Annotated in this window: 111 protein-coding genes, 4 pseudogenes and 1 riboswitch (2 of these 116 running past the window's edge); of the genes and pseudogenes, 64 read left to right on the top strand and 51 right to left on the bottom strand. The window is 70.0% G+C overall.

Annotated elements, in window-relative coordinates; all coding sequences use genetic code 11:
• The 5 genes in view from argB to ACP2AD_RS15610 are tightly spaced (at most 42 nt apart) and all read left to right on the top strand, a layout consistent with a single transcriptional unit that may run on beyond the window.
• Positions 1 to 497 carry the 3' portion of an acetylglutamate kinase gene (argB, locus tag ACP2AD_RS15630; RefSeq protein WP_425230961.1) on the top strand. The gene continues 418 nt to the left of window position 1, outside the view, so only the last 497 of its 915 coding nucleotides appear in the window; its start codon lies beyond the left edge, outside the window; its stop codon occupies positions 495 to 497.
• Between the two features lie 41 nt (positions 498 to 538).
• Complete coding sequence (locus ACP2AD_RS15625; protein ID WP_425230960.1) at positions 539 to 844, top strand: YggT family protein; 306 nt, start codon at positions 539 to 541, stop codon at positions 842 to 844.
• 42 nt (positions 845 to 886) lie between these two features.
• Positions 887 to 1759 (top strand): bifunctional methylenetetrahydrofolate dehydrogenase/methenyltetrahydrofolate cyclohydrolase FolD, encoded by an 873-nt coding sequence (folD, locus tag ACP2AD_RS15620; protein ID WP_425230959.1) that lies wholly within the window; start codon positions 887 to 889, stop codon positions 1757 to 1759.
• Complete coding sequence (locus ACP2AD_RS15615) at positions 1760 to 2467, top strand: hypothetical protein (protein ID WP_425230958.1); 708 nt, start codon at positions 1760 to 1762, stop codon at positions 2465 to 2467.
• A complete protein-coding gene (locus tag ACP2AD_RS15610; protein ID WP_425230957.1) occupies positions 2464 to 3081 on the top strand; it encodes a MarC family protein in 618 nt (205 codons plus the stop codon). The genes ACP2AD_RS15615 and ACP2AD_RS15610 overlap by 4 nt, the downstream gene beginning before the upstream one ends.
• Here the strand turns inward: ACP2AD_RS15610 and ACP2AD_RS15605 are convergent.
• The gene (locus tag ACP2AD_RS15605; RefSeq protein WP_425230956.1) at positions 3073 to 3339 is read right to left on the bottom strand and encodes a hypothetical protein; all 267 of its coding nucleotides are present in this window, start codon (positions 3337 to 3339) and stop codon (positions 3073 to 3075) included. The genes ACP2AD_RS15610 and ACP2AD_RS15605 overlap by 9 nt on opposite strands.
• 10 nt (positions 3340 to 3349) lie before the next feature.
• Complete coding sequence (locus ACP2AD_RS15600) at positions 3350 to 5146, bottom strand: AcrB/AcrD/AcrF family protein (protein ID WP_425230955.1); 1797 nt, start codon at positions 5144 to 5146, stop codon at positions 3350 to 3352.
• Between the two features lie 53 nt (positions 5147 to 5199).
• Here ACP2AD_RS15600 and ACP2AD_RS15595 point away from each other — a divergent pair, with 53 nt between their 5' ends.
• Entirely contained in the window at positions 5200 to 5658 is a 459-nt protein-coding gene (locus ACP2AD_RS15595; RefSeq protein WP_425230954.1) for a GtrA family protein, read from the top strand.
• Between the two features lie 16 nt (positions 5659 to 5674).
• On the top strand, positions 5675 to 6403 hold the full coding sequence (locus ACP2AD_RS15590; protein ID WP_425230953.1) for a class I SAM-dependent methyltransferase: 729 nt from the start codon (positions 5675 to 5677) through the stop codon (positions 6401 to 6403).
• Here ACP2AD_RS15590 and ACP2AD_RS15585 read toward each other — a convergent pair.
• A complete protein-coding gene (locus tag ACP2AD_RS15585) occupies positions 6337 to 7389 on the bottom strand; it encodes a glycosyltransferase family 2 protein (RefSeq protein WP_425230952.1) in 1053 nt (350 codons plus the stop codon). The two genes, ACP2AD_RS15590 and ACP2AD_RS15585, sit on opposite strands and share 67 nt — an antisense overlap.
• Before the next feature lie 69 nt (positions 7390 to 7458).
• On the opposite strand from ACP2AD_RS15585, the pseudogene ACP2AD_RS15580 reads away from it, so the two are divergent.
• A pseudogene (locus tag ACP2AD_RS15580) lies at positions 7459 to 7527 on the top strand (hypothetical protein); the annotation flags it as partial.
• A gap of 145 nt (positions 7528 to 7672) precedes the next feature.
• Positions 7673 to 8092 (top strand): type II toxin-antitoxin system VapC family toxin, encoded by a 420-nt coding sequence (locus ACP2AD_RS15575; protein ID WP_425230951.1) that lies wholly within the window; start codon positions 7673 to 7675, stop codon positions 8090 to 8092.
• A 1-nt stretch (position 8093) separates the two neighbouring features.
• Here ACP2AD_RS15575 and ACP2AD_RS15570 read toward each other — a convergent pair whose 3' ends face one another.
• The 3 genes from ACP2AD_RS15570 to ACP2AD_RS15560 are packed head-to-tail and all read right to left on the bottom strand — an operon-like array spanning position 8094 to position 12435.
• Complete coding sequence (locus ACP2AD_RS15570; protein ID WP_425230950.1) at positions 8094 to 9893, bottom strand: DUF885 domain-containing protein; 1800 nt, start codon at positions 9891 to 9893, stop codon at positions 8094 to 8096.
• Positions 9894 to 9903: 10 nt separating this feature from the next.
• Entirely contained in the window at positions 9904 to 12018 is a 2115-nt protein-coding gene (locus ACP2AD_RS15565) for a RelA/SpoT family protein (RefSeq protein WP_425231189.1), read from the bottom strand.
• A 48-nt stretch (positions 12019 to 12066) separates the two neighbouring features.
• Positions 12067 to 12435, bottom strand: a complete 369-nt coding sequence (locus tag ACP2AD_RS15560; RefSeq protein WP_425230949.1) for a CC_3452 family protein — start codon at positions 12433 to 12435, stop codon at positions 12067 to 12069.
• Between the two features lie 134 nt (positions 12436 to 12569).
• Between ACP2AD_RS15560 and ACP2AD_RS15555 the strand changes: the two genes are divergently transcribed.
• Positions 12570 to 13049 (top strand): winged helix-turn-helix transcriptional regulator, encoded by a 480-nt coding sequence (locus ACP2AD_RS15555; RefSeq protein ID WP_425230948.1) that lies wholly within the window; start codon positions 12570 to 12572, stop codon positions 13047 to 13049.
• Between the two features lies 1 nt (position 13050).
• On the opposite strand, the gene ACP2AD_RS15550 is transcribed toward ACP2AD_RS15555, so the two are convergent.
• The gene (locus ACP2AD_RS15550) at positions 13051 to 13821 is read right to left on the bottom strand and encodes a sulfite exporter TauE/SafE family protein (RefSeq protein ID WP_425230947.1); all 771 of its coding nucleotides are present in this window, start codon (positions 13819 to 13821) and stop codon (positions 13051 to 13053) included.
• Positions 13822 to 13843: 22 nt separating this feature from the next.
• Positions 13844 to 15052 carry an LL-diaminopimelate aminotransferase gene (locus ACP2AD_RS15545; RefSeq protein WP_425230946.1) on the bottom strand — a complete coding sequence of 403 codons (1209 nt, stop codon included), beginning with the start codon at positions 15050 to 15052 and terminating at the stop codon, positions 13844 to 13846.
• A gap of 89 nt (positions 15053 to 15141) precedes the next feature.
• Here ACP2AD_RS15545 and ACP2AD_RS15540 point away from each other — a divergent pair, with 89 nt between their 5' ends.
• From ACP2AD_RS15540 to clpS, 4 genes are all read left to right on the top strand, one after another.
• Entirely contained in the window at positions 15142 to 15555 is a 414-nt protein-coding gene (locus ACP2AD_RS15540; RefSeq protein WP_425230945.1) for a nuclear transport factor 2 family protein, read from the top strand.
• Positions 15516 to 17249, top strand: coding sequence for a PHA/PHB synthase family protein (locus tag ACP2AD_RS15535; RefSeq protein WP_425230944.1), 1734 nt, complete (start codon positions 15516 to 15518; stop codon positions 17247 to 17249). Before ACP2AD_RS15540 ends, ACP2AD_RS15535 begins: the two co-directional genes overlap by 40 nt.
• Before the next feature lie 89 nt (positions 17250 to 17338).
• The gene (locus ACP2AD_RS15530; RefSeq protein WP_425230943.1) at positions 17339 to 18007 is read left to right on the top strand and encodes a phasin family protein; all 669 of its coding nucleotides are present in this window, start codon (positions 17339 to 17341) and stop codon (positions 18005 to 18007) included.
• Positions 18008 to 18212: 205 nt separating this feature from the next.
• Positions 18213 to 18590, top strand: coding sequence for an ATP-dependent Clp protease adapter ClpS (gene clpS / locus ACP2AD_RS15525; RefSeq protein WP_425230942.1), 378 nt, complete (start codon positions 18213 to 18215; stop codon positions 18588 to 18590).
• A 497-nt stretch (positions 18591 to 19087) separates the two neighbouring features.
• Here the strand turns inward: clpS and ACP2AD_RS15520 are convergent, their stop codons facing one another.
• The 4 genes from ACP2AD_RS15520 to coxB all read right to left on the bottom strand — a co-directional run bounded on the left by ACP2AD_RS15520 (position 19088) and on the right by coxB (position 25202).
• Positions 19088 to 19975, bottom strand: a complete 888-nt coding sequence (locus tag ACP2AD_RS15520; protein ID WP_425230941.1) for a helix-turn-helix domain-containing protein — start codon at positions 19973 to 19975, stop codon at positions 19088 to 19090.
• A 122-nt stretch (positions 19976 to 20097) separates the two neighbouring features.
• Complete coding sequence (locus tag ACP2AD_RS15515; protein WP_425230940.1) at positions 20098 to 22149, bottom strand: TonB-dependent receptor domain-containing protein; 2052 nt, start codon at positions 22147 to 22149, stop codon at positions 20098 to 20100.
• Positions 22150 to 22324: 175 nt separating this feature from the next.
• Positions 22325 to 24016 (bottom strand): cytochrome c oxidase subunit I, encoded by a 1692-nt coding sequence (ctaD, locus tag ACP2AD_RS15510; RefSeq protein ID WP_425230939.1) that lies wholly within the window; start codon positions 24014 to 24016, stop codon positions 22325 to 22327.
• A 1-nt stretch (position 24017) separates the two neighbouring features.
• Positions 24018 to 25202 carry a cytochrome c oxidase subunit II gene (gene coxB, locus ACP2AD_RS15505; protein ID WP_425230938.1) on the bottom strand — a complete coding sequence of 395 codons (1185 nt, stop codon included), beginning with the start codon at positions 25200 to 25202 and terminating at the stop codon, positions 24018 to 24020.
• Between the two features lie 211 nt (positions 25203 to 25413).
• Here coxB and pyrE point away from each other — a divergent pair, with 211 nt between their 5' ends.
• The 6 genes from pyrE (at position 25414) to ACP2AD_RS15475 (ending at position 30597) form a co-directional block, all read left to right on the top strand.
• A complete protein-coding gene (gene pyrE / locus ACP2AD_RS15500) occupies positions 25414 to 25992 on the top strand; it encodes an orotate phosphoribosyltransferase (protein ID WP_425230937.1) in 579 nt (192 codons plus the stop codon).
• On the top strand, positions 25989 to 27122 hold the full coding sequence (locus ACP2AD_RS15495) for a serine hydrolase domain-containing protein (RefSeq protein ID WP_425230936.1): 1134 nt from the start codon (positions 25989 to 25991) through the stop codon (positions 27120 to 27122). The genes pyrE and ACP2AD_RS15495 overlap by 4 nt, the downstream gene beginning before the upstream one ends.
• A gap of 153 nt (positions 27123 to 27275) precedes the next feature.
• Positions 27276 to 28001: a pyridoxine 5'-phosphate synthase gene (locus tag ACP2AD_RS15490; protein ID WP_425230935.1), complete on the top strand. Its 726-nt coding sequence runs from the start codon at positions 27276 to 27278 to the stop codon at positions 27999 to 28001.
• A 153-nt stretch (positions 28002 to 28154) separates the two neighbouring features.
• Positions 28155 to 28568: a holo-ACP synthase gene (acpS, locus tag ACP2AD_RS15485; RefSeq protein WP_425230934.1), complete on the top strand. Its 414-nt coding sequence runs from the start codon at positions 28155 to 28157 to the stop codon at positions 28566 to 28568.
• Positions 28565 to 29527 (top strand): signal peptidase I, encoded by a 963-nt coding sequence (gene lepB, locus ACP2AD_RS15480; RefSeq protein ID WP_425230933.1) that lies wholly within the window; start codon positions 28565 to 28567, stop codon positions 29525 to 29527. Before acpS ends, lepB begins: the two co-directional genes overlap by 4 nt.
• On the top strand, positions 29524 to 30597 hold the full coding sequence (locus ACP2AD_RS15475) for an AI-2E family transporter (protein ID WP_425230932.1): 1074 nt from the start codon (positions 29524 to 29526) through the stop codon (positions 30595 to 30597). Before lepB ends, ACP2AD_RS15475 begins: the two co-directional genes overlap by 4 nt.
• Before the next feature lie 4 nt (positions 30598 to 30601).
• Here ACP2AD_RS15475 and ACP2AD_RS15470 read toward each other — a convergent pair whose 3' ends face one another.
• Entirely contained in the window at positions 30602 to 31654 is a 1053-nt protein-coding gene (locus tag ACP2AD_RS15470) for a glycosyltransferase (protein WP_425230931.1), read from the bottom strand.
• Positions 31655 to 31746: 92 nt separating this feature from the next.
• Between ACP2AD_RS15470 and ACP2AD_RS15465 the strand changes: the two genes are divergently transcribed.
• Genes ACP2AD_RS15465 through ACP2AD_RS15455 form a run of 3 tightly spaced genes read left to right on the top strand, consistent with a single transcriptional unit; the run spans position 31747 to position 34385 of the window.
• Positions 31747 to 32673 carry a hypothetical protein gene (locus tag ACP2AD_RS15465; RefSeq protein ID WP_425230930.1) on the top strand — a complete coding sequence of 309 codons (927 nt, stop codon included), beginning with the start codon at positions 31747 to 31749 and terminating at the stop codon, positions 32671 to 32673.
• On the top strand, positions 32667 to 33191 hold the full coding sequence (locus ACP2AD_RS15460; protein ID WP_425230929.1) for a DUF2141 domain-containing protein: 525 nt from the start codon (positions 32667 to 32669) through the stop codon (positions 33189 to 33191). Before ACP2AD_RS15465 ends, ACP2AD_RS15460 begins: the two co-directional genes overlap by 7 nt.
• A 6-nt stretch (positions 33192 to 33197) precedes the next feature.
• Entirely contained in the window at positions 33198 to 34385 is a 1188-nt protein-coding gene (locus ACP2AD_RS15455) for a glycosyltransferase (protein ID WP_425230928.1), read from the top strand.
• On the opposite strand, the gene ACP2AD_RS15450 is transcribed toward ACP2AD_RS15455, so the two are convergent.
• Positions 34382 to 35767 carry a glycosyltransferase family 39 protein gene (locus tag ACP2AD_RS15450; protein WP_425230927.1) on the bottom strand — a complete coding sequence of 462 codons (1386 nt, stop codon included), beginning with the start codon at positions 35765 to 35767 and terminating at the stop codon, positions 34382 to 34384. The genes ACP2AD_RS15455 and ACP2AD_RS15450 overlap by 4 nt on opposite strands.
• A 136-nt stretch (positions 35768 to 35903) precedes the next feature.
• Positions 35904 to 36623, bottom strand: a complete 720-nt coding sequence (gene ubiG, locus ACP2AD_RS15445; protein WP_425230926.1) for a bifunctional 2-polyprenyl-6-hydroxyphenol methylase/3-demethylubiquinol 3-O-methyltransferase UbiG — start codon at positions 36621 to 36623, stop codon at positions 35904 to 35906.
• A 54-nt stretch (positions 36624 to 36677) separates the two neighbouring features.
• On the opposite strand from ubiG, the gene ACP2AD_RS15440 reads away from it, so the two are divergent.
• Together ACP2AD_RS15440 and ACP2AD_RS15435 are read left to right on the top strand one after the other, a co-directional pair.
• On the top strand, positions 36678 to 37937 hold the full coding sequence (locus ACP2AD_RS15440) for an aspartate kinase (RefSeq protein ID WP_425230925.1): 1260 nt from the start codon (positions 36678 to 36680) through the stop codon (positions 37935 to 37937).
• Positions 37938 to 38078: 141 nt separating this feature from the next.
• Positions 38079 to 38459 carry a hypothetical protein gene (locus ACP2AD_RS15435; RefSeq protein WP_425230924.1) on the top strand — a complete coding sequence of 127 codons (381 nt, stop codon included), beginning with the start codon at positions 38079 to 38081 and terminating at the stop codon, positions 38457 to 38459.
• A 15-nt stretch (positions 38460 to 38474) separates the two neighbouring features.
• Here the strand turns inward: ACP2AD_RS15435 and ACP2AD_RS15430 are convergent, their stop codons facing one another.
• Entirely contained in the window at positions 38475 to 38696 is a 222-nt protein-coding gene (locus tag ACP2AD_RS15430) for a hypothetical protein (RefSeq protein WP_425230923.1), read from the bottom strand.
• A 59-nt stretch (positions 38697 to 38755) separates the two neighbouring features.
• Here ACP2AD_RS15430 and ACP2AD_RS15425 point away from each other — a divergent pair, with 59 nt between their 5' ends.
• A complete protein-coding gene (locus ACP2AD_RS15425; RefSeq protein ID WP_425230922.1) occupies positions 38756 to 39781 on the top strand; it encodes an NAD(P)H-dependent flavin oxidoreductase in 1026 nt (341 codons plus the stop codon).
• 62 nt (positions 39782 to 39843) lie between these two features.
• Here the strand turns inward: ACP2AD_RS15425 and ACP2AD_RS15420 are convergent, their stop codons facing one another.
• From ACP2AD_RS15420 to ACP2AD_RS15410, 3 genes are read right to left on the bottom strand one after another with little or no spacing between them, the layout of a single operon-like run.
• Positions 39844 to 40197: a WYL domain-containing protein gene (locus ACP2AD_RS15420; protein WP_425230921.1), complete on the bottom strand. Its 354-nt coding sequence runs from the start codon at positions 40195 to 40197 to the stop codon at positions 39844 to 39846.
• Positions 40198 to 40227: 30 nt separating this feature from the next.
• On the bottom strand, positions 40228 to 41337 hold the full coding sequence (locus ACP2AD_RS15415; RefSeq protein WP_425230920.1) for a M14 family metallopeptidase: 1110 nt from the start codon (positions 41335 to 41337) through the stop codon (positions 40228 to 40230).
• 22 nt (positions 41338 to 41359) lie between these two features.
• Positions 41360 to 41953 (bottom strand): DUF4136 domain-containing protein, encoded by a 594-nt coding sequence (locus ACP2AD_RS15410; protein WP_425230919.1) that lies wholly within the window; start codon positions 41951 to 41953, stop codon positions 41360 to 41362.
• Between the two features lie 139 nt (positions 41954 to 42092).
• Between ACP2AD_RS15410 and ykgO the strand changes: the two genes are divergently transcribed.
• Both ykgO and ACP2AD_RS15400 read left to right on the top strand, forming a co-directional pair.
• A complete protein-coding gene (gene ykgO / locus ACP2AD_RS15405; protein ID WP_003046794.1) occupies positions 42093 to 42218 on the top strand; it encodes a type B 50S ribosomal protein L36 in 126 nt (41 codons plus the stop codon).
• A gap of 122 nt (positions 42219 to 42340) precedes the next feature.
• On the top strand, positions 42341 to 42994 hold the full coding sequence (locus ACP2AD_RS15400; protein ID WP_425230918.1) for an HAD family hydrolase: 654 nt from the start codon (positions 42341 to 42343) through the stop codon (positions 42992 to 42994).
• Here the strand turns inward: ACP2AD_RS15400 and ACP2AD_RS15395 are convergent.
• Positions 42947 to 43666 (bottom strand): class I SAM-dependent methyltransferase, encoded by a 720-nt coding sequence (locus tag ACP2AD_RS15395; RefSeq protein WP_425230917.1) that lies wholly within the window; start codon positions 43664 to 43666, stop codon positions 42947 to 42949. The two genes, ACP2AD_RS15400 and ACP2AD_RS15395, sit on opposite strands and share 48 nt — an antisense overlap.
• Positions 43663 to 44304, bottom strand: coding sequence for a TMEM175 family protein (locus tag ACP2AD_RS15390; RefSeq protein ID WP_425230916.1), 642 nt, complete (start codon positions 44302 to 44304; stop codon positions 43663 to 43665). Before ACP2AD_RS15390 ends, ACP2AD_RS15395 begins: the two co-directional genes overlap by 4 nt.
• 106 nt (positions 44305 to 44410) lie before the next feature.
• Here ACP2AD_RS15390 and ACP2AD_RS15385 point away from each other — a divergent pair, with 106 nt between their 5' ends.
• Together ACP2AD_RS15385 and ACP2AD_RS15380 are read left to right on the top strand one after the other, a co-directional pair.
• Complete coding sequence (locus ACP2AD_RS15385; protein ID WP_425230915.1) at positions 44411 to 44692, top strand: type II toxin-antitoxin system prevent-host-death family antitoxin; 282 nt, start codon at positions 44411 to 44413, stop codon at positions 44690 to 44692.
• 5 nt (positions 44693 to 44697) lie between these two features.
• Positions 44698 to 45081, top strand: a complete 384-nt coding sequence (locus tag ACP2AD_RS15380) for a type II toxin-antitoxin system VapC family toxin (protein WP_425230914.1) — start codon at positions 44698 to 44700, stop codon at positions 45079 to 45081.
• On the opposite strand, the gene pyk is transcribed toward ACP2AD_RS15380, so the two are convergent.
• Positions 45072 to 46526 carry a pyruvate kinase gene (gene pyk / locus ACP2AD_RS15375; RefSeq protein ID WP_425230913.1) on the bottom strand — a complete coding sequence of 485 codons (1455 nt, stop codon included), beginning with the start codon at positions 46524 to 46526 and terminating at the stop codon, positions 45072 to 45074. The genes ACP2AD_RS15380 and pyk overlap by 10 nt on opposite strands.
• A gap of 67 nt (positions 46527 to 46593) precedes the next feature.
• Here pyk and ACP2AD_RS15370 point away from each other — a divergent pair, with 67 nt between their 5' ends.
• A complete protein-coding gene (locus tag ACP2AD_RS15370; protein WP_425230912.1) occupies positions 46594 to 46881 on the top strand; it encodes a DUF1244 domain-containing protein in 288 nt (95 codons plus the stop codon).
• On the opposite strand, the gene ACP2AD_RS15365 is transcribed toward ACP2AD_RS15370, so the two are convergent.
• From ACP2AD_RS15365 to ACP2AD_RS15315, 11 genes are all read right to left on the bottom strand, one after another.
• Entirely contained in the window at positions 46878 to 47252 is a 375-nt protein-coding gene (locus ACP2AD_RS15365; protein ID WP_425230911.1) for a DUF1801 domain-containing protein, read from the bottom strand. The two genes, ACP2AD_RS15370 and ACP2AD_RS15365, sit on opposite strands and share 4 nt — an antisense overlap.
• Positions 47249 to 48283, bottom strand: a complete 1035-nt coding sequence (ruvB, locus tag ACP2AD_RS15360) for a Holliday junction branch migration DNA helicase RuvB (RefSeq protein ID WP_425230910.1) — start codon at positions 48281 to 48283, stop codon at positions 47249 to 47251. Before ruvB ends, ACP2AD_RS15365 begins: the two co-directional genes overlap by 4 nt.
• Positions 48280 to 48558, bottom strand: a complete 279-nt coding sequence (locus tag ACP2AD_RS15355) for a virulence factor (RefSeq protein WP_425230909.1) — start codon at positions 48556 to 48558, stop codon at positions 48280 to 48282. Before ACP2AD_RS15355 ends, ruvB begins: the two co-directional genes overlap by 4 nt.
• Complete coding sequence (locus ACP2AD_RS15350; RefSeq protein WP_425230908.1) at positions 48558 to 48743, bottom strand: DUF5397 family protein; 186 nt, start codon at positions 48741 to 48743, stop codon at positions 48558 to 48560. The genes ACP2AD_RS15355 and ACP2AD_RS15350 overlap by 1 nt, the downstream gene beginning before the upstream one ends.
• Before the next feature lie 73 nt (positions 48744 to 48816).
• On the bottom strand, positions 48817 to 49458 hold the full coding sequence (locus ACP2AD_RS15345; protein WP_425230907.1) for a hypothetical protein: 642 nt from the start codon (positions 49456 to 49458) through the stop codon (positions 48817 to 48819).
• Positions 49459 to 49512: 54 nt separating this feature from the next.
• Positions 49513 to 50109, bottom strand: a complete 597-nt coding sequence (ruvA, locus tag ACP2AD_RS15340; RefSeq protein ID WP_425230906.1) for a Holliday junction branch migration protein RuvA — start codon at positions 50107 to 50109, stop codon at positions 49513 to 49515.
• A gap of 135 nt (positions 50110 to 50244) precedes the next feature.
• Positions 50245 to 50730 carry a crossover junction endodeoxyribonuclease RuvC gene (ruvC, locus tag ACP2AD_RS15335; RefSeq protein WP_425230905.1) on the bottom strand — a complete coding sequence of 162 codons (486 nt, stop codon included), beginning with the start codon at positions 50728 to 50730 and terminating at the stop codon, positions 50245 to 50247.
• A 145-nt stretch (positions 50731 to 50875) separates the two neighbouring features.
• On the bottom strand, positions 50876 to 51619 hold the full coding sequence (locus ACP2AD_RS15330; protein ID WP_425230904.1) for a YebC/PmpR family DNA-binding transcriptional regulator: 744 nt from the start codon (positions 51617 to 51619) through the stop codon (positions 50876 to 50878).
• A 15-nt stretch (positions 51620 to 51634) separates the two neighbouring features.
• Positions 51635 to 51874 carry a DUF2312 domain-containing protein gene (locus ACP2AD_RS15325; protein WP_425230903.1) on the bottom strand — a complete coding sequence of 80 codons (240 nt, stop codon included), beginning with the start codon at positions 51872 to 51874 and terminating at the stop codon, positions 51635 to 51637.
• Positions 51875 to 52086: 212 nt separating this feature from the next.
• Complete coding sequence (locus ACP2AD_RS15320) at positions 52087 to 53502, bottom strand: hypothetical protein (RefSeq protein ID WP_425230902.1); 1416 nt, start codon at positions 53500 to 53502, stop codon at positions 52087 to 52089.
• Positions 53499 to 54233, bottom strand: a complete 735-nt coding sequence (locus ACP2AD_RS15315; RefSeq protein WP_425230901.1) for an ABC transporter ATP-binding protein — start codon at positions 54231 to 54233, stop codon at positions 53499 to 53501. The genes ACP2AD_RS15320 and ACP2AD_RS15315 overlap by 4 nt, the downstream gene beginning before the upstream one ends.
• A gap of 86 nt (positions 54234 to 54319) precedes the next feature.
• On the opposite strand from ACP2AD_RS15315, the gene ptsP reads away from it, so the two are divergent.
• The 6 genes from ptsP to ACP2AD_RS15285 all read left to right on the top strand — a co-directional run bounded on the left by ptsP (position 54320) and on the right by ACP2AD_RS15285 (position 62382).
• Complete coding sequence (ptsP, locus tag ACP2AD_RS15310; RefSeq protein WP_425230900.1) at positions 54320 to 56590, top strand: phosphoenolpyruvate--protein phosphotransferase; 2271 nt, start codon at positions 54320 to 54322, stop codon at positions 56588 to 56590.
• Positions 56591 to 56677: 87 nt separating this feature from the next.
• Positions 56678 to 57628 carry a helix-turn-helix domain-containing protein gene (locus ACP2AD_RS15305; RefSeq protein ID WP_425230899.1) on the top strand — a complete coding sequence of 317 codons (951 nt, stop codon included), beginning with the start codon at positions 56678 to 56680 and terminating at the stop codon, positions 57626 to 57628.
• A 74-nt stretch (positions 57629 to 57702) separates the two neighbouring features.
• Positions 57703 to 58698: a hypothetical protein gene (locus ACP2AD_RS15300; protein WP_425230898.1), complete on the top strand. Its 996-nt coding sequence runs from the start codon at positions 57703 to 57705 to the stop codon at positions 58696 to 58698.
• On the top strand, positions 58680 to 59705 hold the full coding sequence (gene tilS / locus ACP2AD_RS15295) for a tRNA lysidine(34) synthetase TilS (protein ID WP_425230897.1): 1026 nt from the start codon (positions 58680 to 58682) through the stop codon (positions 59703 to 59705). Before ACP2AD_RS15300 ends, tilS begins: the two co-directional genes overlap by 19 nt.
• A 125-nt stretch (positions 59706 to 59830) precedes the next feature.
• Positions 59831 to 61810: an ATP-dependent zinc metalloprotease FtsH gene (ftsH, locus tag ACP2AD_RS15290; RefSeq protein WP_425230896.1), complete on the top strand. Its 1980-nt coding sequence runs from the start codon at positions 59831 to 59833 to the stop codon at positions 61808 to 61810.
• A 203-nt stretch (positions 61811 to 62013) separates the two neighbouring features.
• Positions 62014 to 62382 carry a hypothetical protein gene (locus ACP2AD_RS15285; RefSeq protein ID WP_425230895.1) on the top strand — a complete coding sequence of 123 codons (369 nt, stop codon included), beginning with the start codon at positions 62014 to 62016 and terminating at the stop codon, positions 62380 to 62382.
• Between the two features lie 3 nt (positions 62383 to 62385).
• Here ACP2AD_RS15285 and ACP2AD_RS15280 read toward each other — a convergent pair whose 3' ends face one another.
• Complete coding sequence (locus ACP2AD_RS15280; protein ID WP_425230894.1) at positions 62386 to 63492, bottom strand: DUF3667 domain-containing protein; 1107 nt, start codon at positions 63490 to 63492, stop codon at positions 62386 to 62388.
• A 103-nt stretch (positions 63493 to 63595) separates the two neighbouring features.
• Here ACP2AD_RS15280 and ACP2AD_RS15275 point away from each other — a divergent pair, with 103 nt between their 5' ends.
• The 11 genes from ACP2AD_RS15275 to ACP2AD_RS15225 all read left to right on the top strand — a co-directional run bounded on the left by ACP2AD_RS15275 (position 63596) and on the right by ACP2AD_RS15225 (position 72934).
• Positions 63596 to 64858 (top strand): glutamate-5-semialdehyde dehydrogenase, encoded by a 1263-nt coding sequence (locus tag ACP2AD_RS15275; protein ID WP_425230893.1) that lies wholly within the window; start codon positions 63596 to 63598, stop codon positions 64856 to 64858.
• Between the two features lie 358 nt (positions 64859 to 65216).
• Positions 65217 to 65810: a nicotinate-nucleotide adenylyltransferase gene (locus tag ACP2AD_RS15270; protein WP_425230892.1), complete on the top strand. Its 594-nt coding sequence runs from the start codon at positions 65217 to 65219 to the stop codon at positions 65808 to 65810.
• 13 nt (positions 65811 to 65823) lie between these two features.
• Positions 65824 to 66237, top strand: a complete 414-nt coding sequence (gene rsfS / locus ACP2AD_RS15265; protein WP_425230891.1) for a ribosome silencing factor — start codon at positions 65824 to 65826, stop codon at positions 66235 to 66237.
• On the top strand, positions 66237 to 66659 hold the full coding sequence (locus tag ACP2AD_RS15260) for a 23S rRNA (pseudouridine(1915)-N(3))-methyltransferase RlmH (RefSeq protein WP_425231188.1): 423 nt from the start codon (positions 66237 to 66239) through the stop codon (positions 66657 to 66659). Before rsfS ends, ACP2AD_RS15260 begins: the two co-directional genes overlap by 1 nt.
• A gap of 3 nt (positions 66660 to 66662) precedes the next feature.
• Positions 66663 to 67799: a murein hydrolase activator EnvC family protein gene (locus tag ACP2AD_RS15255; protein ID WP_425230890.1), complete on the top strand. Its 1137-nt coding sequence runs from the start codon at positions 66663 to 66665 to the stop codon at positions 67797 to 67799.
• Between the two features lie 62 nt (positions 67800 to 67861).
• Positions 67862 to 69217 (top strand): S41 family peptidase, encoded by a 1356-nt coding sequence (locus tag ACP2AD_RS15250; RefSeq protein WP_425230889.1) that lies wholly within the window; start codon positions 67862 to 67864, stop codon positions 69215 to 69217.
• Positions 69214 to 69708 carry a disulfide bond formation protein B gene (locus ACP2AD_RS15245; RefSeq protein WP_425230888.1) on the top strand — a complete coding sequence of 165 codons (495 nt, stop codon included), beginning with the start codon at positions 69214 to 69216 and terminating at the stop codon, positions 69706 to 69708. The genes ACP2AD_RS15250 and ACP2AD_RS15245 overlap by 4 nt, the downstream gene beginning before the upstream one ends.
• Positions 69705 to 70238 (top strand): demethoxyubiquinone hydroxylase family protein, encoded by a 534-nt coding sequence (locus ACP2AD_RS15240; RefSeq protein ID WP_425230887.1) that lies wholly within the window; start codon positions 69705 to 69707, stop codon positions 70236 to 70238. The genes ACP2AD_RS15245 and ACP2AD_RS15240 overlap by 4 nt, the downstream gene beginning before the upstream one ends.
• Positions 70239 to 70264: 26 nt before the next feature.
• A complete protein-coding gene (locus tag ACP2AD_RS15235) occupies positions 70265 to 70711 on the top strand; it encodes a hypothetical protein (protein ID WP_425230886.1) in 447 nt (148 codons plus the stop codon).
• Positions 70712 to 70729: 18 nt separating this feature from the next.
• Positions 70730 to 72166, top strand: a complete 1437-nt coding sequence (locus ACP2AD_RS15230) for a hypothetical protein (protein ID WP_425230885.1) — start codon at positions 70730 to 70732, stop codon at positions 72164 to 72166.
• A riboswitch (ZMP/ZTP riboswitch) is annotated at positions 72153 to 72233 on the top strand. It overlaps the preceding gene by 14 nt.
• Positions 72234 to 72250: 17 nt before the next feature.
• Entirely contained in the window at positions 72251 to 72934 is a 684-nt protein-coding gene (locus ACP2AD_RS15225; RefSeq protein ID WP_425230884.1) for a DJ-1/PfpI family protein, read from the top strand.
• Here the strand turns inward: ACP2AD_RS15225 and ACP2AD_RS15220 are convergent.
• Positions 72931 to 73575, bottom strand: coding sequence for a DedA family protein (locus tag ACP2AD_RS15220; protein WP_425230883.1), 645 nt, complete (start codon positions 73573 to 73575; stop codon positions 72931 to 72933). The two genes, ACP2AD_RS15225 and ACP2AD_RS15220, sit on opposite strands and share 4 nt — an antisense overlap.
• Before the next feature lie 342 nt (positions 73576 to 73917).
• Here ACP2AD_RS15220 and ACP2AD_RS15215 point away from each other — a divergent pair, with 342 nt between their 5' ends.
• Positions 73918 to 74535 (top strand): hypothetical protein, encoded by a 618-nt coding sequence (locus ACP2AD_RS15215; protein ID WP_425230882.1) that lies wholly within the window; start codon positions 73918 to 73920, stop codon positions 74533 to 74535.
• A 12-nt stretch (positions 74536 to 74547) separates the two neighbouring features.
• Here ACP2AD_RS15215 and ACP2AD_RS15210 read toward each other — a convergent pair whose 3' ends face one another.
• Genes ACP2AD_RS15210 through ACP2AD_RS15195 form a run of 4 tightly spaced genes read right to left on the bottom strand, consistent with a single transcriptional unit; the run spans position 74548 to position 79426 of the window.
• Positions 74548 to 75945, bottom strand: a complete 1398-nt coding sequence (locus ACP2AD_RS15210; RefSeq protein WP_425231187.1) for a UdgX family uracil-DNA binding protein — start codon at positions 75943 to 75945, stop codon at positions 74548 to 74550.
• 2 nt (positions 75946 to 75947) lie between these two features.
• Entirely contained in the window at positions 75948 to 76985 is a 1038-nt protein-coding gene (locus ACP2AD_RS15205; protein ID WP_425230881.1) for an SO2930 family diheme c-type cytochrome, read from the bottom strand.
• Complete coding sequence (locus ACP2AD_RS15200) at positions 76982 to 78166, bottom strand: parallel beta-helix domain-containing protein (RefSeq protein ID WP_425230880.1); 1185 nt, start codon at positions 78164 to 78166, stop codon at positions 76982 to 76984. Before ACP2AD_RS15200 ends, ACP2AD_RS15205 begins: the two co-directional genes overlap by 4 nt.
• A 15-nt stretch (positions 78167 to 78181) precedes the next feature.
• Positions 78182 to 79426 (bottom strand): putative DNA modification/repair radical SAM protein, encoded by a 1245-nt coding sequence (locus ACP2AD_RS15195; protein ID WP_425230879.1) that lies wholly within the window; start codon positions 79424 to 79426, stop codon positions 78182 to 78184.
• Between the two features lie 148 nt (positions 79427 to 79574).
• Here ACP2AD_RS15195 and ACP2AD_RS15190 point away from each other — a divergent pair, with 148 nt between their 5' ends.
• Positions 79575 to 79982, top strand: a complete 408-nt coding sequence (locus ACP2AD_RS15190) for a hypothetical protein (RefSeq protein WP_425230878.1) — start codon at positions 79575 to 79577, stop codon at positions 79980 to 79982.
• A 7-nt stretch (positions 79983 to 79989) separates the two neighbouring features.
• On the opposite strand, the pseudogene ACP2AD_RS15185 reads toward ACP2AD_RS15190, so the two are convergent.
• From ACP2AD_RS15185 to ACP2AD_RS15170, 4 genes and pseudogenes are all read right to left on the bottom strand, one after another.
• A pseudogene (locus tag ACP2AD_RS15185) lies at positions 79990 to 83401 on the bottom strand (chromosome segregation SMC family protein).
• A gap of 71 nt (positions 83402 to 83472) precedes the next feature.
• The gene (locus ACP2AD_RS15180) at positions 83473 to 84222 is read right to left on the bottom strand and encodes a DsbA family protein (protein ID WP_425230877.1); all 750 of its coding nucleotides are present in this window, start codon (positions 84220 to 84222) and stop codon (positions 83473 to 83475) included.
• A gap of 22 nt (positions 84223 to 84244) precedes the next feature.
• Entirely contained in the window at positions 84245 to 84910 is a 666-nt protein-coding gene (locus tag ACP2AD_RS15175) for a thioredoxin domain-containing protein (RefSeq protein ID WP_425230876.1), read from the bottom strand.
• 5 nt (positions 84911 to 84915) lie between these two features.
• Entirely contained in the window at positions 84916 to 85455 is a 540-nt protein-coding gene (locus tag ACP2AD_RS15170; protein ID WP_425230875.1) for a DUF721 domain-containing protein, read from the bottom strand.
• 14 nt (positions 85456 to 85469) lie between these two features.
• On the opposite strand from ACP2AD_RS15170, the gene ACP2AD_RS15165 reads away from it, so the two are divergent.
• From ACP2AD_RS15165 to ACP2AD_RS15130, 8 genes are all read left to right on the top strand, one after another.
• Positions 85470 to 86543: an A/G-specific adenine glycosylase gene (locus tag ACP2AD_RS15165; RefSeq protein WP_425230874.1), complete on the top strand. Its 1074-nt coding sequence runs from the start codon at positions 85470 to 85472 to the stop codon at positions 86541 to 86543.
• On the top strand, positions 86540 to 87892 hold the full coding sequence (locus ACP2AD_RS15160; RefSeq protein WP_425230873.1) for a serine hydrolase domain-containing protein: 1353 nt from the start codon (positions 86540 to 86542) through the stop codon (positions 87890 to 87892). Before ACP2AD_RS15165 ends, ACP2AD_RS15160 begins: the two co-directional genes overlap by 4 nt.
• A complete protein-coding gene (nudC, locus tag ACP2AD_RS15155) occupies positions 87889 to 88779 on the top strand; it encodes an NAD(+) diphosphatase (RefSeq protein WP_425230872.1) in 891 nt (296 codons plus the stop codon). Before ACP2AD_RS15160 ends, nudC begins: the two co-directional genes overlap by 4 nt.
• Before the next feature lie 51 nt (positions 88780 to 88830).
• A complete protein-coding gene (locus ACP2AD_RS15150; protein ID WP_425230871.1) occupies positions 88831 to 89367 on the top strand; it encodes a 2Fe-2S iron-sulfur cluster-binding protein in 537 nt (178 codons plus the stop codon).
• Positions 89364 to 90341 carry an FAD binding domain-containing protein gene (locus tag ACP2AD_RS15145; protein WP_425230870.1) on the top strand — a complete coding sequence of 326 codons (978 nt, stop codon included), beginning with the start codon at positions 89364 to 89366 and terminating at the stop codon, positions 90339 to 90341. Before ACP2AD_RS15150 ends, ACP2AD_RS15145 begins: the two co-directional genes overlap by 4 nt.
• The gene (locus ACP2AD_RS15140) at positions 90338 to 92671 is read left to right on the top strand and encodes a xanthine dehydrogenase family protein molybdopterin-binding subunit (protein ID WP_425230869.1); all 2334 of its coding nucleotides are present in this window, start codon (positions 90338 to 90340) and stop codon (positions 92669 to 92671) included. The genes ACP2AD_RS15145 and ACP2AD_RS15140 overlap by 4 nt, the downstream gene beginning before the upstream one ends.
• A 97-nt stretch (positions 92672 to 92768) precedes the next feature.
• A complete protein-coding gene (yghU, locus tag ACP2AD_RS15135) occupies positions 92769 to 93635 on the top strand; it encodes a glutathione-dependent disulfide-bond oxidoreductase (protein ID WP_425230868.1) in 867 nt (288 codons plus the stop codon).
• 388 nt (positions 93636 to 94023) lie between these two features.
• Positions 94024 to 94572 (top strand): cell wall hydrolase, encoded by a 549-nt coding sequence (locus ACP2AD_RS15130; RefSeq protein ID WP_425230867.1) that lies wholly within the window; start codon positions 94024 to 94026, stop codon positions 94570 to 94572.
• Positions 94573 to 94614: 42 nt separating this feature from the next.
• Here ACP2AD_RS15130 and ACP2AD_RS15125 read toward each other — a convergent pair whose 3' ends face one another.
• From ACP2AD_RS15125 to ACP2AD_RS15090, 8 genes and pseudogenes are all read right to left on the bottom strand, one after another.
• Complete coding sequence (locus ACP2AD_RS15125; RefSeq protein WP_425230866.1) at positions 94615 to 94971, bottom strand: hypothetical protein; 357 nt, start codon at positions 94969 to 94971, stop codon at positions 94615 to 94617.
• Positions 94972 to 94982: 11 nt separating this feature from the next.
• Complete coding sequence (locus ACP2AD_RS15120; RefSeq protein WP_425230865.1) at positions 94983 to 96383, bottom strand: MBOAT family O-acyltransferase; 1401 nt, start codon at positions 96381 to 96383, stop codon at positions 94983 to 94985.
• The gene (locus tag ACP2AD_RS15115; protein ID WP_425230864.1) at positions 96384 to 97661 is read right to left on the bottom strand and encodes a GDSL-type esterase/lipase family protein; all 1278 of its coding nucleotides are present in this window, start codon (positions 97659 to 97661) and stop codon (positions 96384 to 96386) included. It abuts the gene before it with no gap.
• On the bottom strand, positions 97658 to 98599 hold the full coding sequence (locus ACP2AD_RS15110; protein ID WP_425230863.1) for a GDSL-type esterase/lipase family protein: 942 nt from the start codon (positions 98597 to 98599) through the stop codon (positions 97658 to 97660). The genes ACP2AD_RS15115 and ACP2AD_RS15110 overlap by 4 nt, the downstream gene beginning before the upstream one ends.
• Before the next feature lie 101 nt (positions 98600 to 98700).
• Positions 98701 to 100242 carry an MFS transporter gene (locus ACP2AD_RS15105; protein ID WP_425230862.1) on the bottom strand — a complete coding sequence of 514 codons (1542 nt, stop codon included), beginning with the start codon at positions 100240 to 100242 and terminating at the stop codon, positions 98701 to 98703.
• A gap of 38 nt (positions 100243 to 100280) precedes the next feature.
• Positions 100281 to 101654 carry a sugar MFS transporter gene (locus tag ACP2AD_RS15100; protein ID WP_425230861.1) on the bottom strand — a complete coding sequence of 458 codons (1374 nt, stop codon included), beginning with the start codon at positions 101652 to 101654 and terminating at the stop codon, positions 100281 to 100283.
• Position 101655: 1 nt separating this feature from the next.
• Positions 101656 to 102129 carry a hypothetical protein gene (locus ACP2AD_RS15095; RefSeq protein WP_425230860.1) on the bottom strand — a complete coding sequence of 158 codons (474 nt, stop codon included), beginning with the start codon at positions 102127 to 102129 and terminating at the stop codon, positions 101656 to 101658.
• 59 nt (positions 102130 to 102188) lie between these two features.
• Positions 102189 to 102338, bottom strand: a pseudogene (locus ACP2AD_RS15090) (MFS transporter); the annotation flags it as partial.
• Between the two features lie 156 nt (positions 102339 to 102494).
• Between ACP2AD_RS15090 and ACP2AD_RS15085 the strand changes: the two are divergent.
• From ACP2AD_RS15085 to ACP2AD_RS15060, 6 genes and pseudogenes are all read left to right on the top strand, one after another.
• The gene (locus tag ACP2AD_RS15085) at positions 102495 to 102659 is read left to right on the top strand and encodes a DUF2934 domain-containing protein (protein ID WP_425230859.1); all 165 of its coding nucleotides are present in this window, start codon (positions 102495 to 102497) and stop codon (positions 102657 to 102659) included.
• A complete protein-coding gene (locus tag ACP2AD_RS15080) occupies positions 102656 to 104632 on the top strand; it encodes an alpha-1,4-glucan--maltose-1-phosphate maltosyltransferase (RefSeq protein ID WP_425230858.1) in 1977 nt (658 codons plus the stop codon). Before ACP2AD_RS15085 ends, ACP2AD_RS15080 begins: the two co-directional genes overlap by 4 nt.
• The gene (locus ACP2AD_RS15075; RefSeq protein WP_425230857.1) at positions 104629 to 105906 is read left to right on the top strand and encodes a phosphotransferase; all 1278 of its coding nucleotides are present in this window, start codon (positions 104629 to 104631) and stop codon (positions 105904 to 105906) included. Before ACP2AD_RS15080 ends, ACP2AD_RS15075 begins: the two co-directional genes overlap by 4 nt.
• A complete protein-coding gene (gene glgB, locus ACP2AD_RS15070; RefSeq protein ID WP_425230856.1) occupies positions 105903 to 107783 on the top strand; it encodes a 1,4-alpha-glucan branching protein GlgB in 1881 nt (626 codons plus the stop codon). The genes ACP2AD_RS15075 and glgB overlap by 4 nt, the downstream gene beginning before the upstream one ends.
• Positions 107780 to 109420 (top strand): annotated as a pseudogene (gene malQ / locus ACP2AD_RS15065) (4-alpha-glucanotransferase); the annotation flags it as partial. The gene glgB and the pseudogene malQ, both read left to right, overlap by 4 nt.
• A gap of 210 nt (positions 109421 to 109630) precedes the next feature.
• Positions 109631 to 111267, top strand: partial view of a glycogen/starch/alpha-glucan phosphorylase gene (locus ACP2AD_RS15060; protein WP_425231186.1) — the 5' portion only. The gene runs 721 nt beyond the window's last position; the window shows 1637 of its 2358 coding nt (coding positions 1–1637); it begins with the start codon at positions 109631 to 109633; its stop codon lies beyond the right edge, outside the window.

The raw sequence follows: 111267 nt of genomic DNA, 5'->3' as shown, positions 1-111267 counted from the left end.
AGGTCGGCGGGCGGCGCGAAGCAGACCCGCGTCAGGGGATCGAGCGGCATGTCGATCTGGGCTTTGTCGGCGAGCCGGTGGCGGTCGACCGCGCGATCATCGACACGCTGACCGCTGCGGGCGTCATCCCGGTGATCGCGCCGGTCGCGGCGGGGGCGGACGGCCAGACCTACAACATCAACGCCGACACCATGGCGGGCGCGATCGCGGGTGCGCTGGGCGCGGCGCGGTTCTTCCTGCTGACCGATGTGGTGGGGGTCCTCGACAAGGCGGGCGAGCTGTTGACCGACCTCGACCCGGCGCGGATCGCGGCGCTGACCGCGGACGGCACGATCGGCGGCGGGATGATCCCCAAGGTCGAGACCTGCGTCGCCGCGGTCGAGGCGGGGGTGGACGCGGCGGTGATCCTGGACGGGCGGGTGCCGCATGCGATCCTGCTGGAGATCTTCACCCGCCAAGGCGCTGGCACGCTGGTGCGACGGGGCGCGCGCGACTAGGCGAGGTTGTGCCGTCCCGGTGCGACGCCTAGATCGCGGCAATGGTCATTCTTCTCTATCAGCTGCTGCAATATATCCTGACGATCGTCTGGGTAGTGATCTTCGTGCAGGTGATCCTCAGCTGGCTGGTCGCGTTCAACGTCGTGAACCGGCACGGGCCGGTGGTGAGCGGGCTGCTCAACGGGCTCGATCGGCTGACCGAACCGCTCTACCGGCCGATCCGCAACATCCTGCCCGATTTCGGCGCGCTCGATCTGGCCCCGATGGTGGTGCTGTTGATCGTGGTGTTCCTGCAGCGAACTGCGTTGCCGGCGCTGATGGTGGCGGCGTCGCCCGGCATGATGTGACCGCGCTGGCGGGGATAGGCTCCCGCCGCTAAAGCACGCGGCATGAGGGCTGCGATCATCGACGGAAAGGCACGGGCGGCGGCGCTGCGCGTGCGCATCGCCGCGCACGTCGCGCACTTCCGCGCGCAGGCCGGGCGCGCGCCGGGGCTGGCGGTGGTGCTGGTGGGCGACGATCCGGCCTCAGCGGTCTATGTCCGGAACAAGAGCCGGGCCGTGGCCGAGGCGGGGATGGCCGGCTTCGAGCATCGCCTGCCGGCCGACACCGCGCAGGACGCGCTGGAGGCGCTGGTCGACTGCCTCAACGCCGATCCGGCGGTGGATGGCGTGCTGGTCCAGTTCCCGCTGCCCGCCGGGCTGGACGAGCGGCGCATCTTCACCCGCATCGCGCCCGACAAGGACGTCGACGGGCTCAACCCGGAGAATGTCGGACGGCTGGCGGCGGGGCTGCACGGTTTTGCGCCCTGCACCCCGCTGGGCTGCGTCATGCTGTTGCGCGAGACGCTGGGCGATCTTTCCGGGCTGGAGGCGGTGGTGGTCGGGCGATCGAACCTGGTCGGCAAGCCGGTGGCGCAGCTGCTGCTGCGCGAGAACTGCACGGTAACGGTGGCGCATTCGCGCACCCGCGACCTGCCCGCGGTGGTGCGCCGCGCGGACATCGTCGTCGCCGCGGTGGGCGTGCCGAGGATGGTCCGCGGCGACTGGCTGAAGCCGGGTGCGACGGTGATCGACGTGGGGATCAATCGGGGCGATGAGGGGCTGGTCGGCGATGTGGATTTCGCCGAGGCGGCCGAGGTGGCGGGCGCGATTACGCCGGTGCCGGGCGGGGTCGGGCCGATGACGATCGCCTGCCTGTTGCGGAACACGCTGGTGTCCGCCTGCCGGCGCGAGGGCGTGGCGTACGACAAGGAGCTGTAGATGATCGGTCTGGCGCTCGCGCTCACCCTCTCCTCCGTTCGGCCTGAGCCTGTCGAAGGCCGTCCCGCCGCTGTTGATGTGGGCCGCCCTTCGACAAGCTCAGGGCGAAGGGGGAGAGGTCGGGCGGCAGCGCGCGCGCCGCAGACCGCGCTCGACGCCGAACGCGCCTTCGCGGCGGATGCGCAGACGCTGGGCCAATGGGCGGCGTTCCGGAAGTGGGCGGGGGCGGACGCGATCATGTTCGTGCCCCAGCCGACCAACGCGCAGGCATGGCTGCGCGATCGGGTCGAGCCGGCGCATGCCGTCGAGTGGTCGCCGACCGCCAGCTACCAGTCGTGCGACGGCAACGTCGTGGTCAATACCGGCGAGTGGCGGCGCGCGGACGGCAGCGTCGGCTATTTCACGACGGTTTGGCAGCGGCAGGCGGACGGCGGCTGGCGATGGCTGGTCGACAGCGGCGATCAACTGACCATACCGCGTGCGCGCCTGCGTCAACCAGCGATCGTTCGGGCGGTCTGCCCGTCGCCGGGTCAACCGCTTGGTCCGGCGCACATGTTCCACTCGCCGCCGCCGGAAGTGCAGGTCGGAACAGGCGCGTCGCCCGACCAGACGTTGAGCTGGGGATGGCAGTTCTATCAAGGCCGCCATACCCTGAGTGTCGCCTTGAACGGGCGAGGTGACGTCATCAACGACAGCGTTGCCCAGTGATTGAACTCTACGTCTCCTCGCTGATCACCTTCTTCGTCGTCATCGATCCGCCCGGCTGCGCGCCGATCTACGCGGGGCTGTCGGCGGGCGCGTCGCCCGCGCATCGGCGCGCGATGGCGGTGCGGGCGGTGGCCGTGGCGGCGGGCATCCTGCTGGTCTTTGCGCTGTTCGGGGAAGACCTGCTGCACGGCCTCGGCATCAGCCTGGCGAGCTTCCGCATCGCGGGCGGGATCATGCTGTTCCTGATCGCGCTGGAGATGGTGTTCGAGAAACGCACCGAGCGGCGCGAGGATCGCGCCGCCAAGGTCGCCGACGCGCATGTCGAGGATGTCAGCATCTTCCCGATGGCGATGCCGATGATCGCCGGACCCGGGTCGATTGCGTCGGTGATGCTGCTGAGCGCGCGGCAGCACGGATTGCAGGCGCATCTGGTCGTGCTTGCCGCGATGGCGACGATCCTGTTGCTGACGTTGGCGGCGCTGCTCGCCGCCGGGCCGCTGATGCGGTTGCTCGGCGCGCGGATCGAGGCGGTCATCACCCGGATGCTCGGGGTTCTGCTCGCCGCGCTCGCGGTTCAGTTCGTGATCGACGGGCTGCAGATCACGCTACGTTAGGTTGTCGGTCGAGCCTCCGAGCTGGCGGACGATGCTGCTCCACAGCTGGTCGGTATGCGCGATCACGGCGGCGCGCATCGCCGCCGCCTCGTCGTTCGGCGCATGCAGCGCGTTGAGGCCGTCGAGATTCTCGCGCCGCAGACGCTCCGCATGGTTGCGTGCATCGCCGCCGCCCGACAGGAGCAGCGACAGCCACACTCCTTCGGTCGCGGTGCGAAGCGCGACGATCTGGGCCTGAAGGTCGGCGATGGCGTCCATGAAGATGTCCTTAGCTGACGCGGTAGAGGATGTAGGGCGAATTGTGCGGCATGGGCAGACGGGTCAGCCAGGGGAAGGTCTGACCGCGCGCGAGCAGGTCGTAGAAGCCGCCGGGGTTGCGCGACCGGTAGATCGTCGACTCCGCCATGTTGGGGCAGGTCAGCAGAAGGGGCGCGCCGTGCGCCTGGATGATCCGGCGCGCCTCGTCCGGCGAACGGCCGAAGGCGTGCTGGACGTCGAGGATCGCCGCGCCGTTGCGGTGATAGGGGCCGGCGACCGCATCGTGATGGGTGATGGTGATGATGCGCGGACCCAGGTCGACGAAGCTGAAGATCAGCGCCCGGGGATAGCGGTTGAGCGTCAGCAGCCTTGTCGTGCGCATGCAGTCGCCGGTGGCGGCGTTGACCTTGCGCGAGACGGGGGTCGGCTTGTCGACGTGGAACCAGGTGACGGCGTAGCTCGCGAACAGTCCGGCCATGACCACGACCAGCACCGCGACCGGGCCGACGACGCGGATCAGCACCGAGCGATTGGCGCGGAGCAGCGGCAGCAGCAGCCAGCCGAGCGCGGTCGCGCCGGGGACGGCAAGCAGCGCCGCGGCGGGGCCGGCGCGGACCTGCCACATCAGCATCGCGGCGGCGAAGGCGGCGAACAGCGCTGGCGGCCACCATTCGGCCGCGCGCCCGCGGTCACGCGCGACCCGCTCGGCGACCGCCGCGCCGATCAGCCCGATGACCGGCAGCGCGGCGATCGGAAAGCCGATGCGCAGTGGGTGCTGCCAGATCGGCTTGGCCTCCTTGACGTTCGCGAGCCAGTTGCGCGCGAGTTCGTCCGACACCTGCTCGGGGCGGCCGAGGCATTGCGGGAAGGCGAGCGCGAACCCGGCGACGATCACCGCCCCGGCGGCAAGCGCGAGCGCGAGCCGGACTCCGCGCCGTTCCGGGCCGATGGCGGCGAGCAGATAAAGCAACCCGCCCGCGGCGACGGTGACGCTGAGCCACACCGGCGTCAGCGCATCGCAGCGCGCGACCCAGTTGGCGTTCGACGCGAACGCGACGAAGCCAAACGCGCTGCCCCCGCCCAGCGCCACGGCATAGGCGCGCAGCCGGTCGGCGTCGGCGCGATCCCAGACCCAGCGCAGCGCCAGGATGCCGCCCGCCATCGCGCCATAGGGCAGCATCTCCAGCCCGATCGCCAGGCTCGCCGCGGTCGACAGCCCCACGGTGACGCCGCCGCGCCGGGCCTGCGGATCGGTCAGGCCCGCCAGCGTGAGGCTGAGCAAGGCGAGCTGCCAGCCGTGATGGTCAATCCGCTCGGGCGCGAACATCAGCATCGGCACCGTCGCGGTGAGGAAGATCAGCGCCGCCAGCGGCCAGGCGAGCGGGTGGACCAGCCGCCTGACTGTCGCGCCGAGCCCGAGCAGCGCGATCGACAGCGGCAGCAGCGGCGCGATGCCGCAGGCGAGCCGCTCCGCCCAGCTCTCGGTCGTGAACTGGCGGAAGACGAGGATCAGCCCCGCGATCGGCAGGTCGACCAGCCGGCTCCAGTGGATGTCGAACCCGCGCGGCGGGTCCATCCGGTACTGGCGCAGGTCATACCAGCCCTGCCCGTGCAGCCAGGCGCGCACCTGCATCAGCCGCATGTTGTCGTCGGTGTCGCCGAGCGACAGCCACTGGACCAGGTTCCAGCTGTCGATCAGCTGCCACGCGGCATAGGCGGCCCAGATCAACAGCAGCCAGCTCTTCCAGTCGCCGTCGAGGTCGGCGAGCAGCCGCCGCCACCGCGACCCATTCGAAGCTTCCCTCACGCGCGTCCCCGCCCTACACGCCGCCGCTCTAGCTCAGGCGGGATGAAGGGCAAGTGACGGCGATATTGCGTCACGTCGATCGGTGGCGGCGGCACGAGGTGCTGGCGCAGCTCGTGCGCTTCGGCGTCACGGGACTGGCCGTCACCGCCTTCTACTCGGCGGTCTACTGGCCGATCGCCACCTATGGCCACCGGCTGATCCGGCTCGGCGGCACGACCGACCAAGGGGCGGTGTGGCCGCTGATCGCGGTGGTGATCGCGTTCGTGTCGGCGACCGCGGTCGGCAACGTCGCGCACAGCCGGATCAGCTTCCGCGGCCACGGCACGCGCGACGCGCGCACCGCGCACCGCTTCGTCGTGGTGCAGCTGTTCGGGTTCGGGCTCAACGCGCTCTTCACCTGGGTGCTGACCGGGCCGCTGCTGCACGGGCCGACTTGGTGGCCGCTGGTACCCGCGGTGGCGGTGACACCGCTCGCGACCTTTTGGCTGCAGCGCAACTGGGTGTACGCCTGAGCGATGACCAAGCGACATGGATAGGATCGTCTATGACCGGATGGCGGCGCATGACTCCACCCATTGGTGGTATCGGGCGCGGCGCGAGATCCTGGCCGATTACCTGACCCGCTACGGCGCGCTGGCGGCGGATGCGCGCATCCTGGAGATTGGGTGCGGGACGGGGCACAATTTGCCGATGCTGGCGCGGTTCGGCGAGGTCGAGGCGATCGAGATCGACGCAGCGGCGCGCACGATCGCGGCCGAGCGGCTGGGCAAGCCGGTCGGCGACGCCCCGCTGCCCGCGCTGCCGGGGGTGGAGCGCGGCGCCTATGACCTGGTCGCGGTGCTCGATGTAGTCGAGCATATCGAGGACGATGTGGCGGCGCTGGCCGCGATGCGGTCGTTGCTGAAGCCGGGCGGCAAGATTCTGATCGCGGTGCCGGCGCATCAATGGATGTGGTCGGCGCACGACGTCGTCAACCACCACCATCGCCGCTATTCCAGGGCGACGCTGCGCCGCGCGATCGCGGCCGCGGGGCTGAAGCCGACGCGGCTGCGGTGGTTCAATTCGCTGCTGTTCCCGCTCGCCGCGGCGGCGCGGATCGCGGGGCGGATCACGGGCAAGGACGACAGCGACGATTCGCCGCCGCCCGCGCCGGTCAACGCGCTGTTCGAGCGCATCTTCCGGCTGGAGCGTCACCTGGTCGGCAGGGTGCCGATGACGCCGGGCGTGTCGCTGGTGACGTTAGCGGTGCCGGTGTGATCCTCCGCGGCATTGAAGCCTAGCTGCGAGCGGCCTTGCACCGGCCCGGTCACGTCGGCGACGAGATAAAGCGGCCGGCGCTTCACCTCGACATACATCCGCCCCAAATACTCGCCGATCATGCCGAGCACGAACATCTGCACCGCGCCCAGAAACACGACGACGAGCATGGTCGAGGTCCACCCCTGCACCGCCGTCCCCGAGAAGAAGCCGATCGCGACGTAGATGAAAAGCAGGAACGCGACGCCGGTGAGTGCGAGTCCCGCGTGGCTGGCGAAGCGCAGTGGCGCGGTCGAGAAGCCGGTCACCGCATCAAAGGCCAGGCGCAGCATCTTCGCGAAGGGGTAGCTCGTCTCGCCCGCCGCGCGCTCGGCGCGGTCATAGGGGAACGGCACCTGACGAAACCCGACCCACGCCACCATGCCGCGGATGAAGCGCGCCTGTTCGGGAAGCGACAGGAAGGCGTCGAGCGCGCGCCGGCTCATCAGCCGGAAGTCGCCGGTGTCGAGCGGGATCTCCGTATCGGTCAGCCGGTCGAGCAGGCGGTAGAAGATGGCGGCGGTCAGCTTTTTGAACCAGGATTCGCCGTAGCGCTTGCGGCGGACCGCATAGACGACGTCGGCCTGCCGCTCGGTCATCAGGCTGCGCATGTCGGCGAGCAGTTCGGGCGGGTCCTGCAAGTCGGCGTCGATGATGAGGATCTGCTCGCCCGCGCTCAGGTCCAGCCCGGCGGTGAGCGCCAGCTGATGCCCGTGGTTGCGCGACAGGTTGACCGCGACCAGCCGCGGATCGGCGGTGGCGAGCGCCTGCATCACCGTCCAGCTGTCGTCGCGGCTGCCGTCGTTGACCAGGATGATCTCATGATCTTCCCCCACCGCCGCCCGCGCCGCCGCCGCGACCCGCGCATGCAATATCGGCAGGCACGCCGCCTCGTTGTAGCACGGAATCACGACGGACAGGGCCGGTCTTCGGGCGGGACGACGCATCATCGCAGTGTAGCCGCGCTTGCCGGCTGTCGGCAATCTAGCGAAGCAGGTTAGCTAAGGGGGCGCCCAATGGCGACGGTGACGGTTCACGAAGCGAAGACGCAGCTTTCGCGGCTGATCGCCCGCGCGCTGGAAGGCGAGGAGGTCGTGATCGCGCGGGGCAAGGATCCCAAGGTGCGCCTGGTACCCGTCGATCAGCCCGTGCCGGTCAGGCGGCGTGTTCCCGGCAGCATGGACGGGCAGTTCTCGGCGACACCCGACGCCTTTGATCCGCTGACCGACGATGAATTGCGCGAATGGGGCCTGCTATGGGGAGTCGCTGCTGATCGATACCCACCCGCTTCTCTGGTGGTTCAACCGGCACCTGGGCAGCCTCAGCGTAGTGGCCGGCGATGCGATCGCCGAAGCGCAGGCGCCGGTGTTCGTCAGCAGCGTCCGCGCGTTCGAAATCCCCACCAAAAACGCGATCGGCAAACTGCGTGGCGTCGACCTGCTGCTCGCCTCGTTCGAGCACCGGATCGCTGCCGAGGGCTTCCTGCCGCTACCGGTCGAGATGCGCCATGCACTCGCGGTGGCGGCCCTGTCGTTGCACCATCGCGATCCGTTCGACCGGCTGCTGCTCGCCCAGGCGCTGGTCGACGACCTGACGATCGTCTCGATCGACGAACGGTTCGATGCCCATAGCGTACGCCATCTGTGGTGACCTAAGCCGCTGCCCGTGCCCGTTCGGCGGTCACGCGCTCGAGCATCGACAGCGGCATGGCGCCCGCTTCGAGCACGTCGTGGAAGTGTTTCAGGTCGAAGCGTGCGCCGGCGATCCGCTGGGCCTCGGCGCGCGCGCGCCGCCAGGTGGCGTGGCCGATCTTGTATGAACACGCCTGACCCGGCTGACCGCAATAGCGTTCCACCTCGCGCTGCGAGCGCGGGCGGGCGAAGCCGACGGTGTCGACCAGATACTGCGTCGCCCGCTCGCGCGACCAGCCGAGCGTGTGGATGCCGGTGTCGACCACCAGCCGCGCCGCCCGGAACAGGAAGGACTGGAGATACCCCGCGCGTTCCAGCGGCGTCGCATAGCCGCCGAGCTCGTCGGCCAGCTGCTCGGCATACAGCGCCCAGCCTTCGAGATAGGCGTTGAAGAAGGCGATCTTGCGCAGCGGGTGGACGGGCGCACGCTGCGCGGTCGAAATCTGTAGGTGATGCCCCGGCACGCCCTCGTGATAAGTCAGCGAGGGCAGCGAGTATCTCGGCCAGTCGCCGACGCTTTTGAGGTTGATCCAGTAGATCGCGGGGCGCGAGCCGTCGAGCGGCGCGCGGTAGTAATAGCCGTTCGACGCGCCGTCCTGGATTTCGGGCGCGACGCGGCGGATGTCGAGCGGGGCGTTGGGCGGATCGGTGAAGGCCTGACCGAGGCGGGCCTGCATGGCGTGAACCCCCGCGTTCAGGCCTGCGATCAGCTGGGCTCGTCCCACGTCGCTGTCGGGGTAGAGCTGCGCAGGCGCATGGTTGAGCGCCGTCAGCCGTTCTCCGACGGTGCCCGCGGCCATTCCCTGCGTCCGCAGGATCATATCGAGCTGCGCCGTCAGGTCGGCGACCTGCTCCAGCCCCATATGGTGCACGTCGGTGGGCGACAGCGTGGTGGTGGTCGCCTGCGCCAGCGCCGCGGCGTAGATCGCTTCGCCGTCCGGCATCGCGCCGACGCCCGCCGCCGAGCGGGCCTGGCCGCGCAGCGCACGGACGGCGGCGATCTGCCGGTCGAGGGCGGGGTACACCTTCTGCTCGACCAGCCGTGCGGCGCGCCCGGCATAGTCGCCGGTCAGCCGCGCCGCCGCCGAGCGGGTCACCAGCGAGCTCGTCAGCGTGTTCGCGGCCGGCGCCGGTTGGCGCAGCTGCGCCATCTGACCCAGCGCCAGATCAAGGAGGAAACCGGGCGCGAGCCGACCCTTCGCGGCTTCCGACCGCTGCACCTGCGTGTCGTTGTCGAGGACGCGGTCGAACTGAGCGAGCCGGTCGAGATAGGCCTCGGCATCGTCAGCGTTTGCGATGCTGTGCGTGGAGGAGAGGAAATCCGGGATGTCGCCGTAGGCGCCGTCCTGCTGCGTGATCCGATACGGATGCTGGGGCGAGCCGATGCCGAAACGCGCGGGACCGACGATATCACCGTCGAGGTTGTAGAGGATCACCTCGCGGTCGATCCGGGCCTGCGACGACAGAACGGCCGGCGCAACCGCCTCGACCAGCGCCTTGTACCGGCGGGTGCGGGCGAGGTCGTCGGCGACGGCGTTCGGGCCGTTGTCCGACAGACGATGGCGAAGCGCGGCGTTCGCCTCCTTGTCGAGGCCGAGCGACGTGGCGCCTTCGGGATTGTTGCGGACGCCGTCGGCAAAGACGAAGTCAAACGCCGCGGTCAGCGCCGCGTCGCCGGTCTGCTCCGCGCTCACGCCGGCAGGCAATATCGCGACGGTAGCGGCGGCGGCGCCCGCGGCGACGAACTGGCGGCGATCCATGCTGCTTCTCCTACACCCGTTCGACGCTGTGCACCGCGTCCGCCGCGCGCAGCGCGCTCATGACGCGGAGCAGCTGGGCGCGGTCGTGGACCTCGACGTCGATCTGGTTGGTATGGAAGCGGGTGTCGCGCGTGTCGAGGCGCAGCTCGACGATGTTGGCCTTGTGCCGGCCGATGATGGTCGAGACGATGCCGAGCGCGCCGGGCTCGTTCTTGACCATCACCGACAGCCGCGCGACCGCGCCGTCGGCCCCCTCGCCCCAGGCGAGATCGACCCAATCGGTCTCCTCCGCCGAGCGCTCGGCGAGTTCGGCGAGGACGCCGCAGTCGATCGCGTGGACCTCGATCCCCGCGTCCGGCCGCCGCAGCCCGACGATGCGGTCGCCCGGCACCGGATGACAGCATTGTGCGAGGTCGAAGGCGACCCCCGGTGTCAGCCCCTTGATCGAGATCGCCTGTGTCTGGGGCGCGGCCTCGGCGACGTCGGCCCCCGCAGAGCCGGGCATCAACGCCTCCATCACCGCCGCGTCCGACAACGTCCGGCGTGCGACCGCGGCGAGCAGCGCCGGTTCGTCGGCGAGCTTCAGCCGCCTCAGCGCATGCTCGGTCGCGTCGGCGGCGAGCGGGGCGGGCAGGCGTGCGACGATGTCGTCGAGCAGCTTGCGCCCGAGCTGCTGTTGCTCGTCGCGCTCCTTGTGGCGGAGATGGCGGCGGATGCCGGCAAGCGCCTTGCCGGTGATCGCCACGTCCAGCCACGCCGTCTGCGGCTCCTGCGCCTTGGAATGAAGGATCGCGACCTGATCGCCATTGTCGATCACCGTCGACAGCGGCACGACGCGGCCGTTTACCTTCGCGCCCACGGCCTGGTCGCCCAGCTCGGTATGGACGGCGTAGGCGAAATCGATTGGGGTCGCGCCCTTGGGCAGCTGGATCAGCTCGCCCTTCGGCGTGAAGGCGAAGATGCGGTCGGCGTACATCGCCATGCGGGTGTGTTCGAGCAGCTCCTCGGGCGTGGCGGCGGTGTCGAGGATCTCGACCAGATCGCGGATCCAGCTGTGGTCGGCGTCGGCCCCCGGTACCGGGCGCACCTTGCCTTCCTTATAGGCCCAATGCGCGGCGAGCCCGAACTCGGCCTCGGCGTGCATCGCCCGCGACCTGATCTGGATTTCGACGCGGGTGTTCTCGGCGTGGATGACGCTGGTGTGGAGGGAGCGATAGCCGTTGCGCTTGGGAGTCGAGATATAGTCCTTGAACCGCCCCGGCACGAACGGCCAGCGGCGGTGCACCTCGCCCAGCGCGCGGTAGCAATCCTCGTCCTCCGGCACGATCGCGCGGAACGCCATGATGTCGGACAGCTGCTCGAAGCTGATGTGGCGCTCTGCCATCTTGCGCCAGATCGAATAGGGATGCTTCTCGCGCCCCGAGATTTCGGCGTCGATGCCGTGGCGCGCGAGCAGCAGCTTCAGCCCCGACCCGATCTTGGCGATCTTGTCGCCGCCGCCTTCCTTCAGCTGCGCGAGGCGGCGGGTGATCGATTGATAGGCGTCGGGCTCCAGCTGCTCGAAGGCGAGCTCCTGCATCTCGCGCATGAACTCGTACATGCCGACGCGCTCGGCCAGCGGTGCATAGATGTCGATCGTCTCACGCGCGATTCGGCGCCGCTTTTCCTCCGACTTGATGTGGTGAAGGGTGCGCATGTTGTGGAGCCGGTCGGCGAGCTTGACCAGCAGCACCCGGATGTCGTCGGACATGGCGAGAAGGAATTTGCGCAGGTTCTCCGCCGCACGCTCATTGTCCGACTGGGCTTCGATCTTGGAGAGCTTGGTGACGCCGTCGACCAGCCGCGCGACGCTGGGTCCGAACAGCTGCTCGATCTCTTCGGGGGTAGCGACCGTGTCCTCGACGGTATCGTGAAGAATGGCGGTAGCGATAGTCTCGTCGTCGAGATGCAGGTCGGTCAGGATACCCGCCACCTCGATCGGATGGCTGAAATAGGGGTCGCCCGAGGCGCGCTTCTGCGTGCCGTGCTTCTGCATGGAGAAGACGTAGGCGCGGTTGAGGAGCGCCTCGTCGGCGTTCGGGTCATAGTCGAGGACCCGGTCAACCAGCTCATATTGCCGCAGCACGCCGCCCTTTTGACCGGGCGGCGTGCTGCTTTGCAACAAGTTAGTGGCTTAGCGCGCCGTCACGCTGGTCGCCGCGGCCGCACCGCCGCGGGCATGCGCGTTGCAGCGGGCGAGCTGGTCGGCGTCGAACGCGCGGCCGGAAACGCTGAATGACGCGAGCGCGCCGGTCGAGCGGGCCACGGCATCGCACAGCGCGGTGTCACGCTCCGGCGCGCGGGCGGCGACATAGGCGTTACCCTGCAGCGTCCACGGCGTCTCGCGGGTGACGAGCGAGGTGCGCGTCGGCTGGGCGGCGGGGACGGCGACATAGTAACCGCCGGCGGCGCCGATGCTCTGCGCATGCGCGGTGCCCGCGATCATGGTGGTGCCGACCAGGGCGGCGGCGGTGAGGGCGATGAGGTGACCGAAACGACGCATAGGAACCTCCTGTTGAATTGCGTTGCGAATCACTACCTAAGCGATTACGTTTCTAGTTGCAACCGGAAACTTGTTTTATATTTCCGATGTGCGACAGTGGATTGCAGGCCGTAAAGGCCGGAGAGGATTCGAGGATGGGCAAGCTTCGGGAAAAGCTGGACGAATGTTCGCTACCCGCCGCGCTGGACGCGGTCGGCGAGCGCTGGTCGTTCCTGATCCTGCGCGCCGCGTTCAACGGCTTGCACCATTTCGAGGAGTTCCAGTCGGAGCTGGGGATCGCGCGCAACATCCTGGCCAATCGGCTCGCCAAGCTGGTCCAGGTCGGGATCATGCAGCGCGAGCCGATGCCCGACGACCGGCGGAAGATCCAATACACGCTGACCGCCAAGGGCGCCGCACTGCTGCCGACGATGATCGCGATGCGGCAATGGGGCGAACGGTGGGAGACGTGCGTGCCCGCCTATCCCGTGCTGGTCGATTGCATCGATCACCGCCCCGTCCAGCCGATCGCGGTGCTCTCGCATGACGGCCGCGCGCTGGAGCTGGGTGACCTGCTCTGGGCGTTGCCTGCCGACATCGCGCGCGATCCGAACGAGGCGATCGCGGCGGAGTAGCTCAGACCAGCAGCCGCCAGCCGACCACCGCCAGCACCACCGCCAGCACCGGCGTCAGGAACCGTTCGGGCGCGCGGGTCGCGATATAGCTGCCGACCAGCACGCCGGGTATCGACCCGCACAGCAGCGCCAGCAGCAGCCCGGCATTGACCGACCCCATCGCCAGATGCCCCAGCCCAGCGAGCAGCGTCAGCGGCACCGCGTGCGCGATATCGGAGCCGACCAGCCGGGCCAGCGGCGCACGCGGGTAGAGGGCGATCAGCGCCGTCATTCCCAGTGCGCCCGCGCCGACCGAGGTCAGCGTCACCAGTGCGCCGAGCACCACGCCGAGCAGTACGGTCAGCACCGCCATCCGGGCCTCGCTGGCCCCGCCCGTCGACCGCGACAGCCGCGCGATCACTGCGGTGCGGAACAGCGTCGCGATCCCGGTCAGGACCAGCACCGCGCCCAGCACCACCGCGATCGTCTCGTTGGTCTTGTCCGACTGGATCCCCGCCGCCCACAGGATCAGTAGCGTGACGGCGCAGGCGGGCAGGCTGCCGCTCGCCAGCCGCCGCACGATCCGCCAATCGACGGTGCCGCGCCAGCCATGCATCCCGGTTCCCGCCAGCTTCGTGGCCGAGGCATAGAGCAGGTCGGTCCCGACCGCTGTGGCGGGATGAAACCCGAAGAACAGCACCAGCACCGGCGTCATCAGCGAGCCGCCGCCGACCCCGGTCAGCCCGACCAGCAGACCCACCAGCACGCCGGCGATTGGATAAAGCGGATTCACGGGCGTGCGCGGCGCGTGGGGCTCAGCCCGTGCCCTGCGCCGGGATGTTGATGCCCATGCCCGCCAGGTAGCGCTTCACGTTGCGGGCCGCCTGGCGCAGCCGCTGCTCGTTCTCGACCAGTGCGATCCGGACGAAGCCTTCGCCGTTCTCACCATAGCCGACACCCGGCGCGACGGCGACTTTGGCCTCGGTCAGGAGCTGTTTGGAAAACTCCAGTGACCCCAGATGCTTGAGCGCCGGCGGCAGCGGTGCCCAGGCGAACATGGACGCGCGGGGACTTGGAATGTCCCACCCGGCGCGCGCGAAGCTTTCGACCAGCACATCGCGGCGCTTGTGGTACAATGCGCGGTTCGTCTCGACGATGTCTTGGGGACCGTTCAGCGCAGCCACGGCTGCGGCCTGGATGGGGGTAAAAGCGCCATAATCCAGGTAGGACTTCACCCGCGTCATCGCCGCAATCAACTTCTTGTTTCCGACCGCGAAGCCGATCCGCCAGCCGGCCATCGAGAAGGTCTTCGACAAGCTGGTGAACTCCACCGCGACGTCCTTCGCGCCCGGCACCTGCAGGATCGAGGGCGTCGGGTTGCCATCGTAATACAGCTCCGAATAGGCGAGGTCGGACAGCACCCAAACCTCGTTCTTTTTCGCCCAGGCGACGAGGCGTTCGTAAAAGGCGAGGTCGACCGCCTCCGCCGTCGGGTTCGACGGATAGTTGACCACCAGCACGCTGGGGCGCGGCACGGTGAAGGCGACGGCGCGGTCCAGGCTCTCCCAATAGGCATCGTCGGGCGTGGTCGGCACCGCACGGATCGTCGCGCCGGCAATGATGAAGCCGAAGGTGTGGATCGGGTAGGACGGGTTGGGCGCCAGCACCACGTCGCCGGGCGCGGTGATCGCGGTGGCGAGGCTGGCCAGCCCCTCCTTCGACCCCATCGTCACGACCACCTCGGACTCGGGATCAAGGTCGACGCCGAAGCGGCGACCGTAATAATTGGCCTGGGCGCGGCGCAGCCCGGGGATGCCCTTGGATTGCGAATAGCCGTGCGCGTCGGGCTTGCGCGCGACCTCGACCAGCTTCTCGATGACATGATCCGGCGGCGGCAGATCGGGATTGCCCATGCCCAGATCGATGATGTCCTCGCCGCCTGCCCGCGCCGCGGCCCGCATCGCGTTCACTTCGGCGATGACATAAGGCGGCAGCCGCTTGATGCGGTAGAAGTCGTCGGACATGGGCGCGACCTTACGCCAATCCTGGCTTGGCGGAAATGGCGCAGCGGCTATGACTGGTGCGTCCACCAGTCTTGAGGGAGTCCAGGCCCGTGCTGCCCTTCCTGCTCGCCGCCGTCGCCGGTCCGATATGCGCGGGCGTGCCGCTCCCCGCCGCGGTGCAACGCTACGCCACGCTGACGCAGGCGCAGGACGTGCCGGCGCTGGCGCGGCTGTTCGGCCGCGACGGCGTGCTGGTCGGTCCCGGCGGCGCACCGCTGACCGGGGCGGGGGAGGTGGCGCGCTTTCTCGGCGGATTTCGCGGCTATCGCGTCGTCGAGGAGCGGATGACCGTCGAGACGGTCGGGCCGGCGGCGGACAGCTGGCAGGTGAGCGGCGGGTTTGCGCAGCGTGGCGCAACGCCGGACGGGGCACCCTATGCCACCCACGGCGTTTACACCATGCGCTGGCGCTGCACCGCCGTCGGATGGCGGGTGCTTCGCGTTGCGACGGAGAGTGCGCCGTGACTGACAACCCCTCGCCCACGCCCAATCCGCCCCCAAATCCATTGGCTTGGCTGCAGACGGTCGGCGCGCAGCAGGAGCAGCTGCTGGAGCGGGCGATCGTCGCGATGAAGGAGGCCGGCGGCACGGTGCCCGGCGTCAATGATCCGGCGACGGTGGAGCGTGTCGGGCAGTTTTGGCGTGACGGGCTGCAACTGTGGCGGCGGTTCCTGGCGCCGGTGGCGGAAGCGCCGGCTGACAAGCGCTTCAAGGACGAGAGCTGGCGGCAGCCGGGGTTCGCCGGGCTGGCGCAGGCCTATGCGCAGGCAAGCGACGCGCTGATGGCGGCGGTCGACCGGCTGGACGGCGTCGGCGACACGCAGCGGGAGCGGCTGCGCTTTTCCGCGCGCGCGTTGACGGAGGCGATGAGCCCATCCAATTTCCCCTGGACCAACCCGCAAGTGCTCCAGCGCACCGCCGAGACCGGCGGGCAGAACCTGGTCAAAGGCATGGGCAACATGCTCGCGGACCTGCAGAAGGGCCAGCTGACGCATACATCTGCCGACGCGTTCGAGGTGGGCCGCAATTTGGCGACGACGCCGGGCAAGGTGGTCAAGCGTACCCCGCTCTACGAGCTGATCCAATACGCGCCGACCACGGACATGGTGCTGGCGACGCCGCTGGTGATCTTCCCGCCTTGGATCAACCGCTTCTACATCCTCGACCTGACGCCGGAGAAGAGCTTCATCCGCTGGGCGGTGGGGCAGGGGCTGACCGTCTTCATGGTGTCGTGGAAGTCGGCGGACGCGAAGATGAAGGACGTCAAGTGGGACGATTATGTCGCCGCGCAGATCGACGCGATCGACACCGTCCGCGAGCTGCTGGACGTGCCCGCCGCGCACGCGATCGGCTATTGCGTGGCTGGGACGACATTAGCGGCGACGCTGGCGGTGCTCGCCGCACGGGGTGAGGCGGACAAGGTGGCGAGCGCCACCTTCTTCACCGCGCAGGTGGATTTCGCCGATCCGGGCGAGCTCAAGCATTTCGTCGATGACGAGCAGATCGCGCTGATCGGCCGGATGGCGACCGATGGCTATGTCGACGGCCGCATCATGGCGGCGACCTTCAACCTGCTGCGCGGGCGCGACTTGATCTGGAACTATGTCACCAACCACTATCTGCTGGGCGAGGAGTATCCGGCGTTCGACCTGCTCCACTGGAACGGCGACACGACCAACCTGCCCGCGGGGTGGCACCAGGATTATCTGAAAGACCTGTATCGCGACAATCTGCTGGTCGAGCCGGGGCGGCTGTCGGTCCTCGGCACGCCGGTCGACCTCGGCCGCGTCGCGACGCCAGCTTATGTCCAGGCGGGGCGCGAGGACCATATCGCGCCGGCCGAAAGCGTGTGGAAGCTGACGCATCATTTCCACGGCCCGTTGCGCTTTGTGCTCGCCGGATCGGGGCATATCGCAGGCGTCGTGAATCCGCCTGCGGCAGGAAAATATCAATATTGGACCAACAGCGCCAAGGTCGCGACGCTGGCCGAGTTCGTTGCCGGCGCGACAGAAACGAAGGGGAGCTGGTGGCCCGACTGGATCGCCTGGCTGCACGGCTTCGGCGCCGATGAGGTCGCGGCCGAGGGCGCGCGGACGCCGGGGGCGGGGAGCCTGGCGGCGCTGGGCGACGCACCCGGAGAGTATGTTCGGGCCCGCTAGCCCGCACCGTGGCAGGATTGCTGCACCGCAACATATTGTTGACACGGCCGCGCAGCGCACTATGTTGCAGTGCAGCAAAGGAGCTTCGCGTGACCGATCAGCCTGTCAACCTGCCGACCCCCGAGTCGTTGGAGACCGAAGTATCGATCCCGGCCGTCCTTGCGGCATCCAAGCCGAGCAAGGCAAAGAAGGTCAAGGCCGACGGCGATCGGTTCGCCGGCGCGCCCGCCACCTTCCCCGGCGACGCTCCTGCCCCGCTAAACCCGACCGCCGCGGCTCCGGCGGAAACATCGTCCGAGGAACCCATCATGGCTACCACTTTCGAGAACGTCGTTGATAACACCACCGAGAAGACGCAGGCGCACGTTGCCGACATGACCACCCGCGCCAAGGACGCGATGGAGAAGGGCGCCAAGTTCTTCGCCGAGCTGAACAGCTTCAACAAGGGCAATGTCGAGGCGCTGGTCGAGTCGGGCAAGATCGTCGTCGCCGGCGCGCAGACGATGGCGCAGGACCAGGCCGCCTATGTCCGCAAGCAGTTCGAGGAGGCCACCGCCGCCGCGCGCACCATGACCGCCGTCAAGTCGCCGGCCGAGTTCGTCAAGCTGCAGGGCGACTATGTCCGCCAGCAGTTCGACGCAATGGTCGCCGAGACCTCGCGCTCGACCGAAGCGATGCTGAAGCTCGCCGGTCAGGTCGTGCAGCCGATCTCCAACCGCGTTGCGGTGGCGGTCGAGCGGATCAAGCTGGCTGCGTGAGCCGCAGTCGGCACGCCCGCAGCGCCGCTGCGGGTGAGACCGACAAGGCCGGCCGGCAGGCGGTGTAGCCGACCTGTCCGACGTCGTGGGATTTGCTCACATGACGGCCACGCCCGGGACAAGGGGCGGCGATCGCAAGATCGTCGCCCCGTTTGGCGTTTGCCACTTGCCTCGACCCCGCTCCTTCCCATATTTTTGAATAATCATGCAGCGCGATCACCCTTCCTGGCCGCCCACCGGGGCCGAGCGCCGGAGCGGCGACATCGACACCGACCGCGACGGGGGTCGGACCGGCACCGGCCTTGCTACCCGCACCCGCGCCAAGACCAAACAGCCGACGCCGTATCGCGTGCTGATGCTCAACGACGACTACACGCCGATGGAATTTGTCGTGCTGTGCCTGCAGCGCTTCTTCCGCATGGACATGGAGGCAGCGACGCGGGTGATGCTCCACGTTCACCAGAAGGGCGTAGGGGTCTGCGGCACCTTTTCCTATGAGGTGGCGGAGACCAAGGTCGGGCAGGTGATCGATTTTGCGCGGCAGAACCAGCACCCGCTGCAGTGTACGTTGGAAAAGGCGTAGCGCAGCCTGCGCGCAAGTAGCGGCGCTGCTTGCGACACGGGCAAGCCCGGCGGGCGGGCCGGCAGCGCCGAACCCGCTCGACGCAGCTTCGCCGTGGCGCGAGCGATCAAGTTTCAGATCGGATTATCGACGGCATCACGCCGCGGCAAACCCCGTTGTCGAAATGAGCCGTTGCGCTTTCCTGCGACCGTGCTCGCGCGTCTCGCGCCTAGCTGCGCTACTCGCCTTACGTGCTTCGCGATAATTGACGTATGCGCGTCGCATCGCCCTTGACGCGCCATCCGCGCTCGCCAACAACAACGAGGCGGAGCAGCCGACACGTCCCCCCCACGGCGTCGGCTGCCCCGCACCCCCTGTTCACCGCAAAGGCGGGTTGCGGCGTGCGCTCCGATCATCGGCGTCTCGACGACCACAGCACGTTCCCTATGTGCGCCCAAAGGTTACCGTCGTATTGGCGAAATCGGCCATTTACCGTCAGGTGCGTCCATGTTTTGCGATCAATCCGCCGGGGGAGGGGCCAGCGCGAAGGACAGGGTCACCCCAGCCTCCATCTGCGCCACCGCGGCCGGGCCCATCAGGTCGCGCGGAGCAGCGAAATAGTCCCGCGCCGACATTCCCATGAAGTCGCGGAAATCGCGGTAGAATTGCGGCAGGTCGTAATAATCCTCGCCGAGCGAAGGCGTGACCGGATTGCCTACCGCGCTGCGCACCAGTCCCAGGGTGCGCAGAAAGCGCTGGCGCCGCAGCAGCCGCTTGGGTGCGAAACCGAACGTCTCCAGGCACAGCCGGTGAAGGCTGCGCTCCGACATCCCCACCCGCTCGGCGAAGATCGCGACATCCGCGGGGGTGCTGCGCAACGCGCGGTCGAGCGCGAGCACGCGCGGATTGCTGAGCGGCCGCAGCGCCGCCAGCGCGGTCAGGATCGCTTCCCACCGGCGCACCGAAGCAACCTCGTCGCCGCCGTCCGCCACCAACTGAGCGTGAAGCGGCGCGGCCGTGGTCCCCAGCGCATTCTCAAGCGGCCGCACCTGGTTCGCCATGCGCGCGGTGTTGCCGCCGATCAGCCGGCTCCACCCGATCGGGGTCAGGCCAAACCCGGCCATCCGGCCCGGGCCCGCGGTAACCAGGCTGCGGCAGTCGGTCGGGCCGAACAGTACCGAAGGTTGCGGGATGGATGAAAAACTCCCGTCGATCGCGACCTGCCAGTCGCCGCTCAGCGCGAACCGGACATTACCCCATTCGGGGTAGAGGAAGTCGCGGATCGGCGCGGTCGCGGTGACGAAATAATAAAAGGTGACATAGGGTTCCAGCGCCGGCGACGGCCGATAGACCGTCACGGTCGCGGGCGCGCGATCGGGAGCGCCGGAAACGGGCTGATCGATCATCGGCGACGCTGCGACCCCAAAGGTTAAGCCCCGGTTTTCTAGGGCGTAATCGCCACCGATCGCGCGCACAAGCCGTCAGCCGTGCCGGCCGCGATGGCGGCTGTGCCAAGGCGGGAAGCCGCTTAGAAGCTGCCGCTGACCCCGAGCGTGAAGATCGGGCCGATCAGCTCGTCGGCATGGAGGCGATAGGACAGCGGCGCAACGGTGCGGCGTCCGGTATAAACGGCGCGATCCAGCCGATGGCGGGCGTTGAGCAGGTCGTCGGCCTGAAGACGCACCGTCAGCCCGCGGACGTTCTTGTGCTCGATGAACAGCGAGTCGAACACCGGTCCTTCACGCGGCCAGTAGACCTCCGACAGCCGGTATTTATGCGCATAGTGCGAGAAGTTGAGTTCGCCGCCCCAGGCGATCGCACTGTGCGGTACGTCGCGACGAAAGCTGATGTCGGCATAGCCGTCGCGGGTACCGCTGATCGGGCGCATCTCACCGGTCAGCGGGTCGCGAACGCGTGTCGCCTCGAAACCGATGGTCCAATCGAGCTTGGCGCCGGCCCAGCCGATCGGCTCCCCCTGCAGCGTTGCGGTGGTCTCCGCGCCGATGCTCGACGCATGCGGCAGATTACCGACGCCTTCGCCGGTGGCGCCGACGGGGATGATGTCGATGATGTCGGTGGTGCGCCGCCCGAACACGCGCAGCCGCGCCTTGCCCCAGCGGCCGAGGTCGTGGCCGCCCTCCGCCTCCACTTCCCAGCTCTGCGGCGGGACAAGCTCGGCATTGCCCGCATTCTGCCGGTCCTGCTGCAGATTGGGCTGGTCCAGGAAGTCGTAGAAGCTGATCTGGCCGACCTTGCGGCTGAGCTTCAGGCTGGCGTCCCAGCCGGCTGCGGGGCGCCAGCCGAGCGAGATGCTGCCCTTGGGCCGGAAGAAGCGGCGCGCCGGGACGTCGCCGTCGACCCGCGCAAGGCGGCTCTGTTCGGCCCCTGCCACGAGCTGCAGATCGAGGCTGGGGGTCAACGGGCGGCTCAATGTGCCGGTCGCCTCATAGCGTGTCTCCTCGACCTGCCCCGAGCCATCGGGGAACGGGGTAGGTACGAAGACGCCCGTGGTGCTGAGCGTTGCCAATGCGCCGCGCTGATCAAGCGCGTTGTAGGCGCGCTCGAGCGACAACTGCCAGGCATTGTGACCGGTGGTCCAGCTATATTCGCCGCGCGCGACCATCTCCTGGATCAGGCTGCGGCGTTCGAAGCGGATGCCCTCCGTGGGCGCGCCGCTGTCGTAGCTGCTGGTCTGGGTTTGGATCACCGGCTCGTGGTCGACGTGGCGGACACCGATCAGCTTGAGGCGGCCCGGCCCCAGTGCTGCTTCGGCATCGGCGTTGATGTCGTAATAGGCGCCGGACAGGTGGTTCTGCGTCAGGCGGAAGCGGTTGTTGCCGTCGGGGCGCAGCCGCCGCTCGCCGTCGTAGCCGCGGTTGCGATAGGGAGTGACCGCCAGCTCCAGATGCGCAAGCGAGGAGCCGGGGCCGTCGATGCCGAACTTGGTGCGCAGCGTGACCATGTCCGACTCGTTGTGGAACCGTTCCTCACGCCGCTCGATCAGCGTGCCGTCGGGGGCGGTGACGATCTCGGGTCCGCCGAAGCCGCCGCGGTTGGCGTCGTCGGTCAACGACACGGTGTATGCGACGGGACCGCGGCGGCCGGTCATGCTGATCGAGCCGCCGAACAGGTCGGGATGCGTGAAGTGGGCGCGGAAGCCGGGGTCCCACGCGAACTGGCCGGTCGCGCCGCGGGCGGGGCGGAGCACGACATTGGCGACCTGGCCCGTCAGCCCCGCGACGCCCAGGCTTGCGGCATCGACGATCTCGATCCGCTCGACCAGCGGGGCCGGCGTCTGACGCAGCGTCGCGGCCGCGCCGCCCGATTTGTTCGCCTCGCGCCGGCCGTTGATCAGGACGTTCTCGGTCGCCTGACCCAGCCCGCGCTGGTCGTCGTCGACCTCCCGGATCGTGAAGCCCGGCACCTGAGCGAGCATGTCATAGGCGGTGCGCGGCGCGAAGCGGGCGAAGTCGGCGGGCAGGAAGGTGCGCGTGGTCGATGCGGCCGCAGTCTCTGGAGCGGGCGCTGGCTGGATGGGTGCCGGGGCGGCGGTCTGGGCCCATGCCGGTGGCGCGAGCAACAGGGCTGCCGTGGTGCCTAACGCAAATCGCCGAACCGTCTTAGTCATATAAGACGGTTTAGCACCTAGCACACCACTGTCAACTACGCTTGTAGTCGACAATCACTGCTGCGGCACTCCCGACTGTTCGCGGATAGACAAGAGGCGGGCAGTTCGCTTGCCCGCCTCGCGCGTCTCAGTGAGCGTCGCCGCCGTCGATCACCGGGAGCGTCTCGAACTGATGATAGGGCGGCGGGCTGGATAGGGTCCATTCCAGCGTCGTCGCGCCCTCGCCCCACGGATTGTCGGGGGCCTTGGGCCCGGCGAACAGCGAGTAGAGGACGTTGGCGAAGAAGATGATCATCGACCCCGCCATGATCTCATAACCGTGGCTGGCGACGGCATTCCACGTCGCGAACTGCTCGTTATAGTCGGGAATGCGGCGCGGCATGCTCTGCAGTCCCAGGAAATGCATGGGGAAGAACAGGATATTGACGCCCGCGAAGAACACCCAGAAGTGCGCGTGGCCGAGCGTCTCGTTTAGCATCCGCCCCGACATCTTCGGAAACCAGTAGGTGAACCCCGCGAACAGCGAGAACACCGCGCCCAGGCTCAGCACATAATGGAAGTGCGCGACAACGTAATAGGTGTCCTGCATGTAATCGTCGACACCGCCATTGGCGAGAACGACGCCGGTCACCCCGCCGACGGTGAACATGAAGATGAAGCCGATCGCCCACACCATCGGCACCTTGAAGCTGATCGATCCACCCCACATCGTTGCGATCCACGAGAAGATCTTGATGCCGGTCGGCACCGCGATCACCATCGTCGCGGCGGTGAAGTACATCTTCGTGTTCACGCTGAGACCGGTCGTGAACATGTGGTGCGCCCACACCACGAAGCCGACCACGCCGATCGCCACCATGGCGTAGGCCATGCCCAGATAGCCGAAGACCGGCTTGCGGCTGAAGGTCGAGATGATCTGGCTGACCATGCCGAACCCCGGCAGGATCATGATGTAGACTTCCGGGTGGCCGAAGAACCAGAACAGATGCTGGTATAGGATCGGGTCGCCGCCGCCGGCGGGATCGAAAAAGGTCGTGCCGAAGTTGCGGTCGGTCAGCAGCATCGTGATCGCCGCCGCCAGCACCGGCAGCGCCAGCAGCAGCAGGAACGCCGTCACCAGCACCGACCAGACGAACAGCGGCATCTTGTGCAGCGTCATGCCGGGCGCGCGCATGTTGAAGATGGTCGTGATGAAGTTGATCGCGCCCAGGATCGACGACGCGCCCGCCAGGTGAAGGGCCAGGATCGCCATGTCGGTCGACGGCCCGGGCTCGCCATAGGTCGACAGCGGCGCGTACAACGTCCAGCCATTGCCCGCACCGCCGAAGAAGGGCGAGGCGAGCAGCAGGCTGAACGACGGCACCAGCAGCCAGAAGCTGATATTGTTCATCCTCGGGAACGCCATGTCGGGCGCGCCGATCATGATCGGCACGAACCAATTGCCGAACCCGCCAATCATCGCGGGCATCACCATGAAGAACACCATAATGAGGCCGTGCGCGGTGATGAGCACGTTCCATAGGTGGAGCGAATGATCGAGCCCCTGCTCGCCGCCCGGCAGATAGCTCGCCCAGGTCTGCAGATACTGAATGCCGGGATGCGCGAGCTCGGCACGCATCAGCCCTGAAATCGCGCCGCCGATGATCCCCGCGGTGATCGCGAAGATCAGATAGAGTGTGCCGATATCCTTGTGGTTCGTAGACATGAACCAGCGCGCGAAGAAGCCCGGCTTGTGATCGGTGTCGTGATGATGCTCGTGCGCGTCGTGCGCGACGAACGCCTGCGTGCCGAAGGACGGGGTGAGGGCGGTATCAGTCATCTTATTGTCCGGGGTTGCCGGCGCCGGCCGGGTTGGCGGTGGCGGGCTGGGTCGCGGGCGCAGGCGCCGCCGCCGTCGGCGGGTTGGGGCCGGCGGGCGGATTGCGGAAGCTGCCGGCGGGCGCCGGCTGGGCGCCCGCGGCGCCCGGCTGCGGGATCACGGCATTCGACGGCGCGGCGGCGGCCGCAGGGGTTTGGAGATGACCGCCCTTGGCGAGCACCCACTGGCGGAACACCGCCGGGGCCACCGCCTCGACCGCAATGGGCATATAGGCGTGACGCGCACCGCACAACTCGGAGCACTGGCCGAAATACAGGCCCGGACGCAGGATGGTGAAGCTGCCCTCGTTCAGGCGGCCCGGCACCGCGTCCAGCTTGAACCAGAAGGCGGGGACCGCCCAGCTGTGGATCACATCGGCGGACGTGGTGATGATCCGGATCGGTACGCCGACCGGCAGCACCACGCGATTGTCCACCGCCAGCAGCCGCGGGCCGTCGGCGTCCGTGCGAACGCGATCGCCCGGTGCGGGGTTCTGATCGCGGTCGCGGAGCAGATTCGACGTGATCTCGAAATCGCCAAGATCGGGGTAGTTGTAGGTCCAGTACCACTGGTTGCCCGTCGCCTTCAGCGTGATCGCGTTGGCCGGCGCGGGCCTGAACTGCGCCTGGAGCAGCCCGATCGACGGCACCGCGATCATCACCAGGATGAGGACGGGCAGCAGCGTCCAGACGATCTCGATCGCGGTGTTGTGGCTGGTCTTGGACGGGATCGGGTTGGCCGCCTTGCGATAGCGGATCACGACCCAGATCAGCAGCCCCAGCACGAACAGCGAAATGGCGGTGATGAGCCAGAACAGGATGGTGTTGTGAAACCAGCTGGCGAACTGGCCGTTGCGCGTGACCTGCACCTGCGGCCCGAACAGCCCATCATTGGGGTGGCCGATGATCGGGTCGACCGCCATCGCCGGCGCGCCGTCCTGCGCCAGCAGCGGCGAGGCGGGGGCGGCGGGCGGCGTCGCGGCGACCGTTGTGGGCGCGGTATTGGCGGCGCCGGCGGGGCGGCTTGCCGCCTGCTGCGCGCTGGCCGCGGATAGCCCGATGCCCAGACCGCCGCCCAGACCGCCGCCCAGACCGCCGAACGCGAGCGCCGCGGCGGCCGTCAGCTTGAACCATCCCCGAGCAGCCATGCGTTCTGTCACCCTTGCCTTGTCGTGCCGCGACCCCCGGTCGAGCCGCTCGGGCGCACGCTTTTACGCCCATTTGCCCGAGGCCTATACGGAAGCCCCGCTCCCGCCTCAAGCGCCCATCGCGGCCACGTTGCTTTGTGTTGTGTCGGCCGGGGCCTGCCGTTGCATGCGCTTTGCCCGGCACCTAGGAGGCGGTGCAGGAGGCTCCGCAATGACCGACGACGAGGTGCTGGCCGAGTTCCGCGCCGCCGACGCGCTGCTGGAGGGGCATTTCATCCTGTCGTCGGGGCTTCACTCGCCGATATTCCTGCAGAAGATGCGCATCTTCGAGGACCCGGCGCGGACGGCGCGGGTGTGCGGCGCGCTGGCCGCCGCTATCCGGGCGGCGTTCGGGCCGGTCGACATGGTGGTGTCGCCGGCGATCGGCGGCATCATCCCCGGCTATGAGACGGCGCGCGCGCTGGGGTGCAAGGCGGTGTTCGTCGAGCGCGCGGAGGGCGAGTTCCAGCTTCGCCGCGGCTTCGTCATCCCCGCGGGCGCGCGCCTGGTGATGGTGGAGGACATCGTCACCACCGGGCTGTCGTCGCGCGAGTGCATCGCGGCGATCCGCCGCCATCCGGGCGAGCTGCTGGGCGCCGCGTGCATCGTCGACCGCTCCAACGGCACGGCCGAGATCGGCGTGCCGTTGCTGGCACTCGCGCGGCTCGATGTGCCCGCTTATCGTGCCGACGCGCTGCCGCCTGCGCTGGCCGCGATCCCCGCGGTCAAGCCGGGGAGTCGGGCAGCATGAAGACGGCCAAGCTGCTTGCCGTCGTCCTCGGACTTTGCGCCGTTCTGGCCGCGCCCGTCGAAGCACAGGCTCCCGCCCGGGCAACGGTGACGCCCTCGACAAGCGCGGGACGAACGGCGGAAGCGCGCCCACGCTCGACCGCGGAGGTGATCGCCGCCGTCGACGCCGTCGCGCGCCGCTACAACCTTGCGGGCGAGGTGCTCGTCGCGCGCGGCAGCCAGGTGCTGCTCGACCGTCCCTATGGCACGGTCCGCCCCGGCGGCGGCGCGCCGCATGTCGCGGGCGAGCGGTGGCGGCTGGCGAGCGTCACCAAGCAGGTGACCGCGGCGCTGATCGTCCGCTCGCTGCCGCTGCCGATGCTGGATACGGCGGCGGCGCCGATGGTGGAGATACGGCGCGATCCGGCGGTATCTCCGGGCGACCCCTATCCCCCTTTCGGGGACGTGACGGTGCGCCAGCTGCTGACCCACCATAGCGGGCTGTTCAACCCGGATACGACGCCCGTCGGCGCGGGCGGTGTGCCGGGCTTTTACGCTGCCGACCCGAACGGCGCGGGCGGAACGCGGCTGTGCTGGAGCAAGACGTCGGTCGCCGCCGCACCATTCTCCTATAATAACTGCGATTACCTGGTCGCAGACGCCTATATGCGGCGGTCGGGACGACCGCTCGCCTGGCCCACCGGTATGGCAATGGCGCGACCGGACGAGATCGGCGTACCCGGCTTCGTCCACGGCGCGCCCGAGCCGCACTTCCAGCTCGCCAGCTGGGGCGCGGCGGGCGGGCTGATGGGGACGGCGCGGGCGGTGTGGGCCTTCGACCGGTCGCTGATGACCGGCCGGCTGCTCCCGCCTGCCGCGCTTGCCGAGCTTTGGCGGCCGGAAGGGCACGGCTCTTATCAAGCGCTGGGGCAGTGGGTGTTCCCCGGCCCGCTCCACGGCTGCGCCGCGCCAAAGCGGATCGTCCAGCGCGACGGCGAGATCTGGGGGGTGCAGGCGCGCAACTTCATCCTGCCCGACGATGGGATCGCAGTGGTCTTCTTCACCAACCGCTCGGCCGACGACTTTACGGTCGGCGAGGTGTGGCAGGGGCGCGGCTTCGCCTACGACCTGCTGAGCGCGGCGGCGTGTTGAGGGCAACCTGCTCCTCCCCGGAACGGGAAGGTGGCGCGCGGCGAAGCCGTGTGACGGAGGGGGCCCGCCACGAGCGGCGCGCTTGTGGCGGGCCCCCTCCACCACCGCCTTCGGCGGCGGTCCCCCTCCCCGTACCGGGGAGGAGTTGAGCGAATGACCCTGCGTCTGGGCGTCAACATCGATCACGTCGCGACCGTGCGGAACGCGCGCGGGACCGACTATCCCGACCCGGTCCGCGCGGCGCTGATCGCCGCCGAGGCGGGCGCGGACGGGATCACCGCGCACCTGCGCGAGGACCGGCGGCACATCACCGATGCCGACATCGAGCGGCTCAGCGCCGAACTGCCGATCCCGCTCAACCTGGAAATGGCGGCGACCGAGGAGATGCTGGCGATCGCGCTCCGCCATCGGCCGCACGCGGCGTGTATCGTGCCGGAGAAGCGGGAGGAACGGACGACGGAGGGTGGCGTCGACGCGGCCGGGCTGCACAATCGGTTGGCGCCGCTGGTGCGTGAATTGGCAGCAGCGCAGATACGCGTGTCGCTGTTCATCGAGCCCGCGCCCGCCCAGATCGAGGCCGCGATCCGCCTGGGCGCGCCCGTCGTCGAGCTCCACACCGGCCGCTATGCCGAGCTGACCGGTGATGCGCAGGCGGCAGAACTGCGCCGCCTTGGCGACGCGGCGGCGCTGGCGGCGAAGAGCGGGATCGAGGTTCATGCCGGCCACGGGCTGACCGTCGCCAACGTCGCCCCGATCGCGGCGATTCCCCAGGTGTTGGAGCTCAACATCGGCCATGCGCTGATCGCCGACGCCCTGTTCGTCGGGTTGGGCGAAGCGGTGCGGGCGATGCGGGCGGCGATGGATGCCGCGCGTGGCTGACATCGCTCCTCCCCGTTCACGGGGAGGGGGACCGCCGTCGCGCAGCGGCGGTGGGGGAGGGGGCTCTCCAGCCTCGTTCCGCCTGTGGCGAACCCCCTCCGTCACGCGGCTGCGCGGCGCGCCACCTCCCCGTGAACGGGGAGGGGCATGGGCATGATTCTCGGCCTCGGCTCCGATCTCTGCTCGATCGAGCGCATCGCGGCGTCGCTCGCGCGGTTCGGCGCCCGCTTCGAGCAGCGCTGTTTCACCGCCGCCGAGATCGCCCGCGCCGACCGGCGGGCCTTCACCCGCGCGGGCACGCTGGCCAAACGCTTCGCCGCCAAGGAGGCATTCTCGAAAGCGGTCGGTACCGGCTTCAAACGCGGCGTCTTCATGCGCGACATCGGCGTCGTCAACGCGCCGTCGGGCCAGCCGACGCTGGCGCTGACCGGCGGTGCCCGCGCGAGGCTTGACGCGATCACGCCTGCGGGCCACGTCGCGCGCGTCCATCTGACCATGACCGACGATCACCCCTGGGCGCAGGCCTTTGTGATCATCGAAGCGGTTCCCGAAAGCACGCCCCGATGACCGACGCCGCCGTTCCAGAAACCTCCGCGGCCGATCCCGCCGTTGGTGAAGAGACGCCGGCCGTCAAGCGCGGCACCGACTGGTGGGGCGAACTCAAGGGCATCTTCTGGCTGCTGCTGGTCGTGCTCGGCTTTCACTCGTTCATCGCCAAGCCCTTCTACATCCCATCCGAATCGATGCTGCCGGGGCTGGAGGTCGGCGACCGGCTGGTGGTGACGAAATATGCCTATGGCTGGTCGTTCGTGTCGCCGACCATCCCCAACCCGGTCGCGATCTTCCGCAGCGTCGTGCTGCGTGAGCCCGAACAGAGCTGGACGGTCGGGCTGCCCTTCATCCACGGCCGCCTGCTGGGCCGTCTGCCCGCGCGCGGCGATGTCGTCATTGTGACGCCACCGGGGACGCAGAACGATTACATCAAGCGCGTCATCGGCCTGCCCGGCGACACGATCGCGGTGCACGACGGCGTCGTGATCCTGAACGGCAGGCCGCTGCAGCGCGGCGCGCTCCACTACGTCGACCTGCCCGAATATGGCGGCGTCCTCGCGCCTGACGGGACCGAGACGTGCGACAGCGGCGGCTACAATCAGGACGTCCGCCGCCGTGCCGCCGACGGCAGCTGGACCTGCCACCTGCCGGTGGTGACGGAGACGCTGCCGGGCGGGCGTCGTTACGACACCGTCGAGCTGGGCCCGAGCCAGGGCGATGAATACGGCCCGGTGACGGTCGCGCCGGACCATGTCTTCCTGATGGGAGACAACCGCGACCGCTCCGCGGACAGTCGCTTTCAGCTGTCGCAGCAGGGACTGGGCGGCGCGGTGCCGTATGAGAATATCGGCGGGCGCGCGGAGTTCATCACTTTCTCGCTCGACGGTTCGACGACATGGAACCCACTGACCTGGTTCACGTCCTTCCGCGGCGGGCGGGCGGGAACGTCACTCCACGCGACGCAGGCAAGATGAGCGAAGCGCAGCGCGTCGAGGCGCCCGCCGCGATCGAGCCCGGCGCCAGCCCCAACGAGATCCGCGATCCCGTCACGCGCGAGGAGCTGAAGAAGGTCCGGGTTTGGTTCGCCGCCGCCGCGGTCGCCGCGCTGGTCGTGCTCCTCATCCAGCAGCTCCTCATCATCGGCGCCGGCATCGTGCTGGCGGTGCTGTTCGACGGCGGCGTGCGACTGCTCGGTCGCCACCTGAAGATCGGGCGCGGGCTGCGCCTCCTTATCGTCGTGGTTGGCGCGATCGCGTTCATCGCGGGCACGTTTTACCTCATGGGGGTAGGCCTGACGCAGCAGGTCGAGCAGTTGCGGTCGCGGCTGGAGGGCCAGACAGAGCGTGTCACCGCTTGGGCGACGCAGCAGGGGATCATGCCCGGAACGTCGGACATCGGCGGCATTGCACGCCAGGCGCTGTCTTCGGTCGGGCGGCTGACCAGCTGGGTCGGCACGGCGGTCGGCGCGCTCACCACCATGTTCTTCATCCTGGTGCTGGGGTTGTTCTTCGCCGCCGAGCCGCGGGTCTATGAGCGCGGGGTGGCGTGGCTGGTGCCGCAGGCGTCGCGGGCCGAATTCGCGCTGACGACCGGCCGGATGGCCTTTACGCTTCGCCGCCTCCTCGCGGGCAAGCTGATGGGGATGGGGGCGGAGGGAGCGCTGACCTGCGTCGCCCTGTGGCTTGGCGGCGTGCCGCTGGCGGCGCTGCTCGGCATCATCACCGGGACCTTGGCGTTCATTCCCAATATCGGCTCGTTCATCTCGGGCGTGCTGATGGTCGCCGTCGGGTTCAGCGCCGGAACCGACAAAGGGCTTTGGGCGATCGGGACCTATCTCGCGGTGCAGGCGTTCGACGGCTACATCCTCAACCCGACCGTCGCGCGCAAGACGGTCGACCTGCCGCCGGCGATGACGCTGGGTGGGCAGATCCTGGCAAGTTCGCTGTTCGGGCTGCTGGGCCTGGCGCTGGCGGATTCGTTCGTCGCGATGGCAAAGGTAGTCTTAGAGCGCCGCGCCGAGCGGCTGGACGGCCGCATGGATTGAGGCATCAGCCCCCGACTAGACCGTCGAACAGCGCCAGATACTTCGCCACCGAGTCGCTTCCCGGCATCGGCACCGGCATGGGCCGTTCCGTTTCCCCTAGCCAGTATCTCAGCGCCGTCACCAGTCCCGGTGCATCGTCGCGCGCCACCACGCTGCCCAGCGACGGATCGGCGACGATCTCGCGCACCGCCGGGCTCGCCTCGGTCGCCACCACCGGCGTGCCCACCGACAGCGCCTCGCGCAGCACCCCCGGCACGCCCTCGTAATCGGAGGTGAGCGCCAGCACCGCCGCCCGCGCCATCGCGCCCAGCGGATCAGCGGCATGGCCGGGCAGGTGCAGCCGCGCCGCCACGCCCAATGCCGCCGCCTGGCGCCCCAGCACCGCGCGTTCGGTGCCTTCGCCCAAAATCACCACCTCGACCTCCGGCAGCAAGGGCATCGCGGCGATCAGCCGGTCCCAGCGCTTCTGCCCCGCCAACCGCCCGACCCCCAGCACGAACCGGCCGGGCGGCAGCGGCGGCGGCGGCGCGCCGAGCGGGACGGGCGGCGGGTTGGGGATGACGCTGGTCCGCCCCGCCATCCTCGTAGCCGCTGCCGCTTCGGTCGCGGTCGCGGGCGTCATCGCAACCAGCCAGTCGAGGAAGCGCCCGTGCAGCCGCAGCCAGACCCGGTGCCCCGCATCGACCATGCGGCCATGATCGCCGCGCCGCGCCGCATTGGACATCTTCGCGACGATCGGCGGACATGCGCGTCCCAAGCGCAGCCGGGTCAGCAGCGCAATGCCGGTATATTGGTTGCCCGCGCAGAAGATCACGTCGGGCCGCCGCGCCCGCACCTCGCGCGGCAGCGCGGCGGTCACCACCCGGAGCGGTCCGCCCAGCTCGACCAGCTCGATGCCCGCCGGCAGCTCGGCGCGCAGCGGTCCTTGCGCCCGCCCGATCACCAGCGTCACCCGCCGCCCCGCCGCCAGCCACCCCCCAGCCAGCCGCAGCATGGCGCGCTCGACCCCGCCGCCGGTCAGGTCGCGGGCGTAGGTAAGGATGTGTGTCGCAGTCACGCCGGACCCGCTACAGGGAACCCGCCATGGCTTCGACCCATTTTGCTTGGTAGGTTCCTCTATCCTCCGCCCGTCAGGTCCACCCCCGTCGCATGACCGCTCTCGCCCCCGACGCCATTCCGGCCGCCGTGCCGCCCGCGCTGCCCGGGCTTGAGCCGCTGACGCCGGTGGTGCGGCGCTGGCCGGCGGTGCTGGCGGGAACACTGACGGTCGCGATGGTTGCGGGGCTGGCGGTGCAGCTCTTCCGTCGCGGGCTCGCCGGGCTGACCGCATCGGTGCCGCACAACCCGCTATTCTATCTGTGCTTCGCGTGTTTCTACCTGGCGCTGCCGGTCGGCGATTACCTCATCTTCCGCAAGCTGTGGGGCATCCCGCCCAGCGGGCTGGTTGCGCTGCTCAAGAAGCGTATCGCAAACGACGTCCTCGTCAATTATTCGGGCGAGGCGTATTTCTACGCCTGGGCGCGGCAGCGGACGCGGCTGGTCGCCGCCCCTTTCGGCGCCGTGAAGGATGTGTCGATCCTGTCGGCAATGGCGGGCAACGCGATCACGCTGGTGCTCGTCGCCGCTGCCCTGCCCTTTGCGCGCGACCTGTTGACGCCGCAGCAATATCATACCGCCTTATGGTCGGCGGTGCTGCTGATCGGCATCTCGCTGCCGTTCGTCATCTTCTCGCGCCGGGTCTTCTCGCTGCCGTCGCGTGCCTTGTGGGACGTGTTCGGCATCCATTGCGCGCGGGTGGTCGCCAGCAACGTCTTCACCGTCCTCGCCTGGCATTTCGCGATGCCCCACATCGCGATCGCGATGTGGCTGATGCTGGCGGCGGCGAAGATGCTGGTTTTCCGCCTGCCGCTGATCCCCAACAAGGAAGTGCTGTTCCCGTTGCTCGCCAACATGCTGATCGGCGGTGCGCTCGTTCAGCATCTGTCCTTCTTCGGCGCGCTAACGTTGGTCGCCAATATCGTGCTGCTCGTGGGCTTCGGCCTGTACGGGCTGATCAGGAAAGACAGACAATGGTGAGAACGCTCGCAGCTTCGGCCCTGCTTCTGGGCGTCGCCGCGCCCGCTGCCCAGGCGCAGGCGAGTGTGCTCGGCGGCGATGCGGCGGCATGCACTGGCGGCGCGGGACCGGCGGTGCTGGCGACGATCATCGGCCTGAAGGACCGCAGCGGCGAGCTCAAGCTGGAGCTATACCCCGCTAACGAGCAGGATTTCCTGCGCGACGATCGCGACCTGATCCGCGAGGGCAAGGTGTTCCGCCGCGTCCGCGCGCCGGCCCCTGCCTCGGGCGCGGTGCAGATGTGCGTCCGCGTGCCGCATCCTGGCCGCTACGCGCTGCTGTTCACGCATAATCGCGACGGCAGAAACAAGTTCTCGATCTGGTCGGACGGCGCGGGCTTCGCGTCCAACGCCCGGCTCGGCCGTTCGCGCCCGCACGTGCAGCAGGCGACGATCGACGTGCCGGCCGGCATCATGCAGGTCAACATCCGCGCGCAGTATCTCCACGGCCTGTCGGGCTTCGGCCCGATGAACGACTGACGCCGAATGCGCATCGTCGACATCAACGAGTTCTACTCGCCCACCGGCGGCGGGATCAGGACCTATGTCGACCGCAAGATCGCGATCTTGGCCGACCGCGGTCACGAACTGATTGTCGTAGCGCCGGGGCGGGAGGATCGCGAGGAGGAGCGGCCCGGCGGGGGGCGCATCATTTACCGCAAGTCGCCGCCGATGCCGTTCGACAGCAACTACGGCCTGTTCTGGCATGCCGAGCCGATCCACGCGCTGCTCGATCGCTTCGATCCCGACGTGGTCGAATGTTGCTCACCCTGGCGTCCCGCCTGGATCGTCGCCGACTGGCAGCCTAGGCATGGGCGGCCGGTGCTGAAATCCTATTTCATGCACGGCGACAATCTGGAGGCGTATCCGAAGACCTATCTCGACCGTTTCGCGAAGCCCGAACGGATCGAACGCGCCTTCGCCTGGTACGACCGCTACCAGAGTCGCTTCCTCGAACGCTTCGACACGGTGGTCACCAACGGCCCGGCGCTTACCAAGCGGATGCAGCGGCGCGGGGTTCGGGTCGATGCGACCATGACGCTGGGGATCGAACGGCATCATTTCTCGCCGAGCCTGCGCGACGAGGAGCTGCGCGTCGGGCTGCTGGCTCAGTGCGGGCTGCCGGCGGACGCGCACCTGCTGCTCGGCATCGGGCGGCATCATCGCGAAAAGCGATGGCCGGTGGTGATCGACGCAGCGGTGCGCGCGGGCGCGAGGCTGCCGGTCGGGCTGGCGCTGGTCGGCCAAGGCATGGCGACCAAGCTGCTGGCGAAGCATGTCGGCGAGGGGCCGCATGTGCGGCTGTTCCGCCCCGTCTATGACCGGCGCCGGCTGGCGCAGCTGATGGCGAGCGCCGATGCGCTGATCCACGGCGCTTCGTCTGAGCCGTTCGGGCTGGTCGCGTACGAGGCGCTGGCGAGCGGTGCGCCGTTGATCGTGCCGGACGAGGGCGGCGCGTTCGAGGCGTCCGATCCGGCCTATGCCGAAACCTATGCGGGCGGCGATCCGGTAGCCTGTGCGGCGGCGATCGAACGCTTCTTCGCGCGCGACCAGCGCGAGGTGCGGGCGGCGGCAGCGCTGGCGGCGCGGCAGGTCCGCTCCGACGAGGACCATGCCGAGGCGCTCGTTGCGCATTATGCGCAGGGTCTGGCGGCGAAGCGGCTTGCCGCCTAGCGGACGTACAGCGTCCAGCGGCCGACGGGAACGCCGCGATAGCCGCGCTGGGTTGCGGCCAGGGCGAGCAGGGCATCGAGGCGCGGATCGCCGCTGGTCCACACGCCCTCGCCGCCCACCAGAACCATGCGCGGCAACGGGACGCAGGGCAGCGCCCGTGCGGAGATGACATGCTGCACCAGTTCGCCGCCGGGCGGCTGGAGCGAGCGGCTGCGGAAATAGAACGGTCCGGTCGCGAACCGAGGGTCGGGCAGGCGGCCGGTTGCGGCGAGGAACTGAGGCGACAGCGTCGCGACCGGCCCCGCGGCACCGGCACGATCCATCGCCGCGCGCACCGCCGCCATCTCCCGCATCGCGGCGAAGACCGAAGGCTGCCCGCTCGCCAGCGCGACGGCAGTCGGCGCGAGCCCGGCGACCGCGAACATTCCCATTAGCGCGCGCACCGCCGCACCAGGCGGCGTCCGCCCCCAGCGGTGCGAGAGCAGCACGAACAGCGGCGGCAGCATCGGTAGCAAATACTGCCGCCACACCGGCGTCGGCAGCATCGCCGCGATCAGGCCGGCCACCGTCAGCAGTACCAGCAGCGCGGGCATCCGCCGCCGCACGACCATCAGCAAGGCGACCAGTGCCGGACCGAGCGCCAGGAACTTGACCGTATCGGCCAGCTTGGCCGCGCGCGACAGCTTCCACGGCCGATCGGCGTAGAAGTCCGCCGGGCCGGCCACCGGAAAGGTGAACACGTCGAAGCCGAACGCCTGCGGGCTCAGCCGCCACATGCAGGCAACGAACAGCCCCACCGGCGCGGCGCCGAGCATCACGAACAGCGGCCGATGGCGCCGGTGCTGCCACAGCGCCCACATACCATAGACCATCGCGGGGAGTGCATAGGATAGCTTCGCCGCCGCCGCCGCGGCGAGCAGCAGCCCGGTCGCGACCGCCTGCCAGCGGCTACCCCGCGCTCGCTCCGCCCGTATCGCGAGCCACAGCGCTCCCGCAAGGCAGGCGGCGGGCAGCGCGTCGTTGCGCGCCGTCCCGGCGGCGAACAGCAGGATGTCGGTGCAGCCGAACAGCGCCGCCGCCGCCAGCGCCGTCCGCCGGCCGGCGATTTCCCGCGCCGCCCCGAACACGCAGCGGATCGCCACCGCCCCGAACAACGAATTGACGATCCTGAGCACCGGCCAGGCGAACCGGCCCGCCGTCCATGTGACCGGCGCCAGCAGAAAGGGCTGCAGCGGCGTCTGCAGATAAGCGAAGTCGCGATAGGGCAGCAGCCCGTGCGCCGCCAGCACGGCGGCGGCGACATACTGGGACTCGTCGTGGTCGATCGGGTGCAGAAGCGCGAGGGCGGCGAGCAGCAGTGCTAGCGCAAACCAACCCAACACCGCCCCGGCACGGGGAGGGGGGCTGCTTCGCGCAGCGGCCTGGTGGGGGGGGCTGGCTGCGAGCTGGACAGCGGGCGGCAAGCCCCCTGCGTCGGCAGCGCGCACGCCACCTCCCCGTGCCGGGGAGGGACTTGCCTCAGCCACGCGCCGCCGTCACGAAATAATCCAGCGCCGTGCTTTCGCTCAGGTGAAACCCACGCCCCGGCGTGAACGCCAACCCCTGTACGTCCACGACCTTCAGCCCCGCCCGCGTGAGCAGCCCGGTTAATTCGTCAGGCGTTAGGAACCTGTTCCAATCGTGCGTCCCACGCGGGATCTGCCCGGTCGCCTCCGCCGCGCCGACCAGCAGCAGCCGCGACAGCGCCGTCCGGTTGGGTGTCGACAGCACCAGCAGGCCGCCCTCCGCCAGCGCCCCCGCCAGCCCCCGCACGAACGCGCCCGTGTCAGCGACGTGCTCGATGACCTCCATCGCGGAAACGAGGTCGAACCGTTCGTCGCCAAGGTCTTCGATAGCGCAGACCCGGTAGTCGATCGGCAGCGTGCCTGCGTGCGCCCGCGCCGCCGCGATCACCTCGGCCGACGCGTCGACGCCCGTCACGGCTGCGCCCAGCCGCGACAACGGCTCCGCCAGCAGCCCGGCGCCGCAACCGACGTCGAGCGCGCGCTTGCCCGCAAGCGGCGTGAAGCCCGCCGCGTCACCGCCCCACTGCGCGTCGATGCGCGCGCGCAGATAGGCCAGCCGCGGTGGGTTGAGCCGGTGGAGCGGCGCGGACGACCCCTTCGGATCCCACCAGTCCGCCGCCATCGCGCCGAAATGCGCCGCCTCGCGCGCGTCCACGGTGGTTGCCTCGGTCATGCGTCGTCCCTAACAGGGCGCCGCCGCCACCCCAAGGGACTTGCCGAACCACCGATGGCCCGGATCGTGATGAAGTTCGGTGGCACCTCGATGGCCGGGATCGAGCGCATCCGCAGCGTTGCCGCGCGCGTGAAGCGCGAAGCCGAATCGGGCAACCAGGTTGCCGTGGTCGTGTCGGCGATGGCGGGCGAGACGGACCGGCTGGTCGGCTTCTGCCGCGAGGCGTCCGCGCTCTACGATCCGCGCGAGTACGACGTCGTCGTCGCCTCGGGGGAACAGGTGACGAGCGGACTGCTGGCCATCGCGTTGCAGGCTGCGGGTGTGCCGGCGCGGAGCTGGCTGGGCAGCCAGGTCGCGATCCGCACCGACGCCGCGCATGCCAAGGCGCGCATCCGGACGGTCGACGCGCACGCGATCGAGGCGGGCTGGGCGGCGGGCGAGGTCGCGGTCATTCCGGGTTTCCAGGGTGTGACGGAAGATGGGGGCGGCCGCGTCACGACGCTGGGCCGCGGCGGCTCCGACACCTCGGCAGTGGCGGTCGCGGCGGCGCTCGGCGCAGACCGCTGCGACATCTACACCGATGTCGACGGCGTCTACACCACCGACCCGCGCATCGTGCCGCGCGCGCGCAAGCTCGCCCGCGTCACCTATGAGGAGATGCTGGAACTCGCCAGCGTCGGCGCCAAGGTGCTGCAGACGCGCTCGGTCGGGCTTGCCATGAAGGAACGCGTCCGCGTGCAGGTGCTGTCGTCCTTCACCGGTCCCGATGCGCCGATGGCCGGCGACCTGCCCGGTACCCTTATCGTCAGTGAAGAGGAACTTGGGGACGTGGAACGCCAGCTCATCACCGGCATCGCGCATGACAAGAACGAGGCCAAGATCACGCTGACCCGCGTGCCCGACAAGCCCGGCGCGGTCGCCGCCATCTTCGCGCCGCTGGCCGACGCCGGGATCAATGTCGACATGATCATCCAAAATGTCGCGCATCAGAGCGGCGGCTCCACCGACGTCACTTTCACCGTGCCGCAGTCGGACCTGCCCCGCTCGCTCGACGCACTGACGCAGGCGCAGGACGCGATCGGCTATGACGAGTTGCTCCACGACACCCGCGTCGCGAAGGTCAGCGTCGTCGGCGTCGGCATGCGCAGCCACGCGGGCGTCGCGTCGACGATGTTCACGACGCTGGGCCAGCGCGGCATCAACGTCCAGGCGATCTCGACCAGCGAGATCAAGGTCTCCGTGCTGATCGACGAGGACGAGACCGAGCTGGCGGTGCGCGTGCTGCACACGGCGTACGGGCTGGATGCGGGGTGAAGCGGTTTGGGTCATCGTGGCATGTCGCGACCGCTGCAGAAGCGACCGTCGCGGCACAGTTCGCCCCATTCTCATGATGTATCGGTCCTATATGGCGCGAATCAACCTGAGTACGATCTAATCGCCGCTCGGGGCGACGACATGCTCAAGCTTTCGGTGAAGGGCAGCCAAGATGGTGGCTGGGGCCTAACCCAATCATATCTGTCGAACGAAATCCGCGCGGACTGTCACGGCGCGGCCGATCGGTGGCTTGCCCGTCACACGTTTCAAACCGCCATTTGCCTCGTGCAATTCGCGGACGTGCCTGACGACGAATTGCCTAGAATGTATCTGGCTTGGCCTGCCGAGGTGGCGGCGCAGCTCCGAAACGCATCCAGGGGGCGAGGCGATACGATCTTGTGGGAAGATCATCTGCACGGACCTCGCGCTTTCGCCGCCGGAACGCGGGACCGACTACCGGATGATTGGCGGCTGACAAGGAGGCGAGCCGAAACCATGGCAGCTAAAGACGGGCGCGACTGAGGCTAACAGATAAGGTCAGCACAGCGTCTCAAACGCCTCCCGGCTCGCCGCGATCAGCACCTTGCCCTCGTCATCGGTCAGGCGCAGCAGGTGGACGCCGCGGGCCCTGGCGGCGGCGACGATCGCGTCAAGACCGCCGTTCTTCTCGACCCAGCGTGGGCCGCGCTGGCTCATCGTCGCGTGGCCGTCCGCGATGTCGGCCAGCCAGCGGTCGAGCCCGTTGTCGGAACTAGTCATGCCGGTCGTCCACGTTGCCGGGGTTGCCCGTGCGGCAAGCGTGCCGCTAGGCCGCGGCGATGACAAGCCTCGCCGCCGCCCACCCCCGCCTTCGCGCCCGCATGGCGCGCGGGGCGCAGTTCCTCGGCTGCGACTATGCCATCATGGCGGGCGCGATGTCCTGGGTCAGCGAGCGCAATCTGGTCGCGGCCATGTCGAACGCGGGCGGGTTCGGGGTGATCGCGTGCGGGGCGATGACGGTCGAGCTGCTCGACCGCGAGATCGCCGCCACCAAGGCGCTGACCGGCCGGCCGTTCGGCGTCAACCTGATCACCATGCATCCCGACCTGACGGCGCTGATCGCCATCTGCGCTAAGCACGGTGTCGGCCATGTCGTGCTCGCCGGCGGGTTGCCGCCCAAGGGGTCGCTGGAGGCGATCAGGACGTTCGCGAAGGTGATCTGCTTCGCGCCGACGCTGGCGCTGGCGAAGAAGCTGATCCGCTCGGGCGTCGATGCGCTGGTGATCGAGGGGATGGAGGCGGGCGGGCATATCGGCCCGGTCTCGACGAGCGTGCTGGCGCAGGAGATGCTGCCCGAGATCGGCGAGACGGTGCCGGTCTTCGTGGCCGGTGGAATCGGCCGCGGCGAGGCGATCGCGGGGTATCTCGACATGGGTGCGGCGGGGGTACAGCTCGGCACACGCTTCGTGTGTGCGACCGAATCTATCGCGCACCCCAATTTCAAGCGTGCCTTCATCCGCGCGTCGGCGCGTGACGCGGTGGCGAGCGTGCAGATCGACCCGCGGCTGCCCGTCATCCCGGTGCGCGCACTGAAGAACGCCGGCGGCGAGTTGTTCACCGCCAAGCAGCGCGAGGTGGCGCAGTCGCTCGACGAGGGCGGCGTCGCGATGGCGGAGGCACAGCTCCAGATCGAGCATTATTGGGCGGGCGCGCTGCGCCGCGCGGTGATCGACGGCGATGTCGAACACGGCTCGGTGATGGCGGGCCAGTCGGTCGGCATGGTCACAAAGGAAGAACCGCTCGCCGAGATCATCGCGCAGCTGATGGCCGAAGCCGTCACGGCGCTTGAACGAAGGGCGGCATAGCCGCTCAGCCGCCCTCGCGTGATCCGACCGCTGGCGCGAAGGCAGCCGATGGCCGGGAGTGGTTACGCACCCTGCAGCCAGCGCGCGACTTCGCGCGCCGGCTCGACATGCTCGCCCGTGCCGTAGCGATGCATGAAGGTGATCCGGTCGAGCCGGAAATGGCGTCGATCGAACCGTTCGTGGCAATAGCCGGACAAATAGCGGTGACCGTTCTGGTCCAGCAATTCGTCGAACGTCACCATGCGCAGGGTAGGCTGCCCGCTCGCATCCATATAGCCGATCACCGCCCGCCGCTCGGCAAAGCGTGAGACGAGCGCCGCTCGGCCCAGGAACTCACCCGGGACAAGTACCGGCCAACGGGTGGCGGGCCTCGGATGCACCGCCAGCCACGTCAGCAGTCTGCGCCAGACGTTCATTGACCCGGCGTAGCACCGCCCGACGGCTGCTCAAATCTCTTCGATCATTCCCGCCAGCACCTCCAGGCACGCGACCCCCAATGCCTTCGACCGCTCGGGCGACCAGCCAAACTCAGCATCGGGATTCGGGTCGTGATCCTTGAACGGCATCTCCAGCGTCACCGCTACCGCCCCGAACCGCTCGGCAAGCTGGTTGGTCGACATTGAAAGGTTGGCATTGCCCGCGCTCGCCTTTTCATAGCCGCGGCCAACCTGGAAGTCGGGCGTGTGCGCCGCCAGCGCGTCGCCAAAGGCGTAGAACTTGGCGCCGTGATCCTCGGTCCAGGATGGAATGCCCTCATAGCCCGCGATGAAATTGGCCGGGATCGCCTCGTCGCCATGGACGTCGATGGCGAAGTCGACGCCCGTTGCGTCCATCGCATCGCGCACGCACAGCACTTCGGGCGAGCGCCCGGCCGACGGCGCGTGCCATTCGCGGTTTAGGTTCACGCCGGCCGCATTGGTGCGCAGGTGCCCGCGCCGCGTGCCGTCGGGGTTCATGTTCGGCACGACATGGACGGTAGCGGCGTCGAGCAGCGGCCGTGCGGGGTCGCTGGTCAGCCAGTCGAGCGCGCCCTCCATCCACCACTCGGCCATCGACTCACCCGGATGCTGGCGCGCGTAAAGCCAGACCTGCTTTTCACCGGAGCCGAGCCGGAAATAGTCGATCGCCTGCCCGTCCAAACTCCGTCCCAGCTCGCGATGCACGATCCCCGGTTTTGCCGCCGTGCGCGCGACCAGCGCCGCGTGCTGCGCCATTGTGTAGGGTGCAAAATAAGCGAACCAGGCAAGCTCGCCGGCGAAGGTCCAGCGCCATTCGAGCACGCCGTCGACATAACTGGTGTCGGTCTGGCGCCAGTGCTCGAGGTCGGTGCTGGCGCGGGTCCGGTACCCCGGCCAGCCGAACGGATAGGCGGATTTGCCCGCGTTGAGCAGCCTGAAGGTAAGCGTCCGCCCCGCCGCGCCCGCGACGCGGAAATAGAACCACTGAAAGAAATCGGAGTCCTTGTCGGTAAGGATCTCGAGGTCGACACGATCGCCTTCGATGCCGGCGACCCGGATATTGCCGCCGTCGAACGCGGTGTTGATGGCCAGGCTCATGCCGCTGTAGATTTGATGTAGGTCATCTCACCGTGATAGTGCGGCCGGACTCGCCGGGGAACCCCGTGAACAGCGCGCGTGCCAGCTTGTCCGCCAGCACCTGCTTGTCGGCGGTCTGCCGGTCGACCGTGCGAGCATGGCCTTCCCACACCGGCGACTGGTCGGCGCGGCGCTTGATCAGGACCGACAATTCGGTGCTGTCGAAGATGACGGTGCGGCCGCGGCCAACCGGCACGTCGACCCCGCCGCCGAGCCCGAAACCGCTGTTGCGCCCGCCGCCGAAGGTCGCGCCCCCCAGGCCGATCGAGAAGGGGGGCGGGCGATGCTCGGCTCGGCTTACCCGGGCGACGGAGACCTCGGCGATGAACTGCACGTCGCCGCCCGGCACCGGCGCAGCATAGCCCGCGCCGCCGAGCGACCGTGACACGGCGTCCGCAAAGGGTTGATACGCCAGCCCATCGCCGCCTGCAGCCGGCTGAACCATCACCGTGCCGCGCGGCAGCGGCTCGCCCAGGTGATAGCGGATGACGTCGGCAGGCGTGCCCGCCCCCGCGCCGCCGGTCGTGGCGCAGGCGGCGAGCGAGGTGGCGGCGAACAGGACGGCGAGCGCGCGCATGATGAGGATGTTCCTTGATTTCATTACCCGGTCGTAACGCGCGAGGTCAGGCGCGGCTCCGTCGCGGTTGACTTTGCGCCCCCCCGTCCATAGGCGGACGCCTTTCCGATTTCCGGCCCGTTCGAGAAGAAGCTTTCCCATGAAGATCCGCAATTCGCTGAAGTCGCTGAAGGACCGCCATCGCGACAACCGCGTGATCCGCCGCCGCGGCCGCACCTATGTCATCAACAAGACCAACCGCCGCTTCAAGGCGCGGCAGGGCTGAGCCCGTCGACTACCGCCGCTGATCGACATCGCGGGCGAAGCCACGGCCGGCAGGCGGCGCCGCCGGCCTGTTCGACGACGCGGCATTTACTTCCGTGTCGTGGCCTCCGCTAGACCGGCATCATGACTCCTCCCACCGCCGTCATCTTCGATGTCGGCCGCGTCCTCTATCGCTGGGACCCCCGCTTCCTTTACGAGCGCCTAATCGCGGAGGAGGCAACGCTGGATGCGTTCCTGCGCGACGTCGTCACCGCGGACTGGCATTTCCAGCACGACGCGGGGCGCGATTTCGCCCACACCTCCGCCGAACTGATCGCGCTGCACCCCGCCCATCGTACATTGATCGAGGCGTGGGCGCCGCGCTTCCTCGACACCATCCCCGGCCCGGTAGAGGGCATGCCCGCGCTGGTCGACGAGCTCCACGCGGCAGGCGTGCCGCTCTACGCGATCACCAATTTCAGTCACGAGTTCTGGCCGCCGTTCCGGACGCGAGAGGCGGCGATGTTCGACCGCTTCTGCGACATCGTCGTGTCGGGTGACGAGAAACTGGTGAAGCCCGACGCCGCGATCTATCGGCTTGCGCTGGACCGGTTCGGCCTGGAGGCGGAGCAAGCCGCGTTCATCGACGACAATGAGGCGAACGTAGCGGGAGCCGCCGCCATGGGGCTGCACGCGCTGCACTTCGTCGACGCACCGACCCTGCGCGTGCAGCTGATGGAACTCGGCCTGCTACAAGGGCTTGGTCGCGCTGAATCGCCAGCCGACCACGCCCCATAGCAGGATCGGCCCGCGCAGCCGCAGCTCGGCGCCCAGCGCGCGCAGCTGACGCGCATAGGTCCGCGCGTGGCGAATATCGAACAGCAGGATCTGCCCGCCCGATCGCGTGACGCGCCACAGCTCGGCGACCGCGCGGTCGCGGTCCGCGGCGGCGGGAATGTTGTGGATCACTGTCATCGACCCGACCACGTCGAAGCTGTCGTCCGCGAACGGCAGCGCGGTCGCGTCGCCGGTCTCCACCGTCACCCGGCCGGCGACGCCCGCGGCGGCAGCGTTGGCGAGAAATGCGGCAGGCGTGTTGCCGCTCAGGTCCGCCGCCTGCCAGCGATCGAGCCCGACGACGCTGCCCTGCGGCACGCGCGCCGCCGCGCCGATCGCGAACAGACCGCGCCCGCAGCCGACGTCCAGCACCCGCTCGTCGCCGCGCCACTGCCGCTCCCGCAGCAGCCGGTCGCGCAGCCGCTGCTTGAGGACCAGGCTGGACACCAGCATCCACGCCGTCATCGCGGTACAGGCGACGGCGGTCCCGGCCAGCGTCGGCACCAGCGGCCTCAGCGGCGCCAGCGGCGCGAGGCCGCGGGTCGCGAGCGCCGCCGCCGCCGCGAAGACCGCCGCCAGCGCCAGGTTCCGGACGGCGGTCGGCGCGTCGATGCCGAACCGGGGCCGGCTCACGCGTCGGCCGCCCGCGCCCGGCCCGCCAGCCGCTCCAGCCCCCATCGCCACAGCGGGATCGTCGCCAGCGCGGTCTGCGCCACCAGCGGCACCACCAGCGCCGCCGTCATCGCGGTCGCCGCGCCCAGGATCACCGCGGTCCCGCGCCGGCGGATGCCCGCGACGGCGGCCGGGGTGACCGCGGGGTCTAGCACCGGCGGCGACGTGACCACGGTCTGCAGCCGCCGGTTCGCTAGCCCGCAGACGAGCAGCCACCCGCAATAGCAGAACACCGGCACCCGCGTGCCGGGGTTGTTGCTGGCAAAGGCGGTGAAGAACGGCACCGCGGCGATCGCCGACAACAGCATCATCGTCGGCGCGGTCAGGTCGGGGGCGAAATGGCTCGCCGCCGCCATCGTCCGGTGGTGCCCGGCCCAGAAGAAGCCGATCACGTAGAAGGATATGAAGAAGCCGGTGAACTGCGGCGCCAGATCGGCGAGCGCGGCCCAATAGGCGCTGTCGGGTGCGCCGTCGCGCAGGTGCGGCACGTGCAGGTCGATGACCAGCAGCGTGATCGCGATCGCGAACACCGCGTCCGAAAAGAACACCAGCCGCTCCAGCCGGTGCTCCGGTCCATGTGCCACCGTGGATTCGTTCATCTGCCGCCCCAACGCTCCCACCGGCAGCATGACGGCCTGTGGGCCTGATGTCGACCTTGCCCCAGATGCGTACATTGCGTACACGATCGGGCAGAGGAGCCGTCAAATGGAAATGTCCGTCCGTGAAGCGCGCGCGCAGTTCGCCGCCGCCATCCAGGCGGCCGAACGCGGCGAGCGGGTGACGATCACCAAGCACGGCAAGGCGGTGGCCGAACTGGGCCCGCCGACACCTGCTCCCCCCAAGCCGAAGTGGGACTGGGACGAGCTCGACCGCCTTCAGGAACGGCTGGGCATCCCGACGCCGTCTCCGGAGGCATCGGAGTGGATCGAGAAGCATTTTGATAGCGAGGAGTTCAATCGGGAGATCTGGGGTGATCTTTACGCGTGAGATTGTTGCTTGACACGCAAATCCTAATCTGGGTGCTTGGGAACCGGCGCAGGCTGTCGTCGCGCGAGGGCATCGCCATCGAAGCGGCGGACGAGTTGCTGGTGTCCGGCCTGTCGCTGATGGAGCTGAGGATCAAGGGACGGGCAGAGCGGCGCCGCGGCAAGCCGCTCTCCGTCCCACCCCCGGAACATGCCATCGCCTTCTGTGCGGCACGTGACATATCGATCCATCCGTTCACGGCGGCGGACACAGCGATCACGCTCGACGTCGACCCGCCCCATGGCGACCCGTTTGACGAAATGCTTCTGGCCCATACACAAGCCCTACAGGCAAGGCTGCTCACGCGCGACGCCAAGCTCCTGCGTCACCCGCTCGCCTATCAGCCGTAACCCTTCAACTCGTCCCCCGTCAGTCGCACGACGTGGAGCACGTTGGTCGAGCCCGGCGTCTTGAACGGTACGCCCGCAAGCACGATGATCCGGTCGCCCGCGCGGGCGATGTTGTGGCGCAGCGCCATGCGTTTGGCCTTGGCGACCATCTCCTCGAAGCTCTCGACGTCGCGGGTGTGGACCGCGTGCGTGCCCCACAGCAGCCCCAGCCGGCGCGCCGTCACCGTCGACGGCGTCAGCACCAGGATCGGCACCGAGGGCCGCTCACGCGCGATCCGCCGCGCGGTCGAACCGCTGGTGGTGTAGCACACGATCGCCGCCACCCCGACGGTGACCGCGATGTTCTTCGCCGCCTCCGCCAGCGCGTCGGCGGTGGTGGGGTCGGGCTTGGTGATGGTGAAGTGGATGCGGTCGCCATGTGCGGGGTCGCGCTCCACCGCGTCGCTGATCGCGTTCATCATTGCGACCGATTCGACCGGCCAGTCGCCGGCCGCGCTCTCCGCTGACAGCATGATCGCGTCGGCGCCGTCATAGACCGCGGTCGCCACGTCCGACACCTCGGCGCGGGTCGGCGACGGCGACTTGATCATCGATTCCAGCATCTGCGTCGCGACGACCACCGGACGCCCCATCCGCCGCGAGACCTCGACGATCCGCTTCTGCAGCGGCGGCACCATCTGCGGCGGCAGCTCGACGCCCAGGTCGCCGCGCGCGACCATCACGCCGTCGCACTGCTCGACGATCTCCTCCAGCCGGTCGATCGCGGCGGGCTTCTCGATCTTCGCCAGCAGCGCCGCACGCCCGCCAATCAGCGAGCGCGCCTCCATCAGGTCCTCGGGCCGCTGGACGAACGACAGCGCGACCCAGTCGACACCCTGCTCCAGCGCGAAGGCGAGGTCGCTGCGGTCTTTCTCGGTCAGCGCCGCCATCGGCACCACCACGTCGGGAACGTTCAGCCCCTTGTTGTTCGACAACGTGCCGCCGACCTCCACCGTCGCATCGATCCGGCCAGCGTCATGGCGGGTGACGCGCAGCACCAGCTTGCCGTCGTCGAGCAGCAGCCGCGCGCCATCCTCGATCCCGTCGAAGATCTCGCGATGCGGCAGCTCGACCCGCGTGCCGTCGCCGTCTGCGGTGTCGCGGTCGAAGGTGAAGCGCGCGCCCTTGACCAGCTCGACCCGGCCGCCGGCGAAGCGCCCGACGCGCAGCTTCGGCCCCTGAAGGTCGGCGAGGATCGTCGTCGATCGGCCATAGCGTTTCTCCAGCGCGCGGATCGCGCCGACCAGCGCCACCTTGGCCGCCTGATCGCCGTGGCTCATGTTGAGGCGAAAGGCGTCGGCCCCTGCCTGGTAGAGCCGCTCGATCATATCGGGCGTGCTCGATGCAGGGCCGAGCGTAGCGAGTATCCGGACCTTGCGCGAACGCGGCGTGATGGCTTTGGTCATCGAGTATCCTTGCGCCCGGCGGCTGCTGTAACGGCTCGCGTCAGGCGATCAAATCAGGAGAATACGAATGGACCCGCTCGACGTCCTCGAAGACGCGCATGCCGCCGCCGCATTTCGCCGCCTGGTCAGGCACCTGCGGCATCGTACCGATGCCGCGAACATAGAGTTGATGGCGCTGGCGGGCTTCTGCCGCAACTGCCTGAGCGAGTGGGTGGAGGATGCCGCGGGCCAACCGCGTGGCGCGGCCCGCGACCTGATCCATGGCGAGCCCTATGCGCAGTGGAAGGCGCGCCAGCCCGCCGCGACGCCCGACCAGCTCGCGCGGATGGAGGCGAGCCTCAAGCGCAACGCCTAGCGCCGCTTGCGGGCGGCGTTGAGCGCGGCGGCGGCGTGCAGCAGCGCGGCGAGCGCCGCCTCGTCAACGGTGTCGCCGTCGCGGAGGTCGATCGCGCGGCGGACATTGCCTTCCAGGCTGGCGTTGAACAGTCCCGCCGGGTCGGGCAGCGCCGCGCCGTGGGCGAAGGTCAGCTTGACCTTGTCCTTGTAGGTTTCGCCCGTGCACAGGATGCCGTCCTGTTCCCAGGTCGGCACGCCGCGCCATTTCCACCCCTCGACGACGCCGGGCAGGGCCTGTTTCACGACCGCGCGGACCTGCGCCAGCGCGGCGCCGCGCCAGTCGCCCAGCGCAGCGATCCGCGCGTCGATCTCGGTCGCGGCGTCGGTCACTTGCCCTCTCCTCGATCGAACAGCCCGTCCTGCGACCCCGCCGGCGGGTGCAGCCCCAGATGCTTCCACCCGCCCGCGTTGAGGCAACGCCCGCGCGCGGTGCGGGCGACCAGGCCGAGCTGGATGAGATAGGGCTCGATCACCTCCTCGATCGTGTCGCGCGGCTCGCTCAGCCCGGCGGCGAGCGTCTCCACCCCGACCGGGCCGCCGCGATAGATGTCGGCGATCATGGTGAGGTAGCGCCGATCCATCGCGTCGAGGCCGAGCCCGTCGACCTCCAGCCGGATCAGCGCCGCGTCGGCGGCTCGCGCGTCGACCAGGTCGTGCCCGGCGGCATGGGCGAAATCGCGTACCCGGCGGAGCAGCCGCCCGGCGATCCGCGGCGTTCCCCGCGCTCGCCGCGCGATCTCGGCCGCCCCGTCGGGCGCGACGGCAAGCCCGAGCAGCCCGGCGGCGCGGGTCACCACGCGCGTCAGTTCCCCGACCGTATAGAATTGCAGCCGCACCGGGATGCCGAACCGGTCGCGCAGCGGCGTCGTCAGCAGGCCCTGCCGCGTCGTGGCGCCGACCAGCGTAAAGCGCGGCAGGTCGATGCGGACGCTGCGCGCGGACGGCCCCTCGCCGATCATGAGGTCGAGCGCGCGGTCCTCCATTGCCGGATAGAGCACCTCCTCGACCGCGGGCTGGAGCCGGTGGATTTCGTCGATGAACAGGACGTCGCCGTCCTCCAGGTTGGTGAGCAGCGCCGCGAGGTCACCCGACTTGGCGATCACCGGCCCGCTGGTGGCGCGGAACCCCACCCCCATCTCGCGTGCGACGATCTGCGCCAGCGTCGTCTTGCCGAGGCCGGGCGGCCCGAAGAACAGGACATGGTCGAGCGCCTCGCCCCGCGCCTTCGCCGCCGCAATGAACACGCGCAGGTTCTCGCGCGCCGCCTGTTGCCCCACGAAGTCGTCGAGCGATCGCGGCCGCAACGCGGCGTCGGCGTCCTCTGGCTTGCGGGCGGCGGTGAGGAGGCGGTCGTCGGTCACGACTTCATGAAATCGGTAAAGTCGCTCCAATGCTCCACCTTGAAGGCCCGGATGTCGCGCACGCAGGCAGGGAACCAGGGCAGCGCCTTGAGCGCGTTCATCGCGAGCGTGACGTTGACCAGGCTCTCGCCTTGCGAAACGTACACGCTGCCTTGCACGCGCTGAAAGCCGTAACGGTTCAGCACCGCGCCGACATCGGCGTAGGCTTGGCTGACGCTCTTCGGGTGGCTCGCTTCAGTTTGATGGACAAGAAGGTCGAAGCCGATCGCGAACATCAATCCTCTTCGGGGTCGGCAAGCAGTTGAGCCAGCGCGTAGTCCGTCTCCTCGCCCGACTCGATCAGCCGGATGCGCATGCGCGCGCCGGTCTCGCCCGCCGCCGCCGGGCCGAGCACCTCATAGGATGGCCCCACCAGGCCGAACCGGCGGATTGAGCCGACCAAGCTTCCCATGTCGACCATGCCTGCCTCCAATAGCCTTCTAAGCCGCCTGCTTATTCCGCGCCAGTCCGGCATGCTAGCGGACGCGCAGCAGTCACCGGCCCGGCGCCGACGGCGATTCCCGGAAGTTGACGTGCCCCGCCGCCGTGCACGCCTGCACCGGTTGCGGCACGTCGGCGGCGAGGTGCGAGGTCCAGCATTCGCCGAGCACCGAACAGTAACAGGCCGTGACGCGCAGGCTGCTGCGCGCGGTGTCGAACGCGTTCCATCTGGCCTGGCTGACCGCGCCGCGCGGATAGGCCCAGGACATGAACTGGCGCGTCTCGCCGGCGGGAAAATAGGTGCCGCCGACCGGGCGGGTCGGCAGGTAATCCTGCTCCTCGGCGCGCGGGGCATAGTCGATCAGGTCGTCGGGGTCGGTCTGCGGGACCCCGTCCTTGGTCACCTCGAACCAGATCACGCGCGCGGTGCCGGTGCCGACATTGGCGACGCTGAGCGAGATCGCACGGCCGGTCGGCTCGACGTTGCCGGTCAGGAACTGCAGCACCGGGGTGGCATTGGCGCGGACCAGCCGGCTGTTCTCCTCGACCAGCTGCTCCATCGTGTGGCCGGTATGCTGCGCGGTCAGCAGCGATGCACCGGACAGCACCAGCACGGCGATCGCCAGCGCCAGGTCGAGCCAGGCGATACCGGACTTGCCGTGCGGGACATGCGGCGCCTCGGGCTCGTCGATCACGGCGGGTTCCTCTTGCTCGGGCGGCTGGGGCGAAGGCGGTCGGTCGGTCATCTGCTATCTGCTCGCCTTGCGGAGCGCCAGCCGGACCAGCGCATCGAGGGTGGCGTCGACGCCCAGATCGTCGGTTGCCGCGGCGACGGCGGCGGCGGCTTCGGCGGGTTTGAAGCCAAGGTTGAGGAGCGCCGACGCCGCGTCGGCCGCTGCACCGACGGGCGTCGTCTGTGCGGCTGCTGCAGGACCGAGGGTGATCCCGCCAACCTTGTCCTTCAACTCACGGACGATGCGTTCGGCGAGTTTGGGCCCGACACCATTGGCGCGCGCGACCGTCGCCTTGTCCTGCGCCGCCACCGCCCGGGTGAGGTCGGCGGGGTCGAGCGCCGACAGGATGGCGAGCGCGACCCGCGCGCCGACCCCCTGCACCCCGGTCAGCAGCCGGAACCAGTCGCGCTCGACGGCAGCGGCGAAGCCGACCAGGCGGATGGAGTCCTCGGCCACCAGCATCTCGGTATGCAGCGTCGCCGCCTCGCCGACCGGGCCGAGCGCAGCGAGCGTGCGGCTGGAGCAGCCGACCAGATAACCGACGCCGCCGACCTCGATCACGGCATGGTCGACGCCGGTCGCCTCCAGCCGGCCTCGGAGCTGCGCGATCACCCGCGCGTCCCGCCAAAGGTCACACCAGGGTCACACCGAAACGACGCGCAGCCCGACCCCGCCGCCGTTGATCCGGAGAACCCTGTTCGCATCGTCGGGTACATGCCCGGACCGCCGCGTTGTAGGAAAGCAAAATCAGCCGCGCGCCCGGGCGCTCGCCAGATGATGGGCGTGGCAGATCGCCACCGCCAGCGCGTCGGCGGCGTCGGCGCCATCGATCGCCACGCCCGGCAGCAGGCGCGCGACCATCGCATGGACCTGCGGCTTTTCCGCCGCGCCGGTGCCGACCACCGCCTTCTTGACCAGCCGCGCAGCATATTCGCCCGGCTCCAGCCCAGCACGCGCGACGGCGAGCAGCACGACGCCACGCGCCTGGCCGAGCTTGAGGGTCGATTGCGGGTTGGCGTTGACAAACACCTCCTCGACGGCGGCGGCGTCTGGCGCGTGATCGGCAAACAGCGCGGCGAGCATGGTATCGAGATCCGCGAGGCGGCGGGCGAGGCTGTCGGCGGTTACCGTGCGGAGCCGGCCGTTGGCCAGGTGGGACAAGCGGTTGCCCTCGGCGCGGATGACGCCCCAGCCGGTGATGGCGAGACCGGGGTCGAGGCCGAGGACGATCATATCCTCCCCGCTAGCGGGGAGGGGGACCGCGACGCGCAGCGGCGTGGTGGATGGGGCGGGCCGCAGGCGGGTCGCTCGTGGCGAGCCCCCTCCACCACTCGGCTCCCGCCGAGCGGTCCCCCTCCCCGTCCCAAGGAGGAGCACTTCACCCCAGCCGCTCCATCACCTCGTCCGACACCTCGTAATTCCCCCACACCTGCTGCACGTCGTCGTCGTCGTCCAGCGTGTCGATCAGCTTGAACAGCGTCGCCGCGTCGCCTTCGCCGACCGCGACGGTGGTCTGCGGCTTCCAGGCGAGCTTGGCGCCCTCGGGCTCGCCGAGCGCGGGCTCCAGCGCCCTGGCGACCTCGTGCAGGTCGCCGACCGCGGTCCAGACCTCGTGGCCTTCCTCAGACGAGGTGACGTCCTCCGCGCCGGCCTCAAGCGCCGCCTCGAACACCGCATCTGCATCGCCCGCCCGCGCGGGGAAGGTGATCAGCCCGACCCGGTCGAAGCCGTGGCTGACGGAGCCCGACGCGCCCAGATTGCCGCCGTTCTTGCTGACCGCGGTGCGCACGTTGGTCGCGGTGCGGTTGCGGTTGTCGGTCAGCGCCTCGATGATCAGCGACACGCCGCCGGGGCCAAAGCCTTCGTAGCGGATTTCCTCGTAATTCTCCGCGTCGCCGCGCGACGCCTTGTCGATCGAGCGCTGGATGTTGTCCTTGGGCACCGACGCCGCCTTGGCAGCGTTGACGGCTGCGCGCAGCCGCGGGTTCATGTCGGGGTCGGGCAGTCCCATTTTCGCCGCGACGGTGATCTCGCGGCTCAGCTTGGAGAACATGCCGGAGCGCTTTTTATCCTGTGCGCCCTTGCGGTGCATGATGTTCTTGAACTTGGAATGGCCGGCCATCGTCCGGGTCTCTCCTCAGTGTAAGCCCAGCGCCTGCCGGTATGTCTCCATCAGCGCGTCCGCCTCGTCGCGGTGATGCTTTTCCATCTTCCGCAGCGCAACGATCTTGCGCATCGTCTTGGTGTCGAAGCCGGTCGACTTGGCCTCGGCATATGTGTCCTTGATGTCGTCGGCGAAGCCGCGCTTTTCCTCCTCCAGCCGCTCGATCCGCTCGATGAACTGGCGGAGCTGCTCGGCGGAAACATTGTCGGTCATGATCGGTCCTGTGAGCAAATAGCTGCCCGGCGCGCGTCCGGCGGCGGCCGGCGGAGGCCTGTAGGCGAAGGCGGGGCGGCGCTCAACCGGCAGTAGCGTTTCCTCAGACCTCCGCGATGCGCCGCTCGTCCTCGGGCGCGGGCGTCGGCTCGCAGCCAGCGGGCGTTTCCTGCAACCGGCAGGCCATCTTCGTGTTGACCTCGTTCTCAGTGCTAACCGACGAGCCAGGCGCCCACCGCCGCCCCGCCGCCGCACAACGCGGTCACGAGCAGCGACAGCAGCCCCGCGACGAACCCGCTGCGCCGCCGCCGGGCAAACGCGGCGCGCGGCGCGGGTTTGGCGAGCGCCACCTCGATCGCCGCCGCGCCGAGCCCGCCCAGCGCCGTCATCGTCAGCGCGACCAGCGCGCCCGCGGGGCTGGACCGGGCGATGACGACCGGCAGCACCAGTGCCAGCGGCGCCGCCATCGCCAGCGCCGCGCCCAGCTTGGCGCGATTGACCCTCGCTTTGGCGATCGGCGCCGCCATCAGCAGCTCGGGGGCGTCTTCCGCCGCCACCGCCAGCCAGGCGAACGAACCCGCCAGCTGGCCGGCGATCAGAACGCTCGCAAACGCCAGCGCGGGCGCGAGCGGCAGGGCGGCGTCGCTGCGGATCACCACCAGCGCCAGCGGCGCCATGTAGATGAGCCGCAGCGCGATCTGGAACGCGAGCGTCGGATCGCGCGCCAGCAGCCGCCACTCCTTGGCAAAGGTGGCGCGGAATAGCGAGGCGTGGAACAGCCGGCCGCTCGCCCGCCCGGTCGGGCGTGCGCGGGTCAGCCGCATGCCCGCATCCTGATAGCCCGACAGGAACAGCCGCTGCATCGCCCAGCCGGTCCCGGCGAACGCCGCAACGCCGATCGCCAGGATCAGCAGCAGCGGTACCGGTTCGCCGAACGCCGCACGGCCGGGCCAGCTGGTCCAGCCGTTGGCGCCCAGCCCGCGCGCCTGCAGCCAGCGGAACACGACCACGAAGGGTGAACGGCGCTGGCCCTGGCCGAGCTGCGTCACCAGGAAGAAGGCGCCGCCCATCAGCGCCGCCGCGATCTGCCCCACCGTCCGCGCCGCGCGCGGCCCCGCCAACCGCGCGATCGTCAGCGTCAGCGCCGAGCCGATCGACGCCGCCAGCAGGGCGCAGGCGAGCAGCACCGCCGCCACCCCGAACAGCCGCGGATGCCCGATCGCCGCCACCGGCAGCACCGCAGGCAATAGCAGCAGCGCGTAGGTGAGCGCGACATTGGCGGCGATGCCGGTCTGCTTGGCGAGCAGCACGCGCCGCGGCGGCACCGGCGCGGTGAGCAGCAGCTCCAGATCGTTGGTGCCGTAAAGCGTCTGCTGGCTGCCGAGCATCGCCTGTGTCGTCATCAGGGTCATCGCCGCGACGCTGCCGGCCGCTACGACGGCATAGGCAAGCCCGCTCGGCGGCAGCGGCACGGTGCGCAACGCCAGGGCGATGGCGATCCCCGCCAGCACCCACACGGCCAGCAGCACCAGCCCGATCGCAGCGGTGGCGCCCCGGCGCGGCCGTCCCCGCCAGGCGAGCCGCAGCTCGTGGCGCACCAGCCACGCGAACGATCCGGGCGCGCTCACAGCCCGCTCGTCAGCCGGATGAAGGTATCCTCCAGCGTCAGCCCCTCGGTCCCCGCCCGCGCGCGCAGCTCGGCCAGTGTTCCTTCCGCCAGCAACCGCCCGCCCGCAATGATGCCGATGCGGTCGGCCATCCGCTCGGCGACCTCCAGGATGTGCGTGGTGACGATCACCGTCTTGCCCGCCGCCACCTGTTCGCGCAGCGCGTCCTTGACGTGGCGCGCCATGCCTGCGTCCAGCCCGGTCAGCGGCTCGTCCAGGATCAACAGCCGGGGATCGTGGATCAGCGCAGCGGCGAGGACGACCTTCTGCTTCATGCCGCGCGAAAATCCCTCGCAGCGGGTGTCGCGCTCTTCCCACAGGTCGAGCCATTTGAGCAGTCGCTCCGCCTCGGCGGCGGCATGGCCCGGCTCCATCCGCCACAGCCCGGCGACAAAGGCGAGATATTCCAGCGGCGACAGCTTGTCGTAGAGCAGCGGCTCGTCGGGCAGCCAGGCGGTGATCGCCTTGGCGCCGAGCGGGTCCTGCGCGACATCGACCCCGAAGATGCGGATGCTGCCCGCATCGGGCCGGGTCAGCCCCGTCACCATCCGCAGCGTCGTCGTCTTGCCCGCGCCGTTGGGCCCGAGCAGCGCGTAGAGCTGGCCTGCCGCGATCTCCAGGTCCAGTCCGGCGATGACGGGCTTGGCAAAGGACTTGTGGAGACCGCGGATCAGAAGGGCTGGTTCGGTCATGGCGGAGCGCTTGTAGCCGCTGCACGCCGCCCGACAACTGTGGGGCGCGGGTGGCGAGGAGGCGTCCGACCTGCTAGCCCGCGGCCATGCCCTCGGCCGCCGCCTCTGCTCGCGAGATCCTCACCCGGCTTCACGACGTCATGGCCGGTCGCACGCCGGCCCAGGCCAAGCTCAATCAGGTCGTCGGCATCATCGGCGAGGGGCTGGAGAGCGAGGTCTGCTCGATCTACCTGCTGCGCGAGGGCGTGCTGGAGCTGTTCGCGACCCGCGGGCTGGCGCAGGAGGCGGTCCATGTCACCAAGCTGGCGCTGGGCGAAGGGCTGGTCGGCACCATCGCCGAGGAGGTCGAGGTGCTCAACCTGGACGAGGCGGCGAGCCATCCAGACTTCGCTTACAAGCCGGAGACAGGCGAGGAGCGGTTCCACTCCTTCGCCGGGGTGCCGATCATCCGGCGCGAGCGGGCGGTCGGGGTCCTCGCGGTCCAGCACCTGGACCCGCGGCGCTACGCCGATGTCGAGATCGAAGCGCTGCAGACGGTGGCGATGGTGCTGTCCGAGCTGATCGCCAATGCCGGGCTGATCGACGCCGCCGCCACCGCGGGGCAGCGCGCCCAGCCGACCGTCGCGACGCGGATCATCGGCCAGAAGCTGGTGGAGGGTATGGCCGCGGGCTATGCCGTCTTCCACCAGCCGCGCGTCGTCGTCGAGCACACCGTCGCCGAGGACACCGACGCCGAGCGCGCGCGCGTCTATGCCGCGTTCGGCAAGATGCGCGAACAGATCGACCGCATCGCCGCGCAGGCCGAGTTCGGGGTCGGCGGCGAGCATGAGGAGGTGCTCGAGACCTACAAGATGTTCGCCTATGACGAGGGCTGGAGCCGTCGCATCAACGAGGCGATCGACAGCGGCCTGACCGCCGAGGCGGCGATCGAGCGGGTGCAGCAGCGCACCCGCCAGCGCATGCGCCAGATCGACGATCCGCTGCTCGCCGACCGCATGCACGACCTGGAGGATTTGTCCAACCGCCTGCTCCGTACCGTGTCGGGGCAGATGGGGACGGCGGCGCAGCTCGGCCTTCGGCAGGACACGATCCTGATCGCGCGCAACCTCGGCCCGGCCGAGCTGCTCGAATATGACCGGCGGCGGCTGAAGGGCGTGGTGCTGGAGGAGGGCAGCCTGACCGCGCACGTCACCATCGTCGCGCGCGCGATGGGGGTGCCGGTGCTCGGCCGCGCCCGCGACATCCGGCGTCAGGTGGGGGAGGGCGACCTGCTGCTGCTCGACGTGATCGAGGGCAGCTGCTTCGCGCGGCCGACGCCCGCAATGGAGGAAGCGTTCGAGGGGCGGCTGCAACTGCGCCAGCGCCGCCGGGCGGCGTTCGCCGCGTCGAAAGACCTGCCGCCGGTCACCGCCGATGGCCATCGCATCGGGCTGATGGTCAACGCCGGGCTGCGCGACGATGTCGCCGCGCTCGATCTGACCGGCGCCGACGGCATCGGGCTGTTCCGCACCGAGTTCCAGTTCCTCGTCTCCGCCACCCTGCCGCAGCGCGAACGCCAGCAGCGGCTGTACAAGGACGTGCTCGACGCCGCGGGGGACCGGCCGGTGGTGTTCCGCACCGTCGATATCGGCGGCGACAAGGCACTGCCGTACCTGAAGGCGCATGGCACCGACGAGGAGAACCCGGCGATGGGCTGGCGCGCGATCCGCCTCAGCCTGGAGCGCGACGGCCTGATGAGGGCGCAGGCGCGCGCGCTGATCGAGGCGGCGGCGGGGCGGACGCTCAACGTCATGTTCCCGATGGTCAGCGAGCCGTGGGAATTCGAGGACGCGCGCGCGTTGTTCGAGACGCAGCGCGCCTGGGTCGAACAGCGCGGGCGGCGGCTGCCCGCGGAGATCCGCTACGGCGCGATGCTGGAGGTGCCCGCGCTCGCCGAGCAGCTCGACATCCTGCTGCCGCAGCTCCACTTCCTGTCGATCGGCACCAACGACCTGACCCAGTTCCTGTTCGCCGCGGATCGCGCCAACCCGAAACTGGCGGAGCGGTATGACTGGCTCAGCGTCTCCATCCTGCGCTTCCTGCGCCGCGTCGTCGAACCCGCGCATGCGGCGGGCGTACCGGTGGCGGTGTGCGGCGAGATGGGCGGCCGGCCGCTGGAAGCCATGGCGCTGATCGCGCTCGGCGTCGACCGGCTGTCGATCACGCCGGCGGCGGTCGGTCCGGTCAAGGCGATGATCCGGTCGCTCGATCGCGGCCGGCTGCAGGCGCAGCTTTCGACCTGGCTCGCGGCCCCGCCGCACGACATGCGCGCGAGCCTGAGCGGCTGGGCGGCGGCGAACCGCGTCGAACTGTCCTGATCGCCGGACCAAATGGCTTCACCGCTCGATTGACACGTATTAGAGCGTCTGAAAGGTACGGCGTATCGTGCGGCCTTCGGAGGATTGATGGACGACATCTCGCCTGGCCCCGACACGCCGCCGCGGCCGGAGCGCCCCGGCGAGACGCTTCGCGCCGCCCGCGAGAAACTGGGCCTGTCGCTGCCGGAGATCGCGTCGCGCACACGGGTGCCGCTCCGCCATCTCGAAGCGATCGAGGCGGAGGATTATACCGGCCTGCCCAGCCACACCTACGCCACCGGTTTCGCCAAGGCCTATGCCCGTGCGGTCGGCGTCGATGAGGTGTCGATCGCCCGGCGCGTCCGCGGCGAAGTGGCGGGCATCACCCGCGTTGTCCCCGAGTTTCAGCCCTATGAGGAGGCCGACCCGGCGCGCGTGCCGTCGCGCGGGCTGACGATCGTGGCGCTCGGGCTTGCGCTGGCGCTGCTGGTGCTGGCGGGGCTGTATTTCGGCACCGGGCTGTTCCGCGGCGACGGCGATGCGCCGCAGGCGGCGGCCGACCCTGCCGCTCCCATCGCCGCGCCCGCGCCGGCTGCCGCTGCGACGATCCCGGCGACAGGCCAGGTGGTGATCACCGCGACCGAAGAGGTGTGGGTGCGGCTGTACGACAAGGACCGTCACACCCTGCACGAAGCGACGATGCAGGCGGGCGACCATGTCGACGTGCCGGCCGACGCGAACGAGCCGATGATCAACGTCGGGCGTCCCGATCATCTGCGCTTCACGATCAACGGGTCGCAGCTTCAGGGGCTGGACCTCGGCCGTGATCCGATCAAGGATGTCCGGGTCAGCGCAGCGGCGCTGGCGGCGCGGGTCAGCGGCAGCCCCGCGGCGATGCCGGCCCCGGCGGCGACCGGCGAGCGGACTGACCGGCGCCCGGAGCGCCGCGCCGAGCGCACCGCGCCGCCGCGTCGCGACGCGCCCGCCGGGCCGAGCGAGACCCAGCGCGCCAATCTGGACGCCGCCCGTCCCGCCGCGACCCAGGGCAACGCCCAGTAACAGCGGCCGCAAAGGGGCTGGCGGTGCGCCCGCAGCGGTCGCTATAGGTTCGTCACCATAGTTTCGGGGATGCCATGCGTAGCCGTCTGATCGCCGCCAGCGCGCTGGCCCTGACCCTCACGCTGTCGGGCACCGCGCCCGCGCAGAACAGCGTCGACGGGCGCGTCACCCGGCTTGAAAGCGAAATGCGCGCGGTGCAGCGCCGGGTCTTTCCGGGCGGTGCGGGCCAGTATCTGCAGCCCGAGGTGGAAGCGCAGGACCCCGCCACGCCGCTGCCCGGCGCGCCCGCCGGCGGCGCGGTCGTCGATCTCACCGCCCGCGTCGGCGCGCTGGAGGGGCAGATGGCGAGCCTGACCGGTCAGGTCGAGCAGGCGGGCTATCGCGCCCGCACGGTGCAGGAGGCGTTCGATACCTATCGCCGCGCCACCGACGCCCGGTTGCATGCGATCGAAGCGGGCGGTGCGCCGCCGCCTGCCGCCGGCGAGCGCCCGCCCGCCGACGATGCGGTCGATACGCCCGCACCGCGACCGGCGCCGCGTGCCACGCCTCGTCCGACGACGGGCGGGCCCGGCATCACCCGTCCGATCGCCGCACCGGCCGATCCGGCGCGCATCCCCGCCGACCCCGCCCGCGCCGGGCGCGTCGCCGCGGTCGAGCGCCCCAGCACCGGCAACGCGACGGAGGACGCCTACACCTATGGCTATCGCCTGTGGCAGGCGCATCTTTACCCCGAAGCCGAGGCGCAGCTGAAGCTCGCCGCCGCCGCCGGACCGGGCAACCGCCGTTACACGTTTGCGCAGAACCTGCTCGGCCGCGCCTATCTCGATGACAACAAGCCTAGCCTGGCGTCGATGGCGTTCTACGATAACTACAAGCGTGCGCCCGACGGTGAGCGCGCGCCCGAGAGCCTTTATTATCTCGCTCAGGCGCTGCAGCGGCTCAACAAGCCGGCCGATGCGTGCAAGGTCTATGACGAGATGGCCGACGTCTACGCCAACCGGCTGACCGCGCGTCAGCGGACGGACATGGCCGCGGGGCGCGTCCAGTCCCGGTGCCCGGCGCCGCGCTGATCGAGGTGCCGGTCGGCCCGGAAGCGGTCGAGCGGTTCCGCGCCGACCTCGAGCGGCTCACCGGCGGATCGCCCCAGCCCGATGCCGCGTTGGGGATCGCGGTTTCGGGGGGCAGCGACAGCCTGGCCCTGTTGCTTCTCGCCCGTGCCGCCTGGCCGGGCCTGGTCGCCGCCGCGACGGTCGATCACGGGCTGCGCGACGAAGCGGCGGCCGAAGCGCGCTATGTCGGGGAAATCTGCGCCGGGCTGGGCATACCGCACGCAACGCTGCGGCTGCCGGAGCCGCGGCCCGCTATCGCCAATGTGCAGGAACGCGCCCGCGTCATCCGCTATCGCTGCCTCGCGTCCTGGGCGCAATCACAGCGCATCGCGTTCGTCGCGACCGCGCACCAGCGCGACGATGTCGCGGAATCCTTCCTGATGCGCGCGGTGCGCGGGGCGGGGGTGAGGAGCCTGGCGTCGATGCCCGACACCCGCCTGCTCGACAACGCCGCCGCCCTGCTTGTCCGCCCGCTGCTCGGCTGGACCCGCGCCGAGCTTGGCGCGATCGTGAAGGTCGCAGGGCTCGACCCCGTTGCCGACCCGTCCAACGCCGACCCGCGGTTCGACCGCGCAAGGATGCGGACGCTGCTGGCCGAAAACCCGAAGCTGCCGCCCGAGCAGCTGGCGCGCGCGGCGACCAACCTGCGCGATGTCGAGGAAGCGATCGAGTGGATGGTGCTGCGCGACCTCGACCGTCTGGAGCAACGCAGCGACGGCACCGTCCTGCTCAACGCCGACGGCCTGCCGTTCGAGCTTAAACGCCGCTTCATCCTCCGTGCCATCGAGACCGTGCGCCGCCGGCAGGGGCTGCTCGACCCCTGGCGCGCTACCGCCGTCGCCGATCTGGGGCGCTCGCTCGATCGCGGCAGCGGCGGCACGGTTGCCGATGTCGAAGCGCGGGTGAGAGGCGATCGCTGGCACTTTCGCCCCGCCCCGCCGCGCCGCCGAACCGCGACCAAGGGCTGACCGCTGCCGGTGCGACGGCCGGGCGGCACGCTGTCGTCCCGTTCCGGCGCGGCGTGGGCGCGGCGCGGCGCATTCCTGGCGGGCCGTTCCATTGCCATTAACATCCGTGCGCTTATCTTGGCACCATGAGCGAGCACGACAAGCAGCCCCCGTCCGGGTCCGGCAACGATAATGGCGGCGGCAATCCGTGGATGAAGAGCCTGGTCGTCTGGGTGGCGATCCTGCTTGGGCTGGCGCTGTTCGTGACCGTGATCGGCAATCGCGGCGCCGCCACGGCGGGGACGCAGATCACCTATTCGCAGTTCCTGGACAAGGTCGACGAGGGCAGCGTCCAGACGGCGAACGTGTCGCAGACCACGGTATCGGGCAAGCTGAAGTCGGGCGAGCAGTTCCACGCCGATCGCGTCCTGCCCGATCCGGCGCTGCTCCAGAAGCTGCGCGACAAGGGCGTCCAGTTCTCCGGCCGCCCCGACGACGGCCCGTCGATCTGGCAATATCTGCTGTTCCAGTCGCTGCCGTTCCTGATCTTTGTCGGCCTCGCCTTTTTCGTGCTGCGCCAGATGCAGAAGGGCGGCGGCGCCAGTGGTGCGATGGGCTTTGGCAAGAGCCGCGCCAAGATGCTGACCGAAAAGCAGGGCAAGGTGACCTTCGATGACGTCGCCGGCATCGACGAGGCGCGCGAGGAGCTGCAGGAGATTGTCGAGTTCCTGAAGGACCCGACCCGCTTCGCGCGGCTGGGCGGCAAGATCCCCAAGGGCGCGCTGCTGGTCGGTTCACCCGGCACCGGCAAGACGCTGCTGGCGCGTGCGATCGCGGGGGAGGCGGGGGTGCCGTTCTTCACCATCTCGGGTTCCGATTTCGTCGAGATGTTCGTCGGCGTTGGCGCCAGCCGCGTGCGCGACATGTTCGAGCAGGCCAAGAAGTCGGCGCCATGCATCGTCTTCATCGACGAGATCGACGCGGTCGGTCGCCATCGCGGCGCCGGGCTGGGCAACGGCAATGACGAGCGCGAGCAGACGCTCAACCAGCTCCTCGTCGAGATGGACGGCTTTGACGCCAACGAGGGCATCATCATCGTCGCGGCGACCAATCGCCCCGACGTGCTCGACCCCGCCCTGCTGCGCCCGGGCCGGTTTGACCGGCGCGTGACGGTGCCGCTGCCCGACATCGAGGGCCGTGTGAAGATCCTCGAAGTCCACATGAAGAAGGTGCCGCTGGCGCCCGACGTCGATGCGCGGGTGATCGCGCGCGGCTGCCCGGGCATGGCCGGCGCGGACCTCGCCAATCTGGTCAACGAGGCGGCGCTGATGGCGGCGCGGCGCGGCAAGCGGCTGGTCGCGATGGAACAGTTCGAGCAGGCCAAGGACCGCGTCATCATGGGCACCGAGTGGAAGTCGCTCGTGATGACCGACGACGAGAAGCGGATGACCGCCTATCACGAGGCCGGTCACGCGCTGATCAACGCGCACGAGATCTCTGCCAATCCGATCCACAAGGCGACGATCATCCCGCGCGGCGGCGCGCTGGGCATGGTCGTGTCGATGCCGGAGCGCGACAACTACTCCTATCACCGCGACAAGATGTTCGCCGACCTGGCGATCGCGATGGGCGGCCGCGTCGCCGAGGAAGTGATCTTCGGCCACGACAAGGTTTCGTCCGGCGCTTCGGGTGATATCAAGCAGGCGACCAAGCTCAGCCGTGCGATGGTGACGCAGTGGGGCATGTCGGACGCGATCGGTCCGGTCGAGCTCGAGGAAAAGCAGGGCGAGACCTTTCTCGGTTATTCGCAGACGCAGCGCCACAACATGTCGAACGAGACGGCGTTGCTGATCGACAACGAGATCAAGCGCTTCGTCGAGGGCGGGCTGCAGCGGGCGCGCGAGGTCATCACCCGACATATCGACCAGCTTCATGCCATCGCCGGCGCGCTGCTCGAGTATGAGACGATCACGGGCGAGGAAATCAAGCGGATCGTCGCGGGCGATGACATCGGCCGCAACGATGACGGGCCCAGGTCCGCGCCCGTTGCCAAGGCGGGAACGTCGATCCCCAAGACACGGCGGCCGTCGGGCCCGTTCGGAACGCCGTCGCCGCTTGGCGCGTGACGCCATGCGCTGCAGCGATCCGACTGTCCTGCAGGGCTGGGTAAGGGCTTGCCGGTAGCTCCCGTCTAGATGCCCCGGCTACCTCGGACGGGGAGGCGGTCGAGAAAGCGTTTTGGCGTTGCCTTGGCTTACCTTTGAAGGCGCAGGTCAGCCACCGTTCAGTCCGCGCGGGGCATAAACAACGGACAAATCGGAGTTTGTCCATGCGCCTCTTGTTCACCGGTCTCGCGACGACGATGCTCCTTGCCGCCGCTCCTGCCGCCGCGGCGATGACGGTCGGCGCCTTCGTCACCAAGGCGAATGCGCTGCGCGCCAATCCGCTGTCCGCCCTCGCCTCGCCCGACTTGCCGCTGCTACGCGCCGAGGCAGCGACCGCGGCGGCGCAGCTCAAGGCGGATCGTGACGCGCGCCGCGCCGCCGGGCGGCCGCCGATCGCCTGCCCGCCCGAGGGCCAGTCGATCGGCATTATGGAGATGCTCGACGGCCTCGCCGCCTTGCCGCCCGCTGCCCAGCGCCTGCCGCTCAAGGAAGGCTATGCCCGGGTGCTCGCCGGCCGCTTCCCCTGCCGTTGAGGCTCAGCCCGATACTTCCAGGATGATGACACCCAGCACGAAGGCGCTGAGCACCCAGGTCGATCCCAGCAGCAGCAACACCGTCCGCCACAGCGCGCTGAACACCGACAGGGTATAGGCGCCGCGCAGCTGCGCGAACATGTGGACCGGCGGTGCGACGATTGCGAGCAGTGCGATCAGCACGCCGGGCAGCGCGGCCGTCACCATCAGCTCCAGCACGATCGCGAGCAGCGACATGAAGCTGATCGAATAGGTCACGAAGGTCGCGTGATCGTATAGCCCGAACCGCCGCCGCCACAGGAACAGCAGCGCCACGAGCGGCGTCGACAGGAAGATCAGCGCCCAGCTGAACTTGTACGCCGCCGACTGGACCTTGTAGATCACCAGCCCGGGGTTCGCCCTGGCGCGCTGCAGTCCCTGATCCAGCCAGTGCCAATTACTCGTCACGTTGATCGTGTCGCCGGTCGCCTTCGACGTGAGGCGGTGGTGAACGGTCGCAATGGCGTTCACGTCGTTTTGCAGCGCCGCGATCCGCTGGTCGGCATCGCGCGTCGGCTGATGCGCTGCGGCCAGGCGCGCCCGCTCGGCGACGGCGTGGGCGAGGTCGGCACTGGCCCTGGTCCGCGCCGCCTCCAGCTGGGTGGACGGCACGCTGTTCCACCCGTCGGCGATGCCGCTGGTGAAGTCGCCCGGCCCGACCGCGCTGTAGACCGCGAACATCAGGAAGACGGTGAACAGGAAAAGGGCGAGCGGCGACACGAACTTGGCCCGCTCGCCATCGATGTAGCGGCGGGTGAGTTTGCCGGGATGAAGCACCAGCATCGGCACCGTGCGCCAGATCTTGCCCTCGAAATGGAAGACGCCGTGGAGCAGATCGTGAACGATAGACACGAGGGTTTTATGCAGGTGGCCGCTCTGGCCGCACGCGTGGCAATAGCGGCCGATCAGCGCGGCGCCGCAATTGAGGCAGGGGCCGTGCGCTACCGCCGGTCCCGCGCCCGCCTGCGGCTCGACGGTGCGCGACCAGGCTGCGCCCGTTGCCGCGTCACCTGCTGCTTCGATCCCTCCGTTCATGCTGGAGCGATAGCATTGCCGGAACCGCTTCGTCACGCTGTCCTACAGGCCTTGGGACTGGCATGGAGGCAACACGGGCTGAGTCGGCGGGTCAACCGCGAGAAGAGCGAACAGCGATGATGCGGACAACATGGACAACATGGCTCACACCGAAGCAGTGACGCCCGAAGCGCTGATCGCGGCCATGGGCGCACGCGCCCGGTCTGCGGCGCGGACGCTGGCGACGCTGGATAGCTCGGTGAAAGCCGCGGGGCTGCGCGCCGCCGCTACGGCGATCCGCCGTGACGCCGCCGCGATCCTCGCCGCCAACGCGCAGGACATGGCCGATGCGACCGCGCTGTCCACGGCGTTGCGCGATCGCCTGCTGCTCGACGAGAAGCGGCTGGAGGGGATGGCGGCCGGTGTCGAGGCGGTGGCGGCGTTGCCGGACCCGGTGGGTCGGGTGATCGACGCGTCCGAGCGGCCCAACGGCCTGCGCCTGTCGCGCGTCCGCGTGCCGATCGGGGTGATCGGCATCGTCTATGAAAGCCGGCCCAACGTTACCGCCGACGCCGCCGCGCTCACCGTGATGAGCGGCAACGCCGCCATCCTGCGGGGCGGCAGCGAGGCGATGAACAGCAACCGCGCCATTCATCGGGCCTTCGCGGCCGGACTGGCCACCGCTGGGCTGCCGGCCGACGCGGTTCAGCTGGTGCCCACGCAGGACCGCGCGGCGGTGGGCGCGATGCTGGCGGCGGACGGCGTGCTCGACCTCGTCATCCCCCGCGGCGGCAAGGGTCTCGTTGCGCGGGTGCAGGCAGACGCGCGCGTGCCGGTGCTGGCGCATCTCGACGGCAACAACCACGTCTATGTGGACGGCTCCGCCAACCCGGCGATGGCGCAAGCGGTCGTGATCGACGCCAAGCTGCGCCGCACCGGCGTCTGCGGCGCGATGGAGACGCTGCTGATCGACCGGGCCTTTGCCCAGCCGGTCGAGCTGGTCCAGGCGTTGCAGGCGGCCGGGTGTGAAGTGCGCGGCGATCCGGTCGAGGCGTCGATCGGCCCCATCGTGGCGTCGGTGAGCGACGCTGACTGGGATACCGAATATCTCGACGCGATAGCCGCGGTGGCGCTAGTTGACGGCGTCGAAGAGGCGCTGGCGCACATCGCCCGGCACGGCTCGCATCACACCGACGCGATCGTGACGGAGGACGCGGTTGTCGCGGAGCGCTTCCTGGCGGAGGTCGACTCGGCGATCGTGCTGTGGAACGCGTCGACGCAGTTCGCCGATGGCGGCGAATTCGGGCTGGGCGCGGAGATCGGCATCGCCACCGGCCGCCTCCACGCTCGCGGCCCGGTCGCGCTGGAGGGGCTGACCACGTATAAATGGATCGGCCGCGGCACGGGGCAGGTGCGGGGTTGATGAGGCTGGCCAGGATTACACTCTCGAGCAGGTGATGGAGATGTCCAGCGTGACGCAGGAGCGTGCAACGCCGCATGACGGACGTCACATGGACGGATGCAGCGAGCGATCTTCTTCACGCCGAGAAGTATCTGTGCCGCTTTCATCCTGATTAGGGGCGTCACTCTGTCGTTCGGGCAATCGCGGCGGCTGAGTTCGTTCTCGAACATGCGGCCACCGGCGCTGGTGTGGGTGAGACGCGCTGGCGAAAGTGTTGGATTATGAGCACGCATCATGTTCTGATCTATCGACCGGTGCAAACTGGTGTGGAGATCGGTCGGATTCGCCACGACCGAAGTTCCTGGGAAAGGGTGCCGGCTTGACCCGCCGCATCGGCCTGCTCGGTGGTTCGTTCAATCCGGCGCACCGGGGGCATCGGCGTATCTCGCTGGCGGCGGTCCGCGCGTTGGGGTTGGATGAGGTATGGTGGCTGGTCTCGCCCGGCAACCCGTTGAAGCCACAGGTGGGCATGACGCCGCTCGCCGCGCGGCTCGGCTCCGCCCGCGCGATGGCCCGGCGCGCGCCGATCCGGGCGGGCGCGATCGAGGCGGAGCTGGGGACCCGCTATACGATCGATACGGTGAGAGCGCTCGTCCGGCGCTATCCGCGCCATCGCTTCATCTGGCTGATGGGCGCCGACAATCTGGCGCAGTTCGACCGCTGGCGCGACTGGCGCGGAATCGCCCGGACGCTGCCGATTGCAGTGATCGCACGCCCGTCCTATAATGGGGCTGCCCGCGCGGGTCACGCGATGGGCTGGCTCCGGCGCTATCAGCGGCGCCCGACCCAAGCGATGCGCTGGACCTTGTGGAGTTTGCCGGCCCTGGTGCTGCTGCGCTTCCGCCCCGACCCCACTTCCGCGACATCGATCCGCGCGGCCGATCCCGATTGGGCCGGCCGCTTCACCACCTAGCCCCGGAGCCTTCTTGGCCGCTTCCTCCGCTGTCCGCGCCGCCGATCCCGTCGAAGCCGATGCGCTGCATCGCCTGGTCCTGCAAAGCCTCGAAGACGATCAGGCGGTCGAGGCCGTCTCGATCCCGCTTGCGGGCAAGACGTCGATCGCCGATCACATGGTCATCGCGTCGGGCCGCTCGACGCGGCAGGTCGCATCGATGGCGACCAAGCTCGCCGAGAAGATCAAGGCGGAGTGCGGCCGCATTCCCCGCATCGAGGGGCTGCCCGCGGCCGACTGGGTGCTGATCGATGCGGGCGACGTGATCGTTCACCTGTTCCGGCCGGAGGTCCGCTCCTTCTACAATCTGGAGCGGATGTGGGCGTTCGGCGATGCGCCGGTTGCGGTGGCGGGCGCCGTCGCCGGGGCGACCCCGGGGCAGGCCTGATCCTCCTCCACATCATCGCCCGCGGCCGGATCGGGCGCGGGCCGGAGGCCGAGCTCGTCGACCGCTATCTGGGCCGGATCGGCTGGCCGACACGGGTGACCGAGCTGGGCGACCGTGGCGGCAAGGCGCCGGCCGGTGACGGGCGCCTCCGCCGCGTGCTGCTCGACGAGAAGGGCGAGGCGCTGCCCTCGCTCGCGCTTGCCGAGCGGCTCGGCGGCTGGCGCGACGACGGCGTGCGCGAGGCGCGCTTCGAGCTCGGCGCGGCGGACGGCTTCGACGACGCCGAGCGGGCGGGGGCCGATCTGCTGCTGTCGTTCGGCCGCGCGACCTGGCCGCACCTTCTCGCGCGGGCGATGCTGGCGGAGCAGCTGTTCCGCGCGACCAGCATCCTCGCCGGCCACCCCTATCATCGCGAGGGTTGAGCGATGCGCCTGACCCTTTCGCTGGCGCTGCTGCTGCTCGGTGCTGCGCCTATCGACGAGCATCGGCGGCTCGCCGACGCGAAACGCGAGGCCGCCGCCGCGACGGCGCGGGCGGATGCGCTGACGCAGGCTGCCACGCGCGAGCGGGATGCGGCGGCGCGGGTGCGGGTGCAGGCGGAGGTGCTCGCCACGCGCGTACAGGCGTCTGCGGCCGGCGTGCGGGCGGCGGAGGCGCGCGTCGCGCTGGTCGAGGAGGCACAGGCGGCGGCACAGGCGCGGCTGGCGGCCGCACAGGCGCCCGCGGCGCGGCTGCTGGCGGCGCTGACAGCGCTGGCGCGGCGGCCGACGATCGCGGCGGTCGCACAGCCGGGGTCGGTCGACGATCTCGTCCACCTGCGCGCGGTGCTCGGTGCGCAGCTGCCGCTGGTGCGTGCGCGCGCGGCGGGGGTTCGGGCGGAGCTGATCGAGGCGCGGTCGCTGCAGGCCAGTGCGGCCTTGGCGGCGATGGCGCTGCGACAGGGGCGGGCGCAGCTGGAGAATGATCGGGTCGCGCTGGCGCGGCAGGCGGCGGAGCACCGGGCGCAGGCGCACGCTCTGGGACAGCGCGCGATCGGTGAATCGGATCGGGCGCTGGCGCTCGGCGAACAGGCTCGCGATCTGGTCGATCATATGATCGAGCAGGAGGACGCCGGTCAGACGCTGGCCGGGCTGGCGCCGCTGTCCGGCCCGTTGCCGCGCCCGCTCGCGCCGGGTGCCGTCGCACCCGTTGCGACGCCGGGCGCTTACCGGCTGCCGGTCAGCGGCAGGCTCGTTACCGGGCTTGGCGAAGTGTCGGCCGCCGGGGTCCGGGCGCGTGGGCTCAGCTTTGCGGTCGCGCCGGGCGCGCTCGTCGTGGCGCCCGCGGGCGGGACGGTGCGCTATGCCCGTCCGTTCCGCGGTTACGGCGTCATCGTCGTGATCGATCATGGCGACGGCTGGACGACGCTTGTCACCGGGCTGGGCCGTGTCGCCGTCGCCGCGGGACGGTTCGTCGCCGCCGGCACATTGCTGGGGCATGCGCCGACCGGTGAGAACCCGCAGATCACCGTCGAGCTGCGTCGACGCGGGCGGCCCGCGGACATCGCCGCGCTGATCGGCTGAAGCGGCCTTTTTTGCGCCCCGCTAACCCGCTACAGACGCACCTCTCACGTCAGGATCATCCGATGCGCCGCTCGCTGTTCACTGCCACCGCGCTGGTCGGCGCGCTCTGCCTGGTACCGCTGGCGACGGAGGCGATGGCGTCGGCCGACACGGCGAACTACCGCCAGTTCGAGCGCTTTCTCGAGGTCTATAATCGCGTCAAGGCCGACTATGTCGACAAGGTCGACGACAGCAAGCTGATCAAGGGTGCGATCGACGGCATGCTCGCCAGCCTCGACCCGCACTCGTCCTATGTCGATGCCGTCGATTTCGACAATATGCGCATCGCCACGGAGGGCAATTACGGCGGTCTCGGCCTGACCGTCTCGATGGAGGACGGCGCGGTCAAGGTCATCGCGCCGCAGGAAGACACGCCGGCGGGACGCGCCGGGATCAAGGCGGGCGACTACATCACCCATATCGACGGCCACCTGCTGTTCGGCCAGACGCTGGACGAGGCGATCACGCAGATGCGCGGCGCGCCGGGGACGCGGATCGCGCTGACGCTGGTGCGTCCGGGCCGTGACGCCCCGATCGAGGTGTCGCTGACCCGCGAGATCATAGTCCAGCGGCCGGTCAAATGGGAGGTCCGCGGCCAGGTCGGCTATATCAACATCAACACCTTTTCCGAGCAGACCGGCGCCGACACACGCGCGGCGATGGTCGCGATCGACCATGCGCTGGGGCATCAGCCGCTCGGCTATGTCGTCGACCTGCGCGACAATGGCGGGGGGCTGCTGAGCCAGGCGATCGAGGTGTCGGACGCCTTTCTGTCGTCGGGCGAGATCGTGTCGCAGCGCGGGCGCGGCCCGACCGACATCGAGCGCTATTATGCGCAGCCCGGCGACGACGCGCACGGGCTGCCGGTGGTGGTGCTGACCAATGCGGGCACCGCGTCGGCCAGCGAGATCGTCGCGGGCGCGCTGCAGGATCATCACCGCGCGCTGGTGATGGGCACGCGCTCGTTCGGCAAAGGGTCGGTGCAGACGCTGATCCCGCTGGGGCCGACGACGCAGCTGCGGCTGACGACTGCGCGCTATTTCACGCCTTCGGGCCGCTCGGTGCAGGAGGGCGGGATCGAACCGGACATCGCGGTGCCGCAACTGTCCGACCCCGATTTCCGTGCGCGCCGCGTGTTTCGCGAGGCCGATCTGGCGCGGCACCTGATCAACGAGATCCGTCCCGACAACCGCGCGGTCGAAGAGGACAGCGCGCCCGACCCGCGCTTCGCCGCCACGCCCGCCACGCTGACGCGGCAGGGCGTTCCGGACTATCAGCTCTGGTATGCGTTGAAGACGGTGGCGCGGCTCGGCGGTCCGGTGCAGGTCGCGGCGGCGACCCGGCCGCGGCCGGTGCCGTCGCCGACACCGGCGCCATGACGGCAACCGGACCAAGCAACATCGCGCGGGCGAACTGGCTGGCGCTGCTACTGCCGGCGGCGCTGCTGGTGGGAGCGTGGGGATCCCAGCTGATCGGCGGGCTGGTGCCATGCGAAATGTGCCACTGGCAGCGCTGGCCGCACTATGCGGCCGTGCCGGTGGCGGCGCTGGCGCTGTTTGCGCCAGGCCGGCTGCGCGTGGCGTTGGTCGTGCTCGCGGCGCTGCTGGTCGCCGTATCGGGGGCGATCGGGGTCGCGCATGCGGGTGTAGAATACCACTGGTGGAACGGCTTCACCGCCTGCACCGCATCGGCGATGCCCGCGAACCTGACCGCGGCGCAGCGGCTCGACTGGTTCATGCACCTGCCGCCGGTGATGTGCGACGTGCCGCAATGGACGCTGTTCGGCGTGTCGCTGGCGGGGTTCAACGCGATCCTGTCGCTCGGCGGCGCGGCGGTGATCGGGTGGTTGTTGATGAGGAGGACGCGATGAGCCGCAGGCCGGGCGACCGCAGCGTCTCCACGGACGCGATGATCCGGGTGGATCAGGCAGGTGAATATGGCGCCACGCGTATCTATGCCGGACAGCTCGCGGTGCTGGGCGACCGGCATCCGGCGGCGCGCGCGATCAGCCACATGGCGCATCAGGAGGAGCGGCATCGCGCGTTCTTCGACAAGCTGATCGCGGAGCGCGGGGTGCGCCCGACGCTGCTCCAGCCCTTCTGGCATGTCGCAGGGTTTGCGCTGGGCGCGGCGACGGCGGCGATCGGCCCCGCGGCGGCGATGGCCTGCACCGCCGCGGTCGAGACCGAGATCGACAGGCATTATCAGCAGCAGCTCGATCAGCTCGGCGACGACGATCCGGCGCTGTCGACGGCGATCGCCGATTTTCAGGCCGAGGAGCTGGAGCACAAGGAGCACGCCATCGCGGCGGGGGCGGAGAGCGCCTTCGGCTACCCCGTTCTGTCCGCGTTCATCCGGCTCGGGTGCAAGGTGGCGATCGCGGCGGCGCAGCGGATCTAGCGGCCGGAGTGGAAGGAGCGGGAGCGATGCGGATCGGCTTGATGATGGTAGTGGCGCTCATGGCGACGCCCGCGATGGCGCAGGTCGCCGGGCCAGGCGTCTCGCGCCCCGCCGCGCCCGCCCCGATCGGCGCGGTGCCGCAGCGTGCGCTGATCAACGGCGTGTTGGTGCTCTACGGCAACGAACGCTGCCCGACCGACCGCGAGGGCAACGAGGTTATCGTCTGCGAGCGGCGGTCGGCGAGCGAACAATATCGCGTTCCCAAGGAGCTGCGCGAGTTCGTTGTCACGCCGGAAAACCAGAGCTGGGCGCGCCATGCGCAGACGACACTGGCCGACGGCACCGGCGCAAACAGCATCGGCAGCTGCTCGGCCGTCGGTCCGGGTGGGCAGACGGGGTGCTTCGAACAGCAGGCGCAGAATAACCGAGCGACCAACCAGGCGCGCACCGCACAACAGCGGCGCGCGCCTTAAGGGTCTTGCCGCCCCGGCGTGCAGCCTCATAACGGCAGCGTGCCGGCGCCTGCCCCTCATCATCGCATAGCGATCGTCATCGGGCTGCTCGTCTGGTTTGCGTGCAGCTGGTTCGGGTCGTGGGAGGGCAACCCAAACAACGCGACGCGCCTTTTCGCGGCCACCAGCCTGGTCGAAGACGGCAGCGCGGCGATCGACCGCTTCGCGCCGCTGACGATCGACAAGGCGCGGTTCGGCAGCCACTATTATCTCGATAAGGCGCCGGGCATGACCCTGATGGCGCTTCCGGCCGTGGCGCTGGCCGATGCGCTGACGGGCAGGCGGGCGAGCGCGGCGCCCGACCTGTGGCGGTTCATGCGGCTCAGGCTGCGGCTGGCGGTGGCGAGCGGACCGGCGCTGCTGACCGGGATCGCGGCCGCGCTGCTGTTCGATCTGGCGCTGGGGCTGACGGGGAGCGCGAGCGGCGCGCTGGTCGCGGCGCTCGGCTTTGCGCTGGGCTCGCCGGTGTGGGGGTGGTCGACGACGGTGTTGGGCCACGGCGCCGTGGCGGCGCTGTACGTCATTGCCTTGTGGGCGCTGTGGCGCGGGGTGGGACGGCCGTGGCTGTATGCGCTGGCCGGGGCGGCGCTCGGCTGGGCGGTGGTGATCGAGTATCAGGCGGTGCTGGCGGGCAGCGTGCTGGCGCTGTTCGGACTGGTGCGTGTCTGGCCGCAGCCGGGACGCCGGCGGATGCTGGGCGCCGCGATCATCGGCGGATTCGTCGCGCTGCTGCCGCTGCTCGCCTATAACATGATGGCGTTCGGGACGCCCTTTCGGCTCGGCTATCAGGGCGTGGTCGGGTTCGAGGGGATGAACCGGGGGCTGTTCGGGCTGAGCTGGCCCGATCCGGCCGTGCTGCTGCAGCTGATCGCTGGGACGCGGCGGGGGCTGTTATGGGTCGCCCCGGTGCTGGTGGTCGCGCCGCTCGGGCTGCTGGACCTGGGCGCGCGCGACCGGCGGCTTGCCTGGGCCGCCGGGGGCGGGGCGCTGGTCGTGCTGCTGGTCAATGCGGGCTATTTCTATTGGGATGGCGGCAACGCGACCGGATCGCGGCATGCGGTTCCGGCGATCGGCCTGCTGGCGATCGGGCTGGCGCCGTTCTGGGCGCAACTGCGGACGCGGGCGGGGCGGATTGCGACCGCCTCGCTGCTCGGCGTCGCGATCGCGATCAACCTGCTGATCGCCGCGTGTGACATATTCGCGCCGCCAAGCGACCCGTGGCCGCTGCGCTGGGTCTGGACGCAGCATCTGGCGCGGGGCGACATCACCTCGGTCGCGAGCGACTGGTTGGGATGGCCGGGTTGGGCGGGGCTGATGGTCTGGGTTGCCATAGCGCTGCCGGTGCTCGGCTGGCTGGTTCGCGCTGTCGCCTTGCACCGGGCGGGGCCCCGGTTTAGCCTGCTGGGGTCCGCGTGACTGGCGCTCGAGTGGCTTGAACCACGGGGAAGCGGGGGCAGACGCGCCGCGCGCCTGGGCATCCTGACGACCAAGGAGCGTGCCATGCGGATCGCCTTTCTGCTTTTCCCCAACGTCACCCAGCTAGACCTGACCGGTCCGGCGCAAGTGCTGTCGCGGCTCGGCGGCGGTGCGAAGCTCGACCTGGTGTGGAAGACCCTCGATCCCGTCCCGACCGATGCCGGGTTCAGCATCGTGCCGACCGCGACCTTCGCCGACATGCTGGCCGCCGACATCCTGTGCGTGCCGGGCGGGATGGGGGTCGCCTCCGTCATCGACGATGCCGATGCGATGGCCTGGGTCGAACAGGTGGGCGGCAGCGCGCAATGGGTGACGAGCGTATGCACCGGCTCGCTCATCCTCGGCGCGGCGGGGCTGCTGCGGGGCTATCGCGCGACGACGCACTGGGCTTGGCACAACCATCTGGCGCTGTTCGGCGCAACGCCGGTGCAGGCGCGGACAGTGGTCGATCGCAACCGGGTGACCGGCGGCGGGGTGACGGCGGGGATCGACTTCGCGCTGACGCTGGCGGCGCTGATCCGGGGGGAGGACACCGCGAGGATGCTTCAGCTGGCGTTCGAATATGATCCCGCCCCGCCTTTCGATGCGGGAACGCCGGAGCGGGCGGGCGAGGCACTGGTCGCGGCGTACCGGCGGCGCGCGGCGCTGCTGGCGCCGAACCGGGAGGAAGAGCTCAAGGCGGCAGCGGCGCGGCGGGGGTTCGGCTAGGGCCGGTGTTCGCGGCTGCGCCTGATGCTGCGCAGGCGATGCCAGACGAACAGGACGAGCGCGACCACGACGAGCGCGACGATTACGGCGTCGAGGCGATGGAACCACGCCTTGACGCGCGGGTCACTGTTCCACCGGTCGCCCAGCTTCATGCCGACCCAGGCCAGCGCGAAGCACCACGGCCAGGAGCCGAGCGTGGTGTAGAGGTGGAAGGTCGCCCGGTTCATCCGCGCCACGCCCGCCGGGAAAGCGATAAAGGTGCGGATCACCGGCAGCAGCCGCCCGATCAGCGCCGCGGGGCCGCCGAACCGCGCGAAGAAGCGGTCGGCCTGGTCCAGATGATGCGCGTCGATGAGCAGCAGGTGGCCCCAGCGCGCGACCAGCGGGCGGCCGCCGCGCTTGCCCGCCTCATACGCGATCGCAGCGCCGATGTTCTCGCCGATCGCAGCCGCCGTCGCCGCGCCGATCAGCGTGAAGCGGCCCTGCGCGACGAGGAACCCGGCAAAGGGCATGATGACCTCTGACGGCAGCGGGATGCATGCCGCTTCGATCGCCATCAGCAGGGTGACGCCGGGATACCCGGCCGCCTGCATCACCGCGATGATGAACGAGGTCAGCGCCGACAGGATGTGTTCGAGCATCGCGCCTTCCTAGCGGCACGGTGGCGGGAGGAAAGCGCCAAAGGTGACGAAGCTGTCACCAGAACGCATCCGTCCCACCCGCTGCGCAGGTGGCGCGACGCGGGGAGCAAAGTTGTCGAACTTGCCGCAGACGGGCAACTGTCGATCAACCGGAGCCGCCCGGAACCTGTGCGCAGCGATCATTCCCGCAGCTGGACCGTCAACCCTGCTGTAGGACAGCAAAAATTGCGTGCCGGACGTCTCCGTCAGCTGTCGCTGCCGCTTCGGCGACTCTTCGTCCGGCCCGGCTGGACGCCCGGTGGCACGCCGGTCAGGATGCAGCATCGTCACGGGAGCCGCATCATGGCCGATCCACCCAAGGTCTTCGACTTCACGCTGCTGATGCCGCGCATTCAGCTCAACCTGTGGACGCTGGCGCTCGACGCAAAGACCGATGCGGTGGCGATCGCATGGAAGCCGGGACAGTTCACGACCGCGCTCAAATATAATTACGGCGGGGCGATCCAGGCGTCGATGGCGGTCAGCGGCCAGAGCCTGTCGCTCAGCCTCGATCCAGCACTGATGCAGCCGACGGCGCAGATGGTGCTCAAGGGCTATGATTTCACTGCCGCGGCGAGTGCCAGCCCGACCGCGCTGGGGCTGACGATCGGCTATGGCGCGGCGCCGCTGCCGACGCCGGCGACGCTGGGGCCGGCGATCAACGGCGCATGGTCTGCGGCGGGGCGGATGTGGGGTGATGCCGGGATGATCCCGCGCGATCCGCTGGGCTATCTCAAGCTACACTCCAACGATCCCAAGGCGTTGGCCGAGGCGTATCAGCAGACCAAGAAGATCGCCGAAGTCGACCCGAACAAGGTTCAGGTCGGCGCGGGCTTTTCATTCACGCGCAAGCCGGGCGGGCCGGACGGCAAGGGGCCGGAGGTCAACACCGTGCTGATCCAGGTGTGGGGCAGCTTCTGACGCGCTGCGCGGTCACGCGGCGATCAGCCCTTTCGCCATCTTGAGATCGGCGACGAAGCGGCCGAACTCGTCCTCGGCCTGCGCCTTGTCCTGGAGGCGCAGCAGGTAGCTGGGGTGGACGGTGACCAGCGCTCCACCGCCGTCGGGGAGCGTCAGCGCCTGTCCGCGCTCGCGGCCGATCGCCAAGACGCGGCCGAACAGCGAGCGGGCGGCGGTGGCGCCCAGCGCGACGCTGATTTCCGGGCGGACCAGCATCTGTTCCTGTTCGATCCACCAGCGGCACGCCTCGATCTCCCCCGCGCCGGGCTTGGCATGGATGCGTCGCTTGCCGCGCAGCTCGTATTTGAAATGCTTGACCGCGTTGGTGACATAGACGCGCGAGCGGTCGATGTCGGCGGTCGCAAGCGCGCGGTTGAAGACCTGGCCGGCGGGACCGACAAAGGGGTGGCCGGCCAGATCCTCCTGATCGCCCGGCTGCTCGCCGACGAACATCAGCTGCGCGTCGACCGGTCCCTCGCCGAACACGGTCTGGGTCGCATGTTTGTAGAGGTGGCAGCGGGTGCAGCTCAGCGCCTCTTCGCGCAGCGCCGCCCATGCGGCCGCGCTGTTGCTCCCGGTATCCGCAGCGCGTGCGGTCTCGATCATGCTCGACTCCCGTGCCTGCGCGGTGGCGATCAACTGCGGCACCAACGCGGTTTCGGGCATGTTTTTCCAATATTTCCGCGGCATCTCCTTCAACATCGCGCCGATCTTGACGCGGGCCGGGTTGAAGATGCTGGCGTAATAGGTCTTCCACACCGCCTCGGTCGGGTCGCCGTCCGGCGCATCCGCCCTGGTCGCGCCCGGGCCTTCCGAGAGTGATTGGCCGTCCCAATGAAGCGACAGCTCGGGCGTCAGGATCGACCAGCGCATCGACGCGAAGCGGTTGACGAAGAAGCTGGCGTTGGCGCGGACGATGTGGTGCTCGGGCTCGAACCAGGCGACGTAGCGCGCACCCTGATCGTCCTCGACCTCACGAAAGCGCAGAAAGGCGCGCATCTTGTGGATGTCGCGGCGGACGTTCTTCGCCAGCGTGTCGAGCCTGCGGACGAGGGGGTCGGCGCGATCCTCGATCAGCCTGGGCTCGGCGCGCAGCCGGGTGAGCAGCGTGTAGAGCAGCGAGAATCGCTCCGGATCGTTCGACGCCACGACGTTGCGGGCGAGATCGATGAACGGGCGGGGGACAGTCAGCCCACCAGTCGCCGACGGGATGGGCGCACGATCGGCAGCATTGCCCGCGAACAGGTCGACGGCATCGTCGCCGACCTGCCAGACCACGTCGCCGGGGGGAACCTCGGCGGCGGCGAGCGGGCGGGCGGCATCGCGCCAGGCGTCGAAATCGTCGGGCGCGGGAAGCGTGACGGTGCGCATCGTCAGCGCGGCGGCGGCGCGCCCGCCGCGATCCATTGGCGGATCAGCGCCACGCCCTCGGCATGGACCACGTTGCGGCCCAGCTCGGGCATGGCGATCCCGGGCTCGACCGACTCCATGCGATAGACCAGGATCGACGCGTCGGGCTGGCCCGGCGCGATGTCGACCAGCCGCCCGCCCGAGCCGCGCCCGGCGGCGACGGGGTGCTTGCCGATGCCGCGCGCGGTCGCATCGAGCTGGCGCCAGTCGAAGAACAGCCCGGAATTGGACGCCGCGCCGCGGGCATTGTGGCAGTGCGCGCAGTTGGTTTCGAGATAGGCCGTGGCCCGATCGCCCAGCGGCGCGGCCGGATCGTCCCAGCGGGCGAGGCGCGGCGCATCGGCGGGCAGGCGATCGAGCAGCCCGGCGGCGGCCCATGCCTGCAGCTGATGCCCGTCATTGAGGTTGCGGACCTTGGGCCCGATCGGGGTGATGCTGCCGGACAGCGCGTGGCAGTCCTTGCACTGGTTCTGGTTGGGCACCTGATAGCTGATGGTGTGCGGTACGCCTGCGGGATCGGTGAAGGTGACCGGCAGGCGCGCCCCCGCGCGGCGCAGCGTCGCGTCGCTTCCGTCGGCGTTCCAGACATAGGGTAGCGCCACCCAGCCGTTGGCGCGGTGAAGCAGGACGCGGGTCTCCAGCGCACGGAAAACGCCGTCGGGGCGGTAGCCGAAGGTCTTGATGAGCGCTGCGCCCACGGGAAGGTCGAGCACCGCGTCGGGATCGTAGCGCGCCTGCGCACCGGCGGGCAGGTAGAGGAAGCGCTGTTTCTCCGCATAATCGGAGAAAAGCGGGGTGTTGAGCGTGTAGGGCGTCACCCGCGCCGCCGGGGTGCGGGCGCGGAGGTCGGCGAAGAAACCGTACTCGCTCAGCGCGGCGGGATAGGCGTCGGCGGTGATCGCCGCGTCATCGACGCCTGCAGCCGATGTGCGCGCCGCCGTGGCGCCGATCACGACGCTGCACGCGGCGATGACCGCGAGCGCGACGCGCGCGAGCTTCACCGCGCCGCCGCCGCCATGCTCGCCGGCAGCACCACCGCGGCGCGCTCGGGCAGCGCTGGCGCGTCGAGTGTGGCGGGGGCGGGGTGCGCGGTCTCGATCGCCGCGCCCGGCGCCAGGCCAAGGCTGAGCACCTGCGCATCGGCGACCCGCAGGCCGAGGTTCGCACCCGCGCCGTCCCACAGCACCGGTGGGATCGCGCCGCCGAACGCCGCGACGAGCTGATCGCCGCCGGGCAGCTGCGGCGCGAAGCCCGCGCGGCCGTGCGTGTTGCCGCTGATCTGCACCCGGCGCGGCAGCGGGTTGTAGCGCGCGTCGGTGAACGCGTTGCGGTAGCTGATGATCATCACATTGGCGGTCGCGTTGCCGCCGAGCGTATTGCCGCGCACCCAGACGCCGTCGTTCGCCATCACCAGCACGCCCGTGCCGCGCCGCACCTGCGCGACGATGTTGCCGGCGGGCGCGAAGTTCGCCTGGTCATTGTCGATCACGCGGTTGGCGAAGACGCGGACGTCGCCGCCATTGCCGCGCGGCAGATTGGGCAGGTCAAAGACCAGGATGCCGCCGGTATTGTGCGTCGCCAGATTGTCGTGGACGTCGGCGTGGCGCGAGTTTTCGATCTCGATGCCTGCGACATTGCCGCGCGCGGTCGAATTGCGGACGACGATATTCTCGCACTGGCCCACATAGATTCCCGCATCGGACGCGCCCTCGACCGTGACGCCGTCGATCAGCACGTCGTGGCTGTCGACCGGATAGACGCCATAGGCGCCGTTGGTCGCCCGCGGGCCGCCGGTCCAGCGAACGGTCAGCGCGCGGTAGACGATGCGGTTCGCGGCCTTCGACTTGATCGCGTCGCCGCGCGCATCCTCGACCGCGAAGTCGCGCAGCGTCACGTCGTCGCTGGTGACGAGCAGCCCCTCGCCCGCGCCCTGCTGATGCGCGAAGGAGAGGATCGTACGACCCTGCCCGGCGCCGCGCACCGTCACCCGGGCGACGTCGAGCGACAGCCCGTCATTGAGCTCGAACCGCCCCGCCGCGATCGCCACCGTATCGCCGGGATGCGCATCGAGCAGCGCCTGTTGCAGCCGTTCCTGCGCGTTCGGCCCTGCCGCCACCGCGATCGTCCGCGCCCCCGCGGGGACTGCCAGCATCATCAAGCCGAACGCCAGTGCCGCCTTCATCGCCCTCTCCCGTCCCTACGCCGCGAACAGCTCCAACTGCTGCTTCTTGGCCGCAACCAGCGGTTTGACATCCGCCCGATCGGAGAGTGCCACGGGACGCCAGTCCTCGGCAACGAGGAAGGGGCGCAGCTTGGCGATCGACACGGTGAGCCGCGCGACATCATCGAGGCGCAGCCGACGCCAGCGGCGGCTGGTCAGGATCGCGTTGACCGCCTTCACGCCGAGCCCCGGTACGCGCAGCAACTCCTCGCGGGGCGCACGATTTACATCGACCGGAAAACGGCCGCGATGCTTGAGCGCCCAGGCGAGTTTCGGGTCGATGTCGAGCGGGAGCATGCCCGTGGCCGGATCGGCGGCGGCGGCGACCTCGTCCGGACGATAGTCGTAGAAGCGCATCAGCCAGTCGGATTGATAAAGGCGGTGCTCGCGCATCAGCGGCGGCCGCTGGAGCGGGAGCACCGCGCTCGCGTCCGGGATCGGGCTGAACGCGGAATAATAGACGCGGCGCAAGGCGAACCGGTCGTACAGCCCCGATGCGCGCGCGATGATGTCGCCGTCGGTGGCGGCGTCGGCGCCGACGATCATCTGCGTCGATTGGCCGGCGGCAAAGCGGGGCGCGGACTTGTAGCGTTTGGTTGCGTCGCGGGCGTCGACGATCGCCGCCTTGACCTTGCCCATCGCGCCCTCGATCCGCTGCGCCGACTTTTCGGGCGCAAGGCGCGTCAGCCCGGCGACGGTGGGCAGTTCGACGTTGATCGAGACTCGATCGGCGTACAGCCCGGCGCGATGGACCAGCTCCGAATCGGCATCGGGGATCGTTTTGAGATGAATGTAACCGCGGAAATGGTGATCCTCGCGGAGCGAGCGCGCGACCTCGACCATCTGCTCCATCGTGTAATCGGACGAGCGGATGATCCCCGACGACAGGAACAGCCCTTCGATATAATTGCGCCGATAGAAGGCGAGGGTGAGCTGGACGACCTCGTCAGTCGTGAACCGCGCGCGGCGGACGTTCGAGCTCTTGCGGTTGATGCAGTAATGACAGTCGAAGATGCAGCTGTTGGTCAGCAGGATCTTGAGCAGCGAGATGCAGCGGCCGTCGGGCGCATAGGCGTGGCAGATACCCATGCCCTCGGTCGATCCCAAGCCCTTACCGTCGCGGCTGTTACGCTTGGCGGTGCCCGACGAAGCGCAGGACGCATCGTATTTCGCGGCGTCGGCAAGGATCGCAAGCTTCTCACGCGTGTCGAGCTGCGCCATGCGCGTTCCATATGCGTTCTGCGACAGGACGACAAGGCAATCACCGTCAGCCAACCATTGTTGATCTAGATTTGTGGTTGAGCTGCGGCTACTTACGGTGCAAACCGCAATGTATGTTATTGCAGAGTGAAGCATGACAAAGGCTGACGTGCTGGTGCGGCTGCACCGGCATCAGGAAAATATCCTGGCGATCATGCGGGGCGCGGAACCGCTGCTCCGTGACTCCGCGTTGCGCGACGTCGCGGCGCTGGCGCGTGCGCGCTGGGCCTTGATGCGCGCGCTGGGTGAGTATCAATTGTTCAAGCATAACGAGATTTTCGATCCGGCGATCGCGCGCGACCTGCTCGGGTCGGCGCTCAAGGCCGAGCGAATGAAACGCGCCTGCATTGCGATGGGCGACGAGTTTCGCGGCTATGTGACGAAATGGAGCGGCCGGGATGTCGCCGGCGACTGGGTCGCATACGAGCCGGCGGCGCTGCAGATCATCGCCCGGCTGCGCGCCCATATCGCGCGCGAGCGGACCGAGGTGGCCGAACTGCTGGATATGGCGGCCTGACGAGCGCTCACGCGGCGGCTAGGATATCGACCGCGCCGCCGAGGTCCACCGACACTAGCCGGCTGACCCCAGGCTCGATCATCGTCACGCCGAACAGCCGGTGCATCCGGCTCATCGTCACCGCATTGTGGGTGACGATCAGGTAGCGGGTGTCGGTGTCCGCGGCCATGCGATCGAGCAGGTCGCAGAAGCGTTCGATATTGGCGTCATCGAGCGGCGCGTCGACCTCGTCGAGGACGCAGATCGGCGCGGGGTTGGTCAGGAACAGCGCAAAGATCAGCGCAACGGCGGTCAGCGCCTGCTCGCCGCCCGACAGCAGGGTCAGCGACTGGAGCCGCTTGCCCGGCGGCTGCGCCATGATCTCCAGCCCCGCCTCGAGCGGATCGTCGGCGTCGACCAGCGCCAGATGCGCCTGGCCGCCATCTCCCTTGGCGTTGAAGAGGGTGGTGAACAGCCGCCGGAAATGCGCGTCGACCTTCTCATAGGCGGCGAGCAGGCGCTGGCGGCCCTCGCGGTTGAGCGCGCCGATCGAGCCGCGCAGGCGGTTGATTGCTTCGCCCAGCTCGGCCCGGTCGGCGGCGTTGGCGCCCGCGCCCGCCTCCAGCTCGACCAGTTCGCGTTCGGCGACGAGGTTGACCGGCCCAAGCCGCTCCCGCTCGGCGACTAACCGGTCATGCGCTGCCGACTCCGCGGTGGGCGTCTCGACCTCGGTGACGGCGAAGCCGAACCGCTCGGGGAGGACGGGGGCGGGGCAGGCGAAGCGCTCGCTCGCCACGCGGCCCATCTCGACGCGGCGCAGCTCCTGCGCCTCGACGCGCGCGAGTGCGCCGGCGCGCGCCTCGCGCGCGACGCCGAGCGCCTGGGCGGCGGCGCGCTGGGTGAGGTCGGCGGCGGCGCGACTCGCGTCGGCCTCGGTCTCGGCCGCCTGCGCCGCGTCGGCGGCGGCGCGGGCGACGCCGTGCGCGGCGTCGGCGGCCGCGATCGCGCCGCGTAGCGCATCGGGCTGATCCGCCAGCGCGGTCTGCGCTGCGGTCAGCGCCGTCTCACGCTTGTCCGCGTCGGCGACCCGCCGCGCCGCCTCGCCCGCCCGGGCGCGCCAGTTGCGCGCGTCGGCGGCGACCCCGGCCAACCGCTCGCGCGCGGCGGCGATGACGGCGTCGAGCCGGATTCGCTCTCCGCGCGCCGAGGCGACCGCCCCGCGCGCCGCATCGGCGTCGCGCGCCCGTGCGGACGCTTCCGCCCGCGTCGCGACCCCGTCGGGGACGGCCGCGGCGGCGGCGTCGGCGCGGGTCAGCTCGGCGGCGGCGTCCGCTTCCTCGGTGGCGATCTGGGTGGCGCGGGCGTCCAGATCGGCGCGCTGGGCGGCGAGGCGTTCGAGCGCCGCGAGCGCGCGATCTTCCGCCCGGGCGGCGTCGCGGGCGTCGGTCTCGGCGCGAGACTGGGCGACGCGGGCGGTGGCGGCGGCCTGCCGCGCGGTCTGCACGGCGCGTTCGGCCCTGGCATGTGCGATGTCCGCGGCGGTCGCGTGCGCCGCCAGGGGGGTGCGGTCGGCCTCCAGCGCCACCAGCCGGTTGAGCCCCTGCAGCTGCGCCGCCGCCGCCGCGCCGCCGCTCGCCGCGCGATACCCGTCCCAGCGCCGCAGCGCGCCGGCGCGGGTGACGAGCCGCTGCCCGACCGCGAGCGGCTGACCCGAGTCCGCGTCGGCGACGAACACCTGCCCCAGCCGCCGCGCCAGCGCCGCGGGGGCGGTGACGCCGTCGGCGAGCGGGACGGCGCCCGACGGCGGCGGCGGGTCGCCTGCGAGCGGCGCGGCACCGCTCCACGCGCCGAGCGGTGTCGCGAGGTCGTCGTCCAGCGCGGCGGCGAGCGCCTGCTCCCAGCCTGGCGCGGCGGCGACGTGGTCGAGCAGCCGGTCGCCGCCCGTCCGCGCCGTCGCCTTGCGCAGCGCCGCAGCTTCCCCCTCGAGCGCCGCCAGCGCCGCCCGCACCGCCGCGCGCGCAGTAGACGCTTCCTCACGAGCGGCCAGGCCGGTCCGCTCGGCGGCGTCCGCCTCGGCCAGTGCGCGGCGCGCCGCCTCGCTGGCCGCTGTCGCCTTGGTCCGGCGTTGGGCGGCGGCAGCGTGCTCGGCGGCGAGCGGTGTCGTGTCGGCGACTGCGGCAAACGCCTGGGCGAGCTGGGACGCCTCTCGCGCCGCACGAGCGGCGCGCGCGTGGGCGGCGGCAAAGTTGGCGGCGGCGACGCGCGCGTCGGCCGCTTCCGCCGCGGCGCGCGCCTGCACCTGCGCCAGCGCGACCTCCGCATCGCGTGCGCCGCGCTCTGCGGTCGCCAGCGTGGCGTCGCTGGCGGGGAGCGCGCCGCTCGCCGCGGCCAGCGCCGCATCGCCCTCCGCCTTGTCGGCGGCGAGCTGCTCCAGCGCCCCGGCGGCGTCGCGCGCCAGCGCCGTTTCGCGCCCGCGCTCCTCGGTCAGCCGTTGCGACGCGTCCGCCAGTTCCGCGACCTGCCGCTCGGCGTCGGCGAGGTCGCGGCGGAGCGTCGCCAGCCGCCTGCGCCGCCTCGCCCGCCCGGTCGCGTGCGGTCAGCGCCGCGCCGCGGGCGTCGAGCAGGCGGCCCGTCGCCATCGCCTGGGCCGCGCCCGCTTCGGTCTCGGCCGCCGTCGCGGTGGCGACCTCGGTGTCGAGCGCCGCCGCCTGCACCTTGGCTGCGTCGGCCGCGGTCGCCGCCTCGCGCCAGCGCGCAAAGACTAGCCGCGCCTCGGCGACCCGGACGCGCTCGGACAGCATGCGGTAGCGCTCGGCGGCACGCGCCTGCCGCCGCAGCTGGCCCGCGCGCGCCTCCTGCTCAGCGATCAGCAGGTCGAGCCGTTCCAGATTGGCCTCCGCCGCGCGCAGCCGCTGCTCGGCCTCGCGGCGGCGGACGTGGAGCCCCGCGATGCCGGCCGCCTCCTCCAGCATCGCGCGGCGGTCGGCGGGCTTGGCGGCGATCACCGCGCCGATCCGGCCCTGGCTGACCAAGGCGGGCGAGTGGGCGCCGGTCGCAGCGTCGGCGAACAGCAGCTGGACGTCGCGGCCGCGCACGTCGCGGCCGTCGAGCCGGTACGCCGACCCTGCGCCGCGCTCGATCCGGCGCACCACTTCGCGTTCCTCCGCGCCGTCGGCGGCGGCGGCTTCGATCAGCAGCGACACCTCGGCGAAGTCGCGCGGCGGCCGGGTCGTGGTGCCGGCGAAGATGACATCGTCCATCCCCGCGCCGCGCAGCGACTTGGCCGAGCCCTCGCCCATCGTCCAGCGCAGCGCCTCCAGAAGGTTCGACTTGCCGCAGCCATTGGGCCCGACGACGCCGGTCAGCCCCCGCTCGATCGGCAGGTCGACGGGGTCGACGAAGCTCTTGAACCCCGCGATCCGCAGGCGCTTGATCTGCATTAGCTGCAGGCTAGCCGATCGGGATAGGCGCGCAACTACTCACCTCCCCCGCAACGCAAGGGAGGCGAAGTTCAGGCCCCCGCCTGCCGCAACGCTGCCTGGAGCTGGCCCCAGCTAATTACGCCCTCCGCGACGCGGCCGTTGATGAGCAGCGTCGGCGTACCGGTGACGGTGCCGTTGCCGGGGCTGGGACCGTTGTCCTGGGTCTGCTTGGCCAGCCGGTCGATCTCCGGCTGATTGCCGAGGCATTGCGCAGCCCTCGCTTCGGGCACGCCGCGCTGCTTGACGAACTCGACCAGCCCCATCGCCTGGCCCATGATCCGGAAGCGGTCGGCGGGCGCCGCGGCCTGGATCTGCTGCTGCACCGCGTCGGGAGCGTGCTGCAGCGCCTGGATGAACTCCTCCTGGTGGTGGAACATGTCCTCCAGCAGCGGGAAGAACGGATCGGTCCCGACACAGGTGCCGAGCAGCGCCGGCGGCATGTCCATCGGCCCGTGGACCAGGAACTCGCGGAACTCGAACGAGACCTTGCCGGTCCGGACATAGCGATCGGTGAGGGGCTGGAACCCCTCATTGGCCAGCGCGCCGCAGGTCGGGCACAGTCGCGAGCCATACTCGACCAGCTTGATCGGCGCATTGGGGTTGCCCATCACGAAGCCCTCTGCGGTCTTCGCCACCGTCTGGGTCCAGTCCTGGCCGGCTGGGGGGGCGACCGCGGCGACGGGCGCATGGGCGGTCGTGTTGCCCACCCCGTCGCTGCTCCCGCACGCGGCAAGGCCGAGCGCGAGGACGCCGGTGGCGAAAGCGAGAAGCGACTTCATGACATACTCCGGACGAAGAGGATCAATGCGCGCCCGCTGCGCGCAGCTGCGGCTCGAGCTGCGTCCAGCCGACATGGGTGATGAGGCGGCCATTGAGGAGGAAAGAGGGCGTGCCGTCGATGCCCGCGGGGATTGCGTTCATGCCCGCGGTCAGCCGGTCAACCTCCGCCTGATCGGCGAAGCAGGCGTCGACCGCGGCGGGCGCCAAGCCCTGCGCCTCGATCGCGGAGGTCAGCCCGCTGCCGTCGACGAGCGCGCGCAGCCGGGCGAGCGGCGGGTACATGTTGAGCCGCTGACCATTGGCCTGCTGAAACAGCTGGGCGCGATCGAGCCAGCTGTCCTGCGTCCGGTAGATGAACGCAGTGGTCGCGAGAAAGCGTCGCGGCCCGGTGCAGCGCGCGAGTACGACGACACCGAGATCGAGGGCGTTGAACAGGAAGTGGCGGACCTCGACACTGGTCGACCCCGACCGGACCATCTGGGCCGCCAGTACTGGCTCGGCCTGCACCGAAAAGGCGGCGCAATGCGAGCAGGTGTAGCTGACATATTCGATCAGCCTGACCGGCGCCCTGGGATTGCCGACGACATAATAACCGGCCGGCGTCTTCGCGGCGACGACGGTCCAGTCGCGCGGCGGCGCGGCGGCGGCGAGCGCGAACAGCGCGGCGAGGGCGGTAAGCAGGCGCATGCCGGTCAGCCGATCCGCGGCAGCCCGGCGCTCGCGGCGACGCCCGCAGCGAGCGATTCGAGGACCGCGCGGAGCTCGGGATCGGCGATCGACTTCAAACCGCCGCTCATCTCGACCGGTGCAGGTTGGGGAGAGGCGGGCGCAGTGCGGGCGGCGACGCGGGCGACGACCTCGCCCTGCCGGATCTGGACGCGCGCGACGGCGGTGTAGCCGAAGAAGCGGTTCACCCGCTCCGCGATCTCGGGCGTGATGTGCTGCATGGTCGGCGCATGGGCGCCCTTCACCACCAGGCTGAGCGTGCCGTCGCGCTTCTCTCCGGGCGGGAAGCGGAGCGATTCGGGTTGGCTGACCGCAGCCCAGCGCTCGCCGACGATATCGGGCCAGCGGCTGACGATCGCGGACTGGACGAAGCCGAACTTGCGAAAGGCGACGCCGCCGATCGCGGGGAGCAGCTCGGCCATCGCGCGCGGGCGGTTCGCGCGCGGCGGCTCCGTCTGGAGAGGGGGCTGGGGCGGGCGGGGGCGCTTGCTCACGGGCGCACCCATGCCATAGCGCGGCCGTGCCCGCCAAGCCCGTGTCCGCCAATCTGCTTACCGTCGCCGACCGGCTGCTGGCCTGGTACGACGTTCACCGCCGCGCGCTGCCGTGGCGGGCGCGGGCGGGAGAGGCGGCGGACCCCTATCGCGTCTGGCTTTCGGAGGTGATGCTCCAGCAGACCACGGTCGCGTCGGTGCGGCCGCGGTTCCTGGACTGGGTGGCGCGCTGGCCCGACCTGGCGAGCCTGGCGGCGGCAGACGGCGCCGAGGTGATGGCCGCCTGGGCTGGGCTGGGCTATTACGCCCGCGCGCGCAACCTGTTGAAGACGGCGCAGGCGGTGGTCGCCGAGCATGGCAGCCGGTTCCCGGCGGACGAGGCGGCGCTCAGGACGCTGCCGGGGCTGGGCGCGTACACCGCGGCCGCGGTGGCGGCGATCGCCTTTGGTCAGCGGGCGGTGGTGGTCGATGCCAACGTCGAACGGGTGGTCGCCCGGCTGCGGGCGATCGCAACGCCTCTGCCGGCGGCGCGTCCGGCTATCCGGGCAGCGGCTGATGCGATTACCCCCACGGCGCGGGCGGGCGACTTCGCGCAGGCGATGATGGACCTGGGCGCGACCGTGTGCACGCCGCGGCGACCGCGCTGCCTGCTGTGTCCGTTGCGGGAGGACTGTGCAGGCTACGCGACCGGTCGCCGCGAGACTTTTCCCGTCAAGGCGGCGAAGCGGGCGAAGCCGCAGCGTTATGGAACGGTATTCGCGCTCCTCAACCATTGCCGTCCGCGTGGTGGTGACGAAATCCTCCTGGTCCGTCGGCCCGCCCGAGGCTTGCTGGGCGGGATGCGGGCGCTGCCGACCGGGCCATGGACCGACGCGCCGCCGGGGCTGGCGGGCGCGCCCGCTGTTGCCGACTGGACGATCCTGCCCGCCACGGTCGCACATGGGTTCACCCATTTCGACCTGCAACTCGCGCTTGCCGTGGCGCGGGGGCAGGGGCATGGCGACGTGCCGGGCGATTGGTGGCCGGTGGCGGATCTCGCCGCGGCCGGGCTGCCCACCGTGTTCGCCAAGGCCGCGCGTCTGCTGGAGCCAGAACCATGATCGTCCGCTTCCTCCTCTGCACCGCCGCCGTGGCCGGGCTCGCCGCTACGGCGTTTGCAGGGCAGCAGCCCCAGTCTCGACCTCAGCCCCGTCCGGCGCCCATGCCGGTGCCCGCTGCGGCCGTCCCGGCGGCATCGCTGCTGCCGGGCACGCAGGCGCTGCTCGACAGCTATGTCCGCGACGGCAAGATGGCGGGCGCGGTTGGCGCGTTTGGGGTCGGCGATCTGCCGACGGTGTTCGTCTCGGCTGGCCGCCTAGCCGACGGCGACGCGCCCGCGGCCAATCCCGAGTCGCTGTGGCGGGTCTATTCGATGACCAAGCCGGTCACCGCATTTGCCGCGATGCTGCTGATCGAGGACGGGCGGCTGCGGCTCGATCAGCCGGTCAGCGACTTCTTCCCCGGCTTCGCGCACATGCGGGTGCTGACCGATCCCGACCACAGCCTCGCCTCGCGTCCGGCCGAGCATCAGATCACGATCCGCAACCTGCTGACCCACACCGCTGGGCTGGGCTACAACATCATCACCAGGGGGCCGCTGCTGCAGGAGTATGAGCGGCAGGGCATCCTGCCCGGTACGCTCAACCGCGCAACGGAAGCGCAGGCCCGGCGCGTCCGCCCGGCGACGCTGCAGCAATTCGCCGAGCGCGTTTCCGGCCTGCCGCTGATCGCGGAGCCGGGGACCAAGTGGAGCTATTCGATCGGGCTCGACGTGATGGGGGCGGTGATCGAGCGGGCGTCGGGCATGCCGTTCGACACCTTTGTCCAGCGGCGGGTGTTCACGCCGCTCGCCATGCGGTCAAGCTTCTGGACGGTGCCGCAGCGCGATGCGGGGCGGCTGGCGACCAACTATGCCTTTGCGGGCGCGACGCGGACGCCGCTCGATCCGGGCGCCACGTCGGTGTGGCTGGAGCCGCCGAGCTTTCCCTATGGCGGCGCCGGGCTCGTGATGTCGGCGCGTGACTATGATAGCTTCCTTCATATGCTGCAGGACGGCGGCAGGCTGAACGGTGTCCGCATCGCCCGCGCGGACACCGTGGCGACGATGATGTCGAACCTGCTGCCCGCGGGCGTCACCTTCGCCGGCATCGGCGGCTCGACCGGGGGCACGCAGGCGCCGAGCCAGGGCTTCGGGGCAGGCGGGGCGGTGTACCTGACGGACGGGCCGGGCGGGTTCCCTGGCCGCGGCACCTATGGCTGGGGCGGCGCGGCCGGCACGATCGCGTTCGTCGATCCGGCCCACCATTTCCGCGCGACGTTCATGGCCAACTATATGCCCGCCGACCGCTACCCCGTCAGGGCCGAGCTCGCCGCCGCGCTGGTGCGTGACGCGGCGCGGCTGCGGCAGTGAACGCCCCAGGATTTACGGGCGGAACCCTCGATCGTGCCGACCGGTTGCGGCATGATCCGGATGCGCTGGCGGCGGCGCTGGATTGGCGGACGCGGCTGCTGGTGCTCGGGCCCGGGTACGAGCCCGAAGTCGATGCCGAGGGGCGGCTCGGCTGGACTTCAATGGGCGACGCGCCTGCAGACGCCGAGTTGGTGCTGCTCGGCCTGGCAGGGGACCGCGCGCATGTCGCGGCGGTGACCTATCAGCCGGGCGGGGCGGCGTTCCGCTCGCCGCGGCTGCTCGCGGCGTTGGCCGACATGGCGCCGGGTGAGGCGGCGACCTGGGCAGCGGCGCGATCGGTGCTCGACTGGCATGCGCGGCACCGCTTCTGCGCCAATTGCGGCGCGGCGACCGCCCTGTTCCGCGCCGGCTGGGGGCGGCAGTGTCCGGCATGCTCGACCGAGCATTTCCCCCGCACCGATCCCGTCGTCATCATGATCGCCGACCATGGCGGCCGTGCGCTGCTGGGCCGGCAGGCGGCGTGGCCGGCGGGACGCTACTCGGCGCTGGCCGGGTTCCTGGAGCCGGGCGAGTCAATCGAGGAGGCGGTGGCGCGCGAGATCGGCGAGGAGGCGGGCGTGCGGGTAAAGGGCGTGCGCTATGTCGCCAGTCAGCCCTGGCCCTTTCCGTCGCAGCTGATGATCGCGTGCATCGCCGAGGCGGAAGACGACGCCCTGACGCTCGATCACAACGAGTTGGAGGACGCGATCTGGGTCCCGCGCGATGCGGTGCGGGTGGTGCTGGCAGGCGGCGAAGGCCCGTTCCTCGCGCCCCCTCCTCACGCGATCGCACATACGCTCTTGTCGCGGTGGGCGGCACTGGAACCTTCTCACCACGCCGGCGCTTAACGGAAGTTGCAGTGCGCAACCCTTGCGCCGCACCGAATGGGGGCACGCCGCATGCCGATCACGATCAACGGCCGCGCGGTCGACCCGCCCGCGGATCCGCGGGTGTCGCTGCTCGACTTCTGCCGCGAGCAACTGGGGCTGACCGGGTCGAAAAAGGGCTGCAACCAGGGCGCGTGCGGGGCATGCACGATGCTCGTCGACGGCGAGCGCATCCTGTCCTGCCTCAGCCTCGCGGTGCAATATGATGGGCGCCAGGTCACGACGATCGAGGGGCTGGCGGCGAACGACGAACAAGGAGGCGGCCTCCATCCGCTGCAGCGCGGCTTCATCGAGCATGACGGCTTCCAGTGCGGCTATTGCACGCCGGGGCAGATCTGTTCGGGCGTTGCGCTCGTGGCCGAGCTGAAGCGCGGGCTGCCGAGCCACGTCACCGCCGATCTCACCGGCGGGGTGACGCCGAGCCGCGAAGAGATACAGGAGCGGATGAGCGGCAATCTGTGCCGCTGCGGCGCGTATAACGGGATCGTCGAGGCGATCAGCGAGTATGTCGCGGCCGAACTGCCCGACCGGCAGGAGGTGGCGGCGTGACCCCGTTCAGCTACGCACGCGCCGCCGACCCGCAAGAAGCGCTGACGCTGGGCGCGCTCGCCGGAGCCAAGTTCCTGGGCGGCGGCACCAACCTGATCGACCTGATGCGCGAGGACATCGAGCGGCCGGCGCGGATCGTCGACGTCACGCGGCTGTCGGATGAGATCGAGGAGACCGCGAAGGGCGGGCTGCTGATCGGTGCCGGAGTGCGCAACACCGTGCTGGCGGAGCACCCCGCGGTGCGGACGCGCTATCCGGTGCTGGCGCGCGCGATCCTGGCGGGCGCATCGACGCAGATCAGGAACATGGCGACGGTCGGCGGCAACCTGCTGCAGCGCACCAGGTGCCCTTATTTCTACGACACCGCCGGTTCGCGGTGCAACAAGCGCGACCCCGGTGAGGGGTGCGACGCGATCGGCGGCTTCAACCGCATCCACGCCATCCTAGGCGCGTCGGCGCAGTGCGTGGCGACGCACCCGTCCGATATGTGCGTCGCCCTGGCGGCGCTGGATGCGACCGTCCACCTGCGCGCCGACGGCGGTGAGAGGACGGTGGCGTTCGGCGACTTGCACCGTCTGCCGGGCGACACGCCCGAGGTGGAGACGGTGCTGCGCCCGGGCGAGCTGATCACCGCGGTCGAGCTGCCCGCGCTGCCGATCGCGGCGACGTCCACCTATCGCAAGGTGCGTGACCGGGCGTCATACGCCTTTGCGCTGGTGTCGGTCGCGGCGGCGCTGACCGTCGAGGGCGGTATGGTGAAGGATGTGCGGCTGGCGTTGGGCGGGGTGGCGCACAAGCCGTGGCGCGCGATGAAGGCCGAGGCGAAGGTGCGCGGCGGTCCGGCGACTCCCGCCGCATTCCGCGCGGCGGCCGAAGCGGAGCTGGCCGACGCGCAGCCACTGCGCGACAACGGGTTCAAGATCGAGCTCGCGACCCGCACGATCGCGGCGGTGCTGGAGGAGCTGGCGGCATGAACCTCGCCGATGAAGCCAAGGTCAAGGCCCAGGCCTTGATGCAGAACGTCATGGGCAAGCTGGTGCCGCTGGCGCCAGACAGCTGGGTTCCGGGCGGCGTTCCCGACCCGCTGATCACGCACAAACACGGGCTGATCGGCAAGCCCGTGTCGCGGCTTGACGGGCCACTGAAGGTCAGGGGCGCGGCGAAGTTCGCGGCCGAGCGGCCGATGCCGGACATGGTCTATGCCGCGCTGGCCTACAGCACGGTGGCGAAGGGCCGGATCGAGACGCTCGACACCGCGGCCGCGGAAGCGGCGACGGGCGTGGTCGCGGTGATGACGTATCGCAACGCACCGCGGATGAATAAGCCGGCGGTGTTCGGCAGCTCGCCGACTGCGGCAGGGCCTTCCGATCTGCCGATCATGCAGGACGCCGAGATCCACTGGAACGGTCAGCCGATCGCGGTGGTGCTCGCCGCAACGCTGGAGCAGGCGGAGCACGCCGCGTCGCTGGTCCGCGCAACTTACCAGCTGGAAGGCGCGACCACGTCGTTCGCCGAGGCGATGATGGAGGGGACTAAGCAGGGCATATTCAACGGTGAAGCGCTGTTGAAAAAGAAGGGTGACGCGGCAGCGGCGCTGGCGGCGGCGGCGCACAAGGTCGACCACCTCTATCGGACGCCGCGCCACAACCACAATGCAATCGAGCTGCACGGCGCGACGATCGGCTGGGAGGGCGACACGCTCGTCATCCACGACGCGACACAGATGGTGACGGCGGAGGCGCAGACGATCGCCGACGTGTTCGACCTGAAGGCGGCGCAGGTTCGCATCACCTCGCCCTATGTCGGCGGCGGGTTTGGCGGGAAGTGCCTATGGGACCATCAGATCCTGGGTGCCGCCGCGGCGAAAATGGTCGGACAGCCGGTGCGGATCGCACTCAGCCGGGAGGGCGTGTACCGGGTTGTCGGCGGGCGCACGCTGACCGAACAGCGCGTCGCGATCGGCGCGGATGCGGACGGACGCTTCACCAGCATCATCCATACCGGCGCCGTCGCGATGACCGCGCACAACAACATGCCCGAGCCGTTCATCGCGGGCACCCAGGCGGCCTATGCGACCGAAACCGCCTATCTGCAGGTCGAGGCGGCGACGATGAACATGCTCGCCAACACCTTCATGCGCGCACCCGGCGAGTCGGTCGGCACGTTCGCGCTCGAATCGGCGGTCGACGAACTGGCGCATGAGCTGGGCATGGACCCGGTTGAGCTGCGGCTGAAGAACGAGCCGAGCGAGGATCCGCTGGACGGGCGGCCCTTTTCGTCCCGCAAGATCGTGGACGCCTGGCGGACGGGGGCGGAACGTTTCGGCTGGCCGAAGCGCAACCCGACGCCTGCACAGACCCGCGATGGCGACTGGCTGGTCGGCCTTGGCTGCGCGACCGGCACCTATCCCTATTACCGCATGCCCGGCAGCGCGGCACGGATCACGCTGACCCGCGACGGGCATGCGACCATCGAGGTCGCGGCGCACGAGATGGGGATGGGCACCGCGACCACTACCGCGATGGTCGCAGCCGAGCGGCTGGGGCTGCCGATGGAAAGGGTGGAGGTGCGCTATGGCGACAGCTCCATCCCCGGCGCGATCCTGGCGGGTGGGTCTCAGCAGACCGCGGCGATCGGCGCGGCGGTGATCGCGGCGTACAACAAGCTGGTCGGCGAGCTGCTGACGCTGGCGGGGAACGACTCGCCGCTGGCAGGGCTCAAGCCCGAGGAGGTCGGGAGCGAGGGCGGCGCGCTAGCGAAGCTGGACGACCCGGCGCGGCGCGAGACCTATGCGTCGATCCTCGACCGTGCGGCGCGCGACGCGGTGACGGTCGAGGCGGAGGCGTCGCAGCCGATGGAGCTGATGCACTGGTCGATGCACTCGCATTCGGCGATGTTCGCGGAGGTGGCGGTCCATGCCGTTACCGCCGAGCTCCGCGTGCGCCGCATCCTGGGTTCGTTCGACTGCGGGCGCATCCTCAACGAAAAGACGGCGCGTTCGCAGTTTCGCGGCGGCATCATCATGGGGCTGGGCCTCGCGCTGATGGAGGAAACCCAATTCGACGAGCGCAACGGCCGAATCATGAACCCGAGCCTCGCCGAGTATCACGTGCCCGTGCACATGGACGTACCCGAGATCGACGTGATCTGGACCGACATCGCCGATCCGCACACCCCCATGGGCGCGCGCGGCATCGGCGAGATCGGCATCACGGGCACGGCGGCGGCGGTCGCGAACGCGGTGTTCAACGCGACCGGCAAGCGCGTGCGCGACTTGCCGATCACGCTGGACAAGCTGCTGTAGCGCCATCCCGCGGATGTGCTTTGGGCCGCCAAGGTAACGCTCGCTCGACAGGCGGCGCCGTGCGGCGCATCGGCGTCGCCACAAAGGAGCCCGCTGCATGACCGATTACGAACCGCCCAAGGTCTGGACTTGGAACACCGCATCGGGCGGCCAGTTCGCCAACATCAATCGGCCGATCGCAGGTGCGACGCACGACAAGGAGCTGCCGGTCGGCAAGCACCCGTTCCAGCTCTACTCGCTTGGCACGCCCAACGGCGTCAAGGTGACGATCCTGTTCGAGGAGCTGCTCGCGGCAGGGCACGCGGACGCCGAGTACGATGCCTGGCTGATCAACATCATGACTGGCGACCAGTTCGGCAGCGGCTTCGTCGACGCCAACCCCAACAGCAAGATCCCGGCGCTGGTCGACCATAGCGGCGCTGCGCCGGTGCGGATATTCGAGTCGGGCGCGATCCTGCTCCATCTGGCGGAGAAGTTCGGCGCGTTCCTGCCGACTTCCGGTCCCGTGCGCGCGGAGGCGTTGAGCTGGCTGTTCTGGCAGGTGGGCAGCGGGCCGTTCGTCGGCGGCGGCTTCGGCCATTTCTATGCCTATGCGCCGGTGAAGATCGAATATGCGATCAACCGCTTTGCGATGGAGGCGAAGCGCCAGCTAGACGTGCTCGACCGGCGACTGGCGGACAATCGCTTCCTGGCGGGGGACGACTACACCATCGCCGACATGGCGGTGTGGCCTTGGTACGGCGCGATCGTCACCAACCAGGCGTACGGGGCGGCCGAGTTCCTGTCGGCGCACGAATACACCCATCTGAGACGCTGGACCGACGAGATCGGCGTGCGGGCGGCGGTGAAGCGCGGGCGGATGGTCAACCGTCGCATGGGCGATCCTGCCGAGCAGCTGTGGGAGCGTCACGACGCCAGCGACTTCGACCTGAAGACGCAGGACAAGGTCGAGCCGGCGGCTTAGCAAGGGGCGGCCGGGCCGGGGGCGATCGGACCGTCCGGCGCCAGTGGCGGGACTCGGGACCGACCGGAAGGGCGGGTTTAGACGATCGCCATTCCCCATGCCAATGTGACAGAGCGGCCCTGCCAAGTCAGGCTCGACTCGTCCCGTCGAACAAACGACACGCCGCAGCGCGTTTGACGACTCGATACCTGTTTCGGCATCGCAACGGGATAGATCAGTCCGGCTGCGCCATGTGATCGGCGCGCACGGGCGAGACGTGGGAACCCCGGCAATCGCCTTCTTCGACAAACGCTTACGCGCTTGTCCGGGTATCTTGCGCCCTTGAGCGTTGTCGATGTACCCCGTTAATAACCTTTCCTTTGTTCTTGCCCTGGCTGCGGCGGTTGCCGTGCCGCCCGCTTTGTCATCCTCGGCAGCCCTTGCCAGCGGGCAGACTGCCCCCGAGCACGTCGCGACCGCAGCGACGGCGGCGGTCGCGGTGGTTGCCGACCAGACGCTGCCGGTCCCGCAACTGGCGCTGCCCGTACAGATCGTCGCGCCGGCGGCCCCTTTGCCCGAAGCACAGGCCGACCCCGCACCCGATGCCAACGAAATCGAGTGCGTCGCCAAGATCATCATGCACGAAGCCGCCTATGAGCCGCGCGCGGGCCGCGTCGCCGTGGCGCAGGTGGTGCGGGCGCGCGTCCGGTCGGGCCGCTTCGCGCCCAGCGCGTGCGGCGTCGCCCGCCAGCGCGGCCAGTTCTTCGACGTCGACGCCTTCCGGCCCGCCCGGTCCTCGGCCGCCTGGAGCGAGGCGGTGGCGATCGCGACACAGACCCTGAGCGAAGCCGATGGCGAGGAGCAGGCGCCGGGCGCCTTGTTCTTCCACGCTGCGTACTCGCCGATGCCCGGCCACACCCGTGTGACCCAGATCGGCGGGCACGTCTTCTACCGCTGACGCGCGGGCGGCTCGGGATTGCATCGGCAATCCTGGCGCTGCCTACTCCCCCGCGTCGGCGGCCCCGCGCTGGCCCGGCTCTTCCTTCTCGAACCGGGCCGCACGCACCTTAGTCCAGACGTCGTGCAGGCGATTGCGAGGCGCGTCGAACCCCGCGCGCGCGGCGCCGCCGGTCCAACCGGTGACAGCAGGCCGGAAGGCCTCGGTCAGCGCGTTCGGGGACAGCTCGTCGAACCACTCGCCCATCGAATGCGCGTTGGCGAAGAGCAGCACGGCGGTCGTGACGGCGATCGTCACTGTCGTCCACCGCCACGGCCGCACCGCGTCGACCGCGTCGGTCTGCAGCAGCACCGGTGAGCCGACATCGGCAAGCGAGCCCTGATCCGCGCTGGTCGTCATGGCCGTCTCCGTCAGAACCGGTAGTAGATGAACGGCGCGATGCCTGCCGGACGCATCGTGTCGATCACCAGGATCAGCACGCCGAGTACGAGGCCGAGCGCCGGCGCGGGCCACGTCCTGACCCGCGACGCCAGCCCCGGCAGCCAGTGCGCCGGCAGGAAGTTGATGCCGATACCCAGCGTCACCAGCCCGAGCGACAGCGGCGTCACCAGCGTGTTGGCGAAGCCGCCGGTGAACAGCGCCCCCAGATAGGTGAGCGCATCACCCAGCGTCGGCGCGCGGAAGAATATCCAGCCAAGCAGGACGACATGAAAGGTGATGACAACCGCCGCCCAGGTGGGGAGCGGCCGCCACCAAGCGGGCGTGCGGTCGCGCCAGACGCGTTCGATGCACTGCACCGCCCCGTGCCACGCGCCCCAGATGATGAAGGTGAAGCTGGCGCCGTGCCACAGCCCGCCCAACAGCATCGTCAGCATCAGGTTGCGGGACGCAAAGGTGAGGCTGCCGCGCCCGCCGCCCAATGGGATGTAGAGGTAATCGCGCAGCCAGCTCGACAGGCTGATATGCCAGCGCCGCCAGAAGTCCTGCAGCGAGCGGGCGCGATAGGGCTGGTCGAAATTGCGCGGGAAGACATAGCCGAGCAGCGCCGCGATCCCGATCGCCATGTCGGTATAGGCCGAGAAGTCGCAGAAGATCTGCACCGCATAGCCATAGGCGGCGATCAGCAGATCGAAACTCGACCGCGAGCCCGGATCGAAGAACGCCGGGTCGACCAGCGCCGTCGCCAGCTCCGATGCGATCACCGCCTTCTTGAACAGCCCCCAGACGATCAGCAGCAGCCCCGCCGCCGCGCGCCCGCGATCGGCGCGCGGCGCCTGCTGGAACTGCGGCAGCAGGTCCGACGCGCGCACGATCGGCCCGGCGACGAGGTGCGGGAAGAAGCTCATCAGCAGCGTGAGGTCGAGCAGCGTGGCGGGCAAGACCCGGCCGCGTCGGACGTCGACCAGATAGCTGATCGCCTGAAAGGTGAAGAAGGAGATGCCGACCGGCAGCAGCGCCTGGAGCAGCGGCACGTCGCGCGCGAGGCCGAACGCGCCGAGCAGCGTCGCCAGCTGTTCGGAGAAGAAGCCGGCATATTTGAACCAGCCGAGCACGCCCAGATTAGCGGTGACGCCCAGTGTCAGCAGCGCGCGCGCCGCCGCGGGACGCGCGACAATGGCGCGGGCCAGCGCCCAGTTGACTACCGCCGACACGATCAGCAACGCGACGAACCGCCCGTCCCAGGCGCCGTAGAAAAACCAGCTGGCGAGCAGCAGCGCGATCTTCCGCCATTCGTTCGACGCCTGCAGGCTCCACGCGATCGCATAGACGACGAGGAAAAACAGCCCGAAGGCGAGCGTCGGGAACAGCATCTAGCGGATGCCGAGGTTCGCGGCCGCCGCGTCGAGGTCCGCCTGGAGCAGGCGCGCGATCTCAACGCCGCCTGCGGTGCTGAAGTGGACGCGGTCAGGGCGCATCAGCGGCGCGGCGCCGAGTGCCCAGCGGGTCGCGGTGCAGCGCCCGCCCATCGCCATGCCCCAGTCCCAGAAGGCGGCACCCGTCGCATGCGCGACGCGGCGCTGGATCGCCTGCACCAGCGGCAGCGCGGCGGTCGGGCGCCAGTCAGCGGCGGCCGGTGCGGCGAGCAGGGGCGGGGGTGCGAATGGCGGCGGCGCGGCGGTGTCGATCACGCAAGGCGCGGAACTGCCCCAGCTGCCCGCCTGCAACGCCGGCAGTTTGGTCGCCGAGTCGGGCGCGCCCAGGATCAGCGTCGGCACTCCCGGCAGCAGCCGCCGGAGCCGCGCGAGGCCACCGCGCAGCCGCGCCTCATATTCGGCGGCCGAGAAGCGCGGGACGTAAGCCTCGTTGGTGCCGAACGCGACGACGAGCAGGTCGGGGCGGTACTGCGCCACCTCGGCCGCGACGAGGCGGTCATCCTCGCGCTCCATGTGCATCATCTGCGCGCCGACGGTGCCGAGGTTTGAAAGCTCGACCCCCGCCGCGCCGACCCGCTCGGTCGCCATCGAGGTAATCGTGACCGGTCCGCCGCCCGCCGTCAGCGACGCGCCATAGGCCGGGCCCTGCGTGTCGACGGCGTGGCAGCGCGGCTCGATCCGGTCGCCGTCGAGCGGCATTGCCTCGCTCGCCGTGCCGATCCGGAGCGTCAGCGTCCCGCCACCGGGCTGCGCCAGTGCGCAGACGGTGAAACGGTCGAACGCCGTCCGGTCCGCGGCGATTGACAAGGTCGCGCCGTCGGCAACGGTGGTCAGGCTGAAGTTGCTGAGCCCTACCGGTGTCGTCCCGGCACTGCTGTAGGTCGCGCCGAAGATGCCGGCGACGCTCCATCCCGGCGACTGCGCGGCGGTAACGTTGCGGGTGAGGTAGCCCTGATAGGGCCGCCCCGGCGCCAGCACGCCGCGCCCCGCATCGCCATAGCGCGTTTGCAACGCCGCCCGCCACGCGCCCGTGACCTGGTCGCCCGCGGTATGGCTGTCGCCGAGCTGAAGGATGCGGACGGTGCGGGCGTCGCGGCGCGCGTGCGCCAGTTTTTCCAAGAAGGGGCGCAGCCGCTCGGCATCGCACAGCGTGCAGGGCGGCGGGGCCGGAGCGGCCGTCATCGCCTGCGCCAGGCCGAGCAGCGCGGCAATCATCGCGCGGCGGCCGTCGACGACGGCGTCGGCGCGGGCCGCCCCGCCGCGCGGCGGGAGCGCTCGGCGTAGCTGCGGATGTTCGCGATCAGCCCTTCGGTGATGTGCTGATAGCCCATGCCGATCATGTGCACCCCGTCGGGCGTGCGGATCAGCATCGGCGCGCCGGTCCGCGCGTTGGGGACATAGGCCGTGTACTGGCCGTGCGCGTCGACAGACGCCGCGCGCGTGGCGACGAAGGGCACGCCCAGCGGCCCCAGCCGCGCGGCGTAGAAGGCGTTGATCTGCTGCACGCCGCGATCGGTATCGGGATCGCGCATCACCGGCAGCCCGACCCACGCCACCGCCGCCCCTGTCGAGCGCACCGCGGCCACGAAGCGGTCGACGCGACCGCCGACGGTCCCCTTCCACTCGTCGGAGAGATAGGGCTGGAGGTGCTTGTTCTCCCAGATCGGCTGGACGTCGTTCAATCCGAAGGAGATGACCGCGACGTCGATCGGGTCGGCCCTCACCTGCGTCAGCGCACGCTGCTCCAGGTCGAGCTGGTGGTAGCGGGTAAAGCCGGTCGCCTCCTTCGAAAAGCGGTAGACATCATAGCCCTCCTCGCGCGGCAGGCGGCGGTACAGTGCGTCGTAGACGCCGTCGCCGAAGCTGTCGCCGAACACGCCGATCCGGATCCGCCCGGTCGACGCGACGCGCTGGACGACGCGGGCGTCGGGCGCGCCGACGAGCGGGACCAGCGCCGCCGCGCCGCCCGCGGCCGGGGCCGAGGCTGCCGCGACCGTGCCGCTGCTCCCGCCGCCGCCCGCCGCCAGGCTGCCGGCGAGGCTATCCTGTCCGCCCCGGTTGAACGACAACCCGACCGCGAACCCCGACGCCAGCCCCAGGAAAAGCACGGCGGTGCGATCGCCGGCGAACCGGAAGGAGGGGCGTAGGGACATGGAAACCCAGCCCTGTCACGCCGCCGCGCGCGATGCAATCGGCGGCTGGCGCGGCGTGACCATGGGGGCGGCGAACGGGTTCAGGGCGAGCCGCCGCCCCTTCACCCCTGCTCCAGATCGCGCAGGTCGAGGCCCCGCGTCTCGCGGCCAAACAGCGCGACGAGCAGGATCGAGGCGACCGTCGGGACCATGATGATCGCCGCCGCGACGCCCATGCTCGGCACCCGCCCGGTGATGCTGAGCGCCTGGGCGAGCAGCCCGCCGCCCTTGGTGCACGCCGCGATCCACCCCGTCGCGCGGCCGCGGACGGCCAGCGGGACGCTCTCAGCAGCATAGGGCAGGAGGATGGCGATGATGCCGTTCGAACCGACGATCAGCAGCGCCACCGGCCACACCGGGCTGCCCGCGCCGCTCGTCTCCAGGCGCAGGACGAGGATGAGGCCGGCCAGCGTGACCGCGGTCATGACGACCAGCGCCGTCTTGCTGCTCCACCGGCTGTAGAGGAGCGCGGCGACGAACACGGTCGGGCATGCGATCAGCGCCGATTCGGCGAGCAGGCGGCTCGACACGCCGACCGAATAGCCTTTCGCGACCAGGTCGGCGGGCAGCCACAGCAGCAGCCCGAAATTGACCAATCCCCAGGCCAGTGCGCAGATGCTGAGCGCGGCGATCTTCGCGGCCAGCCGCCGCCCGGTCAGTGCAGTGTAGCGGGCCCCGGCGAGCCCGGCCTGTTCGCGCGTCGCGGTCCGGACGCGCGCGCCGAAGCGGCGCATCACCGCGTCCGCCTCCGCGGTCCGGCCGCGGGCGAGCAGGAACTTGGCCGATTCCGGGATGAAGCCGCCGAGCAGCACCAGCGTCAGTCCGGTCGGCAGGTTGATGAGCCACAGGATGCGCCAGCCGAACACCGGCTGGAGCAGCGCCGACGCGCCGCTCGCCGCAAAATAGCCGCCGACCGCGCCCAGCCCGCCGACCAGCACCAGCGCCCAGCCGCGGTGCCGGTTGGGCATCATCTCCGCGAGCAGCGCATAGGTCACCGGCAGCATGCCCCCCGCCGCCAGCCCCATCATGAAGCACATGCCGACGTTCCAGGCGAGGCTGGGCATCGCGCCGCAGATCGAGGTGCCGACGAACATCACCGCCGACAGCAGGATCGACGCCTTGCGCCCATAGATGTCGGCGATGACCCCCCAGAGGAACGACCCCGTCACCGTGCCCATCAGCGCGAAGAACGGCACCAGGCTGACCGTCGCCTTGGGCACGCCATACTCGCCGACCATGCCGGGTACGGTGAAGCCGAGCGAGGCGGGCTTCATCACGTCGATGATGAGCGCGACCACCAGCACGATCATCAGCCGCCAATGCTGCCAGCCGAGGCGCGCATCCTCGGGCGCGGCGACGACGATCGCCGCCGCGGCGGCGCGCTGGGCGGCGAGGTCGCGCGGGAGGAGGCCATAGCCCGCAACGACAACGCCGACGACGATCAGGGCCATGCCGGCCAGCATGCCCGCCCCCATCGGCATTCCCGCCAGCCGGTAGTGCATCTCCCGCGCCATCAGGAACATCGGCAGGTGCGCGATGACGCCCGCGGTCACGGCGATGCAGCCGAGCACGAACGCCCACAGCGCCTGCCGTTCCGACAACACACTGGACCTCCCGGACGCGACGGTCGCCAATGACGGGTCTAGTGTACTGCCGGATCGATTGCCGGCGCGGCCGGCCGGCGGGCGTAAAGCCCGAAGGCGGCGATCACCGCATAGCATATCGCCGGCAACAGCAGCGCAGCGGCGAGACTGGACGCGTCGGCGATGCCGCCCGTCACCAAGGGGATCACCGCGCCGCCGAAGATCGCGACGTTGATGATCCCCGATCCGTCCGCCGCCCGCGCGCCCAGGCCCTCGCTCGCCAGCGCGAAGATGGTCGGGAACATGATCGAATTCATCAGCCCGACCGCCAGCAGCGTGTCGGCCGACAGCGCGCCGCCGCTGTTGACCGAGATCAGCATCAGCACGATCGCGCCGGCCGCGACGCCCGCCAGCACCTTGCCAGGGCTGACCGTGCGCAGCACCGCCGAGCCGACGAAGCGTCCGATCATCGCGCCGCCCCAGTAGAATAGCAGCTGTTTGCCCGCCGACTGGCCGGTCAGACATAAGGTGTGACTGGATTTCAGATAATTGACTAAGGTCGAGCCGATCGCGACCTCCGCCCCGACATAGAGGAAGATGCACAGCGCGCCGAACGCGAAGCGCGGCCGGCGCAGCAGCGCGAGACTGGCCGACAGGCTGGTCGCCTCGTGCCGCTCACCCTTCAGTCGATCGCGGAACAGCCAGACCATCGCCGCGATCACCGCCAGCGCGATTGCGAGGCCCAGATAGGCGTGTGCGACCGTCTGCGATTCTGCGATGCGATAGGCCGCGGTCGGTGCGGCGGGCACAGCTTCCGCGCCGCCCCGGCACGCCGGATCAACGACCCGCGTCACGTCCCAGAAGGACTGGGTCGCGCCGCCGCCTGCCGCCGCCAGCGGCGCCAGGATCAGGATCGAGCCGACGAACGGGAAGATGGTGGTGCCGACCGAGTTGAACGCCTGTGCGAAGGTGAGACGGCTGTGCGCCGTGCGCGGCGATCCCAACAGGCTGATCAGCGGGTTGGACACGATCTGGACCAGCACGACCCCCGTCGCCAGCACGAACAGCGCGGACAGGAACAGCCCGTACACCCCGATCCGCGAGGCAGGGATGAACAAGAGGCAGCCGACCATCATCGTCAACAGCCCCGCCACCGCGCCGCGCATATAGCCGAGGCGCTTGACCAGCATCGCGCCGGGAATGCCGACCACGGCATAGGCGGTAAAGAAGCAGAACTGCACCAGCATCGCCTGGGTGTAGTTGAGCGTGAACAGGTCCTTCAGCTTCGGGATGATGACGTCGTTCAGCGACGTGATGCCGCCGAAGATGAAGAACAGCGCCATCACGAACGGGCGCAGCTCCCGCGAACCGCTTTGGCGGTCGCTGTCCGGGCCGAGCGGAACCTCGCTGGCCGCGGGGGGGGGAAGCGGCATGCTATGAACCTCCTGACGGCGTGGGGCGCCGATGCTTGCCCTGTGGCGATCGGGCCGGGATCATAGCCTGATCGCCGTCGACGGCCAGTGCGAAGAACGGAGCCGGCGCGCTGCCGACCCGCGCGCGACGCTCCGCCTGCGACGCGGCGGCCGCGCCGGGCAGGTCTACGAGGCTCACTACGTCGGGGTCGCAGGTCACCCACCAGCAATAAGTCTGGTCGGGCGACGCGGCAGGGTTTGCCGCGACCAAGCCGGCGCCGTCGATGTGCCCCTCGACCCGGCGGGATTGGCTGGAGGCCCGATGGTGCACGCCGTCGGCCGCGACGCTCTTGCGCGGCGACGTCCAGCCGGTCAGCACGGGCGCCCCGTCGCACCAATCCGTCGTCTCGACCAGACGCTGCTCGTAGCTGAACGCCGCGCCGCGCCGCCCCACCTCGGTATAGCAGAGCGTCACCGTCCCGGCGCGGTCCAGCACCGCCGGGCCCGACCCTTCGCGCGTCCCCGGCCCGCAGTCGTCGGGCAGTGCCGGCCTGACAGGCCGGTGAGTGGTCCGCCGAGGTGGAGCAGCGGCAGGCTCGCCTCGTCGGCGCCGAGATCGGAATGGAACGGCGCCATATTGCCCTGCTGCAGCCCGAAGCTGAACTGCAGGCCCAGGAAGTCGGGGTTCATGTCCAGGATACACATGGCGGTTAGCCGGGGCTTGTCGATAGGCACCACCGCACGATACCTGCGCTTGCCGCCCGCGCCAGAGGGGCCGCCGGCCGGCGCGCATGAATACGATTGCGCTTGCTTGCGACGCCCCGGCGCGGCTGGCACATCGGCGGTATTAGGGAGAGGCGTGTGGCCGGGAACCGGGACGAGGCGATCCGAACGCGCGCCCATGCGATCTGGGACGCCGAGGGCGTTCCCGCCGGCCGCACGCGGCGGCATTGGGAACATGCGGCGCGCGACATCGACGAGGCGCAGGCCGAAGCCGCCGTTTCGCGCGAAACCGGCGCGCGATGAAGAACGGGAGTGGTAGCGTTACAGGCGCGATCCTGGCGACGCCGCCCGTGATCGCGCAGGCGACGGCCGCGGCGCGGCTGGTGGTGGAGAATGTCCGCCCGCGCGTCGAGGGCGGCGACTTCGCGGTGAAGATCGTGACCGGCGAGACGGTCGAGGTGCAGGCGACGATCTTCACCGACGGGCATGAGCAGCTCGCGGCCGAGCTGCGCTGGCGCGCGGTCGACGAGACCGAGTGGCGCTGCGTGGCGATGGAACAGCTGCCCAATGACGGCTGGCGCGCCAGCTTCACGCCCGAGCGAATGGGGCGGCACGAGTATGTGGTCGAGGGCTGGCTGGACCGGTTCGGCGGGTTCCGCCGCGACCTCCGCAAGAAGCTTGACGCCGCGGTCGCGCAGCCGGTCGATTTCACCGAGGGCCGGAGCCTAGTCACGGACGCCATCGCTCGCACCCGCGACGCCGCGCTGCGCCGGCTGGCGAAGCGGCTCGACGGCGACGACGCGGCGGCGTTCCTGGCGGATGAACTGGCGGCGCAGATGCGCGTGGCGGACGACCGGCCGTATGCGTTGGCGAGCCCGCGGCAGCTGGTCGATGCAGAGCGGATCGCGGCGCGCTTCTCCAGCTGGTACGAGCTGTTCCCGCGGTCGATCACCGACGACCCCGCCCGGCACGGCACCTTCGACGATGTGATCGGCCGGCTGCCCGCGATTCGCGACATGGGCTTCGACACGCTCTATTTCCCGCCGATCCACCCGATCGGGCAGACCAACCGCAAGGGCAGGAACAACGCGCTGACCGCCGCGCCGTGCGAGCCCGGCAGTCCCTATGCGATCGGCGCCGCGGACGGCGGGCATGATGCGATCCACGCCGAGCTTGGTGGCTTTCCCGCCTTTCGCCGCCTGATCGCCGCGGCGAAGCAGCACGGGCTGGAAATCGCGCTCGACTTCGCGATCCAGTGCTCGCCCGATCATCCGTGGCTGCGCGACCATCCCGGCTGGTTCGCCTGGCGCCCCGACGGCAGCATGAAATATGCGGAGAACCCGCCCAAGAAGTATCAGGACATCGTCAACGTCGATTTTTACGGCCCCGAGGCGGTCCCGGCGCTGTGGACCGCACTGCGCGACATCGTGCTGCTATGGGTGGGCGAGGGGGTGAAGGTGTTCCGGGTCGACAACCCGCACACCAAGCCGCTGCCCTTCTGGGAGTGGCTGATTGCCGACATCCGCGCCGCGCACCCCGACGCGATCTTTCTGGCCGAGGCGTTCACCCGGCCGAACATGATGTACCGGCTGGCGAAGATCGGCTTCTCGCAGTCCTATACCTATTTCACCTGGCGCGACGGCAAGCAGGAGTTGACCGACTATCTGGTCGAGCTGGCGACGACCGCGCCCAGGGATTTCTACCGGCCGCATTTCTTCGTCAACACGCCCGACATCAACCCGATCTTCCTCCAGACGGCCGGGCGCGCCGGGTTCCGCGCCCGGGCGGTACTGGCAGCGACGATGTCGGGGCTGTTCGGGGTCTATTCGGGGTTCGAGCTGTGCGAGGCGGCGCCCGTCGCCGGCAAGGAGGAGTATCTCGACAGCGAGAAGTACGAACTTCGCCCGCGCGACTGGCAGGCGCCGGGCAATATCATCGCCGACATCACGCTGTTGAACCGGCTGCGACGCGATCATCCGGCCCTGCAGACCCATCTCAACACCCGCTTCTACGCCGCCGACGACCCGAATATCCTGTGGTACGGCAAGCCAGCGCCGGACGGTGGCGAGATGATCCTGGTGATGGTCAACCTCGACCCGCATGCCGGGCACGACACCGGCTTCGACGTGCCGCTCTGGGCGTTCGGCCTGCCCGACGACGGCAGCGTCGCGGTCGAGGACCTGGTCGATGGGTGGCGGTTCCGCTGGGCGGGAAAGCGCCAGACGATCCGCCTGGACCCCGACCAGCCCTACAAGATCTGGCGCATCCGGCCGTGAGGGAGGCGACCGGCCGCGCGGCCGATCGGGCCGTGCTGGAACGCGCGCTGCCCGGCTGGCTTGCCGAGCGGCGCTGGTTCGGGGGCAAGGGCGAGGCGGGGCTGCGCGCGCACCTGCTGCGCGCGACGCCGCTGCCGGGCGCGGACGGATTGGTGTTGGGCGCGGTGCGCGCGGAGACGTGCGAGAGCGCGGCCACCTATGCGGTGCCGACCCACGCCGACCGGCTGAGCGACGGCTTCACCGACCCCGGCTTCGTGCGCTGGGTGGTGGCGCGGCTGGCGGAGAATGCCTGCGTGCCGGACGGCGCGGGCGAGCTGCGCTGCGAGCGGTTCGCGGGATTCGACCTCGCGCCCGGCGCGACGGTCCAGCTGCTGTCGGCCGAACAGTCCAACAGTTCGGCGGTGCTGGGCGGCCGCGCGGTGCTGAAGCTGCTACGCAAGCTGGCGCCCGGCGCTCATCCCGAGGTCGAAATGGCCCGCTATCTCACCCAAGCGGGGTTTGACCAGGTCCCGCCGGTGCTCGGCACGGTGACACGGGTCGAGGGCGACGAACGCTGCTTGGTGATGCTGGTCCAGCGCTTCGTGCCGAACCGGGGTGACGGCTGGTCCTGGACGCTCGCGGCGCTGGCGGACGGGCGCGATTACGGGCCGTTTGCGCGGCGGCTGGGCGAGCGGCTGGCGGCGATGCATGCGGTGCTGGCGCAGCACGCGGACGATTCCGCCTTTGAACCCGAGCCGCTCGACGCGGCCGGGGCGGCGGCGCTGGGCGCACGTGTGACGGCGCAGGTGACGCGTGCGCTCGCGGTCCACCCGATGGCGGCGATCGACCGCGACGAGCTGTGCGCGCGCGCCACCGCGATCGCGGCGCGTGCCGAAGGACAGTGCCGTACCCGCATCCATGGCGACCTCCACTTGGGCCAGCTGCTCGTCACTGAGGACGCCGACGTGGTGTTCATCGACTTCGAGGGCGAGCCGACGCGCTCGCTGGCGGAACGGCGCACCAAGGATGTGGCGCTGCGCGATGTAGCGGGCGTGCTGCGCTCGTTCGACTATGCCGAGGCTAAGGCTGGGCGCACCGACAGCGGCTTCCGCGCCCGCGCCGAGGCGGCGTTCCTGGCGGGCTACGGCGTCGCGTCGCACCCGTTGCTGCTCCTCTTCCTTCTGGAAAAGGCCGCCTACGAGGTGACTTATGAAGCGGCGAACCGCCCCGACTGGGTCGATGTCCCCGCCCACGGGCTGCGACGGATCGCCGCGCAGTTGCTGGAAGAGGGATGAGCCTCCCCGGTCCGGCCCCCACCCTCGGCGAGATCGACCTGCACCTCTTCAACGAGGGGCGGCACCGGCGACTCGCGCAGGTGATGGGCGCGCAGCCGCAGGCGGGCGGCGGCGTGCTGTTCTCGGTGTGGGCGCCCAATGCGCGGCAGGTGGCGGTGATCGGCGACTGGAACGGCTGGGACGGCGGCGCGGACCCGATGCGGCCGTGCGGGTCGTCGGGCGTGTGGGAGGCGTTCGTGCCCGCGATCGGCCCCGGCGCGCGCTACAAATACGACCTGCTCGGCGCGGACAGCGTGTGGACGCAGCGCGCCGACCCGCTTTCGCGCCAGACCGAATGTCCGCCCGCCACCGCCTCGATCGTCGCCGCCGCGCCCGGTTTCGCCTGGACCGACGACGCCTGGATGGCGGCGCGCGGCGCCCGCCAGGCGGCGGACGCGCCGGTCAGCATCTATGAGGTCCATACCGGCTCGTGGCGGCAGGGGCTCGACTGGGACGGCCTCGCCGACCGGCTGGTTCCCTATGCCAAGGCACAGGGGTTCACCCATGTCGAGCTGATGCCGATAACGGAGTTTCCGTTCGGCGGGTCGTGGGGTTACCAGCCCTTGTCGCAATTCGCGCCGACCGCGCGGCTCGGCACGCCCGCACAGTTCGCGCGCTTTGTCGACGCGTGCCATCGAGCGGAGCTGGGCGTCATTCTCGACTGGGTGCCCGCGCATTTTCCTGCCGACGCGCACGGCCTCGCCCGGTTCGACGGCACGCCCCTTTATGAACATGCTGACCCGCGCGAGGGCTATCATCAGGACTGGAACACCCTGATCTACAATCTCGGGCGGCGCGAGGTGGCGGGCTTCCTGCTCGCCAGCGCCGTGTGGTGGCTGGAAACGTTCCACCTCGACGGGCTGCGCGTCGATGCGGTCGCGTCGATGCTGTACCGCGACTATAGCCGCAAAGCGGGGGAATGGGTGCCCAACGTCCATGGCGGCCGCGAAAATCTGGAGGCGGTGGCCTTCCTGCGCGACCTCAACCGGCTGATCGCCGAGCGCGCGCCGGGCGCGATCACGATCGCTGAAGAATCGACCGCCTGGCCCGGCGTCACCGCCCCGGTCAACGACGGCGGGCTCGGCTTCGACTACAAGTGGAACATGGGGTGGATGCACGACACGCTCCACTTTGTCGCGCGCGATCCGGTCCACCGCGCCTGGCACCACAACGAGATGACGTTCGGGCTCGTCTATGCCTGGTCGGAACGGTTCGTCTTGCCGCTCAGCCATGACGAGGTGGTGCACGGCAAGGGGTCGCTCATCGGCAAGATGCCCGGCGACGACTGGCGGCGCTTCGCGACGCTGCGCGCCTATCTGGCGTTCATGTGGGCGCATCCGGGCAAGAAGCTGTTGTTCATGGGCGGCGAGCTGGCGCAGCCGACCGAGTGGAACCACGACGCGGAACTGCCTTGGCACCTGCTCGACGAGCCACCCCATGCCGGGGTGCAGGCGCTGGTGCGGGCGCTGAACGGCTTGTACGCGGCCGAGCCGGCGCTGCACCGGCGCGATGCCGACCCGGTGGGGTTCGCCTGGATCGTCGGCGACGACAGCCGCAACAGCGTCTTCGCTTTCGCGCGGTTTGGCGGCGAAGGCGATCCGCCGGTGGTGGCGGTCGTCAACATGACGCCCGAGCCGCATCACGGCTACGCGCTCGGCTTCCCCGCGGCGGGGCGCTGGCGCGAGGTGCTGAACAGCGACGCGGCGGTGTTCGGCGGGTCGGGCGTCGGCAATCTGGGCGGCGTCGAGGCGGCTGGCGCGCCGCTTCACGACCAGCCTGCGCGCGCGGCGATCACGGTACCGCCGCTCGCGACGATCCTGTTCCGCCGGGACGCGTGAGCGACCTTCACGCGCGGGCCCGGGCGGCGGGGCTGCAGATCGACTGGCAGGACGCGGGGGGACAGGCGCGCCGCGTGTCGGACGACGTGTTGCGCGCGGTCGTTGCCTCGCTGGGCGAGCAGGAGGACGATCGCAAGCCGGTTGCGCCCGCCGAAGCGATCTGTGCGAGCGTCGAAGAACGGACGGGCCGGGCGCGCGTCTGGGGAGCGGCGGCGCAGCTCTATGCGCTGCGCGACGGGCGGGCGCGGGCGTATGGCGACTACGGCACGCTTGCGGGCACAGCGGCCGCGCTCGGACGCGCGGGGGCGGACGTCCTCGCAATCAGCCCGACCCACGCGCTCTTCCCCGCCGACGCGTCACGCTACAGCCCCTATGCGCCGTCGAGCCGGCTTCAGCACAACATCCTCTACGCCGACCCGGCGCTGATCGGCGCGCCGGGGCCGGTCGGCGAGGGGTCGGACCTGATCGACTGGGCGGGCGCGATCCCGGCGCGGCTGGCGGCGCTGCGGGCTGCATGGGCGGGGGCGGGCGAGGCAGTGCGCGCGGCGGTGGCGGCATACCGGGCGGCGGAGGGCGAGGGGCTGGAGCGCCACGCCCGGTTCGACGCGCTGCACGCGCACTTCCTCGCACGGTCGGGGGCGACGGGCTGGCAGGGCTGGCCCGCTGCCTGTCACGATCCGGGAGGGGAGGCGGTCGCTGGCTTCGCCGCCGCGCACGCTGACGAGGTTACATTCTACGCGTTCGCGCAGTGGCTGGCCGATTGCGGGCTGGCGGCGGCTCAGGCGGCAGCGCGCGGGGCGGGTATGGCGACCGGGCTGATCGCCGATTTGGCGGTCGGGGTGGATGCGGGCGGCAGCCAGGCATGGGGCGCGCGCGATACGCTGCTGACCGGCCTTTCACTCGGCGCGCCGCCGGACCAGTTCAACCGCGCGGGACAGAATTGGGGGATCACCGGCCTCGCGCCCGCGGCGCTGCGGCGTGAGAACTGCGCGCCGTTCGCGGCTACGCTGCGCTTCGCGCTGCGCCACGCCGGCGGGGTCCGGATTGATCATGCGCTGGGGCTGAGCCGACTGTGGGTGATCCCCGACGGCGCGGACGCGGCCGACGGCGCGTACCTGACGATGCCGCGCGACGCGCTGCTCGGCGTGGTCGCGGCGGAAAGCCGGCGCGCGGGGGCGGTGGTGATCGGTGAGGATTTGGGCACCGTACCGCCCGGGCTGCGCGCGGCGATGGCGGCGCGCGGGTTGCTGGGGATGCGCGTCCTGTTCTTCGAGCGCGACGGGGAGGGGGGTTTCCTTCCCGCCGCAGCCTATCCGCGCGATGCGGCGGCGATGACGGGCACGCATGACCTGCCCACCGTTGCGGGCTGGTGGGAGGGGCGCGACCTCGACTGGGCGGAGCGGCTGGGGCGCGACCCGGGAACGAACCGCGCCGCGCGGGCCGAGGACCGGCGGCGCTTTGCGGCGGAGGCGGGGCCGGTGGCGGATGCGCAGGCCGCGGTCGACGCCGCGGTCGCGCTGGTCGCGGCCACCCCGTCGGCGCTGGCGCTGATCCCGCTGGAGGACCTGGCCGGCGAGGCAGAGCAGCCCAACCTCCCCGGCACCACTGTCGAGCACCCCAATTGGCGCCGCCGCCTGCCGCTGCCGACCGCCGACCTGCTCCGCCTGCCCGCGGTCGCGTCCCGGCTCGGGACGCTCGCCGCGGTGCGTCCGCATACGAATGAAGAGCGACAGCCGCCGCCGCCGTCGATAGGCCCGGCGGCGAACAGCGAAGGCCCCTCTGTGAATCTCCCGCTCCGCCGCGCCGACTTCCCCGCCGCCACGCTGGCCGACGCGATCCTCGACACCATGATCCACCGGATCGGCAAGGACGCGCAGGCCGCGCGTCCGCACGACTGGCTGGCGGCGACGATCCTGACGGTGCGCGACGACATCATCGAACGCTGGATGGCGTCGACCAAGGCCGCCCACGCCGCGGGCGCGAAGCGGGTCTATTATCTCAGCCTGGAGTTCCTGATCGGGCGGCTGCTCCGCGACGCGCTCGCCAACCTGGACCTCACCGGCAAGATCGCCGAGGCGCTCCGCTCGCTTGGCGTCGATCTGGGGGAGATCGAGGAGATCGAGCCTGATGCGGCGCTGGGCAATGGCGGGCTCGGCCGGCTGGCGGCGTGCTTCATGGAGAGTCTGGCGACGCTCGACCTGCCCGCCTATGGCTACGGCATTCGCTATGTGAACGGGATGTTCCGCCAGCGCATCGACGACGGCTGGCAGGTCGAGCTGCCCGAGAACTGGCTCCAGCACGGCAATCCCTGGGAGTTCGAGCGGCGCGAGAGCGCGTATTTCGTCGGCTTCGGGGGCGAAGTGACGCAGGCGACCGGCGGCGCAGTGCACTGGCGGCCGGGCGAGGCGGTGGAGGCCGTCGCGGTCGACACGCCGGTGGTCGGCTGGCGCGGCGCCAGGGTCAACACGCTGCGGCTGTGGACCGCAAAGGCGTTCGACCCGATCCGGCTCGACCGCTTCAATGCGGGCGACCACGCCGGCGCGCTCGCGGGGCAGGTCCGCGCCGAGACGCTGGTGCGCGTGTTGTATCCGGCCGACTCGACCACGGCGGGGCAGGAGCTGCGGCTGCGGCAGGAATATTTCTTTTCGTCCGCATCGATCCAGGACATCATCCGACGGCACGTCCAGTATTTCGGCGACATCCGCACCCTGCCCGACAAGGCGGCGATCCAGCTCAACGACACCCATCCCGCAATTGCGGTCGCGGAGCTGGTGCGGCTATTGGTCGACCAGCACGAGATCGCGTTCGCGGCGGCGTGGGACATCGCCAAGCGGACCTTCGGCTATACCAACCACACGCTGCTGCCCGAGGCGCTGGAGAGCTGGCCGCTGCCGCTGTTCGAACGCGTGCTGCCGCGGCACATGCAGCTGGTTTATCAGATCAACGCCCTGATCCTGCGCGAGGCGCGTGAACTGGGCACGCCCGACGACGCGATCCGCGCGATCAGCCTGATCGACGAGGCCGGCGAGCGTCGCGTGCGAATGGCGAATCTGGCCTTTGCGGGGTCGCACAGCGTCAACGGCGTCGCGGCGCTGCACACCCAGCTGATGAAGCAGACCGTATTCGCCGACCTCCACCGGCTCTATCCGACGCGGATCAACAACAAGACTAACGGCATCACGCCGCGCCGCTGGCTGCTGGAGTGCAACCCGGGCCTGACCGCGCTGATCCGCGAGGCGATCGGCGACCGCTTCCTGAACGACGCCGAGGCGCTGGTCGAGCTGGACCGCTTCGCCGACGACGCCGCGTTCCAGGGGCGGTTCGCCCAGGTCAAGCACGCCAACAAGGTCGCGCTGGCGGCGCATTTTGCCAAGAAGCTGTCGGTGCGGATCGACCCGGGCGCGCTTTTGGACGTCCAGATCAAGCGCATCCATGAATACAAGCGCCAGCTCCTCAACATCATCGAGACGGTGGCGTTGTACAA

Origin of the sequence: Sphingomonas sp., from assembly GCF_965248875.1 — a bacterium.
GTDB lineage: Bacteria > Pseudomonadota > Alphaproteobacteria > Sphingomonadales > Sphingomonadaceae > Sphingomonas.
The sequence above is the reverse complement of the archived record's forward strand: the minus strand, read 5'-3'. Positions and strand labels throughout refer to the sequence as shown.

Excerpts from the sequence above, each read along its gene's own strand:
- ACP2AD_RS15625 (WP_425230960.1), top strand. The coding sequence starts at position 539 with ATGGTCATTCTTCTCTATCAGCTGCTGCAATATATCCTGACGATCGTC.
- folD (WP_425230959.1), top strand. The coding sequence starts at position 887 with ATGAGGGCTGCGATCATCGACGGAAAGGCACGGGCGGCGGCGCTGCGC.
- ACP2AD_RS15615 (WP_425230958.1), top strand. The coding sequence starts at position 1,760 with ATGATCGGTCTGGCGCTCGCGCTCACCCTCTCCTCCGTTCGGCCTGAG.
- ACP2AD_RS15605 (WP_425230956.1), bottom strand. The coding sequence starts at position 3,339 with ATGGACGCCATCGCCGACCTTCAGGCCCAGATCGTCGCGCTTCGCACC.
- ACP2AD_RS15590 (WP_425230953.1), top strand. The coding sequence starts at position 5,675 with ATGGATAGGATCGTCTATGACCGGATGGCGGCGCATGACTCCACCCAT.
- ACP2AD_RS15585 (WP_425230952.1), bottom strand. The coding sequence starts at position 7,389 with ATGCGTCGTCCCGCCCGAAGACCGGCCCTGTCCGTCGTGATTCCGTGC.
- ACP2AD_RS15575 (WP_425230951.1), top strand. The coding sequence starts at position 7,673 with ATGAATTGCGCGAATGGGGCCTGCTATGGGGAGTCGCTGCTGATCGAT.
- ACP2AD_RS15570 (WP_425230950.1), bottom strand. The coding sequence starts at position 9,893 with ATGGATCGCCGCCAGTTCGTCGCCGCGGGCGCCGCCGCCGCTACCGTC.
- ACP2AD_RS15560 (WP_425230949.1), bottom strand. The coding sequence starts at position 12,435 with ATGCGTCGTTTCGGTCACCTCATCGCCCTCACCGCCGCCGCCCTGGTC.
- ACP2AD_RS15555 (WP_425230948.1), top strand. The coding sequence starts at position 12,570 with ATGGGCAAGCTTCGGGAAAAGCTGGACGAATGTTCGCTACCCGCCGCG.
- ACP2AD_RS15545 (WP_425230946.1), bottom strand. The coding sequence starts at position 15,052 with ATGTCCGACGACTTCTACCGCATCAAGCGGCTGCCGCCTTATGTCATC.
- ACP2AD_RS15535 (WP_425230944.1), top strand. The coding sequence starts at position 15,516 with ATGGCGGGTGCTTCGCGTTGCGACGGAGAGTGCGCCGTGACTGACAAC.
- clpS (WP_425230942.1), top strand. The coding sequence starts at position 18,213 with ATGCAGCGCGATCACCCTTCCTGGCCGCCCACCGGGGCCGAGCGCCGG.
- ACP2AD_RS15520 (WP_425230941.1), bottom strand. The coding sequence starts at position 19,975 with ATGATCGATCAGCCCGTTTCCGGCGCTCCCGATCGCGCGCCCGCGACC.
- ctaD (WP_425230939.1), bottom strand. The coding sequence starts at position 24,016 with ATGACTGATACCGCCCTCACCCCGTCCTTCGGCACGCAGGCGTTCGTC.
- coxB (WP_425230938.1), bottom strand. The coding sequence starts at position 25,202 with ATGGCTGCTCGGGGATGGTTCAAGCTGACGGCCGCCGCGGCGCTCGCG.
- pyrE (WP_425230937.1), top strand. The coding sequence starts at position 25,414 with ATGACCGACGACGAGGTGCTGGCCGAGTTCCGCGCCGCCGACGCGCTG.
- ACP2AD_RS15495 (WP_425230936.1), top strand. The coding sequence starts at position 25,989 with ATGAAGACGGCCAAGCTGCTTGCCGTCGTCCTCGGACTTTGCGCCGTT.
- ACP2AD_RS15490 (WP_425230935.1), top strand. The coding sequence starts at position 27,276 with ATGACCCTGCGTCTGGGCGTCAACATCGATCACGTCGCGACCGTGCGG.
- acpS (WP_425230934.1), top strand. The coding sequence starts at position 28,155 with ATGATTCTCGGCCTCGGCTCCGATCTCTGCTCGATCGAGCGCATCGCG.
- lepB (WP_425230933.1), top strand. The coding sequence starts at position 28,565 with ATGACCGACGCCGCCGTTCCAGAAACCTCCGCGGCCGATCCCGCCGTT.
- ACP2AD_RS15475 (WP_425230932.1), top strand. The coding sequence starts at position 29,524 with ATGAGCGAAGCGCAGCGCGTCGAGGCGCCCGCCGCGATCGAGCCCGGC.
- ACP2AD_RS15465 (WP_425230930.1), top strand. The coding sequence starts at position 31,747 with ATGACCGCTCTCGCCCCCGACGCCATTCCGGCCGCCGTGCCGCCCGCG.
- ACP2AD_RS15460 (WP_425230929.1), top strand. The coding sequence starts at position 32,667 with ATGGTGAGAACGCTCGCAGCTTCGGCCCTGCTTCTGGGCGTCGCCGCG.
- ACP2AD_RS15455 (WP_425230928.1), top strand. The coding sequence starts at position 33,198 with ATGCGCATCGTCGACATCAACGAGTTCTACTCGCCCACCGGCGGCGGG.
- ubiG (WP_425230926.1), bottom strand. The coding sequence starts at position 36,623 with ATGACCGAGGCAACCACCGTGGACGCGCGCGAGGCGGCGCATTTCGGC.
- ACP2AD_RS15440 (WP_425230925.1), top strand. The coding sequence starts at position 36,678 with ATGGCCCGGATCGTGATGAAGTTCGGTGGCACCTCGATGGCCGGGATC.
- ACP2AD_RS15435 (WP_425230924.1), top strand. The coding sequence starts at position 38,079 with ATGCTCAAGCTTTCGGTGAAGGGCAGCCAAGATGGTGGCTGGGGCCTA.
- ACP2AD_RS15430 (WP_425230923.1), bottom strand. The coding sequence starts at position 38,696 with ATGACTAGTTCCGACAACGGGCTCGACCGCTGGCTGGCCGACATCGCG.
- ACP2AD_RS15425 (WP_425230922.1), top strand. The coding sequence starts at position 38,756 with ATGACAAGCCTCGCCGCCGCCCACCCCCGCCTTCGCGCCCGCATGGCG.
- ACP2AD_RS15420 (WP_425230921.1), bottom strand. The coding sequence starts at position 40,197 with ATGAACGTCTGGCGCAGACTGCTGACGTGGCTGGCGGTGCATCCGAGG.
- ACP2AD_RS15415 (WP_425230920.1), bottom strand. The coding sequence starts at position 41,337 with ATGAGCCTGGCCATCAACACCGCGTTCGACGGCGGCAATATCCGGGTC.
- ACP2AD_RS15410 (WP_425230919.1), bottom strand. The coding sequence starts at position 41,953 with ATGCGCGCGCTCGCCGTCCTGTTCGCCGCCACCTCGCTCGCCGCCTGC.
- ykgO (WP_003046794.1), top strand. The coding sequence starts at position 42,093 with ATGAAGATCCGCAATTCGCTGAAGTCGCTGAAGGACCGCCATCGCGAC.
- ACP2AD_RS15400 (WP_425230918.1), top strand. The coding sequence starts at position 42,341 with ATGACTCCTCCCACCGCCGTCATCTTCGATGTCGGCCGCGTCCTCTAT.
- ACP2AD_RS15390 (WP_425230916.1), bottom strand. The coding sequence starts at position 44,304 with ATGAACGAATCCACGGTGGCACATGGACCGGAGCACCGGCTGGAGCGG.
- ACP2AD_RS15385 (WP_425230915.1), top strand. The coding sequence starts at position 44,411 with ATGGAAATGTCCGTCCGTGAAGCGCGCGCGCAGTTCGCCGCCGCCATC.
- pyk (WP_425230913.1), bottom strand. The coding sequence starts at position 46,526 with ATGACCAAAGCCATCACGCCGCGTTCGCGCAAGGTCCGGATACTCGCT.
- ACP2AD_RS15370 (WP_425230912.1), top strand. The coding sequence starts at position 46,594 with ATGGACCCGCTCGACGTCCTCGAAGACGCGCATGCCGCCGCCGCATTT.
- ACP2AD_RS15355 (WP_425230909.1), bottom strand. The coding sequence starts at position 48,558 with ATGTTCGCGATCGGCTTCGACCTTCTTGTCCATCAAACTGAAGCGAGC.
- ACP2AD_RS15350 (WP_425230908.1), bottom strand. The coding sequence starts at position 48,743 with ATGGTCGACATGGGAAGCTTGGTCGGCTCAATCCGCCGGTTCGGCCTG.
- ruvC (WP_425230905.1), bottom strand. The coding sequence starts at position 50,730 with ATGATCGTCCTCGGCCTCGACCCCGGTCTCGCCATCACCGGCTGGGGC.
- ACP2AD_RS15330 (WP_425230904.1), bottom strand. The coding sequence starts at position 51,619 with ATGGCCGGCCATTCCAAGTTCAAGAACATCATGCACCGCAAGGGCGCA.
- ACP2AD_RS15325 (WP_425230903.1), bottom strand. The coding sequence starts at position 51,874 with ATGACCGACAATGTTTCCGCCGAGCAGCTCCGCCAGTTCATCGAGCGG.
- ACP2AD_RS15315 (WP_425230901.1), bottom strand. The coding sequence starts at position 54,233 with ATGACCGAACCAGCCCTTCTGATCCGCGGTCTCCACAAGTCCTTTGCC.
- ptsP (WP_425230900.1), top strand. The coding sequence starts at position 54,320 with ATGCCCTCGGCCGCCGCCTCTGCTCGCGAGATCCTCACCCGGCTTCAC.
- ACP2AD_RS15305 (WP_425230899.1), top strand. The coding sequence starts at position 56,678 with ATGGACGACATCTCGCCTGGCCCCGACACGCCGCCGCGGCCGGAGCGC.
- ACP2AD_RS15300 (WP_425230898.1), top strand. The coding sequence starts at position 57,703 with ATGCGTAGCCGTCTGATCGCCGCCAGCGCGCTGGCCCTGACCCTCACG.
- ftsH (WP_425230896.1), top strand. The coding sequence starts at position 59,831 with ATGAGCGAGCACGACAAGCAGCCCCCGTCCGGGTCCGGCAACGATAAT.
- ACP2AD_RS15285 (WP_425230895.1), top strand. The coding sequence starts at position 62,014 with ATGCGCCTCTTGTTCACCGGTCTCGCGACGACGATGCTCCTTGCCGCC.
- ACP2AD_RS15275 (WP_425230893.1), top strand. The coding sequence starts at position 63,596 with ATGGCTCACACCGAAGCAGTGACGCCCGAAGCGCTGATCGCGGCCATG.
- ACP2AD_RS15255 (WP_425230890.1), top strand. The coding sequence starts at position 66,663 with ATGCGCCTGACCCTTTCGCTGGCGCTGCTGCTGCTCGGTGCTGCGCCT.
- ACP2AD_RS15250 (WP_425230889.1), top strand. The coding sequence starts at position 67,862 with ATGCGCCGCTCGCTGTTCACTGCCACCGCGCTGGTCGGCGCGCTCTGC.
- ACP2AD_RS15245 (WP_425230888.1), top strand. The coding sequence starts at position 69,214 with ATGACGGCAACCGGACCAAGCAACATCGCGCGGGCGAACTGGCTGGCG.
- ACP2AD_RS15240 (WP_425230887.1), top strand. The coding sequence starts at position 69,705 with ATGAGCCGCAGGCCGGGCGACCGCAGCGTCTCCACGGACGCGATGATC.
- ACP2AD_RS15235 (WP_425230886.1), top strand. The coding sequence starts at position 70,265 with ATGCGGATCGGCTTGATGATGGTAGTGGCGCTCATGGCGACGCCCGCG.
- ACP2AD_RS15225 (WP_425230884.1), top strand. The coding sequence starts at position 72,251 with ATGCGGATCGCCTTTCTGCTTTTCCCCAACGTCACCCAGCTAGACCTG.
- ACP2AD_RS15220 (WP_425230883.1), bottom strand. The coding sequence starts at position 73,575 with ATGCTCGAACACATCCTGTCGGCGCTGACCTCGTTCATCATCGCGGTG.
- ACP2AD_RS15215 (WP_425230882.1), top strand. The coding sequence starts at position 73,918 with ATGGCCGATCCACCCAAGGTCTTCGACTTCACGCTGCTGATGCCGCGC.
- ACP2AD_RS15210 (WP_425231187.1), bottom strand. The coding sequence starts at position 75,945 with ATGCGCACCGTCACGCTTCCCGCGCCCGACGATTTCGACGCCTGGCGC.
- ACP2AD_RS15200 (WP_425230880.1), bottom strand. The coding sequence starts at position 78,166 with ATGAAGGCGGCACTGGCGTTCGGCTTGATGATGCTGGCAGTCCCCGCG.
- ACP2AD_RS15195 (WP_425230879.1), bottom strand. The coding sequence starts at position 79,426 with ATGGCGCAGCTCGACACGCGTGAGAAGCTTGCGATCCTTGCCGACGCC.
- ACP2AD_RS15180 (WP_425230877.1), bottom strand. The coding sequence starts at position 84,222 with ATGAAGTCGCTTCTCGCTTTCGCCACCGGCGTCCTCGCGCTCGGCCTT.
- ACP2AD_RS15175 (WP_425230876.1), bottom strand. The coding sequence starts at position 84,910 with ATGCGCCTGCTTACCGCCCTCGCCGCGCTGTTCGCGCTCGCCGCCGCC.
- ACP2AD_RS15170 (WP_425230875.1), bottom strand. The coding sequence starts at position 85,455 with ATGGGTGCGCCCGTGAGCAAGCGCCCCCGCCCGCCCCAGCCCCCTCTC.
- ACP2AD_RS15160 (WP_425230873.1), top strand. The coding sequence starts at position 86,540 with ATGATCGTCCGCTTCCTCCTCTGCACCGCCGCCGTGGCCGGGCTCGCC.
- ACP2AD_RS15150 (WP_425230871.1), top strand. The coding sequence starts at position 88,831 with ATGCCGATCACGATCAACGGCCGCGCGGTCGACCCGCCCGCGGATCCG.
- ACP2AD_RS15140 (WP_425230869.1), top strand. The coding sequence starts at position 90,338 with ATGAACCTCGCCGATGAAGCCAAGGTCAAGGCCCAGGCCTTGATGCAG.
- yghU (WP_425230868.1), top strand. The coding sequence starts at position 92,769 with ATGACCGATTACGAACCGCCCAAGGTCTGGACTTGGAACACCGCATCG.
- ACP2AD_RS15125 (WP_425230866.1), bottom strand. The coding sequence starts at position 94,971 with ATGACGACCAGCGCGGATCAGGGCTCGCTTGCCGATGTCGGCTCACCG.
- ACP2AD_RS15120 (WP_425230865.1), bottom strand. The coding sequence starts at position 96,383 with ATGCTGTTCCCGACGCTCGCCTTCGGGCTGTTTTTCCTCGTCGTCTAT.
- ACP2AD_RS15115 (WP_425230864.1), bottom strand. The coding sequence starts at position 97,661 with ATGATTGCCGCGCTGCTCGGCCTGGCGCAGGCGATGACGGCCGCTCCG.
- ACP2AD_RS15110 (WP_425230863.1), bottom strand. The coding sequence starts at position 98,599 with ATGTCCCTACGCCCCTCCTTCCGGTTCGCCGGCGATCGCACCGCCGTG.
- ACP2AD_RS15100 (WP_425230861.1), bottom strand. The coding sequence starts at position 101,654 with ATGCCGCTTCCCCCCCCCGCGGCCAGCGAGGTTCCGCTCGGCCCGGAC.
- ACP2AD_RS15080 (WP_425230858.1), top strand. The coding sequence starts at position 102,656 with ATGAAGAACGGGAGTGGTAGCGTTACAGGCGCGATCCTGGCGACGCCG.
- glgB (WP_425230856.1), top strand. The coding sequence starts at position 105,903 with ATGAGCCTCCCCGGTCCGGCCCCCACCCTCGGCGAGATCGACCTGCAC.